Raw genomic sequence first — 97662 nt, 5'->3', positions numbered from 1 at the left:
CGGCAATCGGCTTGCCGAACTGCACCCGCTCCTGCGCGTAGGCGACCGTCATCTCGAGCGCCCGTTCCATCGCGCCCGCCAGCCCCGCCGTCCGCACCGCCGCGCCGATCAGCAACAGACCCTCGGGCCCGAACCCTTCGGGCGCGGCGGCGACTGTGGATGCGTCGAGCACCGTGTCGAAGTCCAGCGTATCACGCCGTTCCCGCGCCATGTTGGTGCCGGGCGTGACCGAGAGCGCCGCAGCCGGGAGGAGCGCCAGCATCGGCGCGCCGTCCAGCTCGGCGGAGACCAGCAGCGCGGCGGCCTCGCCCCCCCAGGGCACGCGGGCGGCCTGTCCCGACAGGCGGAAGCCCTCGCCCTCGCGGCTCAGCGTCGCCCTGGCGGCGGTCGCCGGCGCGACATAGCCATCCGGCGGGGTCAGCCCGGCGCGGCGGGCGATCCAGAGCGTGACCATCGCGTCGCCCAGAGGCACCGGCAGCGCATGGCGGCCGAGCAGGCGGACGATCTCCACCGCTTCTGCGGGCGACAGTTCCGCCCCCCCGTCCTCGCCATCCAGCATCCCGCGCGGCAGGCCCAGCCCGTCGAGCTCCTGCCACAGGTCAGCGGGCCAGTCGCCCCGTTCGGCCGCCTGCAGCCCCTCGCGCGTCACCTTGTCCGCGGCAAAGCGCTCCACCATCTCCGCCATCGCGCCATCAAGCATGTCCGTCTCCTCCTCATGTCCGGCCGGACAAAGCCGGCCCGCGTCGCCCGTCAGGGCGCGTATTGAAATGTGCCGTGGCTGAGCACCACCTGCCCCGTGCCGTCGATCCGCGCCTGAAACGCCCCCTGCCCGTCCGCGCCGCGCCAGATGTCCACCGCGATGCGCTGACCGGGATAGACCGGCGCGGCGAACCGGCAGGACAGACCGCGCATGCGTTCGGGGTCGTGATCGCAGAGGCCGCGCACCAGCGCGTGGCAAGCCAGGCCATATGTCGCGACGCCATGCAGGATCGGGCGGTCGTAGCCGACCGAGCGTGCGACGGCGAGGTCGGTATGCACCTCGTTCCGGTCGCCCGACAGGCGATGCAGAAAGGCCAGTTGCATATGCGTGCCGAGGGCGACGCAGGTATCGGGCGCGCGATCCGGAACCGAGGGGAGCCGGGCGGGGCCGGCGCCGCCGCCGTCGAACCCGCCTGCGCCGATCAGGAAGAACGTGTCGCGGATCACCGCGTGCAATGCGCCCGTCGCGCTGTCGCGCAGCTCCCGCTCGGCCAGAACCAGCGCGGCGCGGCCCGGTCCCTTGTCCACGATGCCGGTCACCCGCGTCCGCCCGGTGACGTCGCCCGACATCGGCAGCGGCTCGAGGATCTCCAGCGCCATCTCGCCATGGACGACGCGGCGCCAGTCGATCCCGCAATCGAGGTTCCGAAGCCAGAACCCCGGTGCCCCGATGGCGGTGGCAAGGCCCGGCGCCACCCGCCGCGCCGCGGGACCGACGTAATCCAGCTGGTGCGGATCCGACGGATCGATCCCGTAGCCGACACCGAGCGCATAGATCCGGCAGTCGCGCGCTTCGTAGCGCTGGCGGCAATCCGGGATCGCGACATCCAGAAGCGTCGAGGGGTCGAACGCGGTCTCGTCCCGGACCTTGGGTGAGGGAGACGCGGTCACGGCCGGTCAGTCCCGCAACACGCCGCGCAGCAGGAACGTGGCGTGTTCCTCGGCGATGTGGCGGCGGGTTTCGTCCGTTTCGTCGGGCCGGGTGCGATACCAGACGGTCATCCAGTTCAGCGCCCCGAGAAGCGGCTTGATGAGGATGCGCGGATCGCATTCGCGGAACTCCCCGGCCTCGACGCCCTGCACGAGGACGTCGAGGAAGTGCTTTTCATAGGCGTCCCGCGCGGCGATGAGGTTCTCGAGCACCTTGCGCTGATCCGGGGTCGTGCTGCCCGCAAGGTGCATCTGCACCCCCTGCACCGACACGCACTGGAGCGGCAGTTCCTCCATGATGAGGTTGCAATGCGCGATCAGCATCCGGTAGAGGCGGTCGGCCGCGCTGCCCTCGCCCGTGGCGATCGGGCGGATGGCGTTCAGGTTGATCTCCATCGCCGCGCGGTGCAGGTCGAAGAACAGGTCGGCCTTGCTGCGGTAATAGTAGTAGACCAGCCCCTTGGTCGCCCCGAGGACATCCGCCACCGTATCTATCGAGGTTGCGGCATAGCCGTATTCCATGAACGCCTTTGCCGCGGCGCGGATCAGGTCCCAGCGGGCCTGTTCCTGCTCTTCTTCCGAGCCCGCGCCGCGCCGTCCGCGACGCGACTTGCGCCTGGTCTGGCTCTCTGCCGGGACATCCGTCATCCTGCCGGCCCTCCGTGTTCTGTCCCGCGCATCGGGGATGCCTCAGCCATGCGGCAGCATCCCGCGCGCGATCTTGGCGACCTCGTTCCGCTGGACCTTGCCGGTGGCGGTCAACGGAAACTCCCGGACGAAATGTATCTGACGCGGGACCTTGTAGTCGGCCAGCGTCCGGCTGCAATGCGCGATCAGGTCCTCGGGCTTCAGATCTGCGCCTGCCGACAGTTCCACAAAGGCCCAGGCCACCTCGCCCATCCTTTCGTCGGGCACGCCGACGACGACGGATGACTTGACCGAGGGATGCGCGGCAAGCTGCTGTTCGATTTCGACGGGCGAGGTGTTGGTGCCCCCGATCTTGAGCTGGTCCTTGAGCCGTCCGGTGACGGTCAGGTAGCCCTCCGCATCCAGCGTGCCGAGGTCGCCGCTGCGCAGCCAGCCCTCGGGCGTGATCGCCTCCGCGGTCGCTTCGGGGTTCTTGTAGTAGCCGATCATCACCGTTTCGCCGCGGCACCAGATCTCGCCTTCCGATCCCGGCGGGACTTCGGCCAGCGTTTCCGGGTCCACGATGCGCACCTCGCAGCTGGACAGCAGCGGGGCCTTGTTGCGGCAGCAGTATTCGACCGGATCGTCCCAGCGGTTGAAGCTGGTCGAGATGGTGTTCTCGGTCATGCCGTAGGTCGAGAAGAGCTTGTCGAGCCGCATGGACCGCATGATCCGCTCGAACGTCTCCTGCATGACCGCCGACCCGCCGATCCACGCCGCCTTGAGCGAGGACAGGTCGTAGCGGTCGATGTCGGGCACGGCGCAGATGTCGTAATAATGGGTCGGGATGCCGCCGAACATCGTGACCCGGTGCCGTTCGATCAGGTCGAGCGCCTCGCGCGGGGTCCACTGGATCATCGGCACCAGCGCCGCGCCGAGGTTCAGCGAGGTGATCAGCGCCATGTAGAGCCCGGCGGAATGGTAGAACGGCATATGGGCCAGAACCCGGTCGCCCGGCTCGACATGCAGGGCCAGGCCGACGCGGGTCGACTGCTCGATGACGCCGTGGTTGTGCATGACGCCCTTGGGCTTGCCGGTGCTGCCCGACGTGAAACAGATCAGCAGCATGTCGTCCGCCGCGACATTTGCCTCGGCCTGCGCCACCGCGCCGGTGTCGTCGCTCAGGACGGAGTCGAAGGTGACGGTCCCCGCCGTCGCGGTTTCGTCGAGCACCACGACCGTGCGCAGGCTCGGAAGCTCGGGCAGGTTCAGTTCGCCGGATTGCTGCGCCGGCAGGTCCGGCGCGATTTCGCAGAGCATCGCGTAATAGTCGGACTTCCACATCCGCCGCAGCATGATGAGGACCTTGGCATCCGCCTGCGCGATGACATAGCCCGCTTCCTCGGCCTTGTAGCGCGTGTTGACCGGCACGATCACCGCGCCGATCCGGGCGGTCGCGCAGAAGGACAGCATCCACTCGTAAGTGTTGGGCAGCCAGATGCCGACGTGATCGCCCTTGGTCACACCGAGGTTCAGCAGGCCCGCCGCCAGCCGGTCGACCTCGCGGTCGAAGGCGGCGTAGGTGACGGTGCGCCCCTCTTCGATCCAGCAGGGCAGGTCGGCGTGGCGCGCGGCCGCGCGGCGCAGCATGTCGGAAATGGTCAGGTCATCCATCGGTTCGGTCCCTCAGATCGAATATCCGCCATCCAGCGCGATGCTCTGCCCGGTAATGTACGCCGCTTTGCGCGAGGCGAGGAAGACCGCCAGATCGGCGGCCTCCTCCGGCGTGCCGAAGCGGCGCAGGGCGGTGTTGCGCTTCATCGCCTCGACGAATTCGGGCGGCACGCGTTCCGTCAGCCGGTGAAACAGCCCGCCGTCGATGACGCCGAGGGCGATGGAATTCGCCCGGACGCCCGACCGCCCCTCCTCGCGGGCGATGCCGCGTATCAGCACCTCGACGCCTGCCTTGGGCACGGCCGAGAGCACGTCCTTCTGGGCGTAGCGGTGCAGCGCGGCGGAGGTCATGGCGACGACCGATCCCCGGCTTTTCTGGAGATGGGGGATCGCGGCCTTGAGCACGTTGTAGCAGCCGGTCAGGTCACCCGCGATGGTGCGGTCCCATTCGTCGTCGTCGATGCCCGAGACGTAGGTCATGCTGATGTCGGCGCCCATGGCGATGACCACGGTGTGCAGCCCGCCGAACGCCTCGGCGCTTTCGTCGACCATCGCCCGGACGGCCGCGCGGTCGGTGATGTCGACCGGGCGGGCGAGGCTGCGCTGGCCGGCGGCCTCGATCACGGCCTGCACCTGCTCGGCTGCGGTCGCGTTGGAGCGGTAAGTCAGCGCGACGTCGCTGCCCGCCCCGGCGAAGGCGGCGCAGACCGCCTGACCGATGCCGCCGCTGCCGCCGATGACCAGCGTGCCGCCGGTTCCGAAATTCGCGTCATCCTGCACGGCTCGCCCTCCCCTGCTTGCCAGCGGCCGGTTCGGTGATGAAGTCGGCCATGTCGGCGTCATGCGTCAGACGCCAGTATTCGACCAGCCGCCATGGCTGGTTGGTGATGATCCGCCCGTTGGGGTTCTTGTACCATGTCGTGACCGAAGGGTGGCTCCAGACCAGATCCCGCAGCTTTGCGTCGATCTCGTCGTTGTAGCGGTCGTGCACGTCGCGCCGGATCTCGGCCGTGGCGTGACCGCCGTTGATCATCTGCGCGATGGTGCTGGCGATGAAGCGCATCTGGCATTCGGCGAGGAAGATCGCGCTGCCCCCGTGGCCGAGATTGGTGTTCGGGCCGTACATCACGAAGAGGTTCGGAAACTCCGGCACCGCGATGCCGAGGAAGGCGCGCGGATCGTCGTCGCCCCAGAGCTCGCGGATGCTCTGCTCGCCCCTGCCCTTGATGTGCATCGGCCAGAGCATCTTGCCGGCCTGAAACCCGGTGGCGAAGATGATCGCGTCGACCTCGATCCGGCGGCCGTCCGTCAATACGATGGCGTCCGGTTCGACGTGGTCGATCCCGGTCGAGACCAGTTCGACGTGATCCTGCCGCAGCATCCTGTACCAGCCCGCATCGGCCAGCACGCGCTTGCCGAAGGGCGGGTAGTCCGGGATCACCTTGTCGAGCAGGTCCTCGCGCCCTTCGAGTTCGCGCTTGATGTGGCGGGTCATCGCCTCGCGCAGCTTCTGGTTCTTGGCGTTGATCGACTCCCCGCCGCCCTGCCACTCCGGGTCGATGCGGAGCGCGTCGAACAGGCCGTCGGCAAAGCCCCAGAACAGCTGGAAGCGATACCACGAGGCATAGAACGGCACGGCCTTGAGCGCCCACTTGGTGTCGTCGCTGACCAGCCGGTCGATGTTGGGCCGCCGCGCGACCCATGCGCCGGACCGCTGCAGCACGGTCAGTGCGGCGACCCGGTCGACGATGGCCGGCCCGACCTGCACGGCGCTGGCCCCGGTCCCGACCAGCGCGACGCGCTTGCCGTCGAGATCGAGACCCTCTTCGGGCCATTGCGCGGTGTGCAGCGCGGGACCGACAAAGCTGGCGAGGCCGGGCAGATCGGGGATCGAGGGGCGGTTCAGTTGCCCGACGGCCGAGATCACCGCGCGGGCCTCAAGGACCTCCTCGTCACCCGCTTCGGTGCGGGCTGTGACGGTCCACATCTGCCTGTCAGGACAGTATTCGGCCGACACCACCTCGCGCCCCAGCCGCATGTTTGGGGCAAGCTCGTAGCGGTCGACGCAATGGCGCAGGTAGTCGAGGATGCTGGCCTGGTGCGAGAAATACTCGGGCCATTCGTCATTCGGCTCGAATGCGAACTGGTAGAAATGGTTGGGCGTGTCGACGGCACAGCCGGGATACCGGTTCTCGTACCACGTGCCGCCGATGGCCGGGTTCTTTTCCAGGAGGACATAGGGCACGCCCATCTGTCCGAGCTGGATCGCCGCGCAGATGCCCGAGGCGCCCGCGCCGACGATGATCACGGGGAAATCGGTGGCGGCAACCTGATCGACCTCGGGAACGTCCACCTTGCCGCTGGCCGACAGTTCCATCTGCTCCAGCGCCATCGGGACGTATTCCGGGGCGACCGGTTCGCCGACGACGACGCTCATCATCCGTTGCATCGTCTCGGCGTCCGGGGTTCCGAGCGGCGCTGCGCCAGTGCCGGCATGCCCGGCCATCGCATCCGCCATACGGTCACGAATCCTCGATTGCAGCGCGTCGGGCAGTGAATGCGAATAGTCCCACGGGCCGTGCACATGCGCCTGGATTTCGTCCAGCAAGGACAGATCGCCAGTCAGTTGCACCAGAGAAAGAGCAAGGGGAACGCAGTCCGCGCCCTCCAGCCGCCGCCGAATTTCACGATGTGGAACCGATCCCATGATCCTCCTCCCCGACGCCGAAACGCCGTCATGGACAATTATGATACCGAGTAGTATCTTTTAACGCAGGTCGTCAAGCGCCACTGTCCGGGACATCCGGAACCCGGCGCCGGGAGACCGAAGCGAGAGGAGAAGACCGGACGTCATTGCCAAGCACCCACGGGTGACGTCGTCCGGAGACGGAAAGCGGGCAACCGCACCACGGCTTGGCCGGCCAGAAAACAGAACGGCCACGGGCGCATGCCCGGAAAGGGAGGATAAAATGACTTTCAACCGACGCACCATGCTCGCCGGCGGCTTCGGCGCCGCTGCTGCCGCGCTTGCCGCCAAGACCGCCGCGGCGCAGGACGGCAAGACATACACGCTGAGCTACCAGGGCTCGCACCCCGCGAATCAGGCCTTCACCACGATCACCGGCGGCGGCTTCCGCGAGATGGTCGAACAGCTGAGCAACGGCCGGATCAAGTTCGAAACCTACGATGCGGGCGCCCTGACCTCGGTCACCGGGATGCTCGAGGCGGTCGATCAGGGGATCCTGGACGTCAGCCAGTCGTGGGGCGCCTTCTACACCGGCGACGTGCCCGAGGCGGACGTCGAGGTCGGCCTGCCGCTGGCCTGGGAACAGCCCTGGGAGGCCTACGACGCCTATTACAACCGTGGCCTGCGCGAGATCGTCAGCGGAGCCTATGAGTCCAAGTTCAACGTCAAGCATTTCCCGGCCATCATCGCGCTGACCTATGGCATCGCCCTGCGCGAGGAAATCACCAGCATCAGCGAACTGGCGGGCAAGAAGATCCGGGCCGTCGGCGTCTATGGCGACTTCGTCCAGCAGCTCGGCGCGTCGCCGGTCGTCGTGCCGGGGGCGGAGCTCTACACCGCCATGCAGCTCGGCACGATCGAGGGCGTGCTCTATGGCGCCGAGGCGGTGGCCGCCGCCAACCTGCAGGATTTCTGCAAGACGATGATCTACACGCCGAACTGGAACACCGGTGTGGGCCACTGGGTCGTCAACGCGGATGTCTTTGCCTCGCTGCCCGAGGATCTGCAGGAGGTGATCGAGTTCGCGTCCCGCTACGGCAACGCCGCACAGGCCATGAACTACTCGGCCGCCGAGGCGGAATACATGCAGGTGCTCAAGAAGGCCGGGCTGAAGATGCTGATGCCCAGCGACGACGAGCTTGCGATGCTGAACGAGGCGGCGCAGAAAACCTGGGACCAGGTCGCGGCCAAGTCCGAAGGCACGGCCAAGGGCGTCGAAATCGTCCGCCAGCAGCAGACCGAGCTGGGCGCGATCTGAGCCGACGCGGCGGCGCGTCCGCGCGCCGCCCATCCTCCGGACGATTGAAAGGCGACCCATGGTCGAAGACACACCGCAGGCGGGCCGGCGCGGCGCCGCGTCACGGTTCATCGCGCTCACGGACCGGCTGAGCATCGCGGCCTCGGTCCTGTCGGCGCTGGCGCTGTTCCTGATTGCGCTGATCGTCTGCTACGAAGTCACCTCACGCTACCTGTTCAACAGCCCGACGATCTGGGCGTGGGACATCAACGTGCAGCTGATGCTGACGCTGATCATGCTGGGGCTGGCCAATGTGCATCGGCAGAACAAGAACATCGCCGTCGACGTTCTGACCGAACAGCTGTCCGTCCGGACCCGCGCGGCGCTCGGCGTGATCTTCGGCCTCTTCCTGATCTTCATCGCCGGAGTGATCCTCTATTTCGGCTGGTTCTACTTCCACCAGTCCTTCAGTCGCGGACAGACCGCGCCCAGCCTCTTCGCCCCGCCGCTCTGGCCGGTGAAGTTCATGCTGCCGCTCGGCGCGGGGATCCTGCTGCTGCAGGCCATCGCCCGGATCCTGCAGGACCTCGACATGCTGCGCACCCCCGCGCGGGCCACGGACGGACCGGCCGCACGATGACCACCGAATTCTCAACCCTGCTGATCTTCGGCAACCTGATCCTGTTCCTCGTCCTCGGGTTTCCGGTCGGCTATGCCCTGATGGGCGTGTCGATCCTGTGGCTGATGATCCTCAAGGGGCCGTTCATCCTGCAGATGGTCCCCGCCACGATATTCGAGACGGGCACGACCGAGATCTTCATCGCCGCGCCGCTGTTCATCCTGATGGCCGTCTGCCTCGAACGCTCGGGCATCGGCGCGCGGCTCTACGAGGCGATCTACAAGTGGAGCGGTGGCATGCCCGGCGGGCTGGCCGTCGGCACGATGATCGCGGCCACGCTGATCGGCGCGATGACCGGCGTCGGCGGCACGGCGGTTCTGGTGCTGGGCGTGCTGGCGATCCCGGCGATGCTCAGGCGCGGCTACTCCATGCAGATCGCCATCGGCGGCCTGCCCTCGGGCGGGGCGCTCGGCGTGCTGATCCCGCCGACGGTGATCGGCGTCCTGCTGGGCGGGTTCACCGGGATCCCGGTCGGCAGCCTGTTCTTCGGCGGCTTCCTGCCCGGTGTCCTGATCTCGCTGTGTTTCTGCATCTACATCCTCGCCCGCTGTCTCAGGAACCCGGACCTCGCGCCGCCCATCCCTGTCGACCAGCGCGCGACCCTGCCGGAAAAGCTGCGTGCCACGGCCCAGATCTCGCCCGCGCTCGGGCTGATCGCGCTTGTGCTCGGCACGATCTGGTTCGGCGTGGCCACCCCGACCGAGGCCGCGGGCATCGGCGCCGCCGGCACCATCGCGTTGTCGCTCGTCAGCGGCCAGCTGTCGGGGCGCGGCCTGATCGGCGTGCTCAGGACCGCCGGCGAGATGTCGGTGATGATCATGACCCTGCTGGTCGGCGGGGCGCTGTTCTCGCGGCTGCTGCAGGTCTCGGGCTCGGCCCGGATGCTGGCCGACGCGATGATCGGCGTGGACATCGGCGTGACCGGAACGCTGCTGCTGTTCATCGGCGTGGTCACGGTGCTTGGCATGTTCATCGACGGATCGGCGATCATCTTCATCGTCAGCCCGATCATGATGCCGGTCATCGGCAGCCTCGGGATCGACCCGGTCTGGTTCGGCGTGCTGATGATGATCGCCATCGCGGCGGGCTATGTCACACCGCCGTTCGGGATGAACCTGTTCTACCTCAGGGGCGTGCTGACACAGGTGGGCGAGATGGAGGGCTGCGAAAAGGCGAGACGGGTGACCATGGCCGACATCTGGCTGGCATCGCTGCCCTATGTCGCGATCATCTATGTCGTGATCGGCCTGATCATCCTCGTCCCGTCGATCGCGACATGGCTGCCCTCGCAGATGCATTGAACGAAGGGCCGTGAACGCCGGACACGGCAAAGCGGTCCGGAGTCACGTCGGAACCGGCTGACCGTCCGGCCCGTCCTACAGCTTGATGTCCGACAGCCGCTGGTCGCCCGGCAGCTTGGAGCGTTCGAGGATGATCTGCGACACCGCCCGCGCCCGGACCGGGTTCAGCGAGGCGAGGATCGGCGCGGCGGAGCGTTCGTCCATCGTGCCCAGCACCATGACCGTCACCTCGATGTCGAGGTCGTTCATGATGTTGGCCGCATCCTTGGGCTTCATGTTCTGGTAGAGCGCGACCAGACGGTCGACATCGGCGGTCTGCGCCTGACGGACCTTTTCCAGCAGGCTTTCGACCTCGCCCTTAAGCTCGGCCAGCTGCGCGCGCTCCTGATTCAGTGTCTCCGCCGCCAGATCCAGCTCGGCCGCGCGTTGCGCCAGCTTCTCGCGCTGGTCGATCAGCAGGTCGCGTTCGCGCTTGATGGAACGCAGCATCTCCTCGGGCGTGTCCTCGCACTGGAGCGGCGGCATGGTGATGTCGTCGCCCGCGGCGGTCGGCTGCGGTTCGGGCGGATCTGCGGCCTGCGCGGCGGCGAGGAACACGGACTCCTGCGGCGGCTGTGGCAGGTCGGCCTGCAACGGGCCCGAGATCAGCGAGACGCCGATCTTGGCCGCCACCATCAGGGACAGCCCGCCCAGGATCAGGGGGATCGGACGGATCATGCCTCGCGGCTCCGCACCGTCTCGAAGAAGCCGCGGACCAGTTCGGATTTCATCGGAACGGCGCCGGCGGGCCGCTGCTGCGCCGACCGCTCGCGGGCCGGCTGGTAGGGGCTGTCATCGTGCTGTTCGCGCTCACGCTCGCGCCGCGCCTCGGGCTGCTGCGGCGGCGGGGCCTGCCGCGACACGCGGTCGCCGAACGGGGCCGAGACGTTGCGGGTGATCGTCTTGAGCATCGACACCGCCCCTTCGGAGCGGTCGACGGCGGCGGAGAAGCTGCCGATCATCGGTTCCAGTTCGCGCAGCGCCTGCATGAGGACCCGGACCCGCCTTTCCACGATCCATGCGTAGGCCAGCACGCCGACCAGCAGCACCAGGATCGCGATATCAATGACCAAGGACATGGCTCAGCTCCTCATCTTCTATCAGTTGTTCGGACAGCTTCAGAGCAACCCGCCCGTTCCTGCGCTTGCCCACTTCGGCCAGCGCGATGGCCTTGCCGGAACAGCACAGCATCACCGGATCCTGCGCCTGCATCCCGAAATCGAGGACCGTGCCGGGGGTCCAGGCCAGGACCTCCTTCAGCGACACCTCGGTTTCCGTCATCACCGCGTTCAGCGTGACGTTCGTCGTCTCCAGCATGCCGGTCATCTTGGTCCGCCAGCCGGTGTCGCCGCCAAGCGTGCCGCCCTGGAAGTTCTGGGACAGCACGTCGTTCACCGGCTCGAACGCGGTGTTGGGCAGGACAAAGATCATCTCGCCCTCGCGGTCCTCGGCCTCGATCCGCAGCCGCGCGCGCACGCAGGCGCTGGCCGGGGGGCCGAGCAGCAGGGCGCGGGGGTTGGTTTCGATGTGGCTGATCTCGAACTTGACCGGCGTCACCTTGGCAAAGGCGGTGGCCAGCTCGGCCAGCGCCACATCGCACAATTTTTCACCAACGCGCTTTTCGATGGCGGTGAAGCTGCGGCTGGAGCGTTCCCGGACCGGCACGGTGCGGCCGCCAAAGGTGATCTCGATCGCCGCGAACAGCAGGTCGGGCTTGAGCGTCACGGCAAAGGGTCCGGCCCAGCCTTCCGCTTCGGTGACCGCGATCAGGGCCGGGTTCGGCAGATCCTCGGTCGCGTCGGCGCAGCTCATGTATTCGATCTTGTCCAGCGACACATCGACCATCGCGCCCAGGTAGGCCTTGAGCACCGGGACCAGCGACAGGGCAAAGCGGTCGAACACCACTTCGAGCATCGGCAGGCGGGCATAGGACAGGCGGGCGCGGTCGATGATCAGCTCTTCGACGGCGCGGGTGTCGGCGGTATGGCTCTGCTCGGTCGTCATTGGATGATCAGGTCCGCGATGAGAAGTTCCTGCGGCGCGTCGCTGTCGCTGACCGCGCGGGCGCGGCGCAGCAGTTCGGCCTTGAGCCGCGACAGGCCGATGGAGCCCTGCAGGTCGGCATCGGAAAGCTGGCGCAGGTAGTCCTGGAAACTGTCGCGCAGGAACAGCTTTCGTTCCTCGATCTGCGCGGCGCCGGGGCGGGTTTCGTCATAGACCAGCGCCACGTTCAGCTTGAGGAACCGGGTGGTCTGGCGGCCCGTCGCGGTGGTCGCGGTGACGTTGACGATGATTTCCTTGAAGGGCGTGACGACGATGCTGCCCTCGGCCGACGCGGCGGCGCCATGCCCGCCGGTGTCGGCGGGGGCGGCATGATCATTCGCAGGGGCGGGATCGTGTCCGTTGTCCGCCGTGACGTGTTCCGCCTCGCCGGAGTCGGAACCGGAGAACAACGCTATCGCCCGGCCGGGGCCAAGCGCCGCGGCCAGACCGCCGAACAGCGCGGCGATACATAGTGCGGCAATACCGGCCAGCTTCCCCAAACGCTTGACGAATGAGGGCTTTGCGGGCGCCGCTGTCTGCTCTTCTTTGTCTGCCATGTCCCGTATGCGTTGGATCGAGCCAATTCTTGTGTCCAATATGCCAATAGGGCTGAATTAAAACAAGTATAAATCTGATACAGTTCTTGCTGGACAAGATTAGTTGTGTTTAATCTTGGGTAACGAGAACAAAAAATCGGGGCGACTGGGGCAGTGCAGGCCTTGCTAGACAATCTACGTGCGCTCGGGTGGCGGCGTCTCTCGGTGCTTGGGGGCACCGGCGCGATGCTACTCGCGGCGCTATTCTTCGGGTTATCCTTCGCGGTGGCTCCGGAATACACGCCGGTTTACCGCGACCTGTCGCCGGGCGAGGCGTCGCGCGTGGTGGAGTCGCTGGAACAGGCCGGCTTCCGCGTTCAGACCGACAGTTCCGGCAGCATGGTCAGCGTGCCGCGCGACGACATCGCCCGCGCCCGGATGGAGCTCGCGGGCCTCGGCCTGCCCAATGACGGCACGCCGGGGTGGGAGCTGTTCGACGAACAGAGCGGCATCGGCATGAACACCTTCATGCAGCGGGTGAACCGCCTGCGCGCGCTGGAGGGCGAGCTGGCCCGGTCGATCCAGACGATCGACGGGGTCGATGCCGCGCGTGTTCACCTCGTCCTGCCCGAACGCGAACCGTTTTCGCGCGAACGTCCTCGCCCCTCGGCCTCGGTCATCGTGCGCGGGCGCGGCAGCCGCTCGATCAGCACCCGGCAGGGTCAGTCGATCCGCGCGCTCGTCGCCGCCGCCGTGCCGGACCTCGCGCCGACGATGGTCACCGTGCTGTCCGCCAGCGGCGAGACGATCCTGGGCGAAGAGGGCGAGATCGGGTCGGAAGCGAACCTGCAGACCGTGCGGTCGGGTATCGAGGACCGGCTGCGGCAGCGCATCACGGAAATCCTGACGGCGCGGGTCGGCGCGGGCAACGCGCGGGTGCAGGTCACCGTCGACCTGAGCAGCGAACGGCAGGTGCTGCGGCAGCAGAGCTATGACCCGGCGCAGCGCGTCGTCCGGTCGACCGAGACGCGGGAAGAGACGCGCGACGACAGCAAGGCGGCACGGGGCGAGGTCGGCGTGGCCGACGATATCCCCGCCGCGCTGGCCGATGGCGGCGGCGCGACGAACCGCAACACCTCCAGCATGACCAACGAGATCGTCAACTACGAGATCGGCGGCAGCCAGAGCGAGACGGTCCGCGAACCCGGCGAGGTCGAGAAGGTCAGCGTCGCGGTGCTGGTCAATGGCATCTACAACGTCCAGCCGGACGGCACCGTGGACTACGCCGAACGCCCGGCGGACGAGTTGCAGCAGCTTCAGGCGCTGGTGCAGACCGCCGTCGGCTTCGACCAGCAGCGCGGCGACAACGTGTCGGTCGTCAGCCTGCGGTTCATGGACTACTCGATGGACGTGGGCGAACCGGTCACCCGCAGCATCACCCAGATCCTCGCCGACAACCTGAACAACATCCTGCGCGGTCTGTTCGCGCTGGTGCTGGTGGCCATCGTCCTGTTCCTCGGCTTCCGCCCCGCGCTGCGGCAGGCGCTGGCGATCCAGCGGCCGGACGACACCGAGGCCCTGCCCGGCGCATCCGCCGCCACCGCGGCCCTGCCCGCGACCGGGGCCGAGGGCGAGGAACCCGGACAGGCACAGCAGGCCCGGCCGCAGCTGGTCGGCGGGACGGCGCAGTCGATGCACCACACGGGCACCATCCTCGACCCGCTGCCGCCCGGCGCGGACGACGAGCTGGTGCGGATCGCGACCGTTCAGGGCGGGGTCCAGCGCGGCTGGATCAGCACCATCAACGAGCTGATCGAGCGCGAACCCGACGACGCGCTGAAGGTCGTCAAGGGCTGGCTGGCGGAGGGGGCGTAACCGATGCAGTTCACCTATGACCGCGACTTCGACACTGATTTCGACTATCGCCCGGCGAATGTCCCGGGCTCGGGCCGTGTCGGGGCGATCTACACCAAGGAAGAATTCGACGCCGCCGTAAAGGCCGCCCGCGTCGAGGGTTATCAGGACGGCCGCATCTCGGGCCGGGCCGAGGCGATGACCGCCACCGCCGAAAGCGAGGCGGAGCGGCAGGTCGCCGCGCTCGAGGCGCTGGCGCCCGCGCTGACCGCGCTGTTCCGGGACGCCGACCGGCATCATGCGGTGCTCGAGGCGCAGATGCTGCAGTTCATCATGTCGGTCTTCGAACAGCTGGCCCCCGACGTCGCCGCGACGCTGGCGCGCGGACAGGCCGAACGCGAGGCGGGCGAGGCGATCCGCATGGCGCTCGGCTCCGCGGTGCTGCGTCTGGCGCTGCCGCCCGAGGTGGTCCGGCAGGACGCGGACGAGATCAAGCGCCGCGCGCGGCTGGCCGGGTTCGGCGGCCGGGTCGAGATCGAGAGCGATGGCGCCCTCGCCGTCGGCGACCTGCGGGCCGAATGGGACCACGGGGTGCTGACCTACAGTTTCAACGAAATCTGCCAGAAGGTCATGTCGGCGCTGCACGGCGCCGGCCATGAGGCCGAACACAGGGCCGAGAAACGGCCCGACGACGGCAACGGGCAGAACGAGGCAGAGGACTAGATCATGAGCGAAGACAAAGAGACCCCCGAGGTCGTGACCGAAAAGGACATGCCCGACGCGCCGGAAACGGTCGCCGAGCAGGTCGCGCGCGAGGCCAAGGCGGGCGGCCAGAACATCGACGCGATGCTGAACGTCGGGCTGAACGTGCAGATCGTTCTGGGCCGGACGCGGATGCCGATCGCGCAGCTTCTCAAGCTGTCGCGCGGGTCGATCATCGAACTGGACAAGAGCATCGGCCAGCCGGTCGAGGTGGTCATCAACGACCGGCTGGTCGCCCGCGGCGATCTGGTCAAGCTCAAGGACGACCGGATCGGCGTGTCGCTGATCGAGATCGTCAAGGATTACGTCGGCGACGCATGACGGCAGGGCTGGGCAGACCCGGCCTGAGCCGCTTCGCCCTCGTCCTTCTGACGGGGGCGGTGCTGTTTGCGCTGGCGATGCCCGCCCTGGCGCAGGACGCGCCCACCGGATGGCTCGACGCGCTTGGCGACGCGCTGTCGGATGCGCCGGACGGGTCCGACGAACGGGCCACCCTGTCGGGCCGCATCCTGCAGCTGATCGCGGCGATGACGGTGCTGTCTCTGGCACCCGGCCTGCTGATCGTGATGACCAGCTTCACCCGCTTCGTCATCGTGTTCTCGATGCTGCGCTCGGCGCTCGGGCTGAACCAGACGCCGCCGAACATGGTCCTGACCTCGATGGCGCTGTTCATGACCTATTTCGTGATGCAGCCGGTGTTCGAGGATGCCTGGAACGAAGGCGTCCAGCCGCTGATGAACAACGCGATCACCGAGGAACAGGCGCTGGAACGTGTGGGCGGGCCGTTCAAGGTGTTCATGTTCGCCAACACCAGGCCCAAGGATATCGAGCTGTTCCGCCGGATCGCGGCCGAGAGCGAGGGCGCCGACCCCGGCCCCCTGCCCCAGACGGCCGAGGAGGCCGGGTGGCGGGAACTGGTGCCGGCCTTCATGATCTCGGAGCTTCGCCGGGCGTTCTCGATCGGGTTCCTGATCTACCTGCCGTTCCTGGCGATCGACCTGATCGTCGCCTCGGTCCTGATGAGCGCCGGCATGATGATGCTGCCGCCCGTGCTGATCTCCTTGCCGTTCAAGGTGATCTTTTTCGTGCTGATCGACGGCTGGTACATGCTGGCCGGCAGCCTGATGGAAAGTTATGCTCCCCTAGCCGGGGGCGGTTGATGAGCGAAGGAGCCTGATATGGCTGTTGCAAGTCTCAAACGCGCCGAAGTCGCCGCCCATGCCTCGACCGGGGGCCTGCCCCGCGTGCGCAAGCCCACGGGGGCCGAAAAGGCCGCGATCCTGTTCCTCTGCCTCGGGGAAAAGCGCGGGTCGCAGCTGATGCAGAAGCTCGACACCGAGGAAATCCAGAAGGTGACACGGGCGATGTCCGGCCTTGGCGCGATCTCGGCCGAGACGGTCGAGATGGTGCTGACCGGCTTTACCGAGGAAATGGCCAACGGCGGCGGGGTCGTCGGATCCTTCGCCGTGGCGGAAAGCCTGCTGCGGTCGCTGCTGCCGGAAAACCAGGTCGACGGGATCCTCAAGGATATTCGCGGCCCGCTCAAGGAAAAGGACCTCTGGGCGCGGTTCTCGGGGCTGTCCGAGAACGTTATCGCCAACTACCTCAAGAACGAGCATGAACAGACCATCGCGGTTATTCTTTCGAACGTGAAGAACGACGTGACCGCCAAGGTGCTGCCGCTGCTTGGCACCGAGAAGATGGAGAACGTGATCGAGCGGATGATCAAGATGGAATCCGTGCCGCATCACATGATGAAGCAGATCGAGGAAACGCTGAGCGCGGACATCGTCAACGCCTCGTCCCAGCCGACCGCCTCCGAGATGCACCAGAAGATGGCGGACCTGTTCAACAAGCTGGACCCGAACGCGCTGGAAGCGGTGTCGCCGGGGCTGGAGACCCGCCTGAACGACACGTTCAACTCGATCAAGCAGAAGATGTTCACCTTCGAGGACCTGTCGCGCCTGACCGTGATGGACCTGGCCAAGATCATGCGCGGCGCGCCGGGCAACACCCTGCCCGTCGCCCTGCGCGGCGCGTCCGAGGAAACCCGCGCGGTATTCCTGAACGCCCTGCCCGGCCGGTCGCGCGACATGCTGGAAGAAGAGATGGAAACCATGGGCGCCGTCCGCCGCCGCGAGGTGCAGGAGGCGCAGGCGTTCATGCTGGACTACGCCAAGCAGCTGGCGGACGAGGATCAGATCAAGCTGCCGCTCGGCGACGACGAAGACGAGCTGTTCTGATCAGAGCCGGGTCTTGTAACCGGAAAAGCCGGACGACACGACGGATTCGATATCGAGCACGGCGTAGTTGAAGTTGCCGGTGGCCGAGGCCGTCAGCATCTGCAGCGCGCCGCTGTTCGCCGTGGCGACGCCGCTCAGCGCATCGGACAGCGCGATGAAGCGGGTGACCAGCTTTTCGACCTCTTCGGGATCCTTCAGCGCCTCGAAATCGACCTTGCGGTTGATGATCTCGATCTGCTTGTCGATGTCGAGCCCGGCCATCTGGCTGGGCATGCCATAGACGGTGCGGAAGAACTTGGACATCTTGCTGTCTTTCAGGATGTCCAGCGGCCCCTCGATATCCGCGACCTTGCGGCGGAAATCCAGCGCGGTGCCGAGCGTCGCGTTCTCTTCCATGTTGGCGTTCAGGAAATGCCGGTCGACATAGCGTTCGACCATACGGTCCTGCCAGCGGGTGAGGATCGTATTGATGTTGCCGACACCGTCGGTGCCGAACCCCATCTCCTCGTACAGGGCGCGGAAGCGGGTGTCGGCCATGCGGTTCACCAGCGCGTCCTCTTCCTCGATGTTGCTCTTGAGGATCTTCTCCATCATCGCCTTGCCGAAGATCTGGTCCTCCAGGTCAAAGGCGCGCATCACGAAACCGAAGAGTTCGGGGTCGGCCATCAGGTCGTCCACCGACTCCACGCTTTCGATGTTTTCGTAGAAGTGGGAAATCGCACGGGCATGCTGCGGCTGATTGCGGATCAGCTCGTGCTGCTTCGCCTCGGTCGCATCGACCAGCTTCAGTGCCGTCAGCGTCGGCATACCCGATACGGAGATCATGCGCGTTTCCGCTCCACCTGCTGTGCCACCGCGGCGGCGGTCGGCATGTCGCTCGACTTCCATTCGGCGGCGTCCGGTTCCCCGGCCCATTCCGTCTTCGGCATGGCGTCGCCGAAGATCTCCGCCTCGCGCGCCATCGCGGGCCGCAGGCTGCGCAGGGCGCTGAAGAATTCACCCTGCGAAACCTTGTTGGCGGCGTCGAAGATATGGCCCACCGTCGGCGGGCCGAACGTCGTGGCCAGCGCGGCCAGCTGACGGTGCGCGGCCTTGACCAGCTGTTCACGGCGCTCGGGATAGATGAGCGCGGACTGGATCAGGAAATAGGCCGTGTTGACCGGCGTGGCCGAGGTCGTCGGCTTGAGCAGGTCGGTTTCGCGGATGATCTCGGCCCGCGTTTCGAAGGTCATCGTCGTCTTGCGGCCGCCGTTGCGGATCATCGCGCCGTTGACGACGACCCGTTCAAACGGTTTGAGCGTGAGGTTGAGCGCCATCGGCGACCCCTTTGGGCTGGGCGCGGGTCAGCCCCGCGAGGATATGCGTATTCACATCGATCAGGGCATTGATGCTCGCCTGTCCGGCCAGAACCTTAAGCGTGTGGCGTTCCACCCAGAGCGCGATCGACAGAAGCTGCGCGCGCAGCTGCGGCGGCAGCTGGTTGCCCGAAGACGCCAGATCGTCGCGCAGCAGAGTCCAGAGTTTCTGGTTCTCGGTCAGCGTGCGGCCAAGGCCATCCGCCATCAGCGCAAGACGGTCTTCGCCCGACCGTGCGGCGGCGAATGCATCGCGATGTCGGTTCAGGTCTCCGGTGATGCGCGCGAACACGCGGGCTTCGATCTGTCGGGGGGATTCGCTTTCGCGAATGGTGCGTTTGTACGCAGCGATACTCATGGTGCTTTCTGCCTCGTTACCCCTGGGTTGGCCCCAGGATATTAAACGCAGTGCCGGGTTTTTTTATGGCATCAACGTGGAAAGGGCGCCCGAAGAGCGCCCTTTCACTATGCCACCTATAGGTGTCCAATCTCCAGAATTCTCAGCGGAAAAGCGAGAGAATGTTCTGGGGTGACTGGTTTGCAATAGACAGGGCCTGCGTGGCCAGCTGCTGTTGCACCTGAAGGGCCTGAAGCCGTGCGGCTTCTTCTTCCATGTTCGCGTCAACCATCGAGCCGACACCGTTGTCGATGCGGTCGGTGAGCTGGTTGAGGAACTCTTTCTGCGTTTCGACCGACTTTTCGGCGATACCGAACGAGGTGGCCGATGCGATGGCGGCGGTCAGGGTTGCCGAAGCGTCCTGAAGCGCGGTTTCCATCAGTGCGGTGGTCGAAGCTGCGGTCAGGTCGATCGCGGCCAGGGCCGACTGGATGGCGCCGAGGTCCTGCTGGTTGAAGGTCACGGTCGTGGTCGAGATCGAACCGGCCGCGGTGCGGCTGATACCGGTCACGACGGTCACGGTTGCCGTGCCGTTCACCAGGTCGGAACCGTTGAAGGTCGACTGGTCGATGGTCGTCTGGATACGAGCGGAGAGCTCGTCCAGTTCGGCCTGCACGTTGGCGCGGGTTTCAGCCGTGCCGCCCTGTGCGAACGCGACGCGCTCGACGAACTCTTTCGCCAGGTCGACGACGGTTTCGGCGCCGAGGCGCGCAGCCGAGATCGAGTTCTGGGTCAGCGTCAGGCTTTCGTCGATTGCCTTGTACATACGGCTGTCGCCGTTCATCGTCTCGGAGATGGCGAAGTACGCGGCGTTGTCCTTGCCGGACTCGATCTTCAGGCCCGAGGAAATGCGATCCTGGGTGCTGGAGAGCGAATTGTTGATGTTGCGAAGGGTCGACAGCGCGGACATTGCGCTGGCGTTGGTGTGAATGGAAGACATGCTGTCTGCTCCGATTTTCTATCGTTGGTCTTCGTCTTTCTGACGAAAACGGGCTGTCCCGTAACAATGCATGTTGTAGGTGCGGATTACGGCAGGATTAAGGCTAAATGGACTGATCCAGCCGTGTTATTCCTGCCACAGGATCCTTGCCCGTGGTGCCGTCCCGGTCATACAGCCCCTCGAGGCTGTGACGCTCGCGGATCCGCTCGATTTCCCTTGCCACGGCGCCGGTTGCTTCGGTCATCCGCTGCAACAGGGTCAGGTCGGAATGGATCAGTTCGTTCAGCGCTTCCAGCCGCGCGCGCAGCCGCTGCGCCTGTGCCCCGTCGCCCGCCAGCAGATGTTCGGGATCGGCGAAGACCTTTTCGATTTCCGCCAGCAGTTCCGTCTTGCGGGGATAAAGCGATTCCACCCGGGCGAGGTTGCCCTGCCCGATGGCGGCGATTTCATCCCGCAGCAGCCGCGACAGGCGGTCGGTCAGCTGCATTGCGTTGGCGTGGGTGATCTGGGTCATGAATAATCCTCGTCACGCTGTGCGGCAGCGTATGCCGACATCGCCGCGTTCAGGCTGCGGCTGAGCCCCGTTCCACCCTGTTCGACCATCTGTTCCGCGATGGCCTCGGACAGGAAGTAGCGGAAATGCTGCTCCGCCTGCCCTGCTCCCATGCTGCCCATGTCGACCTGCTTGAGCATCTCGTCGACCATCTGCGTCATGAACATCGCCTCGAACTCGCGCGCGGCGGCGGTCGCGTCGGGCGCGGGCTTCGCGGTCGGTGCGGGTTGCTGGGCCGTGATCGGGGGAACGGAGAACGGGGAGTTGACGTCCATGACAGCGCCTCAGATGATTTCCAGGTCGGCGTGCAGCGCGCCGGCGGCCTTGATGGCCTGAAGGATCGAAATGGTCTCGGTCGCGCCGAGCCCGATGGCATTCAGGCCGTCCACCAGCCGCTGCAGGCTGACGTCGCCTTCGAGAATGGTGAAATGCGCTTCTTTCTTGTCCACGCCGACGGTGGTGGAGGGGACGACAACGGTCGTGCCGCCGATGGTGATCGGGTTCGGCTGGCTGACCTGCGGGTCCTCGCGGATCATCACCGTCAGACCGCCCTGGCTGACCGCGACCCGGTCGATGCGGACATCCGCGCCGATCACGATGGTGCCGGACCGGGCGTCGATCACCACGCGGGCGATGTTGTCCGGCTGGACGCGCAGGTTTTCCACCTGCGCCAGCAGACCGGGCGTCGCCGCCTTGTCGGGGGTCTGGATCTCGATCGTCGCCGGATCCAGCGCGCGGGCGGTGCCGCCGCCGAGCGCGGCGTTGATCGCCTCTTCGACGCGCAGCGCGGTGGTGAAGTCGGGGTTGCGCAGGTTCAGGCGGATCGACTTGAGCGAGGCGAGCGAGAAGTCGACCTCGTTTTCCACGGTCGCGCCGTTCTCGATCCGGGCGACGGTCGGCACGCCCTCGACGATCGAGGCGTTGATGCCCTGCGCCGCGAACCCGGCGACCGCGATCGGACCCTGCGCCACCGCATAGACCTCGCCATCCGCACCGGTCAGCGGGGTCACGATCAGCGTCCCGCCCCTGAGCGACGAGGCATCGCCGAGCGAGGAGACCACGACGTCGATGGTCGACCCGCGCCGCGCGAACGGCGGCAGCATGGCGGTCACCATGACGGCGGCGGTGTTGCGTGTCTTGATCTGGTCTTCGCTCAGGTTGCCGACGCCGAGGCGTTCCAGCATGCCCTGGATGCTCTTTTCAGTGAACGGAGAGTTGCGCAGCCCGTCGCCGGTGCCGTTCAGGCCCACCACGAGGCCATAGCCCACAAGCTGGTTTTCCCGCACGCCTTCGACGGAGACGATGTCCTTGATCCGGACGTCGGCCACCGCAGCCTGCCAGCCGAGCGCCGCGAGGGCGATCAGCCCCGCCAGCGTCCTGCGCGATTTCTTCATCTGCCCCGTTCCCTGCCCTGGAACTGTTATTGGTTTCTTATGGCATTTATTCTACTTACTTGCAATATTTAATGTTGATTTAATCATGTCTATCTTTATCAATGCTTGACTAATCATGCTCACGCCCGCATGATCGCCCACAATGGGCAGACAATCGCCCAACCGAGAAATCGAGGGGGCAGCGTGCACTACTACCTATACGAGCCACGGGCCAAGCATCTGCAGGGCCTTCTGGCCGAGCTTGACGATTCCGACCTGGATCCCGTGTCGGTCAGCGAAGACTTCTTCGAACGCGAGTTCGACCTGGCGGAATCCGACGGCAGTTCGGACCGGCCGATCCTACTGTCTGAAAATCCCAAGACGCTCGACTATATCGCGTCCCTGCGCCAGTCCGGCTGCCGGAACCCGATCCTCGTCCTGCGCGACGAACGCGATCCCGAAGCGGCGATGGCCGCGCTCGATGCGGGCGCGGACGACGACGTGGTGCGGCCCCTGTCGGGCGCGGAACTGCGGGCGCGGGTGAACGCGATCAAGCGGCGGTTCCACGGCCATGCCGCGGGGTCGGTCCAGATCGGCGACATCACCGCCTATTTCGACGGCCGCGACCCCGATGTCGCGGGCGAGCCGATGAAGCTGTCGCAGCGCGAACTGGCGATCTTCCAGCAGATCGCCCTCGCCTCGCCCCGCGTGGTGTCCAAGTCGGTGATCTACGACGCCGTCTACGGCATGGCCGAGGAACAGCCCTTCGACAAGGTGATCGACGTCTACATCTGCCGGATCCGCAAGAAGATCGAAGAGATGTCGCCGGCGTCGGATCCGCACATCCGCACGATCCGCGGCCGCGGCTACCAGCTGGTGCCGCAGGACAAGCCGGAGATTGCCCGGATCGCCCTGCGCCAGCGTATGCCTGCGTCAGCGCAGGTAGTTCAGGAAGCTCAGCTGTGACATGCGGGCGGTGACCGCGTAGCTCGCCTGAAGCTGGGTTTCCAGCAGGGTGATGCGCGTCGCCGCCTCGTAATCGTCGATGCCTTCGAGGTTCAGCACCCGGTTCTTGTAGAGGTCGATGCGATCCTTCATCCGGGTGCTTTCCGCTTCGATCCGCCCGGCCTTGGCGCCGACCTGCGTTTCCGCATCCAGCAGCTTGGCATTGCCCGCCGACAGCGCGTTGACCGCCGTTCCGACCCATGCGGCATAGGCGTCCGGGTCCGCGATGGTCGTGACATCGACCGAGGCCAGCATCGCCAGACCCTTCAGCACTTCGCGGAAGCCGGGATCGTTGGCCTGCACGCCGTAGGCCAGTTCGGTCCCCTCGCCGGTGCTGGCCGTCTGCCGGGCCGATCCGGTCGGGGCGCCGTTGTAGAAGGTCTGTTCGAAATTCGACGGGCCGTCCGCCGCGGTGTCGGAGAAAACGGCGTTCAGCTCTGCGATCGCGGCCTGTGCCGCCGCCTCGTCCGGCAGGCCGCCGGACAGGATCGAGGCCAGGACCCCGGCAGGCGCGAGGCCGGACCCGGCGTTGGTCTTTTCCCAGGGCTGGAGCGTTTCGCCAGAGGCGGAGATCCCGGCGAACAGCGGCATCCCGGCATGGCTGGAGTTGGCCTGCGCCACAAGCGTGTCCAGCGCGGCGCGGGCCGCCTGCTGCATTCCCGACGCGGTGCCGAGCGGCGCGGTCTTGTTCGCGATCGCGAGGTCCAGCGCCTCCTGCACGCTGTTGCGGATGGTGCCGAGCGTGGCCGCCATCGTGTCCAGCCGCTGCGTCAGCAGGCCGTTCGCCGCGACCTGCGCCGTGTCCCGGTCGATGCTGGCGCGCAGGGTGATCGATTCCGCCGCGCCGGTCCCGAGCGACTTGAAGATGTCGTTCTTGATCCCGGTCGACAGCTCGTTCTGGGCTGTGGCCAGCTGCTGGTTGATGTCGGCGGCGGTCTGCCGCCGCGCGAACGCGGTCTGGAGGGTCGAATAACTCCGCACGAGATACAGCATCGGTCAGTTCCTTCAGATGGCGTCTAGCAGGGTCTGGATCATCTGGTTCACCGAGCTCATGACCTTCGCATTCGCCCCGTAAGCCTGTTCGATCTGCATCAGCTGCTGCAGTTCGTCGTCGACGTTCACACCCATGAACCCGGCGCGCGTGGCCTGCAGCGCGTCGGCCCCGGCAACCGCGGTGTCGCGGGCCGATTCCGCCGTGGCGCGGACCGACTGCTGTTCCGCGATCAGCGTGGCGGCGAACTGGGTCAGCGTGGCCGAGCTGCCCAGCCCGACCGAGGTGTCAAAGGTGGTCTTGGCGTCGAAGGCCGCGATCATGCTGTTGATGATCGTCGCGTCGCTGGCCTGCCCTTCGGCCGCCGCGCCCATGCCGTCGCGCATCCGCCAGAGGGCGCCGCCCGCTTCGGGCAGGACCGCGTCGTTGACGGCGATGCGTCCGGCGAGGCCCGGCGTCACCGGCGTGCCGGGCGCGCCGCCCGCGTCGGTGAACAGCCCCACGCCGCCCGCACCGGTGGTGGGATCGGCACCGGCGAAGGCGTCGATCAGCGCACGCGCGGTTTCGTCAAGCTGGCCCTGCAGGCCGGGCATGACGGTGTTCAGCAGTTCGATCCGCCCGGCCAGCCCGCCTTCGCTCAGCCCGCGCACCCCGTCGACACCGGGGGTGATGTCCTGCGTGCCCGCCGTCAGCTTGCCCGTCGTCATGTCGTAGCTGAGCAGGTTGGCGGTCTCGCCGCGCAGGATCTCGGCCCCGCCGGTGGCGTTGATCTCGACCTGGCCCGAGCCGGTCGTGCGCAGGGTGAAATCCATCATCGGCGCGAGCGTGTCCAGTTCCTTCATGATCTGGTCCGACAGGGACAGATGCAGCTCGCTGCCCGACCGTTCCCGCGCGATGCGCTCGTTCAGCTGGGCCAACCGGGTGAGGCTGGAGTTGATGGTGGAAATGTCGGCTTCGACTTTGCCCGCGACCTCGTTCCGCGCCTGCTGCAGCCCGCTGTTCAGGCGATTCAGGGTCGATGCGAGCTCTTCCGCGTCCGTCACCGCCGCACGTTGCAGCGCGGTGTCCGAGGGCGAGACCGACAACAGCCCGAACGAGGCGCGCAGGTCGGTCATCCGGGCGACCAGCCCGTCCGACGACTCCTGCGTTCCGAGGACCGAGGTATAGACCGACAGCCCGTCCGCCATCGCGCCCTGCTTGCCGGCACGCGCGGTTTCGGCGCGGTACATCCGGTCCAGCGAGGCATCGACGGCCCGGCGGATGTCCGACACCATCACGTCGCCCTGCGTCGTGGTGGTGACGAGGAGACCGCGGCGGGCATAGCCTTCGTTGTTGGCGTTGGCGATGTTGGTCGAGGTCGTCTGCGCCCATCGGGATGCAAAGGACAGGCCGCTCTGCGCGGCATTCAAAGCAGATGCGATGCTCATTGATGCGCTCCGGTCGGACGCGGCACGGGGGCCGCGCCCCTAGTGTCAGCGTTTCAGCCGGATCATCTCGTCCAGCATCTCGTCTGCTGTCGTGATGATCTTGGCGTTGGACGAATAGGCGCGCTGACGCTGGATCAGGCTGGTCAATTCGCTCGCGATGTCGACGTTGGAGCTTTCCACCCCGCCGGAGTTGATGGTCCCGGCCTCGCCCTCGCCCGCACGGGACAGGTAGAACCCGCCGGAGTCGAGCGACATGGAGAAGGTCGAGTTGTCGGTGGTCACCAGCCCGTTCGCATTCGGGAAGGTGGCCAGCGGGATGGAATAGAGCTGGGTCCGGTCGCCGTTGTCGAAGATCCCCCAGACATCCCCGAATTCGTCGAATTCGAGCCGCAGGAGCGATCCGCTCTGGCTGCCGTCCACGTCGATGTTCATCGGCGTGTAGTCGCCCGAGAACTGGGTGATCCCGTCGAACGTGCCCGGCGCGCCGATGTCGACCGTCATGGTCTGCGGCGTGGTGCCGTTGTCGACCGACACCGTCATCTGGCCGGTGGCGGGGTCGAAGCTGAAGCTGGCCGGTGCGACCGCCGAGGATGTCACGTTGGAGTAGCTCGCGGGCGAGCCCGCAATCGCGCCGCTGTCGTTGAAGGCGACATCGACCGAACCGAAGGTGTTGGTGCCGTCCGTGACGGTCATCGTCCAGCTGTTCTTGGTGGTCGAGGGCTGCCATTCGAAGGTCAGCCGCTGCGCCTCGCCCAGCGGGGTGTAGAACTCGGCCGAGGTCACGAAGGGGTCGCCCGGCGTGGCCTGCCCGGTTTCCTGCGAGGGCAGGTTGCCGGACAGCGTCATCGCGCTGCTCGCGCTGCCTGCAAGGGTCTGCGTCCCGACATTCACTGGCTGCAGATCGGCAAAGCTGGCCCGGTCGACATTGCCCAGCGATCCGTTCTGATCATAGGCGAAGCCCATGAGGTAGTTGCCCGCCGCGTTGCGGAGGAAACCGCTGTCGTCAGGCTCGAAACTGCCCACGCGGGAGAAGACGTTCGGCGCGGTGCTGTTGGCGCCGATGTTGCTGTTGACCACGAACATCCCCGGCCCGCTGATCGCGAGGTTGGACGTCATGTTGGTCGCGCTGTAGCCGCCATCCTGACCGGTGGTCTGGGTGATCGCGGTCTTGACCCCGGTCGCCATGGTGCCGCCCGCCGCCGACAGCGACCCCGAGGTCACCATCTGTGCAAAGCTGCGGCGGTAGCCGACCGTGTCCGCGTTCGCGATGTTGTAGGAGATGCGCTCGACAGCCGTCGAGTTCGCCAGCAGCCCGGCTACGCCGGACGCCATTGCGTTGGAAATGCTCATGCCCGCCTCATTGTTCTTGCCTGTGTCTGCCGGCAGTTGGTCCACCGATCATGTCTGACGTAGGCAGCTTGGATTTCACCAAGTTTAATTATCGCTGCTCAACGTCGAATTCTTGCTCTGACCTTGATTCGTCTTGAGCGTTCCGTCAATTGGTCTCGGATACCGGGGGCAAAGTTTCCAGCGTATCGTTGGCTTTGCGGACACGGGCCGTCGCCGTTTCTTCCCTGAGCGGCAGCAGCTCGGGCGCCGTTTCGGTCAGACCGGCGGCGATGCTGGCCCATCCCGGCAGGGTGGTCAGCTTGGGAAACTCCTCGGCCAGCGCGGCGGTCTGGGCCATGTTGCCGTTGCGATAGGCCGACAGCAGGAAGTTGATGGCATCGGCAAAGGGCATCTCGTCGCCCTCCATCGCCCAGATCTCGGCATAGGCCACCTCGGCCCGCGCCCAGTCCTGCATCTCGAACAGGGCCTGCGCCCGGATCCGGCGGAACTGCGGCGTCGGCTCCGCGCTGCCGCCCTCCACGATACGGGCCTGTTGCCCGGTTTCCGAGAAATAGCGCGCGGCGACCACGTCCAGACGCTTGCGCAGCGCATCGTCCTCAGGCAGCACGATCTGCTGCAGCAGGGTGCCGAGCGGTTCGTATTGCCCGCCCGCCAGCATCGCCTCGGCCTCCTTCACCCGCAGCTTGTCCATGCGGTCCGGCTCGGCCTCGGTCAGCCCGAGGTCCACCGCCACGGACTGGTAGTCGAAGATCGCCGCATACTCCCGCGCCGCGACGGTCGTGGCCCCGGCGGCGAGGAAGACATCCGCGAAGCGTTCGGCGGCGTCCGAGAAATGCCGGTCAAAGCGGTAATAGCCGGACAGCCGATCATGCGCCTGCATGAACTCGCCAAGACTCAACTGCCCTCCGGTCCCCTTTTCATAGAGGCTATCCATGAGGGTATGCGCTTTCTGCTTGGCCTCGCCCACCATTTCGGGGGCCCATCCATAGGCGATCAGGCGGCCGTAGGTCTCCAGCGCGCCGACGGTGTCGCCCTGCGCCATCTGCAGCGTGGCGAGGTCGTTCAGCGTCCGCGCCGCGCGGGCGTCGCCGCGCCACAGCTCGCTTTCGCGCGACAGCAGGTCGACCGCCTCGGCGGTGGTCATCGCCTTTCCGGCAAGGCTGACGTCGATCAGCGCGCGGCGGGCCCGGTGTGCCCACAGGTCACGGCCCCCCATGGCGCGGGCATAGCTGTCGAAGGCGGCAACGGATTCGTCCCCCGCCTCGGCCGCCTGCCCCAGAAGGTAGTGATAGGCGGTGCCGTTCTTGAGCGCCGGGAACCCGTCGAACGCGGCGGCCAGATCGCGGGCCAGCCGCCACTGGCGGGTGACGATGGCGCTTTCCAGCAGGTCGGGCAGGACGATTTCCTGCACCGCCTTCGGGAAACGCGCCAGCCGCGTCACGGCATCCTCCAGCATCGGCCCCGCGCCGGTCATGTCGCCCGCGCGCAGCCGGGCCAGCGCGAGGAACAGCACCTGGTCGGGCCAGCCCGCGTATTTCGGATCCAGCAGAGCGCTCGCCCGGTCGGTCAGCGGACGCCCCCTGCTGTCGATCAGGCCGAGCGCCAGTTCCAGCGCCGCCGCCCGCAGGTCATGCACCGGCGGCAGGTCGGGCCCGGTCACACCGCTCAGGATCGACAGCCCCTCGACCGCCATGCCGTGCGCGAGGTGGAACTCGGCCAGCTGGTTCAGCGCATGTGCCTCCTCGGTGCTGCCGGGCGTGGTTTGGGCCAGCGCGTCCATCCGTTCGCGCCGTTCCTCGAGAAACGGCCGCTCCTCTGGCGGGGCGAGGTAGAGCACCGGCGGGTCGAGCGAGATACCGGCCCGCAGCAGGGTGGTGGCCTGCAATGCGTTGTCGTCAGCCCCCCGCGCCCAGACGGATCCGGCCGCCGCGACAGAGAGCGCGAGGATCGCGGCGGAACGGACTGTGGCAATGCGACAAGGATTGATCACGGTAATTCTCGTTAAACCATGTATAGTCTTGCTTTATTCTAACAGAAACAGCATGGTCAGCAACAAAAGATAAAATAAGCCAAAAATTGGCGAGGCAGTGAGCATGGATAACACGACGTACGTCGCGCTGTCACAAATGACAGCGCTCGAGCGGCAGCTTGATGTGACGGCGAACAATCTCGCGAACCTGAACTCCGACGGGTTCAAGTCCGAGCGGGTTCTGTTCGAAAGCTATCTTTACGAAGATACAGGCGCCGAAGTGGGCGACGGCACCAATTTCGTCCTCGACCGGGGGTCCTATGTCGACGAACGGCAGGGCGCCCTGACGCGGACGGACAATCCGCTGCACGTGGCGCTCATGGGAAAGGGCTGGTTCGGCTACCAGCTGCCCGACGGCAGCACAGCCTTCGGGCGGGACGGGCGGTTCGTCATGGATCAGCAGGGCAACCTGATGACCATGACCGGCGCGCAGGTGCTGGACGAAGGCGGCGGCCCGATCGCCCTGCCCCCCGACATCGGCAGCAGCCTCGTGATCTCTCCCGACGGCACGATCTCGACCAACGACGGCGGCGCGGTGGCGCGGATCGGCATGTTCGATCTGCCCGACCTGCAAAGCTACGAACGTATGGGCAACGGCCTTTACGTCGCGCCGCAGGGCGCGGTCGGCGTGCCCCAGCAGGAGGCGGCGACCGAAGCGGTGCAGGGCAGTATCGAGGCGTCGAACGTCGACCCGATCAGCGAAGTGACCCGCCTGATCATGATCCAGCGCGCCTATCAGCGGGCGGCGGACCTGATCGACAGCGAACACAGCTTGAAAAAAGACATGCTCAGCCGTCTCGGCCGGGCCACGATGTAAGGGGTCGGGACAATGAAAGCACTTGGAATCGCAGCAACCGGGATGATGGCGCAGCAGACGAACGTCGACGTCATCTCGAACAACATCGCCAACGCCAACACCACCGGGTTCAAGACCGCCCGCGCGGCCTTCACCGACCTGATCTACGAGAACCTCGCCCGCGAGGGCGCGGCGACCTCGGACCAGGGCACCACGCGGCCGACCGGCATCGACATCGGCCTCGGCGTGCGGACGGCAGGCACGGTCCGGCTGAACACGCAGGGCGGGCTGGTCCAGACCGAAAACCAGCTGGACGTCGCCATCGAGGGGCGGGGCTACTTCGCGATCAACATGCCCGACGGCACGCAGGCCTACACCCGCGACGGCACCTTCCGCCTGTCGCCCGCCGGCCAGCTTGTGAACCAGCAGGGCTTCGAGGTCGATCCGGGCATCGCCCTGCCCGACAACACCACGCGGGTCGAGATCAGCGAGGGCGGCATCCTGTCCGCCTATGTGGAAAACGATCCGATCCCGGTCGAGGTCGGCCAGTTAACGCTGTCGACCTTCGTCAACGACGCGGGGATGCGGCCCATCGGGAACAACCTGCTGCTGGCCACCGTCGCCTCGGGCGATCCGGTCGCGGGCGTGCCGGGCGATCCCGGCATCGGCATCCTGCGGCAGGGGTTCCTGGAAGGGTCCAACGTCGACATCGTCCGCCAGATCACCGACCTGATCGTCGCTCAGCGCGCCTACGAGATGAACTCCAAGGCCATCGAGACCGCCGACCAGATGATGAATACCGTCAACCAGATCAAGTAGGCCATGACCTCCATCCGCTTCCTCTTCCTCATCGGTTTCGCCCTCTTCGGTATCATGGCTGTCGGCGCACGCGCCGAGACGCCCGAGTTCCTTGTCGAGGAGCGCGCCCGGCAGGTCTGGGGGGCGGAGCTGCCCGAGGCGGCGCACATCCGCATCCGGCTGGCCGACACGCATATCGAACGGGCCGAACTGCTGTCCGCCTTCTGGATGGACCGCGAGACCGGGCGCTTTCTGGCGAACGCCGTGACCGAGGACGGCCGCGTCACGCGGATCGAGGGGCTGGCGCTGGTGACGGTCACCCTGCCCGTGCCGAACCGCCGGATGATGCCGGGCGAGATCGTGACCGAGGCGGATGTGACCATGGTCGAACTGCCAGTGCGGCGGATCGGATCCTATTCCGTGACCGACCCCGGCAACCTGGTCGGGATGGAGGTCAAGCGGATGCTGCCGCAGGGCCGTCAGGTCATGACCCAGTCCATCACCCAGCCCCGCGTCGTCACGCGCGGCGACCGGGTGGAAATCCAGTTCGACGATGGCCGGATGGTCCTGACCGCACCGGGCCGCGCGCTGGACGACGCGCACCGGGGGCAGGAACTGAGGATCGTGAACCTCGTCAGCAACAAGTCGTTGCGGGCCGTCGCCCGCGCAGAAGGCATCGTGGAGATCATCCGATGAGCACCCTCCCCCGCTTCGCCGTCGCCCTGCTGGCCGCCACCGCGCTGACCGCCTGCGACAGCAAGTATTTCGACCGCGAACCCGAGGTCAGCAAGATCGGGCTGGACCAGAACGACGTCTACAACGCGACGACCGTGTCGATCCCCATGCCGCCGGAAAAGCCCGAGCGCGTGCCCTACCGCGCCGAACGCGCCTCGCTCTGGGAACACGGGTCGACCGGGTTCTTCGGCGACCAGCGCGCGACGCAGGTCGGCGACATCCTGACGATCCTGATCGAGATCGACGACGAGGCCACGCTGAGGAACGCGAGCGACCGGTCGCGGAACGGCGGCGGCTCCATCGGCTTCCCGAAATTCTTCGGCTACGGCACCCAGATCGACAAGATCCTGCCGGGCGTCGGGCCGGGCGACCTGCCCTCGGGCAACATCGTCGACATCACCTCGACCACACAGTCGGGCGGCAGCGGCTCCATCAAGCGGGGCGAAACGATCTCGCTCAAGGTCGCGGCGCTGGTCGTCCAGCAACTGCCGAACGGCAACATGGTCGTGGTCGGCCGGCAGGAGGTCATGGTCAACGAGGAACTGCGTGAACTGCGGGTCGCCGGTATCATCCGGCCGCAGGATATCCAGATGGACAACACCATTCCCTACGACAAGATCGCCGAGGCGCGCATCGTCTACGGCGGCCGTGGCGGCCTGAGCAGGCAGCAGACGCGGGGCTATGGCGAGGACGTGATGGACATCATCCTGCCATATTGAATCCACGTTTCGTCAAAATTTAAGAAAAGTCTCGCCGGATTCCGGGAGCATATCTGACACCTGAGCCAATATGGATTCGGGTGTCAGTCCAATGAAGAAGAGCCACATCGCCCTCGCCGCACTGCCGGTGATTTTCGGAGCAGCCGGATTCGGCGCCGGACAGATGTTCGACGTCAAGGAACCGGTCGCGATCGAACACGCCGAAGCTGACGGCCGGACCGATGCGGAAAAGGTGCTGGACGGTCTCGCCCAGGGCGAAACCCACAAGGCGGCCGAGACCCATGGCCCCGCCAGCCACAATCCGGACGACGCCCACGCCCCGGCTCAGCATGACGCCCAGCTGATCCCGGCCAAGGCGACCGGCCATGCGGCTCAGGACGATCACGCCCCCGCGGCCAACAAATCCGCGGCCCATGCGGTCGCCAAGTCGGCCCCCAAGGTCGGCGGATCGAAACCCGAATCGCGCACCGGCGCCGTCGCGGTCGACCTGCGTCCCGAAGCGCGCGGCACCATGTCCGCGCTTCAGCTGAAGGATTCCAAGGTCATCCAGCTTGGCCGTGTCACGGTGCCCGTTCAGCGTGCAGCCAGCGTCACCTATATCGTTTCGGACATCGGCGTTTCCGTCGACAACCTCGACAGTGCCGCGCATTTCAACATGCCGGAAAACGCCACCCGCCTGCGGGATGCGATCCTGATGTCGATGCACCGGATTGCCGGAACGCCCGCGCTTCAGGGCGCGAACATCGACACCGAGGACCTGGCCGAGACGATGTCGGCGGACCTCAAGAACGATTTCGGCGACCAGGTCGGCGAAGTGCTGTTCCTGACGATGTTCAAGGCCGACGTTCCGCGCAGCTGACGATCATTCGATCGTTTCGACCATGCCAGCGGTGACGATTTCGCCGTTGGCCAGTTCCAGCGTGGCGATCCCCTGCGAGAAACTCAGCCGTTCCACCTTGGCCTTTGTATAGGCCTGGGACGCAATGACGTTGCCCTCGTTGTCCAGCGCCTCGAGCTCGGCGGAATAAATCCCGTCCGGCACCGGCGCGCCCTCGTAATCCATGCCGTCCCAGTCGGCCCGGTTCAGCGTGCCGTCCGACGAAGGCAGTTCCTTGAGCACCCGCACGATCGACCCCTGCGCATCGCGGATCGTCAGCGTCACCGAGTTGGCCGGCGCGGCGAGGCGGTAATGCACCGGCCCGCCGTTGCCGTCCGTCGTGATCATGTTCGACGGCGCGACCACATCGCGCCCCAGCAGACCGAGACCCGCGAGCGACCCGACCCCCGACAGCTGCTGCGCGATGCTTTCGAGGTTCGCGTTGGTCGTGACGCTCTGTTCCACCTGGCTCAGCTGTGCGAGCTGGGTGACGAAGGTCGTGCTGTCCATCGGCTTGAGCGGATCCTGGTTCGAGATCTGCGCCGTCAGCAGTTTCAGGAAACTGTTGTAGTCCCCGCTCAGCTTGTTCAGCGAGGTGGCCGAAGCGCCGGTCGCCGTCGTGGCAGTGGTGTTGGTGATGGTCTCGATCGCCATGTCACGACCTCCTATCTAAACGCTCATGTCGACGCGGCCATCGAGGGCCACGCGCTGTGTCCGGGGCGCGGCATCGTCGTCCGCCTCGCCCGCTTCGCCGGTGAATGTCCCGCGCGGCTCGCCACGCGCGTCGGACCGGGTGCCCGACCGGGGATCGCCCGACCCGAGGTCGCCGAAAGTGAAGTTCCGGTCGCCCACGTTGTGCCCCGCATCGCGCAGCATCATCGCCAGCCCTTCGCGGTCGCCGCGCAGGGCGGTCAGGACCGACTGGTTTTCTGCCCGGACCACGATGCGCAGCTCTCCGCTGTCGTCCTTGGCCAGGTCGATTTCCACGACACCCAGCCCCTCGGGCCTGAGCGCCACGCGGATCTGGCCGGTGTCATCCACCTGCGCGCGGATCTGCGGCATGATCTGCCGCACGTCCGCCGTCTGATGCGGCATATGTGCGGGCGGCGGCGGGGCCAGCGGCGGCACCTGCAACGGGGCGGGAATGGTGGGACCGGCCGCCGGCGTCGGACCGACAACCACGTCGGGCAACAGGTTCGGCGCCAGTTTCTCGCCGGATGAGGCAGTGGTGGTCGCCGCAGCGGCCTGCACGATGCGTGTCAGCAGGGCGGTGGCGGACTCGCCCGGCTCGGCTTTGGATGCGGCAGGGGCGGTGCCGGTCTGGACCGGGGCGCCGGGCTTCGTGCCGCCAAGGATCATCTGCCGCAGTTCGGGCACCGCCTCGGCCAGCCGCCGCGCGGGGATCGGCTGCGGCACGATCTGGATCGGGGTGGCGGGTGCCACCGGGACCGAGGTCGACAGGGTCAGCGTCAGTTTCGCCGATGTCGGCACCAGCGGCACGGCCTCCGGTGCGGGCTGCGACTGCGTCTGGACCGCCTGTGTCAGGAGCTTGCCGACAGTGGACTCCGCCGGAGCGGCGCCGGCCATCGCCGGCGGTTGTGTCGCCGGGACGGTCTGTCCGGGAGGTGTCTCGCTTCCGACCGGTCCCGCGCTCGCCGGGGCAAGCACCGGCGCGCCGGTTGGCCCGGCAGTCGCGAGCGGAACAAGCGGAACCGTCGGCTGTGCCGCCGGGCTGTCCGGACCCGCCGAGCCACCAGCAAGCGGCACGGCCTGCGGTGTCGCGGCAAAGACATTGACCGCCGCTCCGGGAACCGGGGCGACCGGCGCGGAACCGGCGTCCGGCGCCATCGTCGCCGCGAGCGCGGGGGCCAGTTTTCCAGCCAGTTCCGGCGGCAGGTGCGCGGCCAGCCCATTGACCATTTCCGCCAGAATCGTCTCGATTTCGGCATCAGACGCATCGTCGGCCGCCAGCGCGCTGGCGGCCTTGTCGAAGATCGCGGCGACCTTTCCGTCCGGCCCGGCTTCGTCACCCGTGGCCGCCGCCTGCCGCATCAGCGGCAGGATCGCCGCGAACAGGCCTCTGGCCCCCTCGGGCAGCGTACTGCCCGCTTGGGTCGTGCCCTGTTCCGTCGCCTGGGTCTGGCCCGGCATGGCAAAGATATTCATGCCAGCACACTCCGTGAAAATCCGCAGTCGATCAGGATCCGCCGCAACCGCATCAGCGCCCGCTTTTCCACCTGCCGCAGCCGTTCCGGCGTGACGCGCAGGTCAAAGGCGATCTCTTCGTAACTGTCCGGCGCGGGCTGCAGCTTGCGCCGCCGGATGACCTCGGATTCCTCCTTGGACATCCGCGCCAGCGCGCTGCCGATCAGACCCGAGATCTGCCTGTGACGGCTGTCCTCCGTCACGATGTCCTCGGGCCCCGCGTCGTCGGAAATCAGGATGTCCCGCCCGCGCGGGTTGTCCTCTTCGTCCGGGGCATAGTCGATGGCGATGCAACCCTGAACCGCCATGCGGACGCGTTGCCGTTCGTCTTCGTCCAGCTTGCCTAGATGCGCGTCCAGATAGGTGCGCGACGGGACGTCGATGACTGTCTTGGTCCGCGCCAGCGCGCTGGACACCCCGTTCATCACCCACCACCCCGCATAGGTCGAAAACCGGACCTCCTGCGCGCGGTCGAAATTGTCCGCCGCCCGCATCAGCCCGATAAAGCCTTCGGACGCGAGATCTTCCATGTGCACGGGATTGTCCGTGAACCTGGCGGCCTGTGACCAGGCCTGCCGCGCATGAGAGCGCAGCAATAATTCCAGTGCCTTACGGTCACCGTGATCCTGCCAGCTGCATATCGCGGCCCTTTCTTGATCTGCTTCCAGCAGGGGCTCGCGCATTGCAGCTCGGTATGACATGGACATCATGAACAGTGCCCAACATTTTTCCTTGCCTGCGCTAATAGATAAGCACAGTTCAAGAATTGCAGAAAGCTCAGAATGGCTTACTGAAGATTAAACCGGCTTGAGATGGCTTTCAGACCACGCACGGCCGGATCCGGCGTGTCCAGCGCGGCCATCAGGTCGCGGACCTGCGCGTCGACGCGCGCGACCCATTCCGCCAGCGCCACCGGCTGGTCGCAGACGGTCAGCAGATCGCAGGGGATGGTCACCGCGTCGGGCGCCGCAAAGGCGGGATCGAGCGCGGTCAGGTAGCTGCGCAGCTCGGGCTGCCACAGGAAATCGGGCCGGTCGAACGGCGCAGGCGCCAGATCGGCCCGGTCGCTGCGCCACGCGCGCGACAGGCTCTGCCCCAGCCCGAGGCAGAAGGCGCGCGTGTCGAACTTGCGGTTCTGCGAGGTGGCATTCGCCGCCAGCCGCGCGGCGCAATGCGCCAGCACGTAGAGCCCGCCGGTCACCTGGTGCGAGGCCAGCGAGCCGTGCCCGGTGACATGCTGCAGCGCCTCGCCGGTCAGCACGCCGAAGTCGCGGGACCTGAGCACCGGATCGGGCCGCCCCGGCCGGCGCGGCAGGAACAGCACGAACGAGCCGTAGGGCACCTCCATGTCGAGTTCCTCGGCCAGCACGTCGCCAAGCGGCAGCGCCGGCATCAGCTCGGCGTCGTCGGCCATCAGGAACGGCGTATCCGTCTCTAACTCGAGCATTTTCGCGGGCACGCGAACGATTCCGGTAAAAACCGGACGCAGCTTGACGTCGGCGGGACGGCCGGCTTCGCCGACCTCTCCCTGCCATATCCGTCGCAGCAGAGCGTCTGTCCGCATGAAAGTTTCCCCAAGGTCCCGCCAGGCAGATGGCGGGGGCAAATCACCTCGGTTCCACTCTATGTGAGGGGAGGTCACGAGAAAAGACACGATATGTGAACGAGATGGCAAGATATGGGTCTTGCAATTCAGCGGCCATCCATATCCGGTGGGTGATTTCCAGAGTCAAGTATCTGAGAACCGGCGGAAATCAGCCACTCACCCGGCGCGTGATGCCGCCGTCATGGCACGCGCGCAAGATGAAAGTTTTTTTCGCAGCGTGTTAACGGGGGCACATTCCCTGTCTACCAATCGGGCCGACACTAGATGTGGGGCTCACCTCATCTTGGACAAGGTCGGCTCGGGATAGTTGATCGTGACGCTGATCCGCCGGTTTTCCGCCGCGTCGGGATGTTCGGGGTCCAGCGGCGCCGTATCGGCCAGGCCCGAGATGCGGGTGAACCGCGACGGGTTGACCCCGGTGTCCGTGAGAACCCGGCGGGTGGCATTGGCGCGGTCCGCCGACAGCTCCCAGTTGGAATAGCCGCCGGACTTGGAATAGGGGACGGAGTCCGTGTGGCCCGACACCGTCAGCGTATGTTCCATGTCGAGGATCGCCTCGCCCACGATCCGCAACAGCTGGCGCGTCCGTTCCTCGATCCGGCTGGAGCCGGTGTCGAACATCGACCGACCGTCCTTGTCGACGATCTGGATATCCAGCCCTTCGGGCGTGCGGTCGAAGCGCAGGTTTTCCGTGAAGTCGTGAAGCCGGCTGTCGCCCGCGACCTGCTGCTTGATCTGGTCCTCGAGCCGGTCGAGTTCCGCGTCACGCTCTTCCTGCGCGCGTTCCAGCTCGGCCTGTTCGGCGGCGTCGGCCACCGGGTCCGCCGGCGGGCGCGAGGGGCGGGAGTCGGGTGTGATCTCGGCCTCGCCGGATCCGGCGGTGGTGTCGGTCTTGACCCCGTCGGGCCGGGTTTCGTATTCCACGATCACCTGCGGCTGTTCATCGCGCAGGCGGCTGTCGAACACGGCCAGCGGGTTCTCCTGACCGAAGCTCGGCAGGCGGACCGGCGAATGCGGACCGTCGGTCCCGCTCATCACGCCATCGGGGCCCAGCACGTTGCCATCCAGCAGTCCATCGCCCCGGCCGCCGGAATCCGACAGGCTGGGGGTAAAGTAATCGGCCAGCCCGCGCAGCTTTTCCTCGTCCGAGGCGGCGAGGATCCACAGCAGCAGAAAGAACGCCATCATCGCGGTCATGAAGTCCGCATAGGCGACCTTCCACGCGCCGCCGTGATGTCCGCCGCCGCCTTCCTCGATGATCTTCTTGATGACGATGGGCTGGTTCGATGCCGCCATGTGTCCCTGCGCTCCGGCTTATTCTGCGACCAGCGAGCGGTCGTACTTGCCAAAGCCCGCCTGTTTCGCGTGCTCGGCCTTCTTGCGGGAATAGCTGGGCGCGACCAGCGGCATGTCCTCGGGCAGGCCGAAGGCCGTCCGGTATTCCGCCTCGGTCATGTTGTGTTCCGCGCCGAGGTGCCGCTTGAGCATCTTGAAGCCGCGGCCGCAGCACAGGCAGTAGACCTTGTCCTCGGTCACCGCGCGGGCCGGGGGCAGCGCGGGCTGCAGCGGGCTTTCGGCCATGGCCGGCGCGGGCGCCGTGTCGCCGGACAGGCGGCGATACAGGTTGACGATGTCGTCCGGTGTCACATCGGGGCGGGAGGCATAGGCCGCAACGATACGGCCGATGGTGTCCGCGTTGTCTTCTTTGTTGTTCATCGGTCTATCCTAGCCGTTCTTGACGCAGTTCACCGCGATTCGGTGAATTGCCAAGCTCAGAAACCCGCAGATCATGCGCGCAGGGCGAAAATGCGGCAATCATTCTGCACCGATCGCGTTCCGGGCGGCGGCCCGCTGCGCAAGATAGGTGCGTGACACGAGGGGGGTCGACGGATCGAGACGCCATTTCCGGCGATATTCCTCGGGCGTCATCCCGAGGGTCTGGCGGATGTGGCGCGTCAGGGTCGGCTTGTGGACGCCGGTTTCCCTGCACACGATGAAGTTCGGACTGCCCTGCCCTTCCGCAGACGCGACACCGTTCGGGGTCTGCGCCCCGTTGGCCTTGCGCTGCGTTTGCAGGATCCGCATCGTGAAACGACGGATCGCTGTAAACATTTTCTCTGCCTCTGCTTGCAGTTCTTCTTGCCTGCTTCAGAGGTGAGATAGGCCGCGGAAGTTAATCCTTGTTGAAAGCTTCCAAAAAGTTCCGCGGATCTTGATATTTATTGCGTGGCTGCCGGATAGCCGTGGCAACAGCGCCACAGGGTCCATGCAGAACGCCGCCAATCCATTGGTAATTCGTGGAATTTCCGGGGCTCAGCGCCCCGAGAGCGCCGCCCCGAGCGTGTCCAGAGGCGCCGACCAGTCACCCGCGACGGCCTGGCGGTGCAGGGTCAGGCAGCCATACCACGGATCCGTCACCGCGGTTTCGCCCCAGTACCACATGCATTCCGATCCGGCGGGCAACAGGACATGGGTGTCCGCATGGCCGATGGCCCCGGCCATGTGGACGGTGGTGTTGTCGATGCTGACGACCGTATCCAGCGCGGCGATCTGCGCGGCGAACCCGGCAAGGTCCTGCATCTGGTCGATCTGGCGGTCGGTGACAAAGGTCAGGTCCGGCCGCTTGGACCGTGCGGCAGCCATGTCGCCGTCCGTCGCGCCGTATTGCAGGTTCACCACCAGCGCCCCTTCGGGCAGCGTGCGGACCAGCTCGCTCAGCGCGATGGACCGCAGCGCGCCGATCAGCGACCGGCTGGCCCATGCGACACCGACGATCGGCCGCCCGTTCGCCTGCGCCTCGTAACCCTTGCGCAGATGCGCCACCCGCCCGGCATCGGGCCGCAGCGTCGACCCCTGGTGCGCCGAGGCCGGATGATCGGCCAGGTAGCGGGTCAGGTCGCCCAGATAGATCACGTCCTGCGGGGCAATGGCGACGCGGCCGGACAGGAAATCGTCCTGCGGCAGATGCGCCAGCCCCAGCGTGTTGCCGTTCAGCAGCGCCCCCATCCGGGCATCGCCGACGAAGGTCACCCGCGCGCCCTCGGCCAGCGGGGCGAGCCGCAGCAGCTGCATCAGCGCCAGCTGGTCGCCGATCCCCTGCTCGGTCATCACCCACAGGTGGCTGCGCTGCGCCAGGATTTCGGGCGCGGCATTGTCCAGCGGGATCCGGCGGCGCTGGACCTCGGGGAAGCGGGTATCGAAATAGGACTGCCCGCCCGCGAAGTCGCCCGCGCGGAAGCGGAACACGCCATAGGCCTTGCCGACCCGCCCCGCATCGCCCGCGACATGCAGCGCCTCGACATAGGCGGCATCCGCGGCGGCGGTGTTGCCGCGGTCCTGCTCGATGTTGGCGAGGATGCCGCGCGCCTGCGCATAGGCTTCGGGCGTGGCGAATTCAAAGCTCTCGATCAGCGTCTCGGCTTCGTCCAGCCGGCGGCGGACGCGCAGCACGGTCAGCAGCACGAGGCAGACGGTGTCGCGGTCGGTGACGACCCCGATCAGCTGCCGCGCCATCGCTTCGGCCTCGTCCAGCCGCACGGAATAGAGAAGCGACCGCAGCTTCGCGATCTGGTAGGCCTCGGGGATCGGGTCGATCTGATAGGCCCGGTCGAGGAACTCGATCGCGCGGACCGTCTCGTCCGCCTCGACCAGCATGTTGCCCAGCCGGAACGACAGGTCGGCATTCGCCACCCGGCGCGCCATCGGCGCGACCACGTCGACCGCCTTGAGCCGCCGCCCGAGGCGGGACATGAAATCGAGGTAGAGCAGCACCAGCGACACGTCGTCCGATCCCGCCGCCACGGCGCGCGCGACCATATCGCAGGCCGGTTCGACCTCGGCGCACAGGACATGAGCCTTGGCCATCCCCGCCAGCACAACGGGATCCTTCGGTGCGCCCTCGGCCGCCTTGCCGAAGAACGCCTTGGCCGTCGCACCCTCACGCTGGTTCAGCGCGGCGCCGCCGAGGATGATCCAGCCGTGCGGGTTCGCCGGATGGCTCTGCGTCACCGGATGCGCCATCTGCAGCGCCGTCCCGGTCTCGCCCCGGTTCAGCGCGCGATAGGCCTCGTGCAGCATCAGGCTTTCCTCGCCCTTGATGCCGTAGAGTTTCGACGCCTTGGCGATGCGGGCGCGCTTTTCCTTGCGGGACAGGGCTTGGGTGGTCATGCCCACTCCTTCGGTACGGCGAAATAGTCCACCGTGTTGCGGTAGGGGGTGCTGTCGATCACGCGATAACCGGACTTGCGGCACCAGCCCTGAACGAACCCCATGATGTTCGGACGCAGCACCTCGACCCAGATCACCGGCTTGTCCCGCGCGATCAGGGCCTCCGCGCCTTGCAGCACGTCCAGCTCCATCCCTTCGGCGTCGATCTTGATGAAATCGACCCTGTCCTGCCCCAGAAGCACGTCCAGCGACCGGGTCTCGATCCCTCCGTCCGCGGCCGCGACCAGCCGCGTGGCGCCCAGGTTGTCGGCATTGTCGGTCTGGGTGACGAACCGCCCCTCGCCCGCACCCGCGCCCAGGCCCCAGCCCCGGCGGTCGATGCGGTCACCGATGGCGTTCGCCTCGATATTCGCGTCCAGCAGGCGCAGCGCCTCGGGGTTCGGCTCCACCGGGTAGATGCGGCCGGCGTCCAGATGGCGGGCGTACCACACGACGTGGTTGCCTATGTTCGCGCCGACCTCGACGATGTTCGGACGCTCCGCGCGGACCAGCGTCTTGAGCTTTTCCAGCGAGTCCGCCTCGAAGAAATGGCCCTGCAGGTAGGAGTTCTGGATCAGGTCCGCAGGGTTGGTGATCCGCATCCTGACCGGGTTGCCGCATCCGTCCTCGAAGGTCGCAAAGACCGGCACCTCGGCCAGCTGCGCGCGCCACTGGCGCATGACCTCGGCGGCCCAGTCCTGCCCCGTCGCGCTGCGCGGCCCGGTCGAATGCTGGCCGCGCCGGTTGACGAAGAATATCTCGGGCCGCTTGGCACAAGCGTGCCCGGCCCAGAGCTGGCAGTAGAGCTTGTAATCCTCGCCCGTATCCATCGCGGTATCGAAGCCGTAGCGCGCCACCGCGTCGGTCCGGAAGAAGCCGCCGATCTGCACAGCCTGATGCGGCTCGACCGACAGGAACGCCTCGCGCGTGTCGATGCGTTCGGGCTGGCCCTCGCGCAGCTCCGGTTCCCCTGCCCCGTCGAGCGTGACGATCAGGCCCCAGACGGCGTCGAGGTCGGGCTCCGCCGCGATCACCCGGCCAAACGCCTCGAAGGCGTTCGGGGTCAGGATGTCGTCGGCATCGAGGAAGAAGACCCAGTCGACGCCTTCCTCCACCGCCTGGGCAATCGCCTCGTTCCGGCGGGCAGAGCGGCCGTGTCGCCCCTCGGTGTCGTCCATGACATAATGCCGGACGTCGGAAAACGGCCCCATGTTCCACGCCTTGGCCTGCTCGACCGAGGGCGCACAGCTGTCGCGCAGCAGGTGCATGTGGCCGGGGCCGACCGGCGTTATGACGGCGCAGATCACTCGACCGCCCGCAACACCTGGACATAGGCCGACGGCATCTCCGGCAGTTCGACCGCGCGCATGACCGACCCGGTCATCAGGCCCACGCCGGTCAGCGCGACCAGCGCCAGCCGGAACGGCGTCAGCATGGCGCGACGCTGCGGGATCTGGCGCATCGCGGGCGCGGGCATCGGATCGAGGATCTGGACTTCGGGCTCCGGCTCGGGCTGCCGCTGCATCTGCGGGATCGGCTGGAACTGCGGCGCGGGACGGCGCGGCACCTGCGCGCCGGGCGTCACGAACATGCCGTGCCGGGTGACGGTGATATCGGCCATGCGCGAGGCCAGCGCGAACCGCTGCTGCAGTCCGCTCGGGAACGCCTCGACCGGCATGTCAATGATCAGCGGATCGCCCGCCATCCAGATCCGGCCCACCTCGGGCGGCAGGCGGAAACGGCTGAAATCGTCACGGAAGGCGACATCCATCACGCGGATCGCGGGCGTGTCGTCCATCACGTAATCGGGCGAGATCGTCAGCCGGACGCCACGCGACCCGATGCTGATGATCGCCTCGCCGAACCGGCATTCGTCGCCCTTCAGATCGCCCGCGCGGTAATAGATGTCACCGGCGGCGGCGGGATGTTCCTTGGGAGAAATCTCGCTCAGGTGCAGGCGCGGCTTGATGTCCTTGACCGGATCGTAGCGATAGCGCGACCGGGGGGTGCTGGCCGAGGACCGGCGCGACGACGGCGCGGTGCGGGCGGTCCCGCCCGGCTCGCCCCGCTGGCGGCGGCGTTCGTTTTCATAGCGGAAGTTCAGCAGGTAGTCCTGCGCCATCTCCGGCAGGTCGGTTTCGGCGGCGACCAGCGCCAGCAGCTTCTGCTCGTCCGAGAACAGCACGCGCCGGGTCGGATGACCCTCGACCGGCGGCACCACGGCGAACTGCCCGAGCGGCCGGTTCAGGACCGACGCCACCTTGCGGATGACCGTTCGCCCCTCGGCCACGTGATGAAGGAGCATTTCGCAACCGCCGTCATCATCCATGCAAAGGACAAGCCCGATCTCGGCCGGCCAGTCGCGGAACACGCTGGACAGGTCGCGAGACTCGAAGAAGTATGCAAGCTTTTCTGCTTTGTTCATGATTTCTGCCGAATAGATTGGCCCCTAGGTCATCCTATTCTTGTTTATACTTGAAGTGAAGTCAAATTTAACTATGCTCACACTCAAAGTCGGATCAACCGGCAGGGCATATCAGGCAGAGATAACCGACATGACGATGTTACTGGGACTCGCACTCGTTTTCGGGCTGGTCTTCGGGGGCTTCATGCTCTCGGGCGGCAAGATGGATATCGTGATCCACGCGCTTCCGTTCGAAGGCATGATGATCGGCGGGGCCGCCATCGGCGCCTTCGTGATCGCCAACTCCATGTCCGTCATCAAGGGCGCGGCCAAGGGCGTCATCAAGGTGATGAAGGGGCCCAAGTGGAAGGCCAAGGATTACACCGACCTGCTGAACCTGATGTACGAGCTCACGCGCATCTACAAGGCCAAGGGCATCCTGGCGCTGGACAGCCACATCGAAAGCCCCAAGGAATCCGAGATTTTCCAGCGTTATCCGCGCATTGCCCATGACCATTTCGCGCAGGACCTGATCCGCGACAGTTTCCGCATGCTGTCGATGCAGTTCGACGACAAATACGCGACCGAAGATGTCCTGAACCGCAAGATCAAGAAGCACCACCATGAATCGCTCGAAGCGGCCCATGCGATCCAGGTGATGGCCGACGGCCTCCCCGCGATCGGGATCGTCGCGGCCGTTCTGGGCGTGATCAAGACCATGTCTTCGGTCGATCAGCCGCCCGAGATCCTCGGCAAGATGATCGGCGGCGCACTGGTCGGCACCTTCCTCGGGGTGTTCATCGCCTATTGTATGGTCGCCCCGATCTCGGGCCGGCTGACCCAGATCGAGGAGGAAGACGCCGCCTTCTACAACATCATCCGTGATATTTTTGTCGCGATGGTGTCGGATTTCCCGCCCTCGATCTGCGTGGAAATCGGCCGCGGCAATATCCCGACCCGGATGCAGCCCGACTTCTACACGGTGGAGGCCGCGCAGAAAGAGCTGCCGGCCGCATGAGGACGCGCGCCGCCCTCACCCTGCTGGCCGCGCCGGTTCTGGCCGCGGCCGCCGTCGCGGCGACGCCCTCGGCCCCCGAACCCGCAGACGACGGCAAGGAGGTCACCTCGGCCGCCGTGGCGGGCCGGTTCCACGTCATGCCGGCCACGGGCTACGGCTACCCTCTCGACGTGCTGGCACGGGTCCGCGCCAAGCTGAAGGGCGAGAACAAGCTGCCGGTCGATCCCGACGCGGCGGCGAAGGCGGACAAGGGCAATGGCCACTGACGCCGACCGGAGGCGGATCCGGGCGCTGGACATCATGGAACGCGTCAAGCGGCTGGAGACCGAGGAAAAGGCCCGCGCCGCCGGTCAGATTCGCGGCAAGATGACCCAGCTCGAGGCCGAGAAAGAGACCCTGATACAGCGGATTTCGGGTGAGTCACATGTCGAAGGCGTCGAAGGCGCCATCTACCTGGGCCGCTTCATCCGCTCGATCCGGGCCGAGATCGAACGCATTTCCTCCGAGATGGCGACCCTGCGCCCCGGCCTGAACAAGGCCGAGGATGCGCTGCGTTCGGCGCTTGCGGAACAGAAAACCTATGAAATTCTGCGCCTTAGCCGCATGGCCGAGCTGCGCCATGCCGAGAAGAAGCGTGAGGCCGCCGAAATGGACGAGGTCGCGCGCCAGCGGTGGAAGGGCTAGTCGATCGCGGCGCATTAGTGTCTGATTGCAACGCGCCCTACCAGATGTGGCAGATTCCCCTTGCCCGAATCTGCAAAGCGCGGCATTCAATTACGGAGAAAAGCCAATAAAACGACATAAAGCGTAACAAACGCTTTGGGCAAGAGGGCAGAAGGCCATGGGCCGAAACGCACGCATCGACCTTCTGGTCGGCGATCATGCATCCCGTCTGTCGGAACGACTGCAGGCGCACCGGGAACAGCTGTTCCCCCCGAACGCGCGGAAGGAACTGCGCAAATTCACCAGTGGCGAGGTCGCGAACCTGCTGGGCGTCAAGGACGCCTATCTGCGCAAGCTGCACCTCGAGGGCAAGGGCCCCGAGGTCGAGACCAAGAACGGTCGCCGCTACTACGAATTCGCCGATATCGCCGCGCTGCGCCAGTTGCTGGAAAAAGGCACTAAAACGCCGGGAACCTACCTGCCCGGCCGCCGCAAGGGCGACCATCTGCAGGTGATCACGGTCATCAACTTCAAGGGCGGCAGCGGCAAGACCACGACCGCTGCGCACCTCGCGCAGAAGGCCGCGCTGGACGGCTATCGCGTGCTGGCCATTGACCTCGACCCGCAGGCCAGCCTCTCGGCGCTGCACGGGTTCCAGCCGGAATTCGACCTGCTGGATGGCGGCACGCTCTACGACGCGATCCGCTACGACGATCCGGTCGCGCTCAAGGACATCGTGCAGAAGACCTATTTCCACGGTCTCGATATCGTGCCCGGCAACCTCGACCTGATGGAGTTCGAACACGAAACCCCCCGCGCGCTGGCCGAACGGTCCGGCAACCTCTTCTTTACCAGGGTTGGGGACAAGCTGGCCGAAGTCGAAGGCGATTACGACCTCGTGGTCATGGATTGTCCCCCGCAACTGGGCTTCCTGACCATGTCGGCGCTTTCGGCGGCCACCGCCGTTCTGGTGACGGTCCATCCGCAGATGCTGGACGTGATGTCCATGTGCCAGTTCCTGCTGATGACCTCGAACCTCCTCGGCGTCGTGGCCGAGGCTGGCGGCGACATGGGGTATGACTGGATGCGCTACGTGGTGACGAGATACGAGCCCGGCGACGGGCCACAGAACCAGATGGTGAGCTTCATGCGCTCCATGTTCGGGGAATATGTCCTGAACCATCCGGTCCTGAAATCGACGGCGATTTCCGACGCCGGAATCACGAAACAGACTCTGTACGAGGTGGAAAAGAGCCAGTTCACCCGCACGACCTATGAACGGGCGATGGAAAGCCTGAACGCAGTGAACGGCGAGATACTGGACCTTGTGCAGCAGGCGTGGGGACGCTGACATGGCACGCAAGAACCTGCTTTCCGGTCTGATGGAGGGGCAGGACGCGCCCCGCAAGGAGGCCGAGGCCCCTGCCCCGCGCCCGACCTACACCAAGGGCGCGATCGGCGCCGTCAGCCAGTCCATCGCCCAGCTGAAAAGCCGCGCGATGGTCGAGGTGCATGCCGACATGATCGACGATGCCGGCTTCAAGGACCGGCTGGGCGAGGATCCCGAGGACTTCGAGCGGCTGAAGGACTCGCTGGCGACCTATGGCCAGCAGGTGCCTGTGCTGCTGCGCTTCGATCCGAACACCGAAGGCCGCTACCAGGTCGTCTATGGCCGCCGCCGTGTCGCCGCGCTCAAGGCGCTGAAGCAGCCGGTCAAGGCGATGATCCGCGACATCAACGACCGCGACCTGATCGTCGCGCAGGGGCAGGAAAACAGCCAGCGCCGCGATCTGACCTTTATCGAAAAGGCCAACTTCGCCCGCCAGATGGTCGAGGCGAGTTTCGAGCGCAAGGTCGTCTGCGACGCGCTGAACATCGACAAGACGCTCATTTCCCGGATGCTGGCGGTGGCCGAGGCCGTCCCGGTCAAGCTGATGCGCGCCATCGGGCCCGCGCCCTCCGCCGGACGTGACCGCTGGATGAAACTGGCCGAGCATATGCCGCAGTTCACCGACCTCGTGCCCGAGATCGCGCGCGGTCTGGACGCCGACACCTCGGACGCCCGGTTCGAACAGGCCTTTGCCATCATCACCGCGAAACCCGCCGCCCCCCCTGCCCCGAAAAAGCAGCCGAGGGAGCTGAAGGCGGGCGACACCGTCGTGGCGCGGGCGAAGAAGGCCGGGAAAAGGACGACGCTGACCTTCGACGCCGACGAAAGCGGCGGGTTCGAGGACTGGCTGATCGAGAACATCGCAGAGATTCACCGCGACTGGAAAAAGGCGCGCGGCGAATAGGCCCGGTGGGGCCGAGGGAGCAGCAGCAGACAGGAGGACCGACAGAGGCAGAGCACAAGAAAAAGCCCCCCAGGACATGACATCCCGAGAGGCCTGTTCGTTTTCGCACTTCGAATCTAGCCGCTCAAGTTGACAGCTGTCAACGCCGGTCACCGTCCGGCGGGCCGAAAAGTTTTGCCCGGTATCATCACGATGACGACAGTGACAACGACGCCCTTCGGGCGGCGGCCGGTGACGGCTGGTCAGGTGAAACTGACCGCCCTTGCCGCACGCCCCGCCCCCTGCCCCGGCGTGGACAAATGGCAGGTTCTCGACGATCTCACCACCGCCGCCAGCGCCTTTGGCCTCGGCCACCGGACGCTCTCGGTCCTGCAGGTCCTGCTGAGCTTTCACCGCGAGCGTGAACTGACCGACGGCGCTTCGCTGATCGTCTTCGCCTCGAACGCGCGGCTGTCGGAACGGGCCCACGGGATGCCGGACAGCACGCTCCGCCGCCACCTCGCCGCATTGGTGGAGGCCGGGATGATCGCCCGCCACGACAGCCCGAACGGCAAGCGCTATGCCCGCACCGGATCGGGTGGCGAGGTCGTGCGTGCCTTCGGCTTCGACCTGAGGCCGCTGCTGGTGCGCTCGGCCGAGATCGCGCGTGAGGCGCGGCAGGTGGAGGCCGTGGCCGCCCGCTGTGTCCTGCTGCGCGAGGAGGTCATCCTGCTGCTGCGCGATGCCGAGAAGCTGGCCGAGTTCGCCGGTAGCGACGCACTGTTCGATGCCAGCCGGCTGATCCGTCGCGACCTGCGGCGCAGGCTGGACGAGGTTGACCTGATCGGGCTGCGCGACCGGCTGAGGGCGCTTGTGGAGCGTGTCACGGACGAGGTCCGGCCCGAGGTGGACAAGCCTGTCGAGACGATCGAACTGAGCGCCTGTGACAGCGAAAATGAGCGGCACAAACAGGACTCAGACAAAACCCTTATTGAATCTGAAAGGCCGCTGGATATCGACCTGCGAGGCGTGCTGAACGCCTGCCCCGATGTCCTGCCCTACGCGGTAAGGCCGGTCAGAAGCTGGGAGGACTTCACGCGGTTGATGGCGGGGCTTGCGCCCATGTCCGGCGTGGATGTTGCAACTTGGCGGGAGGCGTGTCGGCTCATGGGGCCCGTCGGCGCCTCTGTCACTGTCGCGGCCATCGTGCAGAGAATTGGGGCGATACGGTCGCCGGGGGCTTACCTGAGGACGCTGGCGCGGAAGGCGGGCGAGGGCGGGTTTTCACCGGAAACGCTGGTGCGATCCATGCAGGCGCGGTCGGCGTGAAAGTTGACAGCTGTCAACTCGGGGTGGCCGGGGCCGGTGGAAAGCGCGGGGCAGGGAGCCCAGGCGGGGCAAAGTTGACAGCTGTCAACTCGCCCCACCGGTCACTCGGCTGGCGGAATATCGACCTTGATCCCCGCACCCGTCAGGCACTGGTGAATCCCGAGGAAACTTTCCCCCGAAGGCGAGGCCTCGCGCTTGCCCTGCGTCAGGAAGGTATCGGCGGGGCCGTTGAACCGGATCGCGCTGTCCACCTCGGCATCCGTCCCTTCGCGATAGGCACCAATGCGGATCAGTTCTTCCATATCGGTGTAGCGGGCGATTGCGCGGCGGGCGGCGCGGTAGACCGAATACTCCGCCGGGGAATGGCAGTCCGGCAGCATCCGAGACACCGAGCGCAGCAGGTTCACCGCCGGGAAGCGTCCGGTTTCGGCAATCCGCCGGTCCAGCACGATGTGCCCGTCCATGATCCCGCGCACTGCGTCGGCGATCGGGTCGTCCATGTCATCGCCATCGACCAGCACCGTGTAGAGCGCGGTGATGTCGCCGTTCTCGGCCGTCCCCGGCCCGGCGCGTTCCATCATCCGCGGCAGCTCGGCAAAGATCGTCGGCGGATAGCCCTTGGCGGTCGGCGGCTCGCCCCCGGCCAGCCCGATCTCGCGCTGCGCCATGGCGAAACGGGTCACGCTGTCGATCAGCAGCAGCACCTGCTTGCCCTGATCGCGGAAATACTCTGCCACGGCGGTCGCGGTCCAGGCGGCCTGCCGGCGCATCAGCGGCGGTTCGTCCCCGGTCGAGACGATGACAACGGAGCGCGCCAGCCCGTCCTCGCCCAGATCGTCCTGCAGGAAGTCCTGCACCTCGCGTCCGCGTTCACCGACGAGGCCGACGACGATCACGTCCGCCTGCGCGTTCCGGGCGAGCATGGACATCAGCGTCGATTTCCCGACGCCTGATCCGGCAAAGACCCCCATCCGCTGGCCCTGGCAGATCGGGGTGAACACGTCCATCACCTTGACCCCGGTGTCCAGCCGTTCGCCGACCCGGCGCCGCTGGAACGCGGGCGGGGGCGCGGCGCGCAGGCTGTGCGGGGTCGGCCCCTCGGGCAGCTTACCGAGGCCATCGAGCGGACGGCCAAGCGCATCCATCACCCGCCCGATCCAGGCGTCATCGGGTCTGATTTCGTCGCCTGCCTGGGTCACGACCACGGCATCGCCGGTCATGATCCCCTCCCACGAACCGTAGGGCAGCAGGCGCGTCCCGGCTTCGTCGATCCCCACCACTTCGGCCAGCACGGGGCCCTTGCGCCCCTGCACCACGCAGCGCGACCCGATCCCGACGGCGCGTTCCAGCCCCGCGACGGTCAACACCAGACCGAGCGCGGCCCGCACCTGACCCGTCACATGGGTGCGTTCAAGGTTGCGGGTGGCGCTTGCAAGTTCCGAAAAAGCGGTATGCATGGATACTATCCATTGTGTTATCCGATTTATTCATGCTATCCTTGTTCGCATCAAAAGGAAACCTGCAATGAAACTTGATGGAATGTCATTTTTTAGTTTGGCTTCCCAGCGGATGCGCTGGCTGGGGACCCGGCAGGCTGTCATCACGCAGAACATCGCGAACGCCGACACGCCGGGGTTCAAGGCCAAGGATGTCTCGGGCTTTGATGAAATGTTGGGCGGTGCCCGCAGCACCGCGTCGAGCGGGCTGAGGACGACCGATGCCCGGCACATGACCGGCGCCGGCGGGACCTCCGCGCCGAATGGTATCCGGGTGCAGGAAACGGAAAGCTGGGAGCAGAGCCTCGACGGCAACACCGTCGCGCTCGAGGAACAGTCGATCACGGCGGTCGAGGTTTCGGAAAGCTACCGCATGGCCGCGGCGCTGTATCGCAAGGGTCACGACCTGCTGACGCTGGCCGTGACCGGGGTCCGGTAAGGGGCGCGCGTCATGGATAATTTGAACAGCATTCTTTCCATCGCCGCCAGCGGGATGCGGGCGCAGGGCGAGCGGCTCAAGGTGGTGTCGGAAAACGTGGCCAACTCGGCCTCGACCGGGACCGAGCCGGGGCAGGAGCCCTATCGCCGCAAGGTGATTTCCTTCGAAGAGATGATCGACCGCGAAAGCGGCGCGTCGATGGTGCGTGTGGCGGATATTTCCCGCGACGATGCCGAGTTCGAACTGCGCTACGACCCCGGCCACCCGGCCGCGGACGAGCTGGGGTTCATCAAGGTGTCGAACGTCCAGACCATTCTGGAAATGAGCAACATGCGCGAGGCCTCGCGCAGCTACGAAGCCAATCTGAACATGTTTGAAGCCGGGCGGCGGATGCGGACGCAGCTGCTCGACCTTTTGAAATAGGATTTTGAGCCATGTCTGAAACATCCACACTGATTTCCAACTCTGCCGTCAGCGGCGCCTACCGCAGCTCGCGCGACATGCAGGTCAACCTGCCCGCACCGGAACTGCCGGTGCAGGAGCGGACGTCCTCGTTCGCCGACATGATCAAGGATGCCGGCGCCGAGGCGGTCCAGACGATCCGGCAGGCCGAGCAGGTGACCCAGGCCGGGATGCGCGGCGATATCGAGACGCAGACGGTGGTCGAGGCGACGCTGGAACTGGACACGACCGTCAAGGTCGCCGTCACGGTCCGGGACAAGCTGGTCGAGGCCTACCAGGAAATCATGAGAATGCCGATCTGAGGACGGCAAGGGTGCAGCAGTGACCGAAGCGGATACCTATTCGATCCTGTCTGAATCCTTCCAGACGGTGCTGTTCGCGGCCGGGCCGATCATGGCGATCGCGCTCGTCGTCGGGCTGTTCATCGCGTTCTTCCAGGCCCTGACGCAGGTGCAGGAGATGACCCTGACCTTCGTGCCCAAGATCGTGGCGATCTTCGTGGGGCTGCTGATCTTCCTCCCGTTCATGTATGCGACCGTCAAGGGTCTGTCGGACACCGTGTTCGACCTGATCGTCAGCGGGGGCACATGATGCGGAGTTTCGCCGTATCCGTGACTGTTCTGCTGCTGGCGGGGCAGGGGGCCCTTGCCGACTGGCGGGGCTTTTACACGCCCTCCGCCCGGCCCGAGCCGGCGGCGCGCGCCGTCGCCGCGACGGACCCGCGGGGCATCTGCCTGAACGAGATCCTGCGCGCGCAGCTGCGCCACCAGATCCCCGGCAACCTGCTGCTCGGTATCGGGTTGCAGGAGGCGGGGATGATGAAGGACGGCGATCTGACCGTCTGGCCATGGGTCGCCAATGCCGAGGGCGACGGCCGCTATTTCGGCGGCCCCGGCGAGGCGATGGAATGGGTGCAGGACCGCCTGTCCTCGGGCATCGCCTCGGTCGACGTGGGCTGCATGCAGATCAACCTGCGCTGGCACCCCGACGCCTTCGACACGCTGGCCGAGGGGTTCGATCCGGCGCGCAACGTGGATTATGCCGCGCGGCTGCTGGTTTCGCTCTATCGCGACACCGGGGACTGGGTGGCCGCCGCCGGGCGCTATCACTCGGCGACGCAGGAATACCAGAAGATCTACCTCGACCGCCTGCGCACCAACGTGGGCATCGCCAACGAGCGGCTGGAAGAGTTCCGCATGATGGCCTCGGCCGCCGCCGGGGCAGGGCAGGGCGCGCCCGCCCCCATCCCGCGCGAACCGCTGCCGCAGGGCCATTTCTGGACCGCATGGCTGGCCGGGCCGGACGGCGGCGCGGGGCAGGGGGCGCGCAGCCTCTATGCCCGCGGCACGCTGGAACCGGTGCTGCCCGCCTTCCGCAGGATGTTCTAGGCGATGGCGGACCAGACCACCAACACCACGGGCCTGCCGAACTGGCTGGCGCATGGCTTTGCCAACCGGGACGTCGGCTTTGCCATCGGCGTGACGTTGGTTCTGGCGGTGCTGTTCGTGCCGCTGCCGCCGATGATCCTCGACTTCGGCCTGGCCGTGTCCCTGTCGGTCTCGGTGCTGATCCTGATGGTCGCGCTGTGGATCCCCAGACCGCTGGAGTTCAACTCCTTCCCGACGCTGCTGCTGGTCGTGACCATGCTGCGGCTGTCGCTGAACGTCGCCTCGACCCGCCTGATCCTGTCCGAAGGCCACACCGGCACCCATGCGGCCGGCGGCGTGATCGAAGGCTTTTCGCGGTTCATGGTGTCCGGCAGTTTCGTCATCGGGATCGTCGTCTTCATCATCCTCGTGGTCATCAACTTCATCGTGATCACCAAGGGGTCGACCCGGATCGCCGAGGTTTCGGCCCGCTTCTCGCTCGACTCCATGCCCGGCAAGCAGATGGCGATCGACGCCGACCTCGGCGCGGGCCTGATCGACGAGGAACAGGCCCGCAAGCGCCGCAAGGAGCTGGAGGACGAAAGCGGGTTCTTCGGCGCGATGGACGGTGCGTCCAAGTTCGTGCGCGGCGACGCGGTGGCGGGCATCATCATCACCCTGATCAACGTGATCGGCGGCATCCTGATCGGCATCATGCAGCACGGTCTGACCGTGGGGCAGGCGGCGAACAACTACACCGTCCTGACCATCGGCGACGGTCTGGTCAGCCAGATCCCCGCGCTGATCGTGTCGATGGCCGCGGGCCTGATCGTGACCAAGGGCGGGACCGAGGGCGCGGCGAACGAGGCGGTCCTCGGCCAGCTGTCGAAGTTCCCCAAGGCGCTCTACATGGCCGCCGCGCTGCTGTTCGGGATCGGCCTGCTGCCGGGCTTCCCGGCGCTGCTGTTCGGCTTCATGTCGCTGCTGATGGTCGGTCTGGGCCGGGTGATGCAGAAACAGGCGCAGGCCAGTGCCCGCAACGCCGCGCGGGCCGAGGCGGCCAAGGCGAATGCCGAGGCGAACGCGCCCAAGGACAACGTCAAGGACACGCTCAAGCTCGACGATCTCAAGCTGGAGCTGGGCGAGGCGCTGGTCCCGCTGATCGAGAACCCGGACACCGCGCTGGCCGGCAAGATCAAGAGCCTGCGCAACCTCTTTGCCCGCGAATTCGGCTTTGTCCTGCCCTCCGTCCGGATCAAGGACGAGGCGATCCTGCCCGCCCGGACCTACGCCCTGCGGGTGCAGGGGGTCGAGGTCGCGCGCGGCGAGGTGCGGCCGATGCAGATGATGATCGTGAACCCCGGCGACGTCTCGATTCCGGGCGAACGGGCCAAGGATCCGACCTTCGGGCTGGACGCGCTCTGGGTCGATCCGCGCTTTGTCGCGCAGGCCGAGGCGCAGGGGCTGACGGTGGTGGACCCGGAAAGCGTCATCACCACGCACCTGACCGAGGTGGTCAAGGAACACCTGCCCGAGCTGATGACCTACGGCGCCGCGCAGGCGCTGATCGAGGGCATGGACCGCGAATACCAGAAGCTGGCCAACGAGATCCCCGGCAATGCCCCCATCGTGCTGATCCAGCACGTCCTGCAGGCGCTGCTGGCCGAGCGGGTTTCGATCCGCAACCTGCCCCTGATCGTCGAGGCCATCGCCGAGGCCAAGCGCAGCACGTCGAACGTGATGATGATCACCGAAACGGTGCGGCGGCGGCTGTCCAACCAGATCTGCAAGAGCCTGGTCGATCACACCGGTTTCGTCAGCGTCATCACCATGTCCGGGTCGTGGGAAAAGGAGTTCCTCGACGCGCTGCGGGTGACAGGGGACGAGCGCAACTTCGTCATGTCGCCGCAGCGGGTGCAGGAATTCGTGCTGGAGGCGCGCAAGGCGATCCAGACCTTTGCCGAGCGGGACGAATGGCCCGCCCTGCTGGTCAGCCCCGAGGTCCGGAGTTTCGTCCGGTCGATGCTGGAACGGGTCAGCCCGATGACGGTCGTGCTGTCGCACAGCGAGATCCACCGCAAGGTGTCGCTGCGCACCGTCGCGACGATCGGGGCCTGAGGTGAACATCGCGCCGCTCCTGACCGCCGAGTTCCTGGGCGCGGCGCTCGTCTTTGCGCGGATCGGCGGGATACTGATGTTCATCCCGGCCTTCGGCGAGGCCTTCATCCCCGTCCGCCACCGGCTGGCCATGGCCATCGTGCTGGCGCTGGTGATCTACGCGACGGGCGTGCAGGGGCCGATCCGGTTCGACACCTTCGGCCAGCTGGCCGGCGCGCTGGCGATCGAGGTGACCATCGGGGTCTGGATCGGCATGGTCGGGCGCATCCTGCTGACCGGGCTGCAGTTCGCCGGCTACCAGGTCGGCCTGATTTCGTCCCTGTCCAACGCCTTCGCGCCTTCGATGGGGTCGTTCCAGGGCTCGACCCTGATCTCGACCGGGCTGATGCTGGGGGGCGTGGCGGTGATATTCGCCACCGACCTGCACCACGTCATCATCGGGGCGATGGCGATGTCCTACCAGATCTTCCCGGCCGGGGCGCTCATGCCCGGCGACCTGTCCCAGCAGATCGTCCGCGCCACCGGCCAGAGCTTCTACCTCGGAATGTCCATCGCCGCGCCGTTCTACGTGATGGGCATCCTGCTGAACCTCGGGCTGGGCCTGACCAACAGGATGATGCCGAACCTGCCGGTGTTCTTCGTCGCGGGGCCGGTGCTGATCGTTTCGGGGCTGATCGTGCTGACGATCGCCAGCCCCTACATGCTGCGCGAATTCGCCGAAAGGTTCGGCGAATGGCTCGGCCTGCTGACCTTCTAGGGGGGCGGTATGGCCGAGGGCGACAGCGATCTCGAAAAGACCGAAGAACCAACCCCGCGGCGCCTTCAGAAGGCGCGCGAGAAGGGCGACGTTCCGTCATCGCGGGAAGCGGGGAACCTCACCTCGATCCTGTCGCTTTTCGTCATCACGGCCTTCCTGCTGCCGGTGATCGCGCCGCCGATGGCCGCCGCCATGCGCGGCGTGTTCGAGACCGCGGGGACCGTGACCATCGGCGAGGATCTGCAGGGCATCGCGGATGCGGGCGGCGTGGTCGGCGCGCTGGCGCGGGGCGTCGGGACGTCGATGGTGCCGGTCATGGTCATCATGATCCTCGCCGCGCTGGCGGGCGTGGCGCTGCAGGGCCCCACGGTCGTCGCGGCCGAGCGGCTGAAGCCCAAGCTGAACAAGATTTCCCCCATGTCGGGCCTGAAAAGGCTCTTTTCCCTGAACAACCTGATCGAGTTCCTGAAGAGCCTCGTGAAGGTGCTGGTGGTGGGCTCCATCGCGCTCTGGGTGACGTTCCAGGCGGTGTCCGAGCTGTGGCAGGTGCAGGGCGTCGTGCCCGAGGCGGTGCCGGGTATCGCACGGCAACACGCCATGCGCATCCTCGTCGTGGTGCTGGTGCTGGTCGCCGTGGTCGCCATCGGGGACGCGGTGTGGAAGCGGATCGAGTGGCGCAAGAAGCAGCGGATGACGCGGCAGGACGTCCGGGACGAGATGAAGGACAGCGAAGGCGATCCGCACATCCGCGCCAAGCGGGCGCAGCAGCGCCGCGAACGGTCACAGCAGCGGGTCGCGCAGGCGGTGCCGCGCGCCACGGTGATCCTGACCAACCCGACCCATTTCGCCGTCGCGCTGAAATACGAACAGGGCATCGACGACGCGCCGGTCTGCGTCGCCAAGGGGGCCGACCTGATGGCCGCCCAGATCCGGCGTCTGGGGCGCGACAACGCGGTGCCGATCGTGGAAAACCGCCCGCTGGCCCGCGCGCTGTTCGACGTGGCCGAGATCGACCGCACCATCCCGGTCGAACACTGGGAGGCCGTCGCCGCGATCATCGCCTATGTCATGGACATGCAGCGCAACATCCGCCGCACCCCGCCCGAAGGCTCAGCCCTGCGCGAAGAAGATTGACGTTTTGGCAAACCTTGCCATGTTAGAGGTCAGGAGGCCCCGGACATGAGCACCATGAACATCTCGCTGCCGCAACAGATGAAGGACTGGGTCGAGGCGCAGACGCAGGACGGCCGCTATGCGAACTCCAGCGACTATGTCCGCGACCTGATCCGCCGCGATCAGGACCGCGCCGCCACGCGGGCGTGGCTGCAGCAGGCGGTGGACGAAGGGATCGCCAGCGGCCCGCCCGAGGCGTTCGATCCTGAACAGTTCCTCGCCGAGATGCTGGAGCGGCACAAGGACAGCGCGTGACCGGCTACCGGTTTCGTCCGCAGGCCCGCCGCGACCTGACCGCGATCTTCGACCGGGGCGTCGCGCAATGGGGGCGGGCACAGGCGGTGCGGTATCAGACCGACCTGATCGCCAAGATCGAGCTACTGGCCGAGTTCCCGAACATCAGCCGGCGGCTGGACTGGGTGCACCCCGTGGTCAGGGTACATCCGCACGGGGCGCATATCATCGTCATCCGGGACGACGAGACGGCATTCCTCGACATCCTGCGGATCATTCACGCGCGACAGAACCTGCTGGACGAGATTGAGGGGAACCCGTCGGGCCTGTAGCTGGTGTCCAGCTGCGGGTCGTTCTGGCGATGCCATGACTATCGACCGATAGGCGAACTCAGCTGGCGCCGCGAGGCGTGCCTGACATTGGACAGACTTAAGACATCGCCCCGTCCGCCATGCTTGCCGGAGGCCGCACGCGTGACGAGGGAGTGATGCAGGTGCGGTAGCTTATAGCCCTGCCGCCTTTGTCAGGTTCACCCTGAACCTGTCGCGGTGGCGCTGGTAGCGGCGGGTCATCTCGGCGGAGGCGTGGCCGAGATGCCGCTGGACGTGGCGCTCGTCCACCTCGGCCGAGGAGGCGAGGCCGGCGCGCAGGGAATGGCCGGAATAGAGCCTGTTCCGCTCGGCGTCGGTCAGATCGGGACGCAGGCCCGCCGCCTTGACGCACTGCTTGATCAGGCGGGCGACATGGCGGTCGTTCAGCCGCGGCCCGGAGGCGCGGCTGCCATCGCGGGAGGTGGCGACGAAGACCGGGCCAAAGTCGATCCGCGCGAAGTGCAGCCACTGTTCGAGGGCATGGACCGGGCAGCTCACCTCCGACGAGCCACGGCCGACCTCGACCTCGCGCCAGCCGGTCTTGGCATCGAGGGTCAGCACGGCGCCTTCGGGAAGGATGTCGATCCAGCCGCGGCTGTCGGGAGTGTCGTCGCGGTGCACGTCGAGCCCGGTGATCTCGGACCGCCTGAGCCCGCCCGCATAGCCGAGAAGCAGGATCGCGCGGTCGCGGATCCCGCGCAGGTCAAAGGGCAGCGTGGCCACCATGGCGCGGATGTCACCGGGCAGGAGCGCATCCTTGCGGCGGGGCGGGCGGGCGTGGCGGCGCCGGATCCCGGCCAGCACGGCGGCGATGTGGCGGTCCTTGCGGTCGAGGGAAAGGCCGCGCTGCGCGTAGTTCCAGACGAGGCCCGACAACCGGCGTTCGATCGTCGTGACCGAGAGGGCAGGGGCGTGGCCCGCGCCAGAGGCGAGATCGGCGAGGTAGAGCCCGATCATCTCGGGTGAGGGCGGCAGGGGGGCGGCGCCCTTCATCCGGCACCAGCGGGTGAACTGCGCCCAGTCCGCTGCATAGGCCTGCAGCGTGTTCTCCGAGGCCGCGGCGCGGGCATAATCGCGGGCGGTGTCGACCAGCCGGTCGAGGGTGCCGGAGCCCGCGACATGAGAGGGCAGGGTCAACGCCTCGGTGCCGGGGCGATCGCTCTCGTCGCCCTCGCTGTGCGACGACCCGTGTGGCGGCTCTGAACTCGGTTTCTCGGGAATTTCCGGCATGTCGGGGAGGATATTCCCCAATGTCCGATAATGCAAACTTATTGGACATGATATGACACTGCAAGGCGGGGCGGTTCTTGTGCTATTATCTGGTGGAAAGCGCCGCGATGATATAGGCTTCAGGCATGACATTTGCCCGGCACGATCCCGTCAGCGACACGGACAGGCTAGCCCGGATGCCCGCGTGGGTCACCTCCGCATGTCCCGAAACCCCTGAAGATGTGGCGTTTTTGTCGGGTGCCGCGTTGCACCACCTGCATCTTGTGTTGGACCGCGATGACCTCCCCCAAGCCTTGCTGCGGGACCGGCGCGCGCTTCGCGCGGCGGAGGCCTGCATCGGGTTTTCCGGACGGCCGGAACGGGCAGGGGACCTGCGCGACGCGGTCCACCTTCTGCGCCCCGGCGATCTGCCCGGCCCGGCTGGAGACATCTACCTGTCCTGGCAGCGTGCGGCGGAGCGGCCGGTGTCGGTCAAGACCCTGGGCCGGGCCTTGCCGGGCCTCGATCCGGGCCGGATCGCCGCCTGGCTCGAGGCGGGGACAGGGGCGCCGGTGACCCGTGCCGCTATGGTGCTGGAGGCGGTTCTGACCGACGTGCCGCGTGGCGAAGTCCCCGCGCTGATCCTCGCGGACGCGGCCCTGGCGCAGGCCCTCGGATGGGTTCACCTCCTGCCGCTGCTGGCCACAGGGCTGACGCGCGCCGACCTGCGCAGGCAAGGCGGCGACCTTCGCCTGGCCTGTCATCGCGCGCTCGTCTCCCCGGCGGTCGAGACCACGCGCCTGGCCGCCGACCTCGCGCGCCGGGCGGCGCATCTGGCAGCGGTGGCCCCGAAGCTGCGGGCGAAGGGGGCGGGCGACGCGGTCGCGATGTTCCTGGCCCAAGACGCTGTCGCGCCTTCGGCCCTGCCCATGCCGGACCGCGCCGCGCGGCGGCTCTGCGACCGGCTGGTCGACCTCGGCGCCGTCCGTGAACTGACCGGCCGCGACACCTTCCGGCTCTACGGGGTCTGAGCGATGGCGAAGGACAGATCGGAGCCAGACCTCGACCGCGAGCTGGCCGACCTGCCGCCGGACCTGCGCTGGCGCGACTGGATGCGCCGGATCGAGGCGGTGCTCTTTGCCTCCGCCGCGCCGGTCGCCCGCGAGGACCTTGCGCGGGTCGTGGGGCAGGGGGCCTCGGTCGACCTGCTGGTCGCGGACCTCGCCGCCGATCTGGAGGGGCGGGCCTTCGAGATCGTTCAGGTCGCGGGTGGCTGGATGTTCCGGACACGGACCGCCTATGCGCCCGCGATCCGCGCCGCCGCGGATGTCGGGGACCAGGTGCCGGCCCTGAGTGAATTCGACGTCGCGGTCCTGGCCGCCATCGCCTACCGCCAGCCGATCACCCGCGACGGGCTGAAGGACATCTTCGGGCGTGAGATCAGCCGCGACCTGATCGGGCGACTGCACGCGCGCGGCCTGATCGGCACCGGGCCCCGGTCCCCTCGACGCGGCGCGCCCTATACGTTCGTCACCACCGAGCAGTTCCTCGTCGCCTTCGGGCTGGAAAGCCTTGGCGACCTGCCGGATCGGGAGCAGATGGAGGATGCGGGCATATAGCCTGTCCGCAAGGGCCAACCGCTCCGGGCCACTTGCCGCAAACGGCCCGATGGACATCGAGTCCGGTTGCCTCGATACTCGGGCCTCCGAGAAGGCGGCCGGGTGAGCATGTTAAATCAGGAAGATTTGCGGTTCGATACGGGCCAGCGCGACGGCGATACGGTCGGTGAAATCGCGTATCGGCGTATCCGTTCGCATATCGTCAACGGTCATCTGAAACCGGGCGCCAAGCTGAAGCTTGACCACATGAAGCAGGTCTATGACGCCAGCGTCACGACACTGCGGGAAATTCTCAACCGTCTCGCGGTGGAAGAGCTTGTGGCGGCCGAAGGACAGCGCGGGTTCCGGGTCGCGGGTGTGAGCGACGATGAACTGGCCGCGCTGGCCGAGTTGCGGATCTTGCTCGAAACGCATGCATTGCGGCTTTCGATCGCACGGGGCGACCTCGACTGGGAGGCGCGGGTCGTGGCGGCGCATTACAAGCTCTCGGTGCTGGAAGCGCGGCTGATGACGAAGGAGCCCGCAACCGTGGAGCAATGGGTCGCCTCGGACTGGGGGTTCCACTACGCCACGATCTCGGCCTGCGATCTGCCGGTGCTGGCACGCACCCACGCCTCCGTCTTCGACCGTTTCGCGCGGTACCACATGCTGACGCTGGACTTCCGGGGCAAACCCGCAGCCGATGAACACGCGGAATTGCGGGACCTTGTCATCGGCCGCAGGGCGGACGCCGCCGTCGACCTATTGTCCCGCCACATCCGCAGCGGGGTCCGGCACATCATGTCTTCGGGCGGGTTCGGCTGATCCGGGACCTCAGCCGCGGGCCCATTCGGCCAGCTTCCGGATCGCGAAGTCGTAGCCGCGGATCCCGAACCCCTCGATCTTGGCCGAGGCGGCCTTGGACGGGTAGGACAGGTGCCGCCATTCGTCACGCCGGAACAGCGGCGAGATATGCACCTCGATGATCGGGCGATCGTAGATCAGCAGGCTGTCGAGGATCGCGATAGATGTCGAGGTGAAGCCGGCCGGGTTGATCAGCAGCCCGGCGGTGGTGCTGCGGCCCTGCTTGATCCACTTCATGATCTCGGCCTCGCTGTCGCTCTGGCGGAAGTCGATCCCGACCCCTTCGTCCTGCGCGACCCGCTGGCAGAGCGCCTCGACATCGGCCAGCGTGTCGTAGCCGTAAACCTCGGGCTGGCGGGTGCCGAGCATGTCGAGGTTGGGTCCGTTGATGATGAGGATGGTGTCGGTCATCTGTTTCTCCAGAAAGTCATCCGCCGTAGCCGTAAAGGCGCGGCAACCACAGCACGAGGTCCGGCAGGAAGGTGATGATGGCCAGCCCGGCGATCATGATCGCGAGGAAGGGCAGCAGGTGGCGGATCGTCTCGCGGATCGGCGCGCGGGTGATCGAGGTCACGACGAAAAGCAGCAGGCCATAGGGCGGCGTCGCCAGCCCGATCATCGTGTTGACCACGACGATCACCCCGAAATGCACCGGGTCCACCCCAAGTGCGACGGCAGTCGGCAGGAAGATCGGCACGATCACCAGCAGGATGGCGTTGGCCTCCAGCAGGCAGCCCAGGACCAGCAGCATCGCGTTGACCATCAGCAGGAACTGGATGCGGGTCAGCTCGGTCTCGCCCAGGGCGCCGCGGATCACGTTGGGCACCTGCTCGATGGTCACGACGTAGTTGAAGGCCAGTGCCCCCGCGATCAGGAAGCCGACGGCCGCGGTGGACTTGGCGCTCTGGCGGACGGTTTCATAGGCCAGCCGCAGCGATACCGATCGGTAGAAGACGGTCGAGACGAGGAAGGCGTAAAGCGCGGCCAGCGCGGCGGCCTCGGTCGGGGTGGTGATGCCGCCGTAGATGCCGACCAGCAGGATGACCGGCATCAGCAGGGCCGGCACGGCGCGCAGGGTGATCCGCGGCAGCTCGCGCAGCGGCACGGCCTCTTCGACCGGGTAGTCGTGGATCCGGGCCTGCCAGGCGTTCATCGCCATGAGGAGCACGCCGAGGATCAGGCCCGGCACCACCCCGCCCAGGAACAGGAAGCCGATCGAGGTGTCCGAGACCAGCGCGAACAGCACCATCGGGATCGACGGCGGGATGATCGGTCCGATGATCGCCGAGGCTGCGGTGATGGCTCCGGCATAGGCGCCGGGATACTTGCCGTCCTTGGTCATCAGGTTGATGATGATCCGCCCCATGCCGACCGCATCCGCGATGGCCGACCCGGACATCCCCGAGAAGATCAGCGAGGAGACCACGTTCACATGCCCCAGCCCGCCGCGGAACCGGCCGACGAGGGCACGGCAGAAGTCCAGCAGCCGGTCCGAGAGCGAGCCGACGTTCATCAGGTCGGCGGCGAAGATGAAGAGCGGAATCGCCAGCAGCACGTAGGAGCCGTAGAGCCCGGTCAACATCTGCTCGAAGGCGATGGACATATCCTGCCCCTGCATCAGCAGATAGAAGACCGACGAGGCCAGCATGGCATGGCCGATCGGCAGGCCGATCAGGGCAGAGAGGATGATGAGGGCGACGGCAACGCCGAATTCCCCGCTCATTCCGAGAGGTCCTTGCGGCCGATGTCCTCGATGGAACTCAGGCCCGTCTCCCGCCCCGTGACGGCCTGCCAGAAGATCCACAGGTAGCGCAGGATGGTCACGACCGAGAAGATCAGCGCGATCGAATAGACCCAGTTGAACCGGATATCGAGGTAGGAGGTTTTCTGGATCTTCATGAAGGTGACGAAGTCCCAGAGCGCCGGCAGCGACCATGCGTAGATGCCGACCAGCAGGACCGAGAAGACCACCCGGCACCACCGGCGCACCTCGGGCGAGACGCTGCCATAGACGATGTCAAACCGGATTTCGTCGCGTTCCTCGGCCGAAACCGACTGGCCCCAGAGCAGGATCCAGAGCCAGGCGATGACGCAGACCTCGACCGTCCAGCCCACGGGGCTGTTCATCACGTAGCGCATGAAGACCTGAATGATGAAACATATGAACATCGCCGTCAGCAGCAGCGCGGGAACGGCATCTGCCACGGCGCGCGCGATGCGGATCGGTCTTGAAGTGGATGTGATCATGGCCGTCTTTCGATACGCCGGGCCCGGCGGGTTCGCGGGCCCGGCGTCGGTCCGGAAACGGTATTACTTGGCGAGTGCGTTGATGCGATCGATCATGCCGTCCGGCCAGCTCGCTGCAAATTCCGATTCGAGATACTTCTTCTGCGCATAGTCGCGGAAGGCGATCCGGTCGGGTTCATAGACCTTCAGGCCTTCGTCCTTGAAGAACTGGACCAGCTCGACCTCACGATCAAGGTGCCGCTGCGTGGACTTTGCGATGGCCGTATCGACCGCGGACTGGAGGGTTTCCTTCTGCGCGTCCGAGAACTCGTCCCAGAGCTTCTGTGAAATGGCCAGCACGTCGAAGCCGATCAGGTGCCCGGTCAGGACGATCTGGCTCGTCACCTCGTAGAACTTCATGTTGTAGTCGTTGGGCAGCGGGTTGTCCTGCCCGTCGATCGCGCCGGTCTGCAGCGCCGTGTAGACCTCGGCATAGGCCAGCGGTGTCGGGTTCGCGCCAATCGCCTCACCCAGGAACTGCCAGGCGTCGCCACCGGGCATCCGCATGGTGATACCGTTCAGGTCCTCGGGCTTCATCACCTCTTTCTCGGGGGCGAGGTTCACCTGACGCGTGCCGAAATAGACCGGGGCGAGGACATGGATGCCGGCCTCGGCCGCCATCGCCTTGAGTTCCTCCCCGACTTCGCTCTCGAAGGTCGCCTTGAGATGGGCGGCATCGCTGAAGAGATAGGCCGAGGTCACGATGGACCATGCGGGGATCTGCTCTGCAATGGTCTGGGGGGCGATCAGGCCCATTTCCAGGTTGCCGCGCTGGATCGAGGTCATCTCGGACCCCTGTGCGACGAGCGTTGCGCCGTTGAACACCTGCATGTCGAAGGTGTCGGAGACGGCGCTGGCGATTTCCGCGAAGGCCTCGGCCCGGATGTCATTCTCGGACACGACCGAGGACAGGCGCAGCGTCGGCTTGTCCTGGGCGATACCGAGGCCCGGCAGCGCAACGGCAGTTGTGGCAGCAAGGGCAACCGCGAGGGCGGTGCGGCGGTTGAGATGTGTCATAAGTTTCCTCCCTTTGACGTGTTCACCAATACATGGCGTTCTTCATTTTTTGTATGATAAAACATATTCCATCATACGCTTCAGGCGTTCTGTCAGGTTGCCGGCATCCCCTTTGTCCGCTGGAACCGCTTCTGTGCGGCAATGCGGAACGGTGCATTCGGTGCTCCGTAACCGTCATAGGCGCCGCGTCGCTCGACAATTTCGAAGAACAGCTGTCCCGCGAATGGTCGCGAGTAGAGCTGAAAGAATTCCCCTTTGTCGTCAGCATCATAGAGGATGTTCTCGGCCCTCATCCGCGCCAGCGTTTCGGGCTCGATGTCGAACCGAGCCGCAAGGTCGTCGAAGTAGTTCGGAGACATCTCCAGCACCTCGAACCCGCGTTCGCGCAGCATGGCGGCGGTCGCAAAGATGTCGTCGGTGGACAGCGCGATATGCTGGACGGACCCCCCGAACCCCTCCGCCAGGAAGGATCCGGCGATCGTCCGGTGGGTTTCCGCGCCGTTCAGCGTGATGCGGAACGCCCCCGAGGGCGTGGCGATGGCGCGGCTCCGGACCAGTCCGTCCGGATCGACGACATCGACCATGGGCGCTTTCACCATGTCGAACAGCGTCGTGTAGAACAGCGACCAGGACAGCATTTCGTCATAGGTCATGGTCTGGGCGATGTGGTCGATCCGGGTCAGGCCAGCGCCCGTGTTCAGGCCCTCTTCGGGCAGGAATTCCACGTCCCAGACCGCCGACAGCGCACCGTCGTCGATGAAGTGCATGACGCTGCCGCCCAGACCGCGGATGGCCGGGATCGGCAATTCGCCGGGGCCGAGCGGCTGCGAGAAAGGCTTTGCCCCAAGTGCCGTCGCGCGCGTCACTGTGTCCCGCGCGGACCCGACATAGAGTCCGATGTCGCAGACCGTCGTGCCCCGCGCGTTCCAGGCCGTGCTGGCATGACCCTCGTTCTCGGCGTTCAGCACGATCCGGATGTCGCCCTGCTGCCAGAGCGTCACGGCCTTTGACAGGTGGCGTCCCGCCCGTCGAAACCCGAGGCGCGTCAGCAGTGCCTCGAGCGCCTCCAGCTCAGGCCCCTTCGCGGCGAATTCGACAAAGGCGGTCTGCAGGATGGTCACCGGCTCGGGCAGGGCGGCGAGGTCCGGCACCGCCTCGGGTTCGGCCCGCCGCACGTCGTCCATCAGGGCGATCAGCGACCGGTGCCCGTCCTTCGCGATCGTTGCCGGAGACCCGCCGCGGAACTGGTCGTTGAAGATCTCCAGACTGATCGGCCCGGCATAGCCCGTCGCCATCACCGCCCGCATGAAGTCCGTCACGCGCAGATCGCCTTCGCCCGGCATGTTCCGGAAGTGGCGCGACCAGTAGAGCAGGTCCATGGTGATCTGCGGCGCGTCCGCCAGCTGCACGAAGAAAATCCTGTCGCCGGGGATACGTCGGATCGTCTCGGGGTCGATGCCGCGACCGAGCGTGTGGAAACTGTCGAGGATCAGCCCGACATTCGGATGATCCGCACGTCGCACGATCTCCCATGCGTCGCGGTGGTCATTGACGTAGCGGCCCCAGGCCAGTGCCTCATACCCGATCCGCAGCCCGCGCGCGGCCGCTCGTTCGCCGAGGTCCGCGAAATCCGCCGCGGCCCGATCGATCCCGCCCAGTGCGGCGGGGTGGACCGAGGAACAGACCAGGACGAGATCGCAGCCCAGCTCCTGCATCAGGTCGAACTTCCGCTCCGCCCGGTCGAAGGCCTTGGCCCGCAGGGCGCCGGGCAGACCCTCGAAATCGCGGAACGGCTGGAACAACATCGTTTCAAGCCCCGCATCCCGGATCCGCTGTCCGACCGCGCGGGGGCTGCGGGTGTCGGCGATGAAATCCTGCTCGAATATCTCGATCCCGTCGAAACCGGCGCCGGCAATGGCTTCGATCTTTTCCTCGAGGTTGCCGGAGATGGAGACGGTGGCGATCCCGGTTTTCATCTTCACACCGCCCCCAGCTTGCGAAAGGTCGCGCGCATCCGGTCCGCATCGGCGGGGCGGCCGATGAACAGCTCGAACGCCCGCACGGCCTGAAAGACGGCCATGCCCTCGCCGCTCAGCGTCTGGCAGCCAAGTGTGCGGGCGGCGCGCAGGAAGGCGGTCTCGAGCGGGAAATAGATGATGTCGGCCACCCAGTGCTGCGGGTCGAGCAGCGCGGTATCTATCGGTGTGCCCGGCAGTTTCGCCATGCCGACCGGGGTCGCATTGACGATGCCGCGCACCTCTCCGGCCACCGCGGCCGCGTCGGTTACGGCCTCTGCCACGGGCCCGATTTCCTGCGCCAGCGTCGCCGCGGCTTGCTCACGCACGTCGAGGATCCGCAGCCGACCGACGCCGAGGTCTGCGAGGGCGTGGGCCAGAGCGCCGCCCGCGCCACCGGCCCCGATCAGCAGCACGTCCGAAAGGTCCGCGCCCGGCAGACCGGTCCGGAGGCTTTGCGAAAACCCCCAGAAATCCGTGTTGTGTCCGAACCTTTGCCCATCCCGGAAGACGATCGTGTTGACCGCCCCGATCCGGCGCGCGGCATCGGACAACTGGTGCAGGTGTTCGATGACCGTCTGCTTGTAGGGAAACGTGATGTTCAGCCCGGCAAATCCGGCCGCTTCGGCGCGGTCGATGATCTCGGCCAGCGAGCCTTCGGTCCCGGCATCGGTATCGAGCAGATCGTAGCGGCAGGTCAGCCCCTGCGCCGCGGCCTCGGCCTCGTGCATCGCGGGTGTCCGCGACAAGGCGATGCCACGTCCGACAAGCCCCATGCGCAGGGCCGTATCGCCGGATGCCTTGCCATGTTCCACATGCGCGAGCGGCATGGTCGCGGGCCTCCCCTCCTGCCTTGGCCCTCAAATTGTTCCGCGCGGTACAATTCGTCAAGTGAAATGTACTAACCGGATCATTTGAATTCTGGTAACGGTCGGGTAGAGGAGCGGAATGACGATGAACACCACTTCAGAGCGGCGCGGCTGGACGCAAAACCCGGATGCGGTGAAGCAGGACATCCTTGCGGTGGCGGTGTCGGAATTCGCTTCGAACGGGCTGTCCGGGACGCGCGTGGATACCATCGCTTCACGCACGCGCACGTCCAAGCGCATGATCTATTACTACTTCGGGGACAAGCTGGGCCTGTACACCCGCGCGCTGGAGGCTGCCTATCTCAAGGTCCGCGAAGGCGAAGCGACCCTCGACCTCGATCACCTGCCGCCGAGGGAAGCCCTGGCCAAACTCGTCGCCTTCACCTTTGACCATCACCGCGAGAACCCCGACTTCATCCGCATGGTGATGATCGAGAACATCCACAACGCGGAACATCTGGCGGCGTCCGAAGTGATACGCGACCTGAATGTCGCGGCTATCGAGAAGTTGGCGGTGATCTGCCGCCGCGGTCAGGCCCAGGGTGTCTTCCGCGCAGGTATCGACCCGCTCAGCCTGCACTGGCAGATCAGCGCGTTCAGCTTCTTCAACGTGTCGAACCGTCCGACGTTTTCTGCGATCTTTGGCGCCGCGTTGTTCGAAGACGCGGCCCAGACGACCCTTCGCCAGCAGATCGTGGAGGCGATCCTCGGGATCGTTTCGAAGCCTGCCACAGAGGGTTAGCGCGCTATCCTGAGAACCACGGTCGAAGGACTGGAGCGTCCCGCCCCCCCTGCGCGAGGCGGCGGACGGAAACCGGGACCCGCCTGTTGTATCCGGCAGCGAACGCACGAAGGCGAATGCCCCGTTTATCCGGAAAATGACTCTGGTCGCGCCGCGCCGGACATTGAGCTGACGGTCACATGATGTCAGTCACTGCGACCGCCGGTGTCAGCCAGACGGGATCAGGCGGTTTCAGTTCGCCCGTGCAGCGACAGAGTCATGTGCGAAGGTCGGCCGGCACGTCCACGGCCAATTCGGTTGCTGACTTGATCAGCCGTTCCGCGGTGCCTGGCGAAATCGGAATGCCGTCACGCTGCCTGATGGCTGCGGTTCTCGCGCCCCTTTCGCCCGGTAGAAGAATTGGCGCGTCGGTGCTGGACCGAAGCCCATGAATTCCGTCTGAAAGTTCAGTCATGGCGATCTGGAAATCACTCGCTGATCCAAATGCCTCCGGATCGGCGGCGATGACGAGACCGTTGAAGGGCTCGGACCCGGACCCGGACCCGCCAAGAATGGGACCAATGACCGGCAGGCCGGCCAATACGCTCGCCAGCACTTCGATCATCAAGGAAAGACCGGACCCTTTTGGGCCGGCCATCGGCAAGAGGACCGCGATCTTGGCCGGATCGGTTGTCGGGTTGCCGTCCTTGTCGATGCCCCATCCCTCGGGGACTTCGATGCCCTTGTCCTTGGCCGCAGTGACCTTGCCGAGCGCGACGGCAGAGGTCGACATGTCCAGGATCACTGGTGCCCCGCCTGCCACCGGGGCCGCGATGGAGATCGGGTTGGTCGAAAGCGCGGCGTCGCGGGAGCCGAAGTAGCTCATCAGCGGCTTGGATGCGGACATCGCGATGCCGATCAATCCTTGCCCCGCCAGTGCCCCGGTGAAGTAGCCGAGCGCCCCGCAGTGCGAGATGTTCCGTGCCGCGCACCAGCCGATGCCATGCGTCGCAGCCAGCGTCGCCGCAGACTTTACCGCCGCGTTCATGCCGACGGCGCCAGCGCAGCGCCCTCCGTCGAGGACTGCGATCGCGCCTTTGCCGCGCACTGTCCGGGGGACCGAGTCCGGGACGACCAACCCCAGCTTCACCATCTCGATATAGCGCGGGATGCGCAGCACGCCGTGACTTTCGATGCCGCGCAGGTTCGCCCAGACCAGAAGACTGGCGGTCTGCCGCGCCGAGTCCTCTGCGAAGCCTCCGGCGGTCAGCAGGGCGTGGGCGAACCCGGTCAGGGCCTCGGCGCTGATTGTCGGCATACGCGGGTCTCCGGATCAGGTGGTCAGCGGCGAAGGGAAGAATTTGTCGAGCCAGCCCTTCATCATCATCTTGGTGCGTGGCGCGTCGCTCGGGGCCAGCGGGAAGTGCGCCGTCGTGTCGACAAGCATCAGTTCCGTCGGCTGCCCGGCCTTCTCGAACATCCGGACGGATTCGATGGTCGGGGTGATCGTGTCATGTGCCGTGTGGAACAGCAGCAGCGGGCGGGGCGCGATATTCGCCACCACGTCATCGGCCCGGAAGTTCATCATCGACCACGCGGTTTCGGTCGGGATTTCCATGATCGCCTTGGGCGAGAGGTTCTTGCGCAGAGCCGGCGGGATCGGCACGGCGTCGAAACGGGACATCCACGCGCTTTCGCCGGTTGCCTGCTTGTGCGCGCGGCCATCGTTGAGGATGCCGGTAAATTTCGCCCATGCCTCGGGCGTCGGATGCTGGGCGCGGAACTTGCGTTCCCCGTCGCCCCAACCGCAGGAGGAGAGGCAGCAGGCGACGCGGTCGTCGACACCGGCGGTGTAAACGGAGACGGCGGCGCCGAAGCTGTGGCCGGTGATGCCGATCTTCTTCGGATCGACTTCGGGCCGCTTGGCCAGCCAGGTCAGGGCGTTCTTGGCGTCGGCCACCTGATCGAAGCAGCGGACCTGCGCACGCTCGCCCTCGGAATCGCCGCAGCAGCGGAAGTCGAAGCGCAGGGCGACGTAGCCGAAGCTCTCCATCATCTCCGCCTGGATCTGTGCGTGGCTTTCGTCTTTCGAGCCGACGAATCCATGGCACACGATGAAGGCGGGCAGGGGCGTGCCGTCGTAGCCTTCCGGGACGTGGATCACACCGGAGAGTTTCAGTCCGTCGGATTCGAAGGTTACGTTTTCCTGCATTGCAGAATTCCTGTCCTGAGGGCCGCGGAGCGGCGTCGAAGGTCACCCGGCAGCTCGGCCAGAGCCGCGCCGGGCGTCTTGGTCAGTCGAGCGACTGGAAGGGGAAATGCGCCTCGCGCCATTCGAGCGGAGCCGGGGTGCCCCACACGTTCATTTCGCGCACGTTGCCCGGACGCTCGAGGTTGGTGATGATCCGCGGCTGGAAATGCGCGTCGTCGGGAATGATGGCCATCGGGCCCGAGCATTCGACGATGCAGCCCGCCGGGTCGTAGTAGTACGCGTAGGTGTTGTCGCCGGGGCGGTGACGGCCGGGTCCCCAGATCAGCTGACGGTCATGCCGGTCGAGGATGTCGCCGAGGCGGCAGTACATATTGAATTCGGGGAACTCGAACGAGTAGTGGTGCACCCCTACCGCGCCCTTCACCAGCCCGAGGATGTGGTGCTGCCGGTTGCCGCCATACATCCAGGTCAGCGAGTCGTTGGCCAGCTTTTCGGACATCCGCATCCCGCAGATCGCCGTCAGCTGGTGCCGTGTCGCGTCGGGGTTCGGAGAGATCAGGTTGACGTGGTCGAGACGGCGCGGTCCGACACCAACGGTATCGTAACGCGGGCGATACAGGTCATCGCGCGTCGGCGTGTGGATCTCGAACCGCAAGCCTTCGGGGGTGGCGAACGTGACGCCCGCGTCCATGCAGGACAGGCTGGGTTCGTCCGAGAGGATGCGGCAGCCGGCGCCTTCGACATTGGCCTTCGCGGCGGCCACGTCATCTGCTGTCAGGGCTTCGAGGCCGATGGTGTGGAAGCTCTTTTCGTCGGCCCGGACAACGACCAGTTCCGCTGCGCGCCCGTTGGCGCTGAGCCAGACCTCGCTGTCCGTGCGATTCGTCACGCGCAGGCCAAGGACATCGGTCGAGTCCTTCACCAGAGCGTCCATGTCCGTCGTGTTCAGTTTGACGTGGCCTATGGCGAAAACGAGCTGTTTCATCGTCGGTCCTCCCCCTCCGGTCACCGAGTGTTCCAAGTTTCTTAGACAGCTTTTGCGGCGACGGCAACAATTTTCGAAAAAGATGATAATTACGAAAAGAAACCGGTGGCGTCGCTGTCCTGAGCGACCGGATTCGCCAGCAGGCCCACGCCGGGAATCTCGATCTCGACGAGGTCACCGGCGTTGAGAAACTCGGGCGGGGTCCGTGTGCTTCCGAAGCCGGAGGGTGTGCCGGTCGCGATGACGTCGCCGGTTTGCAGCGGCGCGAAGGTCGAGATGTAGCTGATGAGCCAAGGGATATCGAAGATCATGTCCGCCATCCGGATCGCCTGCTTCACCACGCCGTTGACCCGCGTTTCCAGCCGCAGAGCAGAGGGGTCCGGGACTTCGTCGACCGTGACCAGCGAAGGCCCGAAGGCGCCGCTGCGGGCAAAGTTCTTGCCGGGTGTGAACTGGGTCGAATGCTTCTGCCAGTCACGCACGCTGCCGTCGTTGAAACAGGCAAAGCCTGCGACGTGCCGCATCGCGTCAACCCTTGATATCTTGTGGCCGGGCAGGCCGATAACGACGGCCAGCTCGCCTTCGAAGTCGAACTTTTCGGACACGGACGGCTTCAGGATCGGCTGTCCGTGGCCGACCTGGGCTTCTGCAATCCGCATGAAGATCAGCGGGTATTCCGGATCGGGCTTTCCCTGCCGTGCCGGTTCGTGAAAGTTGGTCGCGATGCAGAAGATCTTTCCCGGTCTTGGAATCGGCGGAAGCAGGTGAAGCCCTGCAAGCGGCAGCGTCTCGGCGTCCGCCGGCATCTGTTGCCGGTGCCTCGGCAGGGCGAGCCATGCCCTGAGATCGACCGGGGCACCGGCCGTCGAATCAAGCCGGTGGACGACATCATCAGAGATCGCTCCGTACCCTGCGTCACCGGCGTGAAGGAAGCTGATCAGGCGCATCCCTGCTCTCGTTTTCGAAATTATACGCCTATGACGATAATCATGTCTTGCGCAACACATCAACAATTTCGAAAATATTGCTGAGTTTCATATGCGCATCTATGTTGATACACAGGCAAGAGGCTCCGACCGTTCAGGGTCGGGGCACTATGGTTCAGGCAGGAACACATCATGGAGCAGGTCCGGCAAAAGGGTGAAACGCGGGCGAGCGATGTGCTCCAGCGTCTGCGCGACGACATCCTGAGCTGCGAGCTCGAACCCGGCTCCAAGCTGAAGTTCGAAGCCCTTCGGGAGCGCTACGAAGTCAGTTTCTCGACCCTGCGCGAGGCTTTGGCGCGGCTGGCGGCGGAGAGCCTCGTGACGTCCGAAGGACAGCGCGGCTTTGTCGTCGCACCGGTCTCCATCGAGGACCTTCAGGACCTGACGAACGCCCGCGTCCTGCTGGAACGGGAAAACCTGCGCCTTTCGATGGAGAAGGGCGATGACGCCTGGGAGGCGCATATACTGGCGACCTATCACAGGATGGATCGCCTGCAGAACCGTCTGGGAGACCACTATTATTTCGATCCGGAGTGGGCGCAGCTCCACAGTGGCTTCCACCATTCACTGGTCTGTGCCAGCGGGTCTCCGGTGCTTCTTGAAATGCGGGAGAAGCTTTTCGAGCGGGCGCATCGTTACCGGCGGATGTCCTCCCAGTTCCGCACCCAGTGGCGTCCGAAAGAGATTGAGCACAAGGCCATCATGGACGCGGTCCTGGACCGTGAACCCGTCGCGCTCGACCTGATCGAGCAGCATATCCGAGAGACGACGGACAACGTGATTACCTTTGCAGGACACCTGTTCCGCGGCCCGCAGGGCGAAGCCGTTTAGACGTTAGCTCCGCCGACGTCCGCGCCGTTCCGAACTGAAATCATCACAGCATCGTTTGCAAACGGGTCCGGCAGCCTCGCGACCGCGGGGTCTGTGGCGATGCCGCACGCATTGCGAAAAGTGTTTGCTTTTTCGAAAATTGCGAATAAGTCTGATGATGGCCGTAAGGTCGCCGCTGTTCCGGGGAGGGCTACCGCGGCAATGAGGGGGGACTCGCCGATGACTGGCTTCGTCGATTCTGGGGCTGACGATATCCGGACCGTCTCCGTGATGGTCGGAAGCCTGCGCAAGGCGGCGTTCAGCGGTCGCCTGGCCCGCAGCCTGTCCGCGCTCGCGCCCTCCGACCTGCGGGTCGAACTGTTGCCGTCGGTCGGTTTGCTGCCCCTCTACGATCAGGACATCCTCGACGAAGAAGTCCCGCAGGCGGTCACGGAACTCGCTGGCTTGATCTCGAAGTCGGATGCGTTCGCCATCGTGTCCCCGGAGTACAACTGGTCGATCCCCGGCGTGTTGAAGAACGCGCTGGACTGGCTGTCGCGGCTCAAGCCGCAGCCGCTCGAGGACAAGCCGGTGATCCTGCTGACATGCTCACCCGGACTGCTGGGCGGGGCGCGGGCACATGCGCCGATCCGAAACGTGTTGCACGCGCTGGACACCCGCATCCTGGCAAGGCCCGAGGTTCAGATTTCCGGCGTCGCCCAGAAGCTGGAGGGCGACAGCATTTCGGATCCGGCCACGGCAGACTTCGTCACGGCGCGACTGAAAGCCTTCAACGAATTCATAAGGCGCTGAGAGCGGACGGGAGGGAGATCGGTCCAATGTCTCACACATTTCCTGCACATCTCTTCGTGAACGTGGCGCTTATCGCGCTCGGCCTCGGTTTCTCGGCGGCGGCCTATGGCTACGGTCTTGGCTCCATCGACTATTTCGGCGCGGGCACCTTCCCGTTCTTCCTCGGTCTGGGGCTCATTGGCTTTGCGCTCGTCGATCTCGTCGGGCGGCGGTCCGTCGCAGAGACCGGGGACGCCGAAACCCCGGTCGACCTGCCCCGGTTCGCCTGCGTGATCGGGTCGCTTCTGGCGTTCGCGCTGTTGTTGAACCCCCTCGGCTTTGTCCCCGCCATCCTTGTGTCCACCATGGTTGCGCTGGCTGCGGATGTCCGGGCGCATCCGGTTATCGCGGTGGTCTACGCGGTCGGGCTGACCGCCGCCTGCTACCTCGTTTTCCTGCGCGGCCTCGGGCTGCCGATCTCTGCATTCTGGTAGGCCGATGGAACTCCTCGACGGACTGAGCCTCGGTTTCGCGACTGCGCTGCAAATGCAGAACCTGAGCTACGCGCTGCTTGGCGTCGTTCTGGGGCAGGCGGTCGGTGTGTTGCCGGGCGTCGGCGCGATGACGGCGATTTCACTGTTGCTGCCGATCACATTCTACCTCGATGCGACGCAGTCGATGATCATGCTTGCGGGCATCTATTACGGCTCGCAATACGGCGGGTCGATTGCGTCGATCCTGCTGTCATTGCCGGGGACGCCGTCTTCCGTCGTGACCTGTTTCGACGGTCACCCGATGGCCAAGAAGGGCGAGGCGGGGCACGCTCTCATGCTCGCCGCTTTGGCCTCGCTCTTCGGGTCGGTGGTGGGCGTGACGATCCTTGTGCTGGGGGCCATGCCGCTGGCCCGGATCGCGTTGCAGTTCGGGGCGCCGGAATACTTCTCGCTGATCACACTGGGGATGATCGGAGCCTCGGTGGTGTCGAGCGGCGCGATGCACAGGGCGATCGCGATGCTGGTCTTCGGCGTGCTGCTCGGCATGATCGGAACGGATGTGAACACCGGGGCCTACCGCTATGTCCTGATCCCCGAGATTGCGGATGGCATTTCGCTGGTCGCACTCGCCATCGGGCTTTTCGGGGTTGCCGAGATCATCTCCACGCCCGCCGGGTCACGCGGGGGCAACGCCATCGCGCTCAAGACCGGCTGGGCCCAGTTCCTGCCAAATCGGGAGACGATGCGCGGTTTCTTCGCGCCGGCGTCGCGCGGGGCGGGGATCGGATCGGCGTTCGGGACGCTGCCGGGCACAGGTGCTGCCATCGCCTCCTTCGTGGCCTATGCGGTCGAGATGCGGCTCTCCAGGACCCCGCGGGAATTCGGCAAGGGCAAGAAGGAGGGGCTGGTCGCGCCCGAGTCCTCCAACAACGCGGCCGCGATCACCGGGTTCATTCCGACACTGACGCTCGGCATCCCCGGCGATGCGGTGATGGCCCTGATGCTGGGCGCGCTGATCATCAACGGGATCGTACCCGGACCGACGGTGATCACCGACCACCCCTCGCTGTTCTGGGGCGTGATTGCCAGCTTCATCGTCGGCAACGTGCTGCTTCTGCTGATCAATCTGCCATTGATCCGGGTCTGGGTCCGGCTGCTGAGCATACCCTACTGGCTGCTGTTTCCGGGTATCCTCGCGTTCGTCAGCGTCGGCGTCTACAGCTTTCGCAACTCTGTCGTGGACGTCTGGACCGCGCTGCTCTTTGGCGTCGCCGGGGCTGTCCTGAAGCGCGCCGACTATCCGCTGCCGCCGATCCTTCTGGGCTTCATCCTGGGCCCGATGATGGAGGAATACCTGCGCCGTTCGATGCTGCTGAACGATGGCGACGTGACCGTGTTCTTCACCCGTCCGATCAGCGCCGTCTTCATGGCGGGCACCGTTCTTCTGCTTGTCACACCGCTCATCGGGCCCGCCGTCCGGAGGCTGCGCGGAACGTCAGGCGATCACCTGCCCGAAGGGGCGAACACACGGGAGAGAGACCAATGATCAAGAAGATGCTCACAGGGCTGGCCGTCGTGCTGGCCAGCGCCACCGCTCCGGCCTGGGCGGAAGGCTATCCGGACCATCCGGTCCGCATCATCCACGGCTTCGGGCCGGGCGGGAACGCGGACACCGTGGCGCGCCTGATCGCCGAGCCGATGAGCCTGGAACTGGGCCAGCCCTTCGTCGTCGAGCCGAAGCCCGGTGCGGGTGGCAACGTCGGGTCGGACTTTGTCGCGCATTCCGATCCGGCCGGCTACACGCTGCAGCTGATGGTCGGCGGGCATTCGGTATCGGGCGCGCTCTACCGGAGCCTGAACTTCGACGCGGTCGAGGACTTCACCTTCATCACCCGCATCTCCTTCTTCCCGTTCTTCATCGCCGCCCGTCCCGGCGCCTATGAGAATGTGGAGGCTCTGGTTGCCGCGGCTAAGGACGGCCGGGTCAAATGGGGCTCTGCCGGTGTCGGGACGACCCAGCACCTGACCGGAGAGCTCATGGCCAAGACCACGGGCGGCAACTTCCTCCACATCCCCTACAAGGGCGATGCCGGTGCGCTGGCCGCGCTTCTGGGCGGTGAGGTCGACATGATCGTCTCTGCCGGAACCAGCGTGCTGAGCCAGGCGGCCTCGGGCGAGGTCGATCTGCTGGCCGTGTCCTGGGATCGTCCGTGGCCGACAACGCCGGACGTTCCGACCCTTGGCGACACCGTCGCACCGGGTTTCAACGTTTTCTCCTGGCTGGGCCTCGGCGCGCCTGCGGGTCTTCCGGCGGATATCACCGCAAAGCTGCATGATGCGGCCGTCAAAGCGATCGAGAGCGAGGCCGTCAGCACTCAGCTGACCGCGCTCGGCGGTGTGCCGAGCCCGCAGTCCCCGGAAGAGTTCCGCGACATGGTGGCCGGTCAGGTCAAGACCTGGAACGAGGTCATCGACTCCGTCGGTATCGAACGGAAGTGACTATATGCTCCGGCGCCGGTCATCCCGGCGCCGGTCGCCCAGGGGGACAGGATGGACCAGAACCGTACAGAAGCTGAAGTGACGGCGGGTTTGAGATCGCTGGAGCTCTATGCCATCGAGACATCTCCGGCGCGGTCCGACCGGACGCGCGCCGTTCTGCCCGATCATATCCGGCACCAAATCGAACTCGAGCAGCGCGGTATCCTGTTCAGTGCCGGTCCGCTCTTCGAAGAGGGCTCGGACATTCCTGTGGCTGGCTTGATCGTGATCCGCGCGCAGGACTTCGAAGAAGCACGTGCCATTGCCGACAGCGATCCGTTTCACGCACAGGGCATCCGCAGTTACACGATCAGAAAGTGGGTCGTGAACGAAGGCTCGTTCCAGCAGACGATCCGCCTGTCGAACCAGTCGGTGGTGTTCAGTTGAAGCTGAGCTGGCGTCTGAGGGCAGGAGTGGAAATTACATAACGTTGATTCCGCGTTTCGCGTAGCCCTCACCGGTCGCGTGTCCAAGAACCGGATCGGCCCGGCGGTCCGGGTTCTTGCTGCGGATATCGTCAGGGACCGCTACGCCGCCGACATCTGATGGATCGGCGCGGACCGCCATCGAACCCCTGCCCCCGCCGGCGCGTCGCGCGATCACCTTCGGCCGGGCTATCATTCACGCCGCCGCTCTCGAAAGCTCGCGATCGTATGCATCCAGATACCACATCATGAGCTCCCTCTGGCTGCTGATACAGAGGCGACGGTACGCGCGTTTCCGGTATGTAAAGACACTTTCCTTGCCGATCTCCAGGTCGAGGGAAATCCCGCAGGTCGACATCCCGTAGAGGATTCGTGCGCAGACCTGACCTTCTCTGGGTGTCAGCAGGTTGGTGCCTGCGACGAATGCTTCAATCTGGTCCAGCGTTTCCAGCGGAGCGACACTCTGCTGGCGCTTGTGCGCCAGCTCTATGTGACGGGAGGCCAGCGAATGCAGGAGCGGTGACAGCTGACGGAGGTTGGCGATCTGATCGGGACGCAGCTCAAGACGCGTGTCATCCCGCAGGATATGGATGGCGGAAAGCAGGCTGCCCGCCGAACCCGCGATGATCACGCGCTGGTGCCGGTTCAGGTCGTAACCGCGTGGCGCATCCTCGCCCGAAATGGACACCACCGTGCCGTCTGTCCGGGCGTCCCGAAGCAGCATCCGCAGCGTCATGGGGGTGAACTCGGGTCTCGTGCCGAACAGGTCCTGATGTCCCGACTGTCCCGCGACCAAGATGTCGCCGCGGTCGAGGAAAAGCAGCCGACACGCGTCCGCGTCAAACACCGAGCAGACCGAATGGTAGAGCCCCTCCGCGAAAGACGGTGTCCCGACCAGCTGAACGTTCATCGCAATGGACGTCAAACTCGTTGGATGTCCGTTCGTCGATATGTCCGGGCCAGTACAAGCGCGGTCAAGCATGAGTAGTCCTCCCCAGGGAAACACTGGGCCTCACCGCGATTCAGTTCAACAAAAATATATGTGCGTAAGAATTTTTCGACGTGCGATATTCGTTAAAATGCGGAAAAATAACGATTAAAAATCTACAGTAAAATAGATTCAAGCTGGGAATCTTCTCATAAATCTACGCTGTAATAGATTTTTGTGCGACTCTTGAGTGCCGGGCTGATGGCTGACAGTCACGTCGGCCGTTCCGGTCTGGCTGAGGGCAACGCCCTTTCCCTTGCCCGATTTCAGGCTCGGCGCGACAGAGGTCCTGTTGCGCCGGTTGAACTTGCCGGGACTGGCCGATGCGGATGCCCTGCCGATGACCTCGGCTGCGGCTCAGTGACCTGCCGCGCGGTTTCCCGCCAGAGGCCAGGGTCCAATGCCCGCAGTCCAAACCTTCGTGGTGTTTGCCGCGGGCCCGATTGATGGCATGTCTTCTGATCCGCAGGTGCCAGGTTCAGGCCTGCCCGGAGAGCCGGTTGATCAGGATGTCGCCCTGCCGCACCGTCTCCACCTCACCGCGACGGACGAGCCTGTTCACATGCGCCAGTGTTTCGGTGAACGCAAAGCTCATCTGGTGCGGATCGAGTTCCCGAGGGAAGAGGATCGGGACGAGCTCGGCGTTGGTGTGAGGGCGAACCGCGCAGGCCTGGCGGATAAGATCGCAGCGCTCTTCGTGGTGGATTTCCAGTTCCCGGCACCGTGAATGCAGCCCGTAGAACGGGCGCCTGTGGCCGGGCAGGACAAGCGTATCGGACGGGATCTCGGCACTGAGAAACCTCAGCGATCGCAGAAAGTGCCCCAGGGGGTCGCCGTGCCGCTCGCTTGCGTAGACGCTGACATTGGGCGAAATCTTCTCGAGAACCTGATCGGCGGCGAAAAGCAGCTTTTCGTCTTCGCAGTAGAGCAGCAATTGCTCGTGCGCATGCCCGTCACCGGTTACCACGCGGAACGTCCGGTCCCCGATTGCGAGGATGTCGGGCATGACCAGTCGCAGGAACGAGTCCGGCAGTTCGCCGACCCTGCGCAGGTAATCGTTACCCTGAATGGCCACGATCCCCGCGCCTTCGCTCGACATGCCATGGCTTATGTAGAAATCGAAGTTGCTGCGGGTCTGCTTCTCGCTTTCGCCGAGAGAGATCACCTTGCTGCCCATGTATGTCGAGTAGGTGGACAACATCGGCGCGTCGAAACGGTCGCACATCCACCCGGCAAGACCAATGTGATCGGGATGGTGATGGGTGATGATGACCTTCGTGATCGTGGCGCCAGCAAGCGGGCCCGAAAAGTACCGTTCCCATGCCGCAATGGCGTCCGGTGTCTTGATGCCCGTGTCGATGACGGCCCATCCCCCGTGATCCCGGACGAGATAGATGTTCACATGATCCAGACGGTAGGGCAGCGGAATGCGCAGCCACAGGAGGCCGTCGGCAATCTCGATGACGTCCCCGAAGTCTGGCATCTCGCTGAAAGGAAATCTGAGATCGGGTTGCGTGGTCATCGAGATGCCCTCTCTATTCGGTGCTTCGGCGGACAGGATCGTCCCAACCTACCCCGTACTTCCAGCTGGAAAGAGGTGTCGACGCCGATGTGCGCCTGTCGAAAGTGTTTGCGAGTGACTGCTGCACGCGCGCGACTGCCGGCCGGGGCTCGATGGCCCCGGCACTTGTGCGTCGGCCCTGCGCCATCGGAAGGGTCGGTGGCTCTGGTTGAATGGCGTATTCGGGCCCGCACAATTCACATTCCTCCGCCGCGGGACGGGACAGACGTGGGCGCGTCAGTCCCAATAGGGAACGTCGTGCCAGCGCTTGGCGATTTCCTCCAGCATCACCTCTGTGGCGCCGCCGCCGATGGCGTGCAGGCGCGCGTCGCGCACCATGCGCTCGATCACGCCCTCGCGGATATAGCCCATTCCGCCGTGATACTGCTGGCAGGCATACATGACCTCGTTGGTCACCTCGGGGCAAAGGGCCTTGACCATCGACACCTCGCGCGCGGATTCAAGGCCGTTGTCATGCAGCCAGGCGGCGTAATAGGTGAGCTGCTTGGCCGCCTCCAGCTTGGCGTGAAGTTCGGCCAGACGCAGGCGGATGGCCTGCTTTTCGATCAGGGGAGAGCCGAAGGCCACGCGTTCGCGAAGATAGTCGATGGTCCGCTTCATTGCCACCGACGCCTCGCCGGTGGACATCCCGCCAAGCGCGATGCGTTCGGACTGGAAGTTCTTCATGACCGAGTAGAAGCCCTTCCCTTCCTCGCCCAGCAGGTTCTCCTGCGGGACGCGGACGTTGTCGAATATCAGCTCGGCCGTGTCCGAACACCAGTCGCCCATCTTTTCCAGACGCCGCCCCACGCTGAACCCCGGCGTGCCCTTCTCGACGATGAACATCGAAAGGCCTCGCGCCCCGCGGGAGTCCGGGTCAGTGCGGGCCGCGACGAAGAACACGTCGCCATAGGCGCCGTTGGTGATCCAGAACTTGGATCCGTTGATCACCCAATCGTCCCCGTCGCGCCATGCGCGGGTGCGCATGCCCGCAACGTCCGAGCCCGCTTCCGGCTCACTGACCGCAATGCCACAGACCTTGCGGCCCATGATCAGGTCCTCGGCGTAGCGTTCGAGCTGCTCCGGGGTGCCAGCCGTCAGCAGATGCGGCGAGGCCATGGCGGTATGCACCATCACCGCGACTGTCACGCCGCCCCACGTGGAGCGCGCCAGTTCCTCGGCCAGCACCAGCAGGCCGAACATGCCCATGTCCGAGCCGCCCAGTTCCTCGGGGAAGCGGACGCCGAGGAAGCCGAGCTCGCCCATCTCGCGGAACAGCTCGCGCGGGATCTTCTGCTCGCGCTCCCACTCTTCGCCGAAGGGGGTGATCCGCTCGGATACGAAGCGACGAAGCTGGCGGCGGAACTGTTCGTGCTCTTCGGTGAAGTGCGGTGATCTCATGGGCGAGGTCCTCGGTCTGGATCAATATTGGTGGGATGTCCGGCATCGAAAGGCTGCGCTGGCGCGCGTTGCCTCACGCATCGGACAAAGGCGCTTAGGAACAGGGCCTGCGGCTGTTCATCAGGGAAACTGGCGCCAGATTGCCGGGGGAGCGGGCTGTCAGCTCCGCGATCCGGCTGCGCCGTTTGCGAACGTGCATTTCGCTGCGGGGCAAAGCGGTCCGGCCGGCGAGCGGCACGCCGATCGCGCCAGCTTGCTGGTCGTCGGCGACAGAGCGCGCCGCCCTGCCCCGTAGGCTCCGGTGCATCGGCAAACATCAGTCGTTCTTGACGGTCGCACGGGGCAGCGACACGCTGCGGCCGGCCTGGATTTCGCGTTCGGCAATCTCGCGCAGCTTGAAGCGGCGCACCTTGCCTGTCGCGGTCAGGGGGAGCGCGTCGATCACGATCAGGCCACGGGGACGCTTGTAGCGGGCCAGTTCGATCTCGCAATGGCGCAGGATTTCCTCGCCGCTTGCGGTCACGCCCGGTCTCAGCACGACAAGCGCGTGGATGACCTCGCCCTTGATTTCGTCCGGCAGGCCGACAACCCCGGCCGACTCCACCGCCGGATGTGACAGGCAGGCGTTCTCGACCTCCTTGGGGTAGACGTTGAACCCGTTGGAGACGATCATGTCCTTCTTGCGGTCGAGGATGTAGAGGTTGCCCTCTTCGTCGAGCTTGCCGATATCCCCGGTGCGCAGCCAGCCGTCCTTGATCGTGGTCGCGGTCAGCTCGGGCTGGTTCCAGTAGCATTGCATGAACGTACCGGAGCGGAACCAGATTTCGCCCGCTTCGCCCAAGGGCACGTCGTGGTTCTCTTCATCGACGATGCGGGTCTCCACGCCCTCCATCATCGTCCCGCATGACCCTTCGGGATGGTCGCGGCCGGGCAGTTCGCTCGTGGCGACGGTGCTGATCTCGGTCATGCCGTAGGACTCGCAGACAGCCGCCCCGATGCGCTTGTTGATGCGGGTCTTCAGCGTGGGCGACACCGGCCCGCCACCGACAGCGGTCAGGCGGATCGAACTGAGATCACGGCCCTGGATCGCGGTCTGGTCGAACATCCGGGCATAAAGGGTCGGAACGGCAGCGATCACCGTCACCTTCTCGCCTTCGATCAGGTCGAGAGCGGGCTCCACGGAAAAGCTGTCCATCACCACCACCCGCGCATGGGTGATGGCGGGATAGAGGAAATCGTAGCTGAACCCGAACAGGTGGAACGAGGGCAGCACGGCCAGAAAAACGTCCGACGCCTCATACTCCATACGGGCGATCATCCGGCGGGCGTTGAGCAGCAGCCGGTCATGTTGCAGCACGATACCCTTGGGCGTGCCTGTGGTGCCGGAGCTATAGATGATCAGGCAAGCGTCCGAAGGGTCGGAGCGCGCTCCTTCAGCGGTGCCTGATCGGAGATCGCCTCGGCATAGTCTGTATAACCTGCGACCGGACCGTCGGTGGACAGTCGGACCTCGAGTTCGCCGAAGGGGTCCTCCCCGATCTCGGTCAGCAGGCGCGCCGAGGCGACCACGCCCCTTGGCCCGCAATCGGAAACGAGGCGACGGATTTCGTTGGCGGCGGTCTGGGTGTTGATGGGCACGATCACGGCGCCCACCATCGAGGCCGCTACGTAGAACTCGTAAATCTCGCGCTGATTTCCCAGCAGACAGGCGATGCGGTCGCCTCTTCCAAGGCCCGCGGCTGCAAAAACACCGGCCAGGCGCCGCGCCCGGTCCCATGTCTCGGCATAGGTCGCAGCCTCGCCGCGGCTTGGAATATCGAAATGCGGGCGGTCACCTGCCATTTCGGCAGTTGCCGCGAAGACGGCGTCGATCGTCTGGGGCAGAGGAGAGGTCATTTCAATGTCCATACTTTGGTGAGGGTCGCAAGATAGGGCTTCGCGGGTCGCGGCGAGTATTCACAGCTGCGGCCACGGGTGGGCTGCGACCGGCCAGACCGATCCTTGAATGTTCCATGATGCCTCCCCTGCATGCCGCTGTCGGACCGTAGTCGGTCACCGGCGGCTGCCTCTCGTTCCTGCTGTCTCTGCAGCCACGTCCTGGGCAGAGGGCCGCCCTCCTGCAGATCGGCCTCACCGCGCATTATTTCTAATGCAGTGTAAAAATAGTTTGTATGGAGGGGACGCCATCGCGTCAAGCGTCATGTTTGAGCCACCGTGCCGGATCGCAGGAGGTGCGCTGCGTTTCTTAGGAAAAGGCCGTGATTCAATTGGCGCTGACAGCCTGTCATACGGTCTTTCCAGCGCGTTTCCCTGCCGAAATACTCGGTGAGGTTTCTAACGCATGGTATGTTTTTGGTCGCGCGGGCCGTGCAGGACCGCTCAGCGTTGCGCAGTCGGGAACGGGCAGTCAGCCCGCAGCATTCGACCCGACATCCGGGTTCTCAAGCAGCCCATGGCAGACCGTGTGACCGCCATCGGCACGGATCGTCTGGCCGTTGAGCAGGGCCAGATCCATCTCGAGCAGTTGCGCGGTCAGCACGCCAACCTCTTCTGCGCTCAGTGCGCGGCCCAGCGTGGTCTGGCGGCGCAGATAGGCACGGACATCGGGTCGCGCCATGTAGTCGCGGTTCATGTCGGTTTCGACATAACCGGGTGCGAGATCGACCACGTTGATCCCGTGCGGTCCCCATTCGGCCGCCAGTGCCCGTGTGAGCGCGCCGGCCGCAGCCTTCGAGGCGCTGTAGCAGGCATTCATCGGTGCACCCAGAGTCTCGAAGACCGAGCCGATATTGATGATGTCACCACCCTGTTCGATCAGGTGCGGATATACCTCCCGCGCGGCGGCAAACACGCCGAGCGCGTTCACTTCGAGCATCCGGAGGAAAGCCGCGTTTGAGACCCTGGCCGATCGACCGCCTTCATGCACGCCTGCGTTGTTCACAAGTGCTCGGATGCCGCCGAAATCCTTCGCGATACGGTTGAAGACGTCAGCCAGTGCGGTGGCGTCGGTGATATCCACAGCGTAGCCGCGTAGCGCCGGACCCGAAGTGGGGTTTCTGCCTTGATCCATGGGAAGACCGTCCGGCTGAAGAGCGGTCGAAGCCACTCCTTCAGGTACGGTTCCCCCGCGAGACAGGCAGGCGACCGCGGCCCCGCGTGCATGCAGCGCCCGGGCAATCTGAGCGCCGATGCCTCGACTGGCACCTGTGACGACGACTGCGTGTTCGGGTCGAAGGCTTGTCATCCTGCTCGTTCCTCCACGCTCAAGGCGCGCGCCGCACCTCGCCAATGGGAAGGCGTGATTGATGCAGGTTGCAGCGGTGAAGTAGACGCCGGCCTGGGTGAATATCGGGGCCCCTGTATCGGGCGAAAGCATCCCGGCGAAGCTCATGGCCCCGCAGCGCCTCTCGATGCGAAATTTCTAATGAATTGTAGGTTTTCTAGGGAAAGCCCGTCAACCTCATTCTCGAGGCGAGTGCTCGGCGGCACCGTCGGATCGGATGCGCCGTCCCAACCTCTCAGTGAGCTGGCACGCCGATATCACTCAGCGCATTTCGGATGAAGATGCGGTGAGGTCGGGTCAGACCGGATCTTGGCTTGTCGGCGGGGCGGCGACGCCGTCGAAGAAAATCCGACAGACTTCCTTGCTGATCTGCTCCACTGGCAGCTTGCGAGGATTGTACCAGTCCGTCGACCAGTTGATGCCACCGATAAGCAGCAGCCTTGTCAAAGTGAGATCGACGTCTGCGTTGATTTCCCCGCTCTGCCTGCCGTGCTCGAACAGCTCGCGCCAGAAATTCGCATAGGCCCGCCGCACGGCAAGGTTGTTCCGCCTGAGCTCCATGGGAACCAGCGAGAAGTTGCGGATGTTGGCGGAGGTGTAGTCGCCATAATCCAGCAGGGCCGTGAGATGCGCGAGCGTCGCAGCCTCCACACGCTCTCGGCAGGTCGCGTCGGCGTCCAGGCTCTCGACCGCGTCCCGCACCTTGTCAAAGACGACCTCCATGCCGATGCGCAGGACCTCGTCGACAAGATCGTCTTTGTTGTCGAAGTAGTAGTAGATGCTGGCCGCGCGGATATTGATGTGCTCGGCGATCGTCTGCATCGAGATGAGCGCATAGCCCTGATGGTTCAGGCAATAGGCCGCCGCATCCAGGATCTTGCGGCGAGTCTTTTCGGACTTCCGGGTCTTCTTGGCCGCTCCGGAAACGCTCTCAGCAGCCGACGTGTTTCCTGAAGTCTGGACCGTCATCCATATATCCCTGTGATGGCTCGGAACGCGAGGCGCCTTTAAGCTGCCAGGTCAGCGGATAGCTACCCGGCGGTCGGACAGGCAACGGGAGAGTTAGCAGAACGTGCCCTATGGGCGCCACCCCAAACCGACAGCCGTGCAGCCGGTTGCCGTTGACTTTCCGCGGTTGCGTACATGGCGAAGGGCTGGAACGATTTCGACAGTGCCGTAGAATGCGTGCCAGGCCCGGCGGCGAGATCGGCTCGGCGCCGGTGAGCAGTGCATAACGGCCTCCAGCCCAATGGCTCAGATCTTCTTCAACTTTTTCATCAGGTCCGAGAGGCGTGTCTTGTGCTCGTCTCGTGTGAAGAGGAAGGTCTGGATGAAGGCCTCGTAATCCATGCAGGCGTCGAATTCGGTCGTCTCGCCGCGCATGGTGGCGATCTTGGTGGCGCCGGCCGCGACGCGGGGTGTCGCTTCGCGGATGCGGGCTGCGATTGCCAATGCGGCATCCAGCAGTTCGCCATCGGGAACGACGTCGACGAACAGGCCATGCTTGAGGCCTTCCTGCGCGTCGAGTTCCTTGCCCGTCAGCATCCAGTGACGCGCCACGACAGAGCCCACCACACGCGGGAGCATGTAGCTGCACCCCATGTCGCAGGACGAAGCGCCGACACGTCCAAAGGCGAAATAATAGCGCGCGCTCTCGGCAGCGATGGCGATATCGCAGCACAGCGCCAGGGCCGCGCCGCCGCCGACGGCATTGCCGTTCACCGCCGCAATCACCGGCAGGTCAATGCCGCGGATCAGCTGTGCGAGGCGGTTGAAGGCCCGTACCAGCATGTATTGCATTTCGGAGTCGACGCCGTCGGGATGAACGATGACACCCAGTTGCGCGCCCGCGCAGAAACTCCTGCCCTCGCCCGTCAGGATGACGGCGTGAAGGTCGCGATCAGCCTCCAGCGACTGGAGCGTGGCGGTCAGTTCGAACAGCAGTTCTTCCGAAAGCGGGTTCTGCTCGCTGGGACGTGTGAACGTCACCACGGCGACGCCGTCGCGCTTCTCGATCCTGAGCGTCTTGGTGTCTTCGGGTGCGATGGCCAACTGGGCGAACGTCATCTGGGCTGCTCCTCCTGGGCTCCACCATGGAGCTGATATTTTCTATCTCTATGTAGAATCCATGGACCGGTCAAGCGCCTCGTCCGGCGAACTGTCGTGGTGCACGCGTGGGTGCCGGGTGCCATTCTTGAATGCCGGTGGTCATGCAGGAGGACGGGCGCGATCAAAAAAGCGCGTCACGCGCTCACTCCCGATGTTGATGCGTGTCATCGGGACGGAAACTCTATCCGGCGCGCGAAATCGCGTTCGGCACCGCATGAGATTGGGTGGAGCGATGCCTTTCGGGGCTCAGTGGCTTGGAGCCCAAACCGAGCGCGTCTGCCGCACATGGGAGAGGTCTAACCCCCGCCGTGCTGCGGCGAACGCGCTCGATCGTCGGGTGGCCGAACCCGGTCAGGCACCTTCCCAGGGACGCAGGGCCATGCCGCCGGTGAAGCCGCCGGTCCAGCGCGCAAGCAATGCCTCGCGGGCCTCGTCCATCGCGAAGGTCTTTGAAACCAGCGGAGCGATCTTGCCCGCTCCGGCCCATTCGAGGATGTGCGACTTGCGGGGTTCCCGCAGGGCCGGGTTCCGTTCGATGGTGATGACGGCGGGACACCCCATCACGGTCAGGCCCTTCATCTGCATGAGGTTGGTCGGCAGCAGGTTCGCCCTGGGCGACCCGCGCCGTCCCTTGCCATCGGCCACGTCCGGCGTGGCCGTCCAGCCGACGATCAGGAACCGCGCCCCGAAGGAAACGCAGCGCAGGCTCTCGAGCGAGATATCGCCGCCAACAGTGTCGAACACGAGGTCCACGCCCTTGCCGCCGGTCAGATCCTTCACTTCGTCACGGAAGGACCGCAGGCCCGGCGAGCCGTCCGGATTGCGGGTGTTGATCGTGTGATCCGCCCCCTGCCCGCGCACGATCTCGAGCTTGTCGTCGTAGCGGCCGGTCGCGATGACGTTCACGCCCATCATCCGGCAGATCTGCACGGCGGCCAGGCCCGAAGCGCCTGACGCGCCGTGGATCAGGACCGTCTCGCCCGGCTGCATCTGGCCGCGTGTGATCAGGCAATGATAGGCCGTTTCGTAGCTGGCCAGCAGGTTCGCGGCCTGGTCGAAGTCCAGGCCCTCGGGGATCCGACACAATGCGGCGGCCGGCACGACGGCGTATCCGGCAAAGCCGCCTGCGGACTGGTATTCGGTTTTCGATCGCGGACCGCAGGCGATGAAGTCGCTCAGCACACGATCGCCGACCGCGATCTGCGAGGCGTCCACGGCCGACCCCGCCCAGAGGACGGTGCCGCTGTATTCGACACCGGGGATGTAGGGCGGATAGCAGCGGTGCTGGTATTGGCCCGTCGCCATGACGAGGTCGATCCACGAGACGGCGCAGCTCTCGACGCGGACGATCACCTCGTCGGGCCGGCAATCCGCCGGATCCGGCGCAGGCTGTTCCTCGATCCGCAGGAACTTCTCGATCGCCTCACGGGAATCTTCGCCCAATTCGGTAAACACCGCCCGGCGGGCCGGGATCATCTCGCTTGTTGTCATGCTTCGTACTCCTTGGACGCGGATTTCAGCGCGTCGATGCTTTCGGGATTGCTGATGGCCGAAAGGTCGCCCGGATCCTCGCGCAGGAGGATCGCGCGGATGACGCGGCGCATGATCTTGAGGTTTCGTGTCTTGGGCAGGTCCTCGGCCAGCAGCACGTGGCGTGGCCGGTACGTGCGCCCCATACGGGACACGACCGCATCCGAAAGACGCTTGGGAAGCCCGCCATCCGCCTCATAGCCCGGCATCGGGACGCAGACGCACACCAGTGCGCTGCCAGATACCGGATCCGGCACGCCGACGACGGCGGCCTCGCTCACCTCGCCGGTTTCGGTCAGGGCGGATTCGATTTCGGCCGGGCCGGTGCGCTTGCCGGACACCTTGATCGTGTCGTCGCTGCGCCCGAGCAGGTAGTAGAGCCCGTCCGGATCGCGCCGGGCGAAGTCGCCATGCACCCAGATGCCGGGCAGCGTGCGCCAGTAGGTGTCGAGATAGCGCTCTTCGTCGCGCCACAGACCTTTCGTCATCCCGATGCCGGGATTCCGGAGCACGAGCTCGCCGACCTGCCCGTCGGCCACCGGATGGCCGCCGTCGTCCACGATGTCCACGCCGCAGCCAAGGCCGCGCGCGCCGAAGGAGCCGGGCCGCTGCGGATGGTGCACCGTCCCGACGAAATTGCAGCCGCAGACCTCGGTGCCGCCGACAAGGTTGATGATCGGCGCGTCGCGGCGGCAGACATGGTCGAAGAACCACAGCCACGCCGCTTCGGTCCACGGCTCTCCGCCCGAACAGGTCATGCGAAGGCGGTCGAACGCAAAGCTGCGGGCGTCTTCGGGGCCATGGCGCATCAGTCCCCGGACGATGGTCGGCGACACGCCCAGGTAGCTGACCCGGTGTTCATCGACCAGCCGCCAGAACCTGTCGCGGCCGGGGTGGTCCGGCGCGCCTTCGGCCAGCAGCAGGCTGGCGCCGAAATAGGCGGGCAACAGCGCGGACATCGGCCCGACCATCCAGCCCATGTCGCTCATGAAGAAGAAGCGGTCGTCGGCACGGAAATCGCCGCAGATGTGCATGTCGCGCAACGCCATGGAGGCCAGGAAGCTGACATGCGTCCAGATACAGCCCTTGGGCTTGCTGGTGGTGCCGGATGTATACAGCAGGATCGCCGGTGCCTCGGCGGGCAGTTCGGCGGTCTCGCACGCGGGCGACTGCGCGGCGCAGAGCGTGGCCCAGTCGTGATCGCGCCCCGCCGTCGGGGCAGGCGTTCCCTCGGCACCGGGGCGTGCCAGCACCAGCACCGAACGGACGTCCGGGCAATGCTGCAGCGCGCTGTCGAGCGGTGCCTTCATCTGGATGAACGCCCCCTTGCGCCAGCCGCCCTCGGCGGTCAGGACCACCGAAACCTCGGCGTCCTGAAGGCGTGCGATCAAAGGCTGTTCGCCGAACCCCGAGAAGAGTGGGACGGCGATCGCCCCGATCTTGCAGACGGCAAAGAGCGCGACGACCGCTTCGGGCACATTGGGCATGTACAGTGCGACGCGGTCGTCGGCGCCGACCCCGAGGGCGATCAGCGCGTTCGCCAGCCGCCCGACTTCGGCATCGACTTCGGCATAGGTCAGCGTGGTCCTGTCGCCGTCTTCGCCCTCCCACACCAGGTAGGGGGCGGTCCATGTCGGCGTGTCCCTGTGCCTGTCGATGCAGTTCAGGACAATGTTCGTCGTGCCGTCGACGCACCAGCGGGCATGTTCCACCCCCGCCGACGTATCGAGGATCCGGCTATAGGGACGGAAAAAGCGGAAATCGCAGAACTCGAGCACCTGCTCGGTGATCCAGCCCGGATCGGCATCCGCACGTGCTGAAAGCGTATCGAAATCCGATGAACCGGTGTGGCGCAGGAACCGCGTCAGCACCGACCCCTCGATCCGCTCCGCGCTCGGAACCCATTGATAGGGTTCGGCGGACGACGGGTGCGGGTCCGTGGCTCCGGTCGGCGTTTGCTCGACGACCCGCCGGGCGGCCTCGACATCCCGTTCGCCTTCCGCCGTGACCGGCAGGGCGTCCACGAATGCGATCCGGCGCGGGCGTTTGAACCCCGCGATCCGCTTGCCGACAAAAGCCGAGAGCTCCGAGTCGCGCCCGAGATTTGTTTTTGCCCCCGGCGTGCCCACGCAGAGTGCGGCGACGGTTTCGCCCCACTCCGCGTCAGGCAGACCAAAGACGAAGGCTTCGCGCACGTCCGCATGTTCCAGAAGGGCACGTTCGACTTCGGCGGGATAGACGTTCTCCCCGCCCGACTTGATCAGCCTGTGCGCCGGCGCCTGCCCTTCGAACCAGAGCGTGCCATCTTGGGTCATGCGGCCAAGATCACCGGTGTCGTGCCAAGCATCCTTGCCGCCGCTTTCCTGCGGGATGCTATTATTGCCGATCTGATCCCAGTATCCGGCGAACACCGACGGACCGCGCACCATGATCCGGCCCGTGCTGCCTGTCGGGCAGGCTTCCCCGGTCTCGTCTGCTATGCGAATTTCGGTCAGATGCATTGGCCGGCCGGCGCTGCCCGGAACCTCGCGCCAGGGATGGCTCGATACCAGTCCGGCCGTCTGCGTCTGTCCGTAGGCGGCATGGAAGTCGGCGGCTGGCGCGGCTGCGTTCAGGCGGGCGATCGTTTCGGCGCTTTCCAGTCCGAAGACCGCCTTCAGCGCCGCCAGGTCGAAGCCGTTCTCGGCCGCACTGTCCAGCATCCGCGTCAGCATTGGTGAGAACGTCCCCATCACCGTCGCCTGCCCCTCGTGAACCAGCCGCGCGGCCTGTTCCGCGTCGAACCCGGCGGTCAGAACCGTCCTGCCGCCCGCCAGAAGCATCGCAACACAGAGCGTCAGCCCCGCCGCGTGGTAGAGCGGCAGCGCGCCGAGGGCGCCATCGTCGGCGCCGATGTCGAGTGCCGTGACGAGCTGGTCGGCACCGGCACAGATGTTCGCATGCGTAAGCACCGCGCCGCGGGCCCGTCCGCTGGCCGCAGCGGTGTAGAGGATGCAGAAGGGATCGTCGCCGGACGTGGGTGCGGGCGACGCGGCGGGCCCGGCGCAGAGCTCTCCGAACGCCAGCGCGCCGTCCACTCCGTCCCGCTCGGCCGCGATATCGACCCTTGTCATGCCGGGGCGCGAACCAGGCAGCAAATGCGCCTCGGCGATCATCATCACCGGATCGCAGTCGTCCAGAATTGCCTCGGCCTCGTCATCGCTGAGCCGGGTGTTCATCGGCACGGCGATCGCCCCGATCCAGGCGCACGCCCAGATCGCCTGCAGGGCGGCGATCCTGTTTTCGGAACGGATGGCAACCCGGTCGCCGAGGGTCACGCCGTGATCGAGGAGCCCGCGTCCAGCCCTCGCCGCTGCATCAAGAAACGCCGCGTGGCCGAGCGCGCGATCAGCGTCTGCAACTGCGATTCGACCAGCCCCGTTTTCGGCCGTGGCCATGGCCATCGCTTTCAGTCGATCAGGCGCGGACATCGCATGTGCGACATGGTCGGACATGATCTGCCCTCCTTTTAGAAAACGAACGGTTGTTCTCCTACCACGCGGTATTTCTCTATGGCAAGTGCGATTATTTGCGGAAAAATATGGGAATATTTTGTGTTGACCGAATCCATCCGAGACGTTTAGACAAACACGTGTTCGCCTGATTCACCACGAGAAGCGAGGCGACGAGGCAATTGGAGGACTCGGGATGAGCGATTATCCGAAGGTGGTGGAATTCCACGAGGAAGGCCCGCGCGAGGGGTTCCAGATCGAAAAGCGCAGCTATCCGCTGGAGCAGCGCGCGCGGTTCGTCGAAGCGCTGGCCGACACCGGGCTCAAGCAGATCCAGGTGGGTTCCTTCGTCAGCCCCAAGGCCGTGCCGACGATGGCCGACACGCCTGAACTCTTCGACATGATCCGCCGGCGCGACGATGTGCGCTACACCGGCCTGTGGTTGAACGAGAAGGGATTCCAGCGCGCCCTGCAGACGCCGGGCTGCGACATGGAAGGCAAGCTGATCTTCTACACCACCGACACGTTCTGCAAGATGAACAACAACTGCACGGTGGCCGAGAACCGGGACGCCCAAGGCAAATGGGCGCAGCTATACCTCGACAACGATGTGCCGCTGGACAAGGCCTATATCCTGACCGCCTTCGGCTGCAATTTCGAAGGCGACGTGCCGCAGGACCGGGTGCTCGACAACGTCCGATACCTCGTCGACCTGTGCGCGGATCTCAACGTGCCGATGCCCGCGATCTATCTGGCCGACACCGTCGGCTGGGGCAATCCCGAGGCGATCCGCCGGATGATCGGGGCGGTGCGCGAGCTGGTCCCCGATGCCCGCATCGGCACACACCTTCACGACACCCGCGGCGTCGGGGCCGGCAACGTGCTGGCCGCGCTGCAAATGGGCGTGTCGCTCTTCGACAGCTCGGTCGCCGGGCTGGGGGGATGTCCCTTCAGCAAGGCGTCCGATGTTCAGGGCGCGGGGAACATCTGCACCGAGGACATGGCCTTCATGTGCGAGGAGATGGGCATCGACACCGGACTGGACCTCGAAGCGCTCCTCGCCGCGGCGGCCATGGCCGAAGAGATCATCGGCCGCCCGCTGACCGGCAAGCTCATGCATTACGGCATGCCCGCGCGGCGTGCCGCCTGAAGGCGCCGGACAACCGGCAGACATGTCCCGGCGCAGCCGGGCAAAACGAGGGAGAACAGGCATGGACCAGAAGGATGATCTTCTGTTCGACGTGAAGGACGGTATCGCGACCGTCTCAATCAACAGGCCCGAGGCGCGGAACGCGCTTTCCATTTCGGTCTCGAACGGGCTGGGCAAGATCTGGGAGAAGATCGACCAGACGCCGGAGATCCGCGTGGTCATCCTGACCTCGGCCGATTGCGGAACCTTCTGTGCCGGGCTCGATCTGAAAGAAGCCGCGCGGATGAAGGCGGAGACGGGCGAGGACATCCTCACCTACCACCGCGATGCGTTCCAGACCCGGATGCGCCGGGTGAAGGTGCCGATCATTGCCGCAATGTCGGGTCACGTGGCGGCGGGCGGCATGCTGCTCAGCCTCAATTCCGACATCCGGGTCGGCCAGTCCGGGGCGACCATCGGGATCACCGAAACCAAGATCGGCCGCGGGTCGCCCTGGGGCATGCCGCTGGTCTGGATGCTGCCCGAGCCGATCCTGATGGAAATGACCATGACCGGCGACATGTACCCGATCGAGAAGCTCGAGAAGCTCGGGTTCATCAACTACCTCGAACCCGACCGCGAGGCCGTTCTGCGGCGCGCGCAGGACCTGGCCGAACGCATTCGCGACAACGCGCCCATGTCGGTCGCGGCCGGCAAGCGCGCGATCCTCACCGCCATGAGTGTCGGTGCCGACAACGCGGCGGAGACGGCATGGCACATCTATCGCGACGTCTATGCCAGCAACGATGCGCAGGAAGGTCCGCGGGCGTTCGCCGAAAAGCGTGCCCCGAAATGGACCGGCACCTGACGCCACCCGCGAAACGCGCATGAGACTTCCAGATCGCCGAAGGGCCAGATGACACAGCAAGACACTTACAGACGCCCCGGATCGCCGGGGCCTGGCCCCGGCGATCGGGACCGTCCCGCCATCCTGACCGCCGACCGGCACGGGAAAGGGGCCGGCTCATGAGCGTCATCACCTCCGCAGTCTCCACCGCGTCGGACGAATTCAAACGCAACGCCGCCGAGTTCCAGACCCTGCTCGACGACCTGCGTCGCCGCCGCCGGCTGGCCCGCGTGGGGGGCGAGCCCGCAGCCCGCAAGCGCCACACCGATGCCGGCAAGCTGCTGCCGCGCGACCGGGTCGCAGCCCTGCTCGACCCCGGCTCGCCATTCCTCGAACTGGCCGAGTTCGCGGGGGACGAGATGTACGGCAGCAACCCGCCCGGCGCGGGGATCATCACAGGCATCGGCCGTGTGTCCGGCCGGGTCTGCATGATCGTCGCGAACGACGCGACGGTGAAGGGCGGCACCTACTACACGCTCACCGCGAAGAAGCATGTCAGGGCGCAGCAGATCGCGTGGCAGCACCGGCTGCCCGGCCTGACGCTGGTCGATTCCGGCGGCGCCAACCTGCCAGAGATGGCGGGCATCTTTCCGGATTCCGGCCAATACGGCTCGGTCCTGCATCAGCTCGTGCGCCAGTCGGCGGACGGTGTGCCGCAACTGTCGGTGGTCCACGGCGCCTGCACCGCAGGCGGCGCTTACACGCCCGTGCTGACAGACCAGACCGTGATCGTGAAGGGCCAGGGTTACATCCACCTCGGCGGACCCGAGATCGTGCAGGCCGCCACCGGCGAGGTGGTCGACCGTGAATCGCTCGGCGGGGCCGAGATGCACACCTATCGCAGCGGCGTGACCGACTACATCGCCAACGATGACCGCCATGCCCTGGGCATACTGCGGCAACTGGTGACCGATCTTCCGGCCCGCCCCGATCCGTTCTCCCCGCCCGAAACGCCTGTGCCGCCGCGCTACGATCCGCGCGAGATCTACGGCATCCTCAACAGCGACACGCGGGTCCAGACCAACACGCGCGAGATCATCGCGCGGCTGGTCGACGACAGCCGCTTCGAGGAGTTCAAGCGCAACTTCGGCGAGACGCTTCTCTGCGGCTTCGCACACTGGGGCGGCCACCCGGTCGGCATCGTGGCGAACCAGGGCGTCCTGATGTCCGACAGTTCGATCAAGGCGGTGCAGTTCATCGACCTGTGCTGCAAGCGGAACATCCCGCTGATCTTCATGGCGGACGTCACCGGCTACATGGTCGGCCGCGAGGCGGAAGTGGGCGGTATCGCCAAGAACGGCGCCAAGATGGTGCAGGCGATGTCGGCGGCCAACGTGCCGAAGTACAACCTCGTCATCGGCAGCTCTTACGGGGCGGGCTACATGGGCATGTGCGGGCGCCCGTTCGAGCCGCATTTCTCGTTCGGCTGGCCCAATGGCCGTGCCGCGCTGATGGGGCCGGAACAGGCCGCCACGACCCTGTCCATCGTGCAGCGCCGCAAGCGCGAACGGCTGGGGCAGGAGTGGTCGGAAGCCGAGGAAGAAGCGTTCCGGCAGCCGATACGGGACCAGTTCTCCAGTTTTTCCAACATGCGGAACTTTGCCGCCAACTTGTGGATCGACAGCATCCTGGACCCGGCCGAAACTCGGATGGTGATGAGCCTTGTCCTGGACCTGGCGGCGCGGGTGCCGCCCGTTCCCACCAGTTTTCCGATCCTTCGGATGTGAGGGGACGCAGATGACCGGAACGATCAGCAAGATACTCATTGCCAACCGCGGCGACATCGCCTGCCGTATCGCGGACACCTGCGAACGGATCGGCATCGCGGTCGCGACCATCCATTCCGATGCGGACCGCGAGGCGCTGCACGTGCGCCGGATCGGAGAATCCATCCATGTCGGCGCGGCCCCGGCCGCGGAGAGTTACCTCGACATCGCGGCCATCGTGGACGCGGCGCGCCGGTGCGGCGCAGACGCGGTCCATCCCGGGATCGGCTTCCTCTCCGAAAACGCGGATTTCGCCGAGGCCGTCGAGGCCGCTGGCCTGATCTTCATCGGCCCGCGCCCCGAGACGATGCGCCGCTTCGCTGACAAGGCAAGCGCCAAGCGCGAGGCGACCCAGGCCGAGGTCCCGGTGATCGAAGGCGGACAGGATGCGCTGAGTGACGCGACCGAGGTCGCTGAGCGCGTGCGCGCGGCACGGCTGCCGGTGCTGCTCAAGGCGGTCGCGGGCGGCGGCGGCCGCGGTGTCCGGGTGATCGAGACGCTGGACCGCCTGGACGAGGTGATTGCCTCGGCCATGCGCGAGGCCAAGGCAAGCTTCGGTCTGCCCGACCTGCTGGTCGAGCAGTTCATCGACAGACCGCGCCATATCGAGGTGCAGGTCGCCGGCGATGGTCACGGCGGTGTCCTCCATATCCGCGAGCGCGAATGTTCGCTCCAGCGCCGGTTCCAGAAGGTGATCGAGGAGGCCCCCGCCGACAGCCTGTCCCCCGATCTGCGGCAGGCGATCCTCGACGCCGCCACACGGCTCGCCGGCAGCGTCAACTATCGCGGTCTTGGCACGATGGAGTTCCTTGTCGCAGGTGAGGCGTTCTGGTTCCTCGAATGCAACCCGCGCCTTCAGGTCGAACACACGGTGACGGAAGAGGTCACCGGCCTCGATCTGGTCGAAATCCAGCTCCGCATCGCCGAGACCGGGAGGCTGCCGCTGGCGCAGGAGGACGTGCACCTCGACGGCTTCGCCGTGCAGGCCCGGATCTATGCCGAGGATCCCGAGGACGGGTTCATCCCCAGCACCGGACGGATCGGCCTGTTGTCCCTGCCCGGCCGCGGCTTCCGCGTGGACGCCGGGGTCGAGACGGGCGACGAGGTGACGCCGCATTATGATGCGATGCTGGCCAAGCTGATCGCCCGCGGGCGGGACCGTAGGGACGCGCTACGCCGGCTGGCACACGGGCTCGACCAGTGCGTGCTGCTCGGGGTCCGCAACAACCTTGCGTTCCTGTCGAACCTCGTCACCGACCCGCGCGTGCTGGCCAACGAGGTGGATAACCGCTTCATCGACCGGGAACTCTCCGGCCTGCTGGCCGGCGCCGCGCCCACGTCCGAGGTGGTGGCCGTCGCGGCGGCGCTCTGGCTCGACCGCTTCCATGCCCCGGCCGAGGCCGATCCATGGAGCGGCCATAGTGGCTGGCGACTGGATGACGGCGAAGGGGCGCAACCGAACGCGCCGGCCTTCCGTCTGCATATCGGTGAGGACGAATGGCCCGTGGCCATCGCTCCGGCGAACGGTGAGGCCAAGCGGATCGCGGTCGGGGACACCCTGCACTCGGTCCGGCTGCGTCCGCAGCGCATCCCCGATCACCACCAGGTCGAGGTCGGCGGTCGTGAACTGACCTTCCCCGCCCGTGTCGAGCCGACCGCGGTGCAGATCCAGTGGCACAGGAGTGCCCTGCGCTTCGAGGTCGACGCCTACCTGCCCGACGATGCCGACGACATTGCCGCAACGGGCGTTCTGGTGTCGCCGCTCATGGGCACGATCACACGGGTCAATGTGAGCGAAGGTCAGGAAGTGAAGGCCAAGGACACGCTGATCGTCCTTGAATCAATGAAGATGGAGGTAGGAATCGAGGCCCCGCATGACGGTGTCGTTGTCGCCCTGAACTGCGCGGCGGGTGATCTGGTGGAACGCCATGCGCTGCTTGCACGGGTCGAATGAGGGATGTCGCGCATGTTGCATTGCACCGTGAGCGACGAGTATGTCTCGAGGCTACGCAGACGGACTGCATGGCCCGCTGGACCTCTTCACGTCGGCTCGGCATGCAGTCCAAAGAAAGTTCCCATTTCTTGGACCGCATAGGAGAGAGCCAGATGGCCAGACATTCCATCGCGAACGGCGAGGTTGCATTCAAGGACGTCGGCACACGCGACCGTATCCTTCTCGCCTCGGCACGGCTGTTCCGCTACAACGGGTTGCACACGACGACGTTGCGCGAAGTCGCCCGCGAGACCGGGATCACGGTCGGAAGCATCTACAATCACTTCGCGTCGAAAGAAGAAATCCTCGACGAGGTGCTGCGCATCGGCGTGGAGAATGTCGCCGCGAACGTCCGCGACCGTGTCGCGGCGCTGCCCGAGACGGCGACAGGGCGCGAGCGCATCGCGACGGCCATTCACGAACACCTATTGACCGCCCTGCACCAGGGCGACTTCACCTCTGCCAACATACGGCTCTGGGCGCAATTGCCGCCCGAGGTGAAACGGCGCCAGCGGAAAGTACGCCGCGAATACGCGGAGTACTGGCGCTCATTGTTCCGCAGTGCCCAGGAGGCCGGCGAGCTTAACCCTCACCTCGATGTCACGGTGATGGAGCTGTTCGTCGTGGGGGCAATCAACTGGACCGGCGAGTGGTACGACCCGCGCCGCGGGTCCTTCGACGCGTTCTGCAATCAGTTGCTGGCGATGATCTTTGACGGACTTGCGGTGGCTCCGGATGGCGAGGCGCCGACCAGGGATGGAGAGAAATGGAAGCGGACGGAGAAGAA

General features: G+C 65.8%; 99 protein-coding genes (2 of these 99 running past the window's edge). 46 read left to right on the top strand and 53 right to left on the bottom strand.

Annotated elements, in window-relative coordinates:
- From ATO6_RS20565 to ATO6_RS20540, 6 genes are all read right to left on the bottom strand, one after another.
- Nucleotides 1–700: acyl-CoA dehydrogenase family protein (locus ATO6_RS20565; protein ID WP_141102048.1), on the bottom strand; the 700-nt coding region annotated here is incomplete at its 3' end.
- Between the two features lie 50 nt (nt 701–750).
- Complete coding sequence (locus ATO6_RS20560) at nt 751–1650, bottom strand: MaoC/PaaZ C-terminal domain-containing protein (RefSeq protein ID WP_088625928.1); 900 nt, start codon at nt 1648–1650, stop codon at nt 751–753.
- Between the two features lie 6 nt (nt 1651–1656).
- Nucleotides 1657–2337 carry a TetR/AcrR family transcriptional regulator gene (locus ATO6_RS20555; protein WP_088625927.1) on the bottom strand — a complete coding sequence of 227 codons (681 nt, stop codon included), beginning with the start codon at nt 2335–2337 and terminating at the stop codon, nt 1657–1659.
- Between the two features lie 42 nt (nt 2338–2379).
- Complete coding sequence (locus ATO6_RS20550) at nt 2380–3990, bottom strand: class I adenylate-forming enzyme family protein (protein ID WP_088625926.1); 1611 nt, start codon at nt 3988–3990, stop codon at nt 2380–2382.
- 12 nt (nt 3991–4002) lie between these two features.
- Nucleotides 4003–4770 carry an SDR family NAD(P)-dependent oxidoreductase gene (locus ATO6_RS20545; RefSeq protein WP_176441037.1) on the bottom strand — a complete coding sequence of 256 codons (768 nt, stop codon included), beginning with the start codon at nt 4768–4770 and terminating at the stop codon, nt 4003–4005.
- Complete coding sequence (locus ATO6_RS20540; RefSeq protein ID WP_088625924.1) at nt 4760–6697, bottom strand: NAD(P)/FAD-dependent oxidoreductase; 1938 nt, start codon at nt 6695–6697, stop codon at nt 4760–4762. Before ATO6_RS20540 ends, ATO6_RS20545 begins: the two co-directional genes overlap by 11 nt.
- Before the next feature lie 262 nt (nt 6698–6959).
- Here ATO6_RS20540 and dctP (ATO6_RS20535) point away from each other — a divergent pair, with 262 nt between their 5' ends.
- From dctP (ATO6_RS20535) to ATO6_RS20525, 3 genes are read left to right on the top strand one after another with little or no spacing between them, the layout of a single operon-like run.
- Entirely contained in the window at nt 6960–7994 is a 1035-nt protein-coding gene (dctP, locus tag ATO6_RS20535; protein WP_088625923.1) for a TRAP transporter substrate-binding protein DctP, read from the top strand.
- Between the two features lie 58 nt (nt 7995–8052).
- On the top strand, nt 8053–8613 hold the full coding sequence (locus tag ATO6_RS20530) for a TRAP transporter small permease subunit (RefSeq protein WP_088625922.1): 561 nt from the start codon (nt 8053–8055) through the stop codon (nt 8611–8613).
- Nucleotides 8610–9953: a TRAP transporter large permease subunit gene (locus ATO6_RS20525; RefSeq protein WP_088625921.1), complete on the top strand. Its 1344-nt coding sequence runs from the start codon at nt 8610–8612 to the stop codon at nt 9951–9953. The genes ATO6_RS20530 and ATO6_RS20525 overlap by 4 nt, the downstream gene beginning before the upstream one ends.
- A 75-nt stretch (nt 9954–10028) precedes the next feature.
- Here the strand turns inward: ATO6_RS20525 and ATO6_RS20520 are convergent, their stop codons facing one another.
- Genes ATO6_RS20520 through ATO6_RS20505 form a run of 4 tightly spaced genes read right to left on the bottom strand, consistent with a single transcriptional unit; the run spans nt 10029 to nt 12592 of the window.
- Nucleotides 10029–10670: a MotE family protein gene (locus ATO6_RS20520; RefSeq protein WP_176441036.1), complete on the bottom strand. Its 642-nt coding sequence runs from the start codon at nt 10668–10670 to the stop codon at nt 10029–10031.
- Nucleotides 10667–11071, bottom strand: a complete 405-nt coding sequence (locus tag ATO6_RS20515; protein ID WP_088625920.1) for a flagellar motor switch protein — start codon at nt 11069–11071, stop codon at nt 10667–10669. The genes ATO6_RS20520 and ATO6_RS20515 overlap by 4 nt, the downstream gene beginning before the upstream one ends.
- Nucleotides 11055–11996 (bottom strand): flagellar motor switch protein FliM, encoded by a 942-nt coding sequence (locus ATO6_RS20510; RefSeq protein WP_088625919.1) that lies wholly within the window; start codon nt 11994–11996, stop codon nt 11055–11057. The genes ATO6_RS20515 and ATO6_RS20510 overlap by 17 nt, the downstream gene beginning before the upstream one ends.
- A complete protein-coding gene (locus ATO6_RS20505) occupies nt 11993–12592 on the bottom strand; it encodes a flagellar basal body-associated FliL family protein (protein WP_088625918.1) in 600 nt (199 codons plus the stop codon). The genes ATO6_RS20510 and ATO6_RS20505 overlap by 4 nt, the downstream gene beginning before the upstream one ends.
- Nucleotides 12593–12745: 153 nt before the next feature.
- Between ATO6_RS20505 and fliF the strand changes: the two genes are divergently transcribed.
- From fliF to ATO6_RS20480, 5 genes are all read left to right on the top strand, one after another.
- Nucleotides 12746–14446, top strand: a complete 1701-nt coding sequence (fliF, locus tag ATO6_RS20500; RefSeq protein ID WP_088625917.1) for a flagellar basal-body MS-ring/collar protein FliF — start codon at nt 12746–12748, stop codon at nt 14444–14446.
- 3 nt (nt 14447–14449) lie between these two features.
- A complete protein-coding gene (locus ATO6_RS20495) occupies nt 14450–15148 on the top strand; it encodes a hypothetical protein (protein ID WP_088625916.1) in 699 nt (232 codons plus the stop codon).
- Nucleotides 15149–15151: 3 nt separating this feature from the next.
- On the top strand, nt 15152–15508 hold the full coding sequence (locus tag ATO6_RS20490) for a FliM/FliN family flagellar motor switch protein (RefSeq protein ID WP_088625915.1): 357 nt from the start codon (nt 15152–15154) through the stop codon (nt 15506–15508).
- 77 nt (nt 15509–15585) lie between these two features.
- Nucleotides 15586–16347, top strand: a complete 762-nt coding sequence (gene fliP, locus ATO6_RS20485) for a flagellar type III secretion system pore protein FliP (protein ID WP_254919226.1) — start codon at nt 15586–15588, stop codon at nt 16345–16347.
- Between the two features lie 18 nt (nt 16348–16365).
- Nucleotides 16366–17430, top strand: a complete 1065-nt coding sequence (locus ATO6_RS20480) for a flagellar motor switch protein FliG (RefSeq protein ID WP_088625913.1) — start codon at nt 16366–16368, stop codon at nt 17428–17430.
- On the opposite strand, the gene ATO6_RS20475 is transcribed toward ATO6_RS20480, so the two are convergent.
- From ATO6_RS20475 to ATO6_RS20445, 7 genes are all read right to left on the bottom strand, one after another.
- A complete protein-coding gene (locus ATO6_RS20475; protein ID WP_088625912.1) occupies nt 17431–18255 on the bottom strand; it encodes a DUF1217 domain-containing protein in 825 nt (274 codons plus the stop codon). It abuts the gene before it with no gap.
- Nucleotides 18252–18746 (bottom strand): flagellar biosynthesis repressor FlbT, encoded by a 495-nt coding sequence (locus ATO6_RS20470; RefSeq protein WP_088625911.1) that lies wholly within the window; start codon nt 18744–18746, stop codon nt 18252–18254. Before ATO6_RS20470 ends, ATO6_RS20475 begins: the two co-directional genes overlap by 4 nt.
- The gene (gene flaF / locus ATO6_RS20465) at nt 18715–19143 is read right to left on the bottom strand and encodes a flagellar biosynthesis regulator FlaF (RefSeq protein WP_088625910.1); all 429 of its coding nucleotides are present in this window, start codon (nt 19141–19143) and stop codon (nt 18715–18717) included. Before flaF ends, ATO6_RS20470 begins: the two co-directional genes overlap by 32 nt.
- A gap of 142 nt (nt 19144–19285) precedes the next feature.
- Nucleotides 19286–20122 carry a flagellin gene (locus ATO6_RS20460; RefSeq protein ID WP_088625909.1) on the bottom strand — a complete coding sequence of 279 codons (837 nt, stop codon included), beginning with the start codon at nt 20120–20122 and terminating at the stop codon, nt 19286–19288.
- A gap of 103 nt (nt 20123–20225) precedes the next feature.
- Nucleotides 20226–20636: a hypothetical protein gene (locus ATO6_RS20455; protein WP_088625908.1), complete on the bottom strand. Its 411-nt coding sequence runs from the start codon at nt 20634–20636 to the stop codon at nt 20226–20228.
- Nucleotides 20633–20950: a hypothetical protein gene (locus ATO6_RS20450; protein ID WP_088625907.1), complete on the bottom strand. Its 318-nt coding sequence runs from the start codon at nt 20948–20950 to the stop codon at nt 20633–20635. Before ATO6_RS20450 ends, ATO6_RS20455 begins: the two co-directional genes overlap by 4 nt.
- A 9-nt stretch (nt 20951–20959) precedes the next feature.
- A complete protein-coding gene (locus ATO6_RS20445) occupies nt 20960–22069 on the bottom strand; it encodes a flagellar basal body P-ring protein FlgI (RefSeq protein ID WP_088625906.1) in 1110 nt (369 codons plus the stop codon).
- 183 nt (nt 22070–22252) lie between these two features.
- On the opposite strand from ATO6_RS20445, the gene ATO6_RS20440 reads away from it, so the two are divergent.
- Nucleotides 22253–23014 carry a response regulator transcription factor gene (locus ATO6_RS20440; RefSeq protein WP_254919222.1) on the top strand — a complete coding sequence of 254 codons (762 nt, stop codon included), beginning with the start codon at nt 22253–22255 and terminating at the stop codon, nt 23012–23014.
- Here ATO6_RS20440 and ATO6_RS20435 read toward each other — a convergent pair.
- The 4 genes from ATO6_RS20435 to ATO6_RS20420 all read right to left on the bottom strand — a co-directional run bounded on the left by ATO6_RS20435 (nt 22982) and on the right by ATO6_RS20420 (nt 28811).
- Nucleotides 22982–24046 carry a flagellin gene (locus ATO6_RS20435; protein ID WP_088625904.1) on the bottom strand — a complete coding sequence of 355 codons (1065 nt, stop codon included), beginning with the start codon at nt 24044–24046 and terminating at the stop codon, nt 22982–22984. The two genes, ATO6_RS20440 and ATO6_RS20435, sit on opposite strands and share 33 nt — an antisense overlap.
- Nucleotides 24047–24058: 12 nt before the next feature.
- Nucleotides 24059–25471, bottom strand: coding sequence for a flagellar hook-associated protein FlgK (gene flgK, locus ATO6_RS20430; RefSeq protein WP_088625903.1), 1413 nt, complete (start codon nt 25469–25471; stop codon nt 24059–24061).
- A 45-nt stretch (nt 25472–25516) separates the two neighbouring features.
- Nucleotides 25517–26821, bottom strand: a complete 1305-nt coding sequence (locus tag ATO6_RS20425; protein WP_088625902.1) for a flagellar hook protein FlgE — start codon at nt 26819–26821, stop codon at nt 25517–25519.
- A 145-nt stretch (nt 26822–26966) separates the two neighbouring features.
- A complete protein-coding gene (locus tag ATO6_RS20420; RefSeq protein ID WP_141102047.1) occupies nt 26967–28811 on the bottom strand; it encodes a hypothetical protein in 1845 nt (614 codons plus the stop codon).
- Between the two features lie 103 nt (nt 28812–28914).
- Here ATO6_RS20420 and flgF point away from each other — a divergent pair, with 103 nt between their 5' ends.
- The 5 genes from flgF (at nt 28915) to ATO6_RS20395 (ending at nt 32757) form a co-directional block, all read left to right on the top strand.
- On the top strand, nt 28915–29667 hold the full coding sequence (flgF, locus tag ATO6_RS20415) for a flagellar basal-body rod protein FlgF (protein ID WP_088625900.1): 753 nt from the start codon (nt 28915–28917) through the stop codon (nt 29665–29667).
- Nucleotides 29668–29679: 12 nt separating this feature from the next.
- Nucleotides 29680–30465: a flagellar basal-body rod protein FlgG gene (gene flgG / locus ATO6_RS20410; RefSeq protein ID WP_088625899.1), complete on the top strand. Its 786-nt coding sequence runs from the start codon at nt 29680–29682 to the stop codon at nt 30463–30465.
- Nucleotides 30466–30468: 3 nt separating this feature from the next.
- Nucleotides 30469–31140 carry a flagellar basal body P-ring formation chaperone FlgA gene (gene flgA / locus ATO6_RS20405; protein WP_088625898.1) on the top strand — a complete coding sequence of 224 codons (672 nt, stop codon included), beginning with the start codon at nt 30469–30471 and terminating at the stop codon, nt 31138–31140.
- Nucleotides 31137–31898 (top strand): flagellar basal body L-ring protein FlgH, encoded by a 762-nt coding sequence (flgH, locus tag ATO6_RS20400; protein ID WP_088625897.1) that lies wholly within the window; start codon nt 31137–31139, stop codon nt 31896–31898. Before flgA ends, flgH begins: the two co-directional genes overlap by 4 nt.
- Nucleotides 31899–31989: 91 nt before the next feature.
- On the top strand, nt 31990–32757 hold the full coding sequence (locus ATO6_RS20395; protein ID WP_088625896.1) for a hypothetical protein: 768 nt from the start codon (nt 31990–31992) through the stop codon (nt 32755–32757).
- Nucleotides 32758–32760: 3 nt separating this feature from the next.
- Here ATO6_RS20395 and ATO6_RS20390 read toward each other — a convergent pair whose 3' ends face one another.
- The 10 genes from ATO6_RS20390 to ATO6_RS20345 form a co-directional block, all read right to left on the bottom strand.
- Nucleotides 32761–33429, bottom strand: a complete 669-nt coding sequence (locus ATO6_RS20390; protein WP_088625895.1) for a flagellar hook assembly protein FlgD — start codon at nt 33427–33429, stop codon at nt 32761–32763.
- A gap of 15 nt (nt 33430–33444) precedes the next feature.
- Nucleotides 33445–34941, bottom strand: a complete 1497-nt coding sequence (locus tag ATO6_RS20385; RefSeq protein WP_088625894.1) for a flagellar hook-length control protein FliK — start codon at nt 34939–34941, stop codon at nt 33445–33447.
- Nucleotides 34938–35663 (bottom strand): sigma-70 family RNA polymerase sigma factor, encoded by a 726-nt coding sequence (locus tag ATO6_RS20380; protein ID WP_254919221.1) that lies wholly within the window; start codon nt 35661–35663, stop codon nt 34938–34940. Before ATO6_RS20380 ends, ATO6_RS20385 begins: the two co-directional genes overlap by 4 nt.
- 104 nt (nt 35664–35767) lie before the next feature.
- Nucleotides 35768–36544 (bottom strand): hypothetical protein, encoded by a 777-nt coding sequence (locus tag ATO6_RS20375; RefSeq protein ID WP_088625892.1) that lies wholly within the window; start codon nt 36542–36544, stop codon nt 35768–35770.
- A 315-nt stretch (nt 36545–36859) separates the two neighbouring features.
- Nucleotides 36860–37882 (bottom strand): flagellar motor protein MotB, encoded by a 1023-nt coding sequence (locus tag ATO6_RS20370; RefSeq protein WP_088625891.1) that lies wholly within the window; start codon nt 37880–37882, stop codon nt 36860–36862.
- A gap of 18 nt (nt 37883–37900) precedes the next feature.
- The gene (locus tag ATO6_RS20365) at nt 37901–38302 is read right to left on the bottom strand and encodes a MucR family transcriptional regulator (protein ID WP_088625890.1); all 402 of its coding nucleotides are present in this window, start codon (nt 38300–38302) and stop codon (nt 37901–37903) included.
- A gap of 99 nt (nt 38303–38401) precedes the next feature.
- Nucleotides 38402–38698 (bottom strand): MucR family transcriptional regulator, encoded by a 297-nt coding sequence (locus tag ATO6_RS20360; protein ID WP_088625889.1) that lies wholly within the window; start codon nt 38696–38698, stop codon nt 38402–38404.
- 201 nt (nt 38699–38899) lie between these two features.
- Complete coding sequence (locus tag ATO6_RS20355; RefSeq protein WP_088625888.1) at nt 38900–40753, bottom strand: hypothetical protein; 1854 nt, start codon at nt 40751–40753, stop codon at nt 38900–38902.
- Nucleotides 40750–42099 carry an FkbM family methyltransferase gene (locus ATO6_RS20350; protein ID WP_088625887.1) on the bottom strand — a complete coding sequence of 450 codons (1350 nt, stop codon included), beginning with the start codon at nt 42097–42099 and terminating at the stop codon, nt 40750–40752. The genes ATO6_RS20355 and ATO6_RS20350 overlap by 4 nt, the downstream gene beginning before the upstream one ends.
- Nucleotides 42096–43217, bottom strand: a complete 1122-nt coding sequence (locus ATO6_RS20345) for a hypothetical protein (protein WP_088625886.1) — start codon at nt 43215–43217, stop codon at nt 42096–42098. The genes ATO6_RS20350 and ATO6_RS20345 overlap by 4 nt, the downstream gene beginning before the upstream one ends.
- 130 nt (nt 43218–43347) lie before the next feature.
- Between ATO6_RS20345 and motA the strand changes: the two genes are divergently transcribed.
- From motA to repC, 6 genes are all read left to right on the top strand, one after another.
- Nucleotides 43348–44214 carry a flagellar motor stator protein MotA gene (gene motA / locus ATO6_RS20340; protein WP_088625885.1) on the top strand — a complete coding sequence of 289 codons (867 nt, stop codon included), beginning with the start codon at nt 43348–43350 and terminating at the stop codon, nt 44212–44214.
- On the top strand, nt 44211–44480 hold the full coding sequence (locus ATO6_RS20335; protein ID WP_088625884.1) for a hypothetical protein: 270 nt from the start codon (nt 44211–44213) through the stop codon (nt 44478–44480). Before motA ends, ATO6_RS20335 begins: the two co-directional genes overlap by 4 nt.
- Complete coding sequence (locus tag ATO6_RS20330; RefSeq protein WP_088625883.1) at nt 44470–44898, top strand: flagellar export protein FliJ; 429 nt, start codon at nt 44470–44472, stop codon at nt 44896–44898. The genes ATO6_RS20335 and ATO6_RS20330 overlap by 11 nt, the downstream gene beginning before the upstream one ends.
- Nucleotides 44899–45055: 157 nt before the next feature.
- The gene (repA, locus tag ATO6_RS20325; protein ID WP_088625882.1) at nt 45056–46228 is read left to right on the top strand and encodes a plasmid partitioning protein RepA; all 1173 of its coding nucleotides are present in this window, start codon (nt 45056–45058) and stop codon (nt 46226–46228) included.
- A 1-nt stretch (nt 46229) separates the two neighbouring features.
- A complete protein-coding gene (gene repB, locus ATO6_RS20320) occupies nt 46230–47171 on the top strand; it encodes a plasmid partitioning protein RepB (protein ID WP_088625881.1) in 942 nt (313 codons plus the stop codon).
- Between the two features lie 192 nt (nt 47172–47363).
- Nucleotides 47364–48479 carry a plasmid replication protein RepC gene (gene repC / locus ATO6_RS20315; protein ID WP_141102046.1) on the top strand — a complete coding sequence of 372 codons (1116 nt, stop codon included), beginning with the start codon at nt 47364–47366 and terminating at the stop codon, nt 48477–48479.
- 101 nt (nt 48480–48580) lie between these two features.
- Here repC and fliI read toward each other — a convergent pair whose 3' ends face one another.
- A complete protein-coding gene (gene fliI, locus ATO6_RS20310) occupies nt 48581–49936 on the bottom strand; it encodes a flagellar protein export ATPase FliI (RefSeq protein ID WP_088625879.1) in 1356 nt (451 codons plus the stop codon).
- An 82-nt stretch (nt 49937–50018) separates the two neighbouring features.
- Between fliI and flgB the strand changes: the two genes are divergently transcribed.
- The 10 genes from flgB to ATO6_RS20260 are packed head-to-tail and all read left to right on the top strand — an operon-like array spanning nt 50019 to nt 56857.
- Nucleotides 50019–50414 carry a flagellar basal body rod protein FlgB gene (gene flgB, locus ATO6_RS20305; RefSeq protein WP_254919220.1) on the top strand — a complete coding sequence of 132 codons (396 nt, stop codon included), beginning with the start codon at nt 50019–50021 and terminating at the stop codon, nt 50412–50414.
- Nucleotides 50415–50426: 12 nt separating this feature from the next.
- The gene (gene flgC, locus ATO6_RS20300) at nt 50427–50837 is read left to right on the top strand and encodes a flagellar basal body rod protein FlgC (RefSeq protein ID WP_088625877.1); all 411 of its coding nucleotides are present in this window, start codon (nt 50427–50429) and stop codon (nt 50835–50837) included.
- Between the two features lie 11 nt (nt 50838–50848).
- Nucleotides 50849–51178 carry a flagellar hook-basal body complex protein FliE gene (locus ATO6_RS20295; RefSeq protein ID WP_088625876.1) on the top strand — a complete coding sequence of 110 codons (330 nt, stop codon included), beginning with the start codon at nt 50849–50851 and terminating at the stop codon, nt 51176–51178.
- A gap of 19 nt (nt 51179–51197) precedes the next feature.
- On the top strand, nt 51198–51467 hold the full coding sequence (locus ATO6_RS20290; protein WP_088625875.1) for a flagellar biosynthetic protein FliQ: 270 nt from the start codon (nt 51198–51200) through the stop codon (nt 51465–51467).
- Nucleotides 51464–52264, top strand: a complete 801-nt coding sequence (locus tag ATO6_RS20285; RefSeq protein ID WP_088625874.1) for a hypothetical protein — start codon at nt 51464–51466, stop codon at nt 52262–52264. The genes ATO6_RS20290 and ATO6_RS20285 overlap by 4 nt, the downstream gene beginning before the upstream one ends.
- 3 nt (nt 52265–52267) lie before the next feature.
- Entirely contained in the window at nt 52268–54361 is a 2094-nt protein-coding gene (flhA, locus tag ATO6_RS20280; RefSeq protein ID WP_088625873.1) for a flagellar biosynthesis protein FlhA, read from the top strand.
- A 1-nt stretch (nt 54362) separates the two neighbouring features.
- Nucleotides 54363–55118 (top strand): flagellar biosynthetic protein FliR, encoded by a 756-nt coding sequence (locus tag ATO6_RS20275; RefSeq protein WP_088625872.1) that lies wholly within the window; start codon nt 54363–54365, stop codon nt 55116–55118.
- 9 nt (nt 55119–55127) lie between these two features.
- Nucleotides 55128–56252, top strand: a complete 1125-nt coding sequence (gene flhB / locus ATO6_RS20270; RefSeq protein WP_088625871.1) for a flagellar biosynthesis protein FlhB — start codon at nt 55128–55130, stop codon at nt 56250–56252.
- A gap of 45 nt (nt 56253–56297) precedes the next feature.
- Nucleotides 56298–56546, top strand: coding sequence for a type II toxin-antitoxin system ParD family antitoxin (locus tag ATO6_RS20265; protein ID WP_088625870.1), 249 nt, complete (start codon nt 56298–56300; stop codon nt 56544–56546).
- Nucleotides 56543–56857 (top strand): type II toxin-antitoxin system RelE/ParE family toxin, encoded by a 315-nt coding sequence (locus tag ATO6_RS20260; protein WP_088625869.1) that lies wholly within the window; start codon nt 56543–56545, stop codon nt 56855–56857. Before ATO6_RS20265 ends, ATO6_RS20260 begins: the two co-directional genes overlap by 4 nt.
- 171 nt (nt 56858–57028) lie before the next feature.
- Here the strand turns inward: ATO6_RS20260 and ATO6_RS20255 are convergent, their stop codons facing one another.
- Nucleotides 57029–58126 carry a tyrosine-type recombinase/integrase gene (locus tag ATO6_RS20255; RefSeq protein WP_088625868.1) on the bottom strand — a complete coding sequence of 366 codons (1098 nt, stop codon included), beginning with the start codon at nt 58124–58126 and terminating at the stop codon, nt 57029–57031.
- A gap of 125 nt (nt 58127–58251) precedes the next feature.
- On the opposite strand from ATO6_RS20255, the gene ATO6_RS20250 reads away from it, so the two are divergent.
- The 3 genes from ATO6_RS20250 to ATO6_RS20240 all read left to right on the top strand — a co-directional run bounded on the left by ATO6_RS20250 (nt 58252) and on the right by ATO6_RS20240 (nt 60528).
- A complete protein-coding gene (locus ATO6_RS20250) occupies nt 58252–59136 on the top strand; it encodes a DUF1403 family protein (protein WP_088625867.1) in 885 nt (294 codons plus the stop codon).
- A gap of 3 nt (nt 59137–59139) precedes the next feature.
- On the top strand, nt 59140–59724 hold the full coding sequence (locus tag ATO6_RS20245) for an SMC-Scp complex subunit ScpB (protein ID WP_088625866.1): 585 nt from the start codon (nt 59140–59142) through the stop codon (nt 59722–59724).
- A gap of 108 nt (nt 59725–59832) precedes the next feature.
- Nucleotides 59833–60528: a GntR family transcriptional regulator gene (locus tag ATO6_RS20240; RefSeq protein ID WP_088625865.1), complete on the top strand. Its 696-nt coding sequence runs from the start codon at nt 59833–59835 to the stop codon at nt 60526–60528.
- Nucleotides 60529–60537: 9 nt separating this feature from the next.
- Here the strand turns inward: ATO6_RS20240 and ATO6_RS20235 are convergent, their stop codons facing one another.
- The 6 genes from ATO6_RS20235 to ATO6_RS20210 form a co-directional block, all read right to left on the bottom strand.
- Entirely contained in the window at nt 60538–60978 is a 441-nt protein-coding gene (locus tag ATO6_RS20235) for a type II 3-dehydroquinate dehydratase (RefSeq protein WP_176441034.1), read from the bottom strand.
- A 16-nt stretch (nt 60979–60994) separates the two neighbouring features.
- The gene (locus ATO6_RS20230; protein WP_088625863.1) at nt 60995–62290 is read right to left on the bottom strand and encodes a TRAP transporter large permease; all 1296 of its coding nucleotides are present in this window, start codon (nt 62288–62290) and stop codon (nt 60995–60997) included.
- Nucleotides 62287–62814 (bottom strand): TRAP transporter small permease, encoded by a 528-nt coding sequence (locus ATO6_RS20225; RefSeq protein WP_088625862.1) that lies wholly within the window; start codon nt 62812–62814, stop codon nt 62287–62289. Before ATO6_RS20225 ends, ATO6_RS20230 begins: the two co-directional genes overlap by 4 nt.
- Before the next feature lie 63 nt (nt 62815–62877).
- Nucleotides 62878–63870 (bottom strand): TRAP transporter substrate-binding protein DctP, encoded by a 993-nt coding sequence (gene dctP, locus ATO6_RS20220; protein WP_088625861.1) that lies wholly within the window; start codon nt 63868–63870, stop codon nt 62878–62880.
- A gap of 92 nt (nt 63871–63962) precedes the next feature.
- A complete protein-coding gene (locus ATO6_RS20215; protein ID WP_088625933.1) occupies nt 63963–65846 on the bottom strand; it encodes a bifunctional sugar phosphate isomerase/epimerase/4-hydroxyphenylpyruvate dioxygenase family protein in 1884 nt (627 codons plus the stop codon).
- 2 nt (nt 65847–65848) lie between these two features.
- The gene (locus tag ATO6_RS20210) at nt 65849–66715 is read right to left on the bottom strand and encodes a shikimate dehydrogenase (RefSeq protein ID WP_217899036.1); all 867 of its coding nucleotides are present in this window, start codon (nt 66713–66715) and stop codon (nt 65849–65851) included.
- 124 nt (nt 66716–66839) lie between these two features.
- Here ATO6_RS20210 and ATO6_RS20205 point away from each other — a divergent pair, with 124 nt between their 5' ends.
- The gene (locus ATO6_RS20205; RefSeq protein WP_217899035.1) at nt 66840–67496 is read left to right on the top strand and encodes a TetR/AcrR family transcriptional regulator; all 657 of its coding nucleotides are present in this window, start codon (nt 66840–66842) and stop codon (nt 67494–67496) included.
- A gap of 256 nt (nt 67497–67752) precedes the next feature.
- Here ATO6_RS20205 and ATO6_RS20200 read toward each other — a convergent pair whose 3' ends face one another.
- The 4 genes from ATO6_RS20200 to ATO6_RS20185 all read right to left on the bottom strand — a co-directional run bounded on the left by ATO6_RS20200 (nt 67753) and on the right by ATO6_RS20185 (nt 71619).
- Nucleotides 67753–68793, bottom strand: coding sequence for an Ldh family oxidoreductase (locus ATO6_RS20200; RefSeq protein ID WP_088625859.1), 1041 nt, complete (start codon nt 68791–68793; stop codon nt 67753–67755).
- Between the two features lie 15 nt (nt 68794–68808).
- Complete coding sequence (locus ATO6_RS20195) at nt 68809–69687, bottom strand: alpha/beta hydrolase (RefSeq protein WP_088625858.1); 879 nt, start codon at nt 69685–69687, stop codon at nt 68809–68811.
- Nucleotides 69688–69769: 82 nt separating this feature from the next.
- Entirely contained in the window at nt 69770–70672 is a 903-nt protein-coding gene (locus tag ATO6_RS20190) for a VOC family protein (RefSeq protein ID WP_088625857.1), read from the bottom strand.
- A gap of 89 nt (nt 70673–70761) precedes the next feature.
- A complete protein-coding gene (locus tag ATO6_RS20185; protein WP_088625856.1) occupies nt 70762–71619 on the bottom strand; it encodes a fumarylacetoacetate hydrolase family protein in 858 nt (285 codons plus the stop codon).
- 171 nt (nt 71620–71790) lie between these two features.
- Here ATO6_RS20185 and ATO6_RS20180 point away from each other — a divergent pair, with 171 nt between their 5' ends.
- The 6 genes from ATO6_RS20180 (at nt 71791) to ATO6_RS20155 (ending at nt 76679) form a co-directional block, all read left to right on the top strand.
- Nucleotides 71791–72489, top strand: a complete 699-nt coding sequence (locus ATO6_RS20180; RefSeq protein WP_088625855.1) for a GntR family transcriptional regulator — start codon at nt 71791–71793, stop codon at nt 72487–72489.
- Nucleotides 72490–72708: 219 nt separating this feature from the next.
- Nucleotides 72709–73281 carry an NADPH-dependent FMN reductase gene (locus ATO6_RS20175; RefSeq protein WP_176441033.1) on the top strand — a complete coding sequence of 191 codons (573 nt, stop codon included), beginning with the start codon at nt 72709–72711 and terminating at the stop codon, nt 73279–73281.
- A gap of 26 nt (nt 73282–73307) precedes the next feature.
- A complete protein-coding gene (locus ATO6_RS20170) occupies nt 73308–73754 on the top strand; it encodes a tripartite tricarboxylate transporter TctB family protein (protein WP_176441032.1) in 447 nt (148 codons plus the stop codon).
- 4 nt (nt 73755–73758) lie between these two features.
- Nucleotides 73759–75300, top strand: a complete 1542-nt coding sequence (locus ATO6_RS20165) for a tripartite tricarboxylate transporter permease (protein WP_088625852.1) — start codon at nt 73759–73761, stop codon at nt 75298–75300.
- Nucleotides 75297–76253, top strand: coding sequence for a tripartite tricarboxylate transporter substrate binding protein (locus ATO6_RS20160; RefSeq protein WP_088625851.1), 957 nt, complete (start codon nt 75297–75299; stop codon nt 76251–76253). The genes ATO6_RS20165 and ATO6_RS20160 overlap by 4 nt, the downstream gene beginning before the upstream one ends.
- A 51-nt stretch (nt 76254–76304) precedes the next feature.
- A complete protein-coding gene (locus ATO6_RS20155; RefSeq protein ID WP_088625850.1) occupies nt 76305–76679 on the top strand; it encodes a YciI family protein in 375 nt (124 codons plus the stop codon).
- Nucleotides 76680–76913: 234 nt separating this feature from the next.
- Here ATO6_RS20155 and ATO6_RS20145 read toward each other — a convergent pair whose 3' ends face one another.
- The 10 genes from ATO6_RS20145 to ATO6_RS20100 all read right to left on the bottom strand — a co-directional run bounded on the left by ATO6_RS20145 (nt 76914) and on the right by ATO6_RS20100 (nt 91083).
- Nucleotides 76914–77699, bottom strand: a complete 786-nt coding sequence (locus ATO6_RS20145) for a LuxR C-terminal-related transcriptional regulator (RefSeq protein WP_088625848.1) — start codon at nt 77697–77699, stop codon at nt 76914–76916.
- A gap of 484 nt (nt 77700–78183) precedes the next feature.
- The gene (locus tag ATO6_RS20140) at nt 78184–79227 is read right to left on the bottom strand and encodes an MBL fold metallo-hydrolase (RefSeq protein ID WP_088625847.1); all 1044 of its coding nucleotides are present in this window, start codon (nt 79225–79227) and stop codon (nt 78184–78186) included.
- A 276-nt stretch (nt 79228–79503) separates the two neighbouring features.
- Complete coding sequence (locus tag ATO6_RS20135) at nt 79504–80667, bottom strand: acyl-CoA dehydrogenase family protein (RefSeq protein ID WP_088625846.1); 1164 nt, start codon at nt 80665–80667, stop codon at nt 79504–79506.
- Between the two features lie 316 nt (nt 80668–80983).
- Nucleotides 80984–82063 carry a class I adenylate-forming enzyme family protein gene (locus ATO6_RS20130; protein WP_254919224.1) on the bottom strand — a complete coding sequence of 360 codons (1080 nt, stop codon included), beginning with the start codon at nt 82061–82063 and terminating at the stop codon, nt 80984–80986.
- A 2-nt stretch (nt 82064–82065) separates the two neighbouring features.
- A complete protein-coding gene (locus ATO6_RS25510) occupies nt 82066–82575 on the bottom strand; it encodes an AMP-binding protein (RefSeq protein ID WP_088625844.1) in 510 nt (169 codons plus the stop codon).
- Nucleotides 82576–83074: 499 nt separating this feature from the next.
- Nucleotides 83075–83911 carry an SDR family NAD(P)-dependent oxidoreductase gene (locus ATO6_RS20120; RefSeq protein ID WP_254919223.1) on the bottom strand — a complete coding sequence of 279 codons (837 nt, stop codon included), beginning with the start codon at nt 83909–83911 and terminating at the stop codon, nt 83075–83077.
- Between the two features lie 336 nt (nt 83912–84247).
- Nucleotides 84248–84919 carry a TetR/AcrR family transcriptional regulator gene (locus ATO6_RS20115; RefSeq protein ID WP_088625842.1) on the bottom strand — a complete coding sequence of 224 codons (672 nt, stop codon included), beginning with the start codon at nt 84917–84919 and terminating at the stop codon, nt 84248–84250.
- A 285-nt stretch (nt 84920–85204) separates the two neighbouring features.
- Entirely contained in the window at nt 85205–86017 is an 813-nt protein-coding gene (locus tag ATO6_RS20110; RefSeq protein ID WP_088625841.1) for an enoyl-CoA hydratase/isomerase family protein, read from the bottom strand.
- A gap of 393 nt (nt 86018–86410) precedes the next feature.
- Nucleotides 86411–87550, bottom strand: a complete 1140-nt coding sequence (locus tag ATO6_RS20105) for an NADPH:quinone oxidoreductase family protein (RefSeq protein ID WP_088625840.1) — start codon at nt 87548–87550, stop codon at nt 86411–86413.
- Nucleotides 87547–91083 carry an AMP-binding protein gene (locus ATO6_RS20100; RefSeq protein WP_088625839.1) on the bottom strand — a complete coding sequence of 1179 codons (3537 nt, stop codon included), beginning with the start codon at nt 91081–91083 and terminating at the stop codon, nt 87547–87549. The genes ATO6_RS20105 and ATO6_RS20100 overlap by 4 nt, the downstream gene beginning before the upstream one ends.
- A 193-nt stretch (nt 91084–91276) precedes the next feature.
- On the opposite strand from ATO6_RS20100, the gene ATO6_RS20095 reads away from it, so the two are divergent.
- Nucleotides 91277–92230 (top strand): hydroxymethylglutaryl-CoA lyase, encoded by a 954-nt coding sequence (locus ATO6_RS20095; RefSeq protein WP_088625838.1) that lies wholly within the window; start codon nt 91277–91279, stop codon nt 92228–92230.
- Between the two features lie 61 nt (nt 92231–92291).
- Nucleotides 92292–93077: an enoyl-CoA hydratase/isomerase family protein gene (locus ATO6_RS20090; RefSeq protein WP_088625837.1), complete on the top strand. Its 786-nt coding sequence runs from the start codon at nt 92292–92294 to the stop codon at nt 93075–93077.
- A gap of 158 nt (nt 93078–93235) precedes the next feature.
- On the top strand, nt 93236–94843 hold the full coding sequence (locus ATO6_RS20085; RefSeq protein ID WP_088625836.1) for an acyl-CoA carboxylase subunit beta: 1608 nt from the start codon (nt 93236–93238) through the stop codon (nt 94841–94843).
- Nucleotides 94844–94853: 10 nt separating this feature from the next.
- A complete protein-coding gene (locus ATO6_RS20080; protein WP_088625835.1) occupies nt 94854–96836 on the top strand; it encodes a biotin carboxylase N-terminal domain-containing protein in 1983 nt (660 codons plus the stop codon).
- A 152-nt stretch (nt 96837–96988) separates the two neighbouring features.
- Nucleotides 96989–97662: the 5' portion of a TetR/AcrR family transcriptional regulator gene (locus tag ATO6_RS20075; RefSeq protein ID WP_088625931.1), read on the top strand. 10 nt of this gene lie beyond the right edge of the window; 674 of the gene's 684 nt are visible here — the first part of the coding sequence; its start codon is at nt 96989–96991; the stop codon falls past the right edge of the window.
- Nucleotides 97642–97662, top strand: partial view of an ABC transporter ATP-binding protein gene (locus tag ATO6_RS20070; protein WP_088625834.1) — the 5' end (the start) only. It continues 771 nt past the right edge of the window; 21 of the gene's 792 nt are visible here — the first part of the coding sequence; the start codon lies at nt 97642–97644; its stop codon lies beyond the right edge, outside the window. Before ATO6_RS20075 ends, ATO6_RS20070 begins: the two co-directional genes overlap by 31 nt.

Source organism: Oceanicola sp. 22II-s10i (genome assembly GCF_002210105.1).
Lineage (GTDB): Bacteria > Pseudomonadota > Alphaproteobacteria > Rhodobacterales > Rhodobacteraceae > Pseudooceanicola.
This window is presented reverse-complemented; position numbering and strand designations above follow the sequence as displayed.

Coding starts and splice junctions, on each gene's coding strand:
- ATO6_RS20555 (WP_088625927.1), bottom strand. CDS start 2,337: ATGACGGATGTCCCGGCAGAGAGCCAGACCAGGCGCAAGTCGCGTCGC.
- ATO6_RS20550 (WP_088625926.1), bottom strand. CDS start 3,990: ATGGATGACCTGACCATTTCCGACATGCTGCGCCGCGCGGCCGCGCGC.
- ATO6_RS20540 (WP_088625924.1), bottom strand. CDS start 6,697: ATGGGATCGGTTCCACATCGTGAAATTCGGCGGCGGCTGGAGGGCGCG.
- dctP (WP_088625923.1), top strand. CDS start 6,960: ATGACTTTCAACCGACGCACCATGCTCGCCGGCGGCTTCGGCGCCGCT.
- ATO6_RS20530 (WP_088625922.1), top strand. CDS start 8,053: ATGGTCGAAGACACACCGCAGGCGGGCCGGCGCGGCGCCGCGTCACGG.
- ATO6_RS20525 (WP_088625921.1), top strand. CDS start 8,610: ATGACCACCGAATTCTCAACCCTGCTGATCTTCGGCAACCTGATCCTG.
- ATO6_RS20520 (WP_176441036.1), bottom strand. CDS start 10,670: ATGATCCGTCCGATCCCCCTGATCCTGGGCGGGCTGTCCCTGATGGTG.
- ATO6_RS20515 (WP_088625920.1), bottom strand. CDS start 11,071: ATGTCCTTGGTCATTGATATCGCGATCCTGGTGCTGCTGGTCGGCGTG.
- ATO6_RS20510 (WP_088625919.1), bottom strand. CDS start 11,996: ATGACGACCGAGCAGAGCCATACCGCCGACACCCGCGCCGTCGAAGAG.
- ATO6_RS20505 (WP_088625918.1), bottom strand. CDS start 12,592: ATGGCAGACAAAGAAGAGCAGACAGCGGCGCCCGCAAAGCCCTCATTC.
- ATO6_RS20495 (WP_088625916.1), top strand. CDS start 14,450: ATGCAGTTCACCTATGACCGCGACTTCGACACTGATTTCGACTATCGC.
- ATO6_RS20490 (WP_088625915.1), top strand. CDS start 15,152: ATGAGCGAAGACAAAGAGACCCCCGAGGTCGTGACCGAAAAGGACATG.
- fliP (WP_254919226.1), top strand. CDS start 15,586: ATGCCCGCCCTGGCGCAGGACGCGCCCACCGGATGGCTCGACGCGCTT.
- ATO6_RS20480 (WP_088625913.1), top strand. CDS start 16,366: ATGGCTGTTGCAAGTCTCAAACGCGCCGAAGTCGCCGCCCATGCCTCG.
- ATO6_RS20475 (WP_088625912.1), bottom strand. CDS start 18,255: ATGATCTCCGTATCGGGTATGCCGACGCTGACGGCACTGAAGCTGGTC.
- ATO6_RS20470 (WP_088625911.1), bottom strand. CDS start 18,746: ATGGCGCTCAACCTCACGCTCAAACCGTTTGAACGGGTCGTCGTCAAC.
- flaF (WP_088625910.1), bottom strand. CDS start 19,143: ATGAGTATCGCTGCGTACAAACGCACCATTCGCGAAAGCGAATCCCCC.
- ATO6_RS20460 (WP_088625909.1), bottom strand. CDS start 20,122: ATGTCTTCCATTCACACCAACGCCAGCGCAATGTCCGCGCTGTCGACC.
- ATO6_RS20455 (WP_088625908.1), bottom strand. CDS start 20,636: ATGACCCAGATCACCCACGCCAACGCAATGCAGCTGACCGACCGCCTG.
- ATO6_RS20450 (WP_088625907.1), bottom strand. CDS start 20,950: ATGGACGTCAACTCCCCGTTCTCCGTTCCCCCGATCACGGCCCAGCAA.
- ATO6_RS20445 (WP_088625906.1), bottom strand. CDS start 22,069: ATGAAGAAATCGCGCAGGACGCTGGCGGGGCTGATCGCCCTCGCGGCG.
- ATO6_RS20435 (WP_088625904.1), bottom strand. CDS start 24,046: ATGCTGTATCTCGTGCGGAGTTATTCGACCCTCCAGACCGCGTTCGCG.
- flgK (WP_088625903.1), bottom strand. CDS start 25,471: ATGAGCATCGCATCTGCTTTGAATGCCGCGCAGAGCGGCCTGTCCTTT.
- ATO6_RS20425 (WP_088625902.1), bottom strand. CDS start 26,821: ATGAGCATTTCCAACGCAATGGCGTCCGGCGTAGCCGGGCTGCTGGCG.
- flgF (WP_088625900.1), top strand. CDS start 28,915: ATGGATAACACGACGTACGTCGCGCTGTCACAAATGACAGCGCTCGAG.
- flgG (WP_088625899.1), top strand. CDS start 29,680: ATGAAAGCACTTGGAATCGCAGCAACCGGGATGATGGCGCAGCAGACG.
- flgA (WP_088625898.1), top strand. CDS start 30,469: ATGACCTCCATCCGCTTCCTCTTCCTCATCGGTTTCGCCCTCTTCGGT.
- flgH (WP_088625897.1), top strand. CDS start 31,137: ATGAGCACCCTCCCCCGCTTCGCCGTCGCCCTGCTGGCCGCCACCGCG.
- ATO6_RS20395 (WP_088625896.1), top strand. CDS start 31,990: ATGAAGAAGAGCCACATCGCCCTCGCCGCACTGCCGGTGATTTTCGGA.
- ATO6_RS20390 (WP_088625895.1), bottom strand. CDS start 33,429: ATGGCGATCGAGACCATCACCAACACCACTGCCACGACGGCGACCGGC.
- ATO6_RS20385 (WP_088625894.1), bottom strand. CDS start 34,941: ATGAATATCTTTGCCATGCCGGGCCAGACCCAGGCGACGGAACAGGGC.
- ATO6_RS20380 (WP_254919221.1), bottom strand. CDS start 35,663: ATGCGCGAGCCCCTGCTGGAAGCAGATCAAGAAAGGGCCGCGATATGC.
- ATO6_RS20375 (WP_088625892.1), bottom strand. CDS start 36,544: ATGCGGACAGACGCTCTGCTGCGACGGATATGGCAGGGAGAGGTCGGC.
- ATO6_RS20370 (WP_088625891.1), bottom strand. CDS start 37,882: ATGGCGGCATCGAACCAGCCCATCGTCATCAAGAAGATCATCGAGGAA.
- ATO6_RS20365 (WP_088625890.1), bottom strand. CDS start 38,302: ATGAACAACAAAGAAGACAACGCGGACACCATCGGCCGTATCGTTGCG.
- ATO6_RS20360 (WP_088625889.1), bottom strand. CDS start 38,698: ATGTTTACAGCGATCCGTCGTTTCACGATGCGGATCCTGCAAACGCAG.
- ATO6_RS20355 (WP_088625888.1), bottom strand. CDS start 40,753: ATGACCACCCAAGCCCTGTCCCGCAAGGAAAAGCGCGCCCGCATCGCC.
- ATO6_RS20345 (WP_088625886.1), bottom strand. CDS start 43,217: ATGAACAAAGCAGAAAAGCTTGCATACTTCTTCGAGTCTCGCGACCTG.
- motA (WP_088625885.1), top strand. CDS start 43,348: ATGACGATGTTACTGGGACTCGCACTCGTTTTCGGGCTGGTCTTCGGG.
- ATO6_RS20335 (WP_088625884.1), top strand. CDS start 44,211: ATGAGGACGCGCGCCGCCCTCACCCTGCTGGCCGCGCCGGTTCTGGCC.
- ATO6_RS20330 (WP_088625883.1), top strand. CDS start 44,470: ATGGCCACTGACGCCGACCGGAGGCGGATCCGGGCGCTGGACATCATG.
- repA (WP_088625882.1), top strand. CDS start 45,056: ATGGGCCGAAACGCACGCATCGACCTTCTGGTCGGCGATCATGCATCC.
- repB (WP_088625881.1), top strand. CDS start 46,230: ATGGCACGCAAGAACCTGCTTTCCGGTCTGATGGAGGGGCAGGACGCG.
- repC (WP_141102046.1), top strand. CDS start 47,364: ATGACGACAGTGACAACGACGCCCTTCGGGCGGCGGCCGGTGACGGCT.
- fliI (WP_088625879.1), bottom strand. CDS start 49,936: ATGCATACCGCTTTTTCGGAACTTGCAAGCGCCACCCGCAACCTTGAA.
- flgB (WP_254919220.1), top strand. CDS start 50,019: ATGTCATTTTTTAGTTTGGCTTCCCAGCGGATGCGCTGGCTGGGGACC.
- flgC (WP_088625877.1), top strand. CDS start 50,427: ATGGATAATTTGAACAGCATTCTTTCCATCGCCGCCAGCGGGATGCGG.
- ATO6_RS20295 (WP_088625876.1), top strand. CDS start 50,849: ATGTCTGAAACATCCACACTGATTTCCAACTCTGCCGTCAGCGGCGCC.
- ATO6_RS20285 (WP_088625874.1), top strand. CDS start 51,464: ATGATGCGGAGTTTCGCCGTATCCGTGACTGTTCTGCTGCTGGCGGGG.
- flhA (WP_088625873.1), top strand. CDS start 52,268: ATGGCGGACCAGACCACCAACACCACGGGCCTGCCGAACTGGCTGGCG.
- flhB (WP_088625871.1), top strand. CDS start 55,128: ATGGCCGAGGGCGACAGCGATCTCGAAAAGACCGAAGAACCAACCCCG.
- ATO6_RS20265 (WP_088625870.1), top strand. CDS start 56,298: ATGAGCACCATGAACATCTCGCTGCCGCAACAGATGAAGGACTGGGTC.
- ATO6_RS20255 (WP_088625868.1), bottom strand. CDS start 58,126: ATGCCGGAAATTCCCGAGAAACCGAGTTCAGAGCCGCCACACGGGTCG.
- ATO6_RS20250 (WP_088625867.1), top strand. CDS start 58,252: ATGACATTTGCCCGGCACGATCCCGTCAGCGACACGGACAGGCTAGCC.
- ATO6_RS20245 (WP_088625866.1), top strand. CDS start 59,140: ATGGCGAAGGACAGATCGGAGCCAGACCTCGACCGCGAGCTGGCCGAC.
- ATO6_RS20240 (WP_088625865.1), top strand. CDS start 59,833: ATGTTAAATCAGGAAGATTTGCGGTTCGATACGGGCCAGCGCGACGGC.
- ATO6_RS20235 (WP_176441034.1), bottom strand. CDS start 60,978: ATGACCGACACCATCCTCATCATCAACGGACCCAACCTCGACATGCTC.
- ATO6_RS20230 (WP_088625863.1), bottom strand. CDS start 62,290: ATGAGCGGGGAATTCGGCGTTGCCGTCGCCCTCATCATCCTCTCTGCC.
- ATO6_RS20225 (WP_088625862.1), bottom strand. CDS start 62,814: ATGATCACATCCACTTCAAGACCGATCCGCATCGCGCGCGCCGTGGCA.
- dctP (WP_088625861.1), bottom strand. CDS start 63,870: ATGACACATCTCAACCGCCGCACCGCCCTCGCGGTTGCCCTTGCTGCC.
- ATO6_RS20215 (WP_088625933.1), bottom strand. CDS start 65,846: ATGAAAACCGGGATCGCCACCGTCTCCATCTCCGGCAACCTCGAGGAA.
- ATO6_RS20210 (WP_217899036.1), bottom strand. CDS start 66,715: ATGCCGCTCGCGCATGTGGAACATGGCAAGGCATCCGGCGATACGGCC.
- ATO6_RS20205 (WP_217899035.1), top strand. CDS start 66,840: ATGAACACCACTTCAGAGCGGCGCGGCTGGACGCAAAACCCGGATGCG.
- ATO6_RS20200 (WP_088625859.1), bottom strand. CDS start 68,793: ATGCCGACAATCAGCGCCGAGGCCCTGACCGGGTTCGCCCACGCCCTG.
- ATO6_RS20195 (WP_088625858.1), bottom strand. CDS start 69,687: ATGCAGGAAAACGTAACCTTCGAATCCGACGGACTGAAACTCTCCGGT.
- ATO6_RS20190 (WP_088625857.1), bottom strand. CDS start 70,672: ATGAAACAGCTCGTTTTCGCCATAGGCCACGTCAAACTGAACACGACG.
- ATO6_RS20185 (WP_088625856.1), bottom strand. CDS start 71,619: ATGCGCCTGATCAGCTTCCTTCACGCCGGTGACGCAGGGTACGGAGCG.
- ATO6_RS20180 (WP_088625855.1), top strand. CDS start 71,791: ATGGAGCAGGTCCGGCAAAAGGGTGAAACGCGGGCGAGCGATGTGCTC.
- ATO6_RS20175 (WP_176441033.1), top strand. CDS start 72,709: ATGACTGGCTTCGTCGATTCTGGGGCTGACGATATCCGGACCGTCTCC.
- ATO6_RS20170 (WP_176441032.1), top strand. CDS start 73,308: ATGTCTCACACATTTCCTGCACATCTCTTCGTGAACGTGGCGCTTATC.
- ATO6_RS20165 (WP_088625852.1), top strand. CDS start 73,759: ATGGAACTCCTCGACGGACTGAGCCTCGGTTTCGCGACTGCGCTGCAA.
- ATO6_RS20160 (WP_088625851.1), top strand. CDS start 75,297: ATGATCAAGAAGATGCTCACAGGGCTGGCCGTCGTGCTGGCCAGCGCC.
- ATO6_RS20155 (WP_088625850.1), top strand. CDS start 76,305: ATGGACCAGAACCGTACAGAAGCTGAAGTGACGGCGGGTTTGAGATCG.
- ATO6_RS20145 (WP_088625848.1), bottom strand. CDS start 77,699: ATGCTTGACCGCGCTTGTACTGGCCCGGACATATCGACGAACGGACAT.
- ATO6_RS20140 (WP_088625847.1), bottom strand. CDS start 79,227: ATGACCACGCAACCCGATCTCAGATTTCCTTTCAGCGAGATGCCAGAC.
- ATO6_RS20135 (WP_088625846.1), bottom strand. CDS start 80,667: ATGAGATCACCGCACTTCACCGAAGAGCACGAACAGTTCCGCCGCCAG.
- ATO6_RS25510 (WP_088625844.1), bottom strand. CDS start 82,575: ATGGACATTGAAATGACCTCTCCTCTGCCCCAGACGATCGACGCCGTC.
- ATO6_RS20120 (WP_254919223.1), bottom strand. CDS start 83,911: ATGACAAGCCTTCGACCCGAACACGCAGTCGTCGTCACAGGTGCCAGT.
- ATO6_RS20115 (WP_088625842.1), bottom strand. CDS start 84,919: ATGACGGTCCAGACTTCAGGAAACACGTCGGCTGCTGAGAGCGTTTCC.
- ATO6_RS20110 (WP_088625841.1), bottom strand. CDS start 86,017: ATGACGTTCGCCCAGTTGGCCATCGCACCCGAAGACACCAAGACGCTC.
- ATO6_RS20105 (WP_088625840.1), bottom strand. CDS start 87,550: ATGACAACAAGCGAGATGATCCCGGCCCGCCGGGCGGTGTTTACCGAA.
- ATO6_RS20100 (WP_088625839.1), bottom strand. CDS start 91,083: ATGTCCGACCATGTCGCACATGCGATGTCCGCGCCTGATCGACTGAAA.
- ATO6_RS20095 (WP_088625838.1), top strand. CDS start 91,277: ATGAGCGATTATCCGAAGGTGGTGGAATTCCACGAGGAAGGCCCGCGC.
- ATO6_RS20090 (WP_088625837.1), top strand. CDS start 92,292: ATGGACCAGAAGGATGATCTTCTGTTCGACGTGAAGGACGGTATCGCG.
- ATO6_RS20085 (WP_088625836.1), top strand. CDS start 93,236: ATGAGCGTCATCACCTCCGCAGTCTCCACCGCGTCGGACGAATTCAAA.
- ATO6_RS20080 (WP_088625835.1), top strand. CDS start 94,854: ATGACCGGAACGATCAGCAAGATACTCATTGCCAACCGCGGCGACATC.